The following is an 89,251-nucleotide window of genomic DNA, read 5'->3' as shown; positions in this document are numbered from 1 at the left end:
GGCACGCCAACAGATACGGCATCCCCCGCTCCGGCTGGACCGGCCCACCCGAATAATCCACCGCCATGCTCGACCCACTCGACCCCGACAACTCGAAACCGAAATACGAACACACCCACCCGCCACCCCCACCACGACCAGACCGGAAACGCCCCAACTCCCCCGACGGCCCCACCACCACCACCGCCGTCGGAGAACCAGACGCGATCGACGCGCTCGCGTTTTCCTCTCGATTCGAGGCGGCGCCGCACTGCCCAGTTGCGACAACCCCGACACCCAGAACGATCACGAGCACCGTCAGAGCGCGCATCCGTCGACCCCACGCCAAGCCTCGAGCACGGAATTGCGGGCCACCTTCCATGTGTCGTCGACCCGAACCAGCTCGGTACGCCATCTCGTGGTCTCCACTGCGTTGTTCAACACGACACCTGATGGCACATCGATCACGAGTGTGTCGTCGACCCCACAATCGATGACCGTCGCGCGATCCCCGACGATCGTCTCGACCTGTGCCATATGGCGATACTGTGACTCCGCCGGCAAGCGGATCACTCGATTCAGGCTTCGCCTCTCCTTCACGTTGGCGACCGCACGCTCGAGCGCGTCACCAGTCGCGTAACGCTCGAGGTCGGGGTGCTCCGGGTCTGGCGGATCATTCGCACGCAAGATCGCCCGCCAGTAGCCCTGGACCGAGGCAAGGATCGCCTCCTCATCAGAGCTGGACTGGGTCGTGGTGCTCGTCGACTCCACCATCGAAGACGGCGGAGGAGCCGGCGACGAGCCCGGCGCCGACCCCTCCCCCTCACTCCCGCCACCACACCCGGCGAACACGACACCGAGCACCGAGACGAGCACCAACACACCGAGCACACGGCGCATCGAAGCCCTCCCAGATCCGCCCTCGCCGTTGCGGCTCCGGACGCTACGAACGACCAGCACCACCCCTCAAGCGGCATCCGTCACATCGCGGACCCTCCGTAGCCCCCGAACCACGATCCGCGACATCCCCGCCGGCGGGAGCCCAGCCCGCACACGGGCCATACCGTGGCCAGACCACCCCTCAGGCGAACAGCACGGTGTCCGGCACCACCGCTAGGCGGCGCGCCGAGCGGAGGCGACCTTCCGTGAAGGTGTGGCACGACCCTGCCATCGCCGACCACTCGATGTCCGCCGCGGTCTCGAAGGACGCCCAGTCGAGCTCGAAGTACCCCATGGCCACCGCGACCGCCCGGCGCATCACCCGCATCGCCTCTCGCAGCTCGTCGTCGGCGTTCATGCCCTCGAGGCGCTCACCAATCTCCGGTCCGAGCACGAACAGGCCTTCGAACGGGCCGGTGCTCACGATCCTCCAGCCGTCCAGGCGCCACCCGAACCACGGCGCACCGTCACGCCGCAGCGACGCCCCGTACGGGGTGACCTCGACGTCGTAGCGGCGCCGCTCGTGCTGCCGCGCCGCGAACCAGACCAGGTCGTTCACGTGCACGCACGTGTGCTCCCGGGGGCTGGCGATCAGCCGGCGGGCGACGTCCTCGGAATCGCCGCGCAGGGCGGCCACCGAGGCCAGCGCGCCCGGGCAGGTGGTCCAGGGGTGCCGGTGCGACGACGCGACTGCGCCGACCACCTCGCCGAGCCGCAGGTCCAGGATCACTTCGAAGCCGTGGAAGTGGTCGTCCACCCGAGCGATCGACCGCCTCAGCCCGCCGGGGCCGTCCACCATCCGGGCTTGGACGGTACGGGTGTAGGGGGCCACCCGGCGAAGGCTACCGGCGCCCACCGAGCTCGCTCGCAGCCCGCTCGCGCAGCTCGTACTTGAGTACCTTCCCCGTGGCGTTCAGCGGCAGCTCGTCGACCACCAACACCTGGCGAGGAACCTTGTAATTGGCCATGCGCTCCCGGCACCACGCCACGAGCGCCTCCTCGTCGATCGACGCGCCGGGTCGCGGCACCACGAACGCCACCCCGACCTCGCCCAAACGCTCGTCAGGCGCCCCCACCACCGCCACCTGCGCGATGGCCTCGTGAGCGGCCATGACGTTCTCGATCTCCGCCGGATAGGCGTTGAACCCGCCCACGATGAACATGTCCTTCTTGCGGTCGGTGATGCGCAGGTACCCACGATCGTCCATCACCCCGATGTCGCCGGTGTGCAGCCAGCCGTCGACATCGATCGCCTCGGCGGTGGCCTCCGGGTCGTCGAAGTAGCCCTGCATGACGTTGTAGCCCCGCACCACCACCTCCCCCGGCTCACCTCGAGCCACCTCCTCGCCGTCGTCGTCGACACAGCGCACCTCCACGTCGGGGATCGCCCGGCCCGAGGTGGTGGCGATGGTCTCCGGGTCGTCATCGGCCCGACACGCGGTCACCACCCCGCAGGCCTCGGTCAGCCCGTACGCGGTGATCACCGACTCGAGCTTCAGCTCGTCGCGCATACGGACGATCAGCTCCACCGGTATCGACGCCGCGCCGGTCACCGCCAGCCGCAGCGAGGACAGATCGGTGGTGCCGAGGTCCGGATGGTTGAGGATGCTCTGGTACAGCGTGGGCGGGCCCGGCAGCATGGTGATGCGGTCGCGCTCGATGCGGGCCATGGTCTCGGGCACGTCGAACACCGCCTGCGGGTAGAGCGTGGCGCCGATCATCAGCCCCGCGAGGATGCCGGCCTTGTAGCCGAACGAGTGGAAGAACGGGTTGACCACCAGGTAGCGGTCGCCCTCCCGCAAGCCCACCAGCTCGGCCCAGGACGAGAACGCGCGCAGGTTCTGCCCGTGCGCGGTCATCACGCCCTTGGGTCGGCCGGTGGTGCCGGAGGTGAACAGGATGTCGCTCAGGTCCAGCGGTCCGAGCGAGTCGATGCGCTCGTCGAGTGCCGCGTCGTCGACCGCCCCGCCCGAGGCCACGAACTCCTCCCATCCGAGGGCACTCGCCGGCACCTCACCGCGCAGGATCACCGTCCGCTCCAGCGTGGCGGGCGTGCCAGCCTGCGCCAGCAGGGCCGGGTAGTCGTTGCCCAGGAACCCGTTGACCGTCACCAGCACCTTCGCCCCGCTGCGCGCCAGCACGTCGGCCGCCTCGTGGCCCTTGTAGCGGGTGTTGAGCGGCACCAACACCGCACCTGCGGCGTGCAGGCCGAGCAGGGCGACCACCCACTCCCAGATGTTCGGCGCCCAGATCGACACCCGATCGCCGGACCCCACCCCCGCGGCGATGAACGCCTTGGCCGCGGCCCGGGCCTGGTCCCGCAGGTCCACGAACGAGAGCGTGACGTCGCCGTCGACGATCGCGGGGGCGTCGGCCATCCGCTCGGCTGCCTCGTGCACCAGTCGCGGTGTCGTCCCCCACACCAGGTCCCCACGCACGGTCATGTGCGCACCCTACCGCTGGACCTGACGCGCCGTCAGAGGAGAGCCAACCGGTCAGCGCAGTGATCGGAGCATGAGCCGTAGGCTTCCTTCACGATGACCACAAGGAGCACGGACCCAGCCACTGAGCTCGCAGGCGTGCTCGTGGCCCTGGCCGACGGCAACTTCCGGGGTTACAGCCCCACCTACGAACGGATCGCCCGGGCCTGGGCCGAGGACCCGGACCTGCTCGCCACGGCCCTCGAGCTGCACCCCGAGGACAAGCCGGTCTCCATGCTGCCCATCTCGCTGCTGGCGGTGGTCCACGAGCTGGTGCTGCGCGAACCCGGACTGACCCTGGCGGCGATCTACCAGGGCCACGACCAGGACCCGTGGCCCGCCTTCCGGGACCTGGTCACCGCCAGGGCGCCGGAGATCCGCACCCGGCTGGCGAACTGCTCGATCCAGACCAACGAGGTCGGGCGCTCCGCGGCCCTCATCCCCTCACTGGCGTGGATCACCCGACAGCTCCCCGGTCGCGACCTGGCCCTGGTCGAGATCGGGCCCAGCGCAGGTCTCAACCTGCTCGCCGACCGCTTCCACATCGAGTACCGCGACCCAGACGGCACCGTGCTGACCACCGGCGACCCCCACTCCCCGGTACGGCTGCACTGCCAGCTCAAAGGCGCCACTACGCCACCGCTGCCGCAGGGTCCGCTGCCCATCGTGGCCCGCACCGGGATCGACCTCGACCCGGTCGACGTCCGCGACCCCGATGCGACCCGATGGCTCGAGGCCTGCCTGTGGCCCGGGGTGACAGACCGGCAGGAGCGGCTCCGGCGGGCGATCGAGCTGGCCCGGCACGCTCCGCACCCACCCCAGCTGCACACGGGCGACGTGCTCGACCTGCTCGATCCGGTCATCGAGGACCTGCCACCGGGCGCGGTGCCGGTGGTCTTCTCCACCTGGGCCCTGGCCTACCTCACCCGCGAGGGGCGACAAGACGTGCACGACCGGGTGGCGGCCCATGGCACAGGTCGCGACATCGTGCTGCTGACCGCCGAGTACCCGCACGTGATCCCCTGGGTTCCCGCTGCTCGCCGCCCGCAGGTGGAGGAAGGCACTGACGCCACCCTGGTCGGGGTGGCGTGGTGGCGCGGGAGCCGAGAGCACTCGACGCCACTCGCCTGGACCCACGCCCACGGAGCCTGGCTCGACTGGATCGGCGGTGAAGGATCGTCGTGAGCCCCTTCACCCTGCGCCGGCGGGCCGCCCGGGTCGTGTTGCTGGACACCCGCGACCGGGTGCTGCTCATCAACGCCTCCGATCCCGCCGACCGGACCAAGCCGCCGTGGTGGGAGATCCCCGGAGGCGGGATGGACCCGCACGAGTCGAGCGCGGAGGCGGCAGCCCGTGAGCTGTGGGAGGAGGCCGGCATCCGCGACGCCCGTGTCGGGCCGTGCGTGTGGGTGCAGCACGCGCGGTTCCGCTTCGGCGGCTGGGACTTCGACCAGCACGAGCGGGTGCACGTGGCCTGGCTCGACCGCCCGGGCGACGAGCACCTCCACCAGCCGCGGGGCCTCGAGGCGCTGGAGGCGATGGCCTTCCGGGGGCATCGCTGGTGGGCCCTCGACGAACTGCTCGACTCGGACGTGCCGCTGCTGCCCCACCGCCTGCGGGACCACCTACCCGACCTGGTGGCCGGCGAGCTGCCCGACCCGCCCATCGACATCACCTGGCCGAGCTCGAGCTGATCCCGGCGGCCACCCGGCGGCTGCCCTCACCGCTGGATGGGCCGGCGGCGAGGTGTGAACCGTCGTTCAGTTTTCTTGACCCTTGCTCTGGCCGACCGTCAGACTCGTCGGATGTTCGACCTGAGCGGCAGGGTCGCGCTGATCACCGGCGCCGGCCAGAACCTCGGCGCCGAGATCGCGCGGGTGCTCGCGAACAACGGCGCGGCGGTGGTGGTCAACGACCTGTTCCCCGATCGCGCCGGGGCCGTGGCCAGCGCGATCAGCGCCGCCGGTGGCATGGCGATCGCCATCGAGGCCGACGTCACCGATCTCGAGGCGGTGGGGCAGATGGTGTCGGAGGCCGAGGCGCGGCTCGGGCCGGTCGACATCCTGGTCAACAATGCGGGAGTCCCACCCAACCCGTCCTGGGACCTGCTCCCGTTCCACCAGACCAGCCCGGAGAGCTGGCGGGCGTGGATCGACATCAACCTCTATGGGGTCCTGCACTGCTGCCACGCCACCGTCGGCGGGATGGTGGAGCGTGGCTGGGGCCGGGTGGTCAACATCGTGAGCGACGCGGGCCGCACGGGTGAGGGTCTGCTGGCGGTCTACTGCGCGGCCAAGGCCGGTGCGGCCGGCTTCAGCCGGGCGCTCGCCAAGGAGGTCGCCCCCCACGGGGTCACGGTCAACGCCCTGGCACTCGGCACGCTCGGCCCTCCCGGTGGGGACCCGGAGCTCGTCCAGCGGATGGCCCGCCGGTATCCCGTGGGCCGCATCGGGGCACCGGCGGACATCGCCCCCGCGGTGCTGTGGCTGGCCAGCGACGAAGCCTCGTGGGTGACCGGCCAGACCATCCCCATCAACGGCGGGTACGCGACCAGCTGACCTGGCTCAGCTCGAGAGAGACCGAGCCCGCTCCACGCAGGGTCGGAGCTGGTCCAGAGCGGGGGCCATGTCCTCTGCCGTCATGGCGAAGACAAGCGCCACCACCTGGTCCACACCCGCCTCCGCGTACTGCTCGACCATCTCCGGCGTGCAGCCGTTGAAGTACGGGCACACGGTGACCGTCACCTCCGAGCGGTCGCGCCCCGCGGCTTCCAGCGCCCGGCCCAGCCGCTCCAGACCCTCGGGCACCTCCGCCGGCAGGCGGTTGAACGTGAACCAGCCCTGCCCCGTGCGCGCCACCCGCCGGAGGGCGGCGTCACTCTCGCCCCCCATGTGCAGCGGCGGGTGCGGCGCCTGCAGCGGCTTGGGATGCATGTTGCACGGTGGCAGCGTGTAGATCTCGCCCTGGTAGCTGGAGGGATCCTCGCACCAGAGGGCCTTCATCACCTCGAGGTACTCGTCGGTGCGCGCCCCTCGCCGTTCCCAGGGAACGTTGACCACCTCGAACTCCTCCTTCAACCAGCCGACCCCGATGCCGAAGTCGACCCGACCGTTCGACAGCCAGTCGAGGGTGGCCACCTCCTTCGCCGCGTAGACCGGGTTGCGCTGGGGGAGCAGGCAGATCGCGGTGCCGAGGCGCACCGTGGAGGTGCACGCGGCGAGGAACGACAGGGTGGTAAAGGGCTCGAGCATCCCCGAGCCCGGCGGTGCGGGGATCCTGCCGTCCGCCGAGTACGGGTAGCGCGAGGCGTAGTCGTCGAAGAGCACCACGTGCTCTGGCACCCACAGCGAGTGCACCCCGAGCTCCTCGGCTCCCCGCCCGAGAGCCTGGAGCCACTCGGGGGTCGAGAACGGATTGGCGGTGGGAGCGAACAGGCCGAAGTCCATCCGCGTTGTCTAGCGCGACGCGGGCGGCGCGATCAGACCCGCATGACCTGGCCGCCGTCGACGTTGAGGATGTGGCCCGTGATCCACGACGCCTCGTCGGAGAGCAGGAACAGGCAGGCATGGACCATGTCGTCCACCGTGCCCAGGCGCTTGAGCGGCATGCCCGACACGATGGACTGCAGGATGCCCTCGTCGACGGTGCTGCGGGTGGCCTCGGTGTCAGTGGGGCCCGGCGCGATGGCGTTCACCCGGATGTTGCGCCAGCCCAGCTCGCTGGCGAGGGTGTGGGTGATGCCGTGCAGGGCCAGCTTGGCGATCCCGTAGAAGCCGGCACCCATCCACGCCGCGGTCGACGACTGGTTGACGATCGCTCCCCCACCGCGCTCGTGCATCGACTTGTACACCGCCCGGGTGCACAGCACCGCGCCGTTCATGTTCACCGCCATGAAGCGGTTGTAGTAGTTCCAGTCGACCTTGAGCAGGCTCTCGATCTTCATGCCGCCGTAGATCGCCGCGTTGTTGACCAGGTAGTCCACGCCGCCGAACGCCTCCCGGGCCGCCTCCCCCATCGCCCTCGTGGAGGATTCGTCGGACACGTCGGTGGGCACGAACTCGGCTCGCCCGCCGGCCGACCGGATCTCGCCCGCCACCCGCTCGCCCTGGTCGGCGTCGAGCTCGGCCACCACCACCGCCGCGCCCTCCCGGGCCAGCCCTTTGGCGTAGGCCTCCCCGATGCCCCGGCCGGCGCCGGTCACCACGGCCACCTTCCCCTCGAAACGCATCACGCCCTCCTCCTGCGTCCGGCCCGCCTCGCGGACCTGCGGCCCAGTGCGCTCACCCGGCGGCGAACGCCCGGTCGATCAGCTCGTGCAGTGCCTCCACCGGAAACGCCTCCTCCACCGCGGAGCGCCCCCGGGTGTCCAGCCCGAACACCCACTGGGCGATGTAGGCCTGCATGATCCCGGAGAACAGCGCCGCCATGATCTCGGGATCCCCGGCACGCAGCTCACCGGCCTCCACTCCCTCGCGGAAGATGCCGGCCTCGAACGACATCACCTCGCGATAGCGCTCGAAGCCCGCCTCGTTGAGGCTGGCTCGAAACGTCCACGTCGCCCCGCCGAGCTCGCGCTCGAACAACCGGTAGAAGTCCGGCCGTTGCCGGAAGTAGTCAAGTTGCGCGTCGGCGATCCGATGCAGCTTCCCCCTCGCCGATCCCTCCTCGCCGGCCGCCTGCTCCATCGCCGACAGCAGTGCTCGCCCCTGGCGTTCGAGAACCTGGGCGAAAAGGTCGTCCTTGCCGTCGAAGAACCCGTAGAGCGCGCCGACCGAGAACTCGGCCTGCTCAGCCACCTCCTTCAAGGTGGCGTTGTGGAAGCCCTTGCGGCCGAACACCCGCTCTGCGGCGTCGAGGATGTGCTGGCGGCTCACCCGGTCCTTCTCCCGGCGCCGCTGGTCGCGAAGGGACTCCGCCGTGCTGCGGTCGGTGCGGGCCACCTCAGCGCCCCTTCGCGTCGCGGCTCGCCCTGGCCCGGCTGCGCCCCTGGTCGGCGGCGTCGGCCCACATCTGGCGGGGATCGGCGCTGCGGGTCACCTCGGGGCGCACGGACAGCAGGCTTACCTTGGTGCCCCGGGGCGCGCTCAGGGCGGTGATCACCGCGTGGGCCACCGCCTCGGCTGGGATGTAGTTGAAGTCCTGCTTGATGCCCAGCCGCTCCCAGGCGTGCATGAAGGCGATCATGTCCTCGTCCGTCCAGGTGGTGTTGAACTCGCTGACCGTGGGCCCGAGCCGCACCGTGGTCACCCGGATGCCGGTGCCGCCGAGCTCGACGTCGAGCCCCGCGGCGAGGTACTCGATCGCGGCCTTGGTGGCCCCGTAGGTGAGCATGTGCGGGTAGGGCTGCTGGATCGAGTCGCTGCTGATGAACACCACGTCGCCGGCGATGCCGGCGCGCAGCATCGCCGCCGTGGCGGCGCGGGTGCAGTAAAGAGCACCGAGCAGGTTGGTGTCGACCGCGGCCCGCAGGCGCTCGGTGGTCGTCTCGGCGATGGCGCCCAGGTAGCCGACGCCGGCGTTGTTCACCACCGCGTGCGCCGGCCCCAGCTCGGCTTCGAGGTCAGCGAAGAAGGCGTCGACCGACGCGTCGTCGGTGACGTCCAGGGGGTGTGACCAGGGCGTGCCGCCTGCGGCCCGTACCGCTGCCGCGGTCTCCTCCAGGCGGTCGGCGCGCCGAGCGCCGATGGCGACGGTCCATCCCAGCTCACCGAGGCCCACCGCTATCGCTCGCCCGATGCCGGCGGACGCGCCGGTCACCACCGCGACCCGGGGGGCGACATCGGTGTCCTGCCCCCATGCCCCAGTCGATACCTGACGGCTCTCGTCGTCGCTCACGTGGATGGACTCCCGTTCGAGGAACTGAACGGTGGTTCACCCTAGTCCCGCGCCGTCGTCGAGAGCGGCGCCGCCAACCGCATCGCGATCTGTCTCAGCCGGCACGGGTGAGCAGCAGGCAACCGGCGACCGGGCCGCCACCGGTGCTCACCATCGCCACCTCCGCCTCGATCTGGCGGCCGGTGGCCTGCCGCCGCAGCTGCAGGCAGGCCTCTCGCAGTAGTCCCCACCCGTGGAGGCGCCCCCCGCTGAGTTGCCCACCGCCGGTGTTCAGGGGCAGCTCCCCGCCGAGCGCGATGCGACCGCCTCCTTCGACGAAGGGGCCCCCGTCGCCGTGCTCACAGAACCCGAGCGCCTCCAGCCAGAACAGCGCCAGGAAGCTGAAGCCGTCGTAGAGCTGGGCCACGTCCACGTCCGCAGGGGCGAGGTCGGTGCGGGCCCACATGGTGGCCGCGGCACCCGACGCGGCCATGGTGGTGAGATCCGGCCACTGGTGCCACGACGGCCGCAGCCCCACGCCGGTCCCCATCGCCTCGATCCTCACCGCCGGACCGGGCAGGTCGACGGCCCGATCGGCCCGCGACACCACCACCGCGGTGGAACCGTCGACGGGCACGTCGCAGTCGAGCAGGTGCAGGGGTGTGGCGATCGGGCGGGACCCGAGGTAGTCCTCGATGGTCAACGGCTCGGTCATCACCGCTCCCGGGGTGCGAGCCGCGTTCGCCCGGGCCGTGAGCGCGACGGCGCCGAGCTGTGCCCGGGTGGTGCCGAACTGGTGCTGGTGGCGGGCCGCATACGGCGCCAGCCAGTGCGCAGGGGTGACCGCGTCGAAGGGCAGCAGCCACTCGGCGAAGCCCCCGGCGGGGCCGACCGGCGGTGGGGCCATGGCCCCGGCCCGCATCAAGGCGCCCACGGTCGACTCGATGCTGGTGCGGTACACGAGTGCGTGGGTGCACAACCCGCCGGCCACGGCGAGCACCGCGTCGATGATCGGCTGGAGCTGGCCGGCGCCTTCGGCCCCGGCCCGGTGCCAAGCCAGTTCGAGCCCCAGGGCCGCGGCGACCTGGTCGGTGTGGGGCCCGGCGTAGCCCGGCGGGCCGATGCCCGCACCCGGGTAGGCGGCGATGCCGTCGATGTCGCCAGGCGCCAGGCCGGCATCCGCGATGGCCGCCAGCGCGGCGTCGACGGTCAGGTCGAGCTCGCTGCGCATCAGCCGCCGGCCGACCTCCGACTGGCCCACCCCGGCGATCACCGCCCGGTGCTCCGGCTTGCCACCCGACACCTTGGCGAAGGTGACCCGGCCCAGCTCGCTGCGATGGCGATCGCCTCCCGCCTCGCCGGCCAGCGGATCGGCGACCGGCACGGCGAACTCCTCGTCGACCTGCTCGAAACCGATGCGCACCGGATCGCCGATCGCCAACCCGGCGTGCTGGTCCGCGGGGCGGACCCGCATGGTCATGCGCACCTCGGGCGCGGCGTCGAGCTCGACGATGACGATGGTGTAGGGCACTGCCAGGTCCGGTCGCGCCGGCTGGTGGCTGACGCTCAGGCTGTAGACGCGACCCTCGGGCTCCAGGTACTTCGGGCCGAGGGAGCGGGAGCGGCACTGGGGGCAGACCGGCCCTGGCGGGTAGAGCACGTAGCCACAGTCCCTGCACGCCGGGAGCCGAAGGACACCTTCCTGGCATCCTGCCCAGAAGCTCCTCGAGTCGGCCGTGACCTGGGGGCGAATCGGCCCCTGCGCTGCGCTGCCGGCGTGCGTGCTCATGGTCCCCGGACGCTACTGGTCGCGCCGGCCGGCTCCGAGGTCGGCGGCACGCGACGAGCAACCCCCGCTGGTCACGGCGAGGGCCGGGCGTGGCGATCAGGAGGGCGCGAGCGCCTGCTGCAAGGCCCGGAGGCGTTCGGGGACCGCCCGATACCAGACCCAGGTGCCCCGCTTCTCCCGATCGACCAGGCCCGCCTGGTGGAGGACCTTCAGGTGATGGCTGACCGTCGGCTGGCTCCGCCCGACGGGCTCGACCAGGTCGCAGGCGCACACGTCCCCGCCCTCGGCGGAGGCGATGATCGACAGTAGGCGCACCCGTACGGGATCCGCGAGCGCGGCGAAGGCATCAGCGAGCGCCTTGGCCTCGTGCTCGCTGAGTGGGGCCCCGGCGACCGACGGGCAGCACCCGTGGAGCTCGACGGCGGGTTGGCGGTGTCCGGCCACGGCGACCTCCCTCGATGGGACGGGTGGCACACTCCCTACATATTGACGTGTATCGATGCTTTGATGCTTTGGTATGGTATCGAAGGTCATCAATCTATCAGCCGGCAGGTGCCCGGCGTGTGCGAGGAGGCCCCGATGTCCCGAGTGCAGCTCGCCCTGAACGTCTCCGACCTCGACGAGGCCGTGGCCTTCTACTCCCGCCTGCTGGGCGTGGAGCCGGCCAAGCGCAAGCCCGGGTACGCCAACTTCGCGGTAGCCGATCCCCCGCTCAAGCTGGTGCTGTTCGAGACCGGCGAGGGAGCGGGCGAGCGCCTCAACCACCTCGGCATCGAGGTCGACAGCACCGACGAGGTGGTGTCCGCCACCGCCCGGCTCGCCCGCAGCGGCCTCGGCACCGACGTCGAAGAGCAGACCACCTGCTGCTACGCGGTGCAGGACAAGGTGTGGGTGACCGATCCCGACGGTGCCCGGTGGGAGGTCTACACGGTCCTCGCGGACGCCGAGTCGTTCGGTCACCCCGACCCGGCCGGCGGCCTGGCGCTCACCACGCCCGGTGCACCCTGCTGCCGGTGAGCGACCAGCCGCTCTCGCGCCGCCTCCTCGCCGAGCTCACCGGCACCGCGTTCCTGCTGGCTGCGGTCGTCGGGTCGGGCATCATGGCCACCCGACTCACGGGTGATGTCGGCCTGCAGCTGCTCATCAACGCCGTGGCCACCGCCGGTGCGCTGCTCGCGCTGCTGGCGGCCCTCGGGCCGGTGTCCGGCGCGCACCTCAACCCGGCCGTCACGCTGGCCATGCTCGCCTCCGGCACACTCCCACGCTCGGAGACCCCGCTGTACATCGGCGCCCAGGTCACCGGAGCGGGTGCCGGCGTGGTGGTGGCCAACCTCATGTTCGGCCTGCCCGCCGTCAGCACCTCCACCGTCGATCGCAGTGGAGGAGGTTTGCTGCTCGGGGAGTCGGTGGCCACGCTCGGCCTGCTGCTCGTCGTCTTCGGGGTGGTGCGCTCCACGCAGCGCTCGTGGATCCCCGTGGCCGTCGCGGCCTACATCGGAGCCGCGTACTTCTTCACGTCGTCGACGTCGTTCGCCAACCCGGCCGTGACCCTGGCCCGCACCCTGTCGGACACCTTCGCCGGCATCGCCCCCGCCTCGGTGCCGGCGTTCCTCGCCGCGCAGGCCGCAGGCCTGGTGGCGGCGCTCGGGCTGATCCGCGTCCTGTTCCCCGACCCCGACACCATCGCCGCGGACCTGCCGCGCCCCTACGAGGAGGATCCCACCCGATGACCCCCAGGCCTTCGGTGCTGTTCCTGTGCGTACACAACGCCGGGCGCTCACAGATGGCCGCGGCCCTGCTCGAACGCCACGCCGCCGGCCGCATCGACGTGCGCTCGGCAGGCAGCGCACCCGCGGGCACGCTCAACCCGGCGGTGGTGGAGGCGATGGCCGAGGTCGGCATCGACCTGCTGGCCGCCGGCGCCCACCCGAAGAAGCTCACCGCCGACGCCGTCGAGGCCTCCGACGTGGTGATCACCATGGGTTGCGGCGACGAGTGCCCCTTCTTCCCCGGGAAGCGCTACCTCGACTGGGAGCTCGACGACCCCGCGGGCAAGCCGGTCGAGCAGGTGCGGCCCATCCGCGACGAGATCGATCGGCGGGTCCGAGCGCTCGCGGCCGAGCTGCTCGAGGGCCGGACCGAGGCCGGCGCCGGCTGAGCCTGAGCTGGAGCGTGCGCCTGCTCAGCCGAACTGGTCAAGCATGAGGTGGGCGGCCGAGTCCAGCTCGTCGCCCGTCTCGCTGATGCCCACCCAGCCGTTGACCCATCCCACCAGGGAGGAGAACCACACGTGGCCGAGCGCGCGGGTGATCCGCCGCTGCAGCGCTGGATCGAAGTCACTCGGGAAGGCGAGGCCCTGAATGCGATCCATCACGATGCCGACCTCGCGCTGGCAGTCGGCGACCTTCGGGTCGTTCGAGGAGAGCGCTGTGACCACCGCCGCGCTCAGCCTCGGCTCCTTCTCCATCGCCCGGGTGGCCCGGCGCAGCACGTCGACCACCCGCTCGGCGGTGGTGTCACCTCGCGGTGGGCGCACCGCGACCCGTCGTTCCAGGTCGCGCGCCCACTCGACGAGCGCCGCGGCGAGCAGGTGGTCCTTGGAGGAGAAATAGCGGTAGATCGTGCCCAGGGCGACGTTGGCCCGGGTGGCGACGTCACGCATCTGCACCGCGTCGTACCCACCTTCCGCGCCGAGCTCCAGCGCAGCCGCCACCACGCGCTGGCGGCGAGCCGCCTGGCTCTTGGTGAGCTGATCGGTGGCGGTCAGGTCGGCCATGGTCACCCCGGCGAGGTTAGTGATCGCCCGTCGCCAGTCCGGGGACCGCAGCCTGCACGGCGGGAGGTCGCGGCTCGCCCGGCAGGCCGAGCACCCGCTCGGCGATGATGTTGCGCTGCACCTCGTTCGTGCCGCCGGCGATACCGCTGTGCGGTGCCCACACGAACCGGTAGCCGAAGTAGCCGGACCACCGCCCCTGCTCACCGTCGAGCATGCCCTGCGCACCGAGGAGTGCCTTGGCGAGGTTCGTCGAGTGGCGCAGGTGCTGGCCGTAGCGGAGCTTGAGCACCGACGTCTCGGGCCCCGGCTGCTGACCCCGACTGAGCGCGGTCTGCATGCGGTAGCCGAGATAGGTCAGCACCGACACCGCGGTGTGGACCCGAGCCAGCTCCTGGCGGACCAGCGGATCCCCGGTGAGCCCCGCCTCCCGAGCCAGGGCCAGCAGGCCCGCCACGTCGTCGTCGGCCGAGGCGCTGCCGATCATGTTCCGCTCGTTGGCCAGCGTGTGCATCGCCGCTCGCCAACCGTTGCCGACCCCCGCCTCGCCGCCGAGCACATTGACCGCGGGGATGCGCACGTCGGTGAGGAAGACCTCGCTGAAGTGCGAATCACTGGTCATCTGCCGCAGGGGGCGGATGTCGATGCCCGGTGTCGACATGTCGAGCAGGAAGTACGTGATGCCTCGATGCCTCGGCGCGGCGGGATCGGTGCGCGCCAGCAGGATCCCCCATTCGCAGCGATCCGCACTGGAGGTCCACACCTTCTGGCCGTTGACCACCCACTCATCGCCGTCGCGCACCGCTCGGGTGGTGAGGCTGGCCAGGTCCGAGCCCGCTCCGGGCTCGCTGAACAGCTGGCACCACTCCTCGTCACCGCGCAGCATCGGTTCGATGAAGCGCTCGCGCTGGTCCTCGGTGCCGAACTCGAGGATCGCCGGTCCCACCATGGTGTGGGCCACCGCGAACGGACCGTTGTGGACGCCGAAGCGCGCCATCTCCTGGGCGAAGATCAGCTCCTGGATCGTCGTTCCCCCACGACCGCCGTACTCCTTGGGGTAGCTGATCCCTGCCCACCCGCCGTCGAAGAGGCGTCGCTGCCACGCGCGAGCCTGGCGGTCGAGCTGGTCCCAGTCGGCGGCCACGGTGAAGAAGCCCCGCGAGAAGTCGTCGGGATGTCCCTTGGGGATGGCATGGATCTCGAGCCACGCCCGCGCCTCGGCCCGGAAGGCGGCCTCCTCGGGCGTGTCCTCGATGTCCACACACAGGAATGTAACGCGTTCTAGTTGTGGCGGTGCTGCTCCGCCTCCCCTCCCGGACCCTCCCGGAACCGTGGTGGCGGAGCGCCTCGGTGGCGAGCGCGCACGCCTCTGATCGGGGCCGGGCATGCTGTGGCATGGCCAGGCGCGCCGATCCCCTGGATGTCCCACCGGAGTTGCCCAGCTACGGGCGCATGCTGGCGCGGGGGTGCATGAAGCACTGCCCGGTCTGCGGGCACGGCCATCTCTTCCGGCGCTGGTTCACGATGCGCGAGCGCTGCCCGGGCTGCGGCCTGCGCTTCGAGCGGATCGAGGGCCACTGGACCGGTGATCTGGGGATCAACACCATCGTCAGCTTCGGCGTCTTGCTCATCACGCTCTTCGTCGGCGTCTTCAGCACCTATCCGGACGTGCCGGCCGGACCGCTGCTGCTCGCGGCGGTCGGCGTCGCCGCGGTGGTCCCGTTCGCGTTCTTCCCCTTCTCGAAGACCATCTGGCTGGCACTGGATCTGATGATGCGCCCCCTGGAGGCGCGTGAGCTCACCGACGACTCCCCCCTGCGGTCGCGGCTGCCCGACGTGCAGGGCGATCCCCGGGATCGGAGCCGTGACGATCCAGCGAGAGACGGACGCCGGCGCCCGGCCGAGCCCTAGAGTGCGGCCATGAGCGCCCGAGGGGGTCGGCTCGCCGGCGAGATCGCGCTGGTCACCGGAGCGACCGGGGACATCGGCCGCGCCATCGCCACCCGGTTCGCGACCGAGGGCGCCATCGTGGCGGTCACCGGCTGCGACGCCGCTCGAGGGGCCGGGCTCGTGGAAGAGATCACCGCGGCGGGCGGCACGGCCGTGTACCGCGCCGCCGACCTCTCGATCGAAGGCGAGTGCGCTGACCTCGTGGCATGGGTGGTGGAGGAGCTCGGGGGGCTCACCGTGCTCGTCAACAACGCCGCGACCAGTGCGACCTCCGATGCCGCCGTGCACGACCTCGACACCGCCGCATGGGACGCCATCCTCCGGGTCGACCTGAGCGCGGCCATGTGGCTGTGCCGCGCCGCCATCGGGCCGATGCTCGACGCGCAGCACGGCGCGATCGTCAACATCTCCCCGAGCGCCGCCGCCCGGGGCTCCCCGGGCCACGCCGCGTCCCTGGCGGCCAAGGGCGGGCTCAACGCCCTCACCCGATCCATCGCTCTCGACTACGCCGCCGAGCGCATCCGCGCCAACAGCATCAGCCCTGGCCACATCGTCCCCGACGACCACGACCGTGACCCCATCCCGCGATCCCCGGGGGAGCTCGAAGCCATGCCGGCCACGAGGCTCGGCCGCCCCGACGACATCGCCCACGCCGCGCTCTACCTGGCGAGCAAGGAGGCGGCGTTCGTCACCGGCATCGACCTCCCCGTCGACGGCGGCAGCACCGTCACCCGGGCCGGTTCGTTCGCCCGAGGATGAGGGCCGGCGCCATGCACCCGCGGGTCTCGGTGAGCCAGGTCTCGAGCTGGAACTGGTCGCTCGACGAAGACCTCGCCTTCTACGAGGAAGCCGGCATCGAGTCGGTCGGTGTCGCCTACCACAAGCTGGCCGCTACCGGCGATCCGATCGGCGCGGCCGAACGGGTGGTCCGGACCGGCTTGCGGGTGACCAACCTCCTGGTGCCCGGCCCGTTCACCCTGGCCGAACCGCAACGATGGCCCGCGCAGCGCGAGATGGCCGGTGTGGTGATGGACACCGCGCTGGCGCTGCGACCCGAAGTGGTGGTGTTCACCACCGGTCCCGCGGGCGATCTCACCTGGGAGCGGGCCGCCGATGCCCTCGCCGAGGCCATGCGGGGCACCATCGCCGAGGCCGAGCGGGAGGGCCTGCTGCTGCTGCTCGAGCACACCAACCCGCTGCGCACCGACGTGGGGTTCGTGCACACCCTCCGCGACGCGATCGACCTCGGCTGGCGGCTCGACATGGGCGTGTGCATGGAGCTCAACGCCTGCTGGGCCGAGCGGAACCTGGAGGGCACGATCGGCGCGGGGATCGACGCCATCCACCTCGTGCAGGTGAGCGACTACGCCATCGGCACCCACCGCACCCCGGACCGCTTGGTGCCCGGCGACGGCGACATGCCACTACGGCGGATCATCCGCCAGCTCCTCGACGCCGGCTACCGCGGGGTCTTCGACCTCGAGATCGTCGGTCCCCGGATCGAGGAGGAAGGCTACCGATCGGCCATCGCCCGCTCCGTGGCGTGGCTCGACGAGCTGCTCTCGGACCTGCTCGACGGGCTCACCCCGAGCTGAGGTAGCGCTCCCGCAACCTGCGCTTGACGACCTTGCCGTTGGGATCGCGCGGCAGCTCGTCCACGAAGTCCACCCGCCGGGGCTTCTTGTAGTCCGCGAGGTTGGTACGGACCCACTCGACCACCTCGGCCTGACCGAGGGTGCTCCCGGCGCGTCGTTGTACGACGGCCACGAGCGACTCGCCCCACCGGTCGTCCGGGACGCCGAACACCGCGCAGTCCGCGACGTCGGGGTGCTGGTGGAGGCAGTCCTCGATCTCGCGGGGGTAGATGTTCACACCGCCGGAGATCACCATGTCGGAGGCGCGGTCGGTGAGGAACAGGTAGCCGTCCTCGTCGAGGTACCCCACGTCCCCGACCGAGAACCACCCTCCCTCGCGGTAGGTCCGGGCGGTCTTGGCCGGGTCGTTGTGATACTCGAAGCTCGATCCGGCGGTCCGCACCCAGATCCTCCCACTCACACCAGGGGGCAGCTCGTTGCCCTCGTCGTCGAGGATCCGGAACTCGTTGCCGGGGTACGGCCTGCCCACCGAGCCCGGTTTGCGCAGCCACTCGTCCGGCCCGATCGAGGTCCCGCCACCTTCGGACGCGCCGTAGTACTCCCACACCGTGTCCGGGGGGGAACACCTCCATGATCCGCCGCTTCACCGGGACCGGGCAGGGCGCCGCGGCGTGCAGGACTACCCGCAACGACGACAGGTCGAAGCGGTCACGAACATCCTCTGGTAGTTCGAGGATGCGGATGAAGTTGGCCGGCACCATGTGGGTGATCGTCACCCGGTGGGCGTCGATCAGGTGGAGGCACTCCTCGGTGTCCCACCTGCGCATCACCACCACCCGGCCGCCGACCGCGAGGTGCACCTGGGCCCAGATGGCGGGTCCGGCGTGGTAGCTCGGTCCGACCAGCAGGTAGGTGTCGTCGGGCCCGATCCGCCAGCGCATGCCCATCATGGCCACCCCGGCCGCCGACCGGCGGAAGTCCCCCTCCCCGATGGCCACGCCCTTGGGCCTGCCGGTGGTGCCCGAGGTGTACAGCATGGTCGTCGGCCAGGCATCGCCCACCACCTCGACGTCACCGGCGGGGGCACTGGCCAGCGCGGCCTCGTAGGAGTGCTCGCCGTCGACGCCGACCACCAGCCGGGGGACGCCGGCCACGTCGGCCAGCGCACCGAGGAGGCCGGCCTCGGCCACTACCGCCTTCGAACCCGAGTCCGCCACGACGTGGCCCGCCTCCTGGGCCTTGAAGTGGATGTTGACCGGCACGGCGATGGCGCCGAGGCGCCCGATGCCGTGCACGGTCTCGAACCACTCCCGGGAGTTAGACAGCATGACCGCCACCCGGTCGCCCTGCCCCACACCGAGGGCCGCCAGCGCGTGCGCCACCCGGCGGCAGCGGTCGTCGAGCTCCCGGTAGGTGGTCTCGGCCCCGTCGACGATCAGGGCCACCGCGTCGGGGCGCCGCCCGGCCTGGGCCCGCGGCCCGTAGCGCTCCTCCAGCTCGGTGGTGTCCCCGCTCATCGCTCCCCCCCTGACCGCACCCCCTTCGGGCATTGCCAAAGTATGACGTGAGCGTCAGGATTCTTCCCGTGGACTTCACCGAGCCCGCCAGCGTCCAGGCGTTCCGATGCGAGCTGCGCACCTGGCTCGAGACCCACCTCGACGACCGGTTCAGGGGCCTCGGCTACGAACCAGAGGCGGGCGAGCAGTGGCTTTCCCGCATGCGGGAGTGGAACGCTCTGCTCGCGGACGCGGGCTACGCGGCAATCGCCTGGCCGGTCGAATACGGGGGGCGGGGGGCGGGCCTGATCGAGCAGGTCGTGTGGGCCGAGGAGATGCACCGGGCCGGCGCACCGCCCACCCTCAACCCCATCGGCATCGCCAACATCGCCCCCTCGATCCTCGAATGGGGCACGGAGGACCAGAAGCGCACCCTGCTCCCCCGCATGCTGCGCGGCGACGACATCTGGTGTCAGGGCTTCTCCGAGCCCGAGGCCGGATCGGACCTGGCGTCGCTCACGACCACCGCCCGGCGCGACGGTGATGTCTACGTGGTGAACGGGCAGAAGGTCTGGACCACCTTCGGGCACGTGGCGAACTGGTGCGAGCTGCTCGTGCGCACCGATCCGGACGCGCCCCGCCACCGCGGCATCTCCTGCCTGCTGGTCGACATGACCACGCCGGGCATCGAGGTGCGGCCCCTCGTCACCATCACCGGTGAGCGGGAGTTCAACGAGATCCTCTTCATCGACGTGCGGGTGCCGGTGGGCAACCTGCTCGGCCCGGAGAACGAGGGCTGGCGGGTGGCGATGACCACCCTGGCCCACGAGCGGGCCGGGGTGGCCAACCTGCACCTCGGGGTGCGGGCCAAGATCGGCAGGCTGATCGGCACCGCTCGTGACCTGCAGGTCGACGGTCGGCCCCTCACCAGCGACCCGGGGGTGCGCCGGCGCCTGGCCCGGGCGTACCTCGAAGGCGAGTACCTCAAGCTGCTCGCGGAACGGGCCGTGTCGGGTGCGCTCCACGGCCGGGCGGCGGGCCCCGAGTCGAGCGTCGCCAAACTGGTGTGGAGCGAGCTGGAGCAGGACCTGGGCCTGATCGCCGCCGAGTTGCTCGGCCCCGACGCCAACGCCGGCGAATGGGGTCGCGACCGGGTGTACACCCGGGCCCTGACGATCGCCGGGGGGACCACCCAGGTCAACAAGAACGTCATCGCCCAGCGGATCCTCGGGCTGCCGCGCTCCTAGGCCGGCTCGCCGTCCACCCGGTCCCCCGGCGCCCGGCCCATTCGGGCAATTTCGCGCTGGAGAACCGCCACGATCTGCCGATAGAGAGGACGTAGAGGTGGTACCCGCCGTCGCGGGTCCCGGTGTGCACGCCGCGAAAGCCGCGAACGCGGAGGTGATCGAGTGGGAAGACAAGCAAAGACCATCGCCGGAGTCGCGGTCATCGCGCTCGTCGCCGCGGTGGTCTTCCTGAAGGTGGATGCCCTCGCCGGCGTGGGGGTCCTGGTGGCGGGCGTGCTCGCCGGGGTGGTCGTCCTGCGGCGCACGGCCGATGGAGCGGGGGCAGGCGCTGGCAAGGGCACGCGTTCGAAGGCGGAGACACCGCTCGATCTCATCGGTGAAACGTCCCTCCCGCTGACCTCCTCACCTGCCGCGCCCCTTCCCACCTGGACACCGCCCTCGCAGCTGGCGGGCGGCCAGGCGGCCGCCCGCGAGACCGAGAGGGACGACGCGAGCCAGTCGTGGGGCTCGGATCAGTCGTGGGACTCCGGCCCGTCCTGGGACGAAGGCGACCGCTGGTCGAACGGTGAGGTGGCACTCGATCGCAATCCCCTGGACGCACTCGACCGGCTCGACGAGGTCGACGTCGTCGCCGAGGTGGAGCGCATCGAAGCCCGGGGCGCCCTGCTGGATGAGTTCACCGAGGACCTCCAACCGGTCAGCACCGAGGACCTCCAACCGGTCAGCATCCAGGACCGGGTCGGCAACGACGGCCTCGCCAGCCCGGTGGTCAGCCCCATCAACGAGAACGTCTCCTCTGCCGACGACATCATGGCCGCCAGCCAGGCGACAGAGCTGACCGTCGTCGCCCCGGCCGCCACAGACAACTCGGAGCTGGCGAAGCTGCTCGCCAAGGTGCAAGCACGGCTCGCGGCCTACGAGTAGATCCCGCCCGTACGAGCTCGACCGCTGGCCCAGGACGAGCCGATCCACGCGGCGTCCCCACCGTCAGGCGCGTAGCATTCGTGCTGCCTACCGGAGGGAGGGTCGGTGATGAACCAGCCAGCGCAGCCAGCGGGCGAGGCGGAGCGAGGCGGCAAGTTCCGCAGGCTGCTCCGGTCCCCGGCAGCACCCGTCGACGGGCCGAGCGAATCCGATCAGACCACCGACCCCATCACCGGCTTGCCGACCAGGGCCGCGCTCCTGCCTGCCCTGCGGCGAGCGGTCGAGGAGAGCAAGTCCGAGAGCACCGTGGCAGTCCTCGCACTCGTCGAAGCAGCCGCGCTGCGCGACGTCAACGACACCCTCGGGCCCGACGTGGGTGACGAGCTCCTCCGGCTCGGCGGCGAGCGCCTTCGGGCGATCGACGTCCCCGGGCTCGCCGTCGTCCGCTACGAGGGTGCGGTCTTCGGCGTCGTGATCCCCAAGGTGCCGAACGTGGCCGGGGCCGAGACCATCGCCCGGTTCCTGATCGAGCACCTCTCCGAGCCGTTCACCATCGGTGGGACCTCGGTCCGCATCGGGCCGATCGTCGGGGCCGCGGTGAGCACCGACAACTACGACGAACTCGACGACATGGTCCGGGACGGGTACGGGGCGCTGGTCGAGGCGCGCGGTGAGGGCAACGCCGCGTTCATCATCCACGACGAGACCAAGCGGGCCCGGTTCAGCACCCGCATCGACGACAGGCGCCTGCAGGACGCCTTCGAGCAGGGTGAGTTCGAGCTCTTCTACCAGCCCATCGTGCGCCTCGACAACGACGAGCTGGTCGGCGTCGAAGCGCTGATCCGTTGGCTGCAGCCAGGCACCACCAGCCTCGGGATGCTGTTCCCGCACGACTTCCTGCCGCTACTCGAGAAGAGCGGCCGTATCGTGGAGGTCGGGCGCTGGGTGCTCAACCAGGCCTGCTGGCAGCTCGCCGCGTGGCAATCCCTCTCCCCCGACGTGCCGAAGCTGTTCGTCAGCTGCAACGTCGGGCCGCACGAGCTGGCCGACCGCGGGTTGACCGACGCGGTGACGAGCGCCATCAACTCCAACGGCGTCGAGCCGTGGCAGCTGTGCCTCGACATCACCGAAGCTGCGCTCCGCCACAACCGGTTCCAGCGCGACGCCGTCTGGGCGGGGCTGCGCTCACTCAGCAACCAGGGCGTCAAGCTCGGTCTCGACGACTTCGGCACCGGTGAGGCCTCGCTCAGCGTCCTGCGGGAGATGAAGCTCGACCTGCTCCGGGTGGACCGGCTCTTCGTGAGCGGGCTCGGCATCGCGCGGGAGGACCACGCGATCGTCCGGCACATCGCCTCACTCGCGCACGACCTGGGGTGCCTGGCCGTGGCCGAAGGGGTGGAGACCGAGGAGCAGGCGCGATTCCTGGTCGAGCTCGGCGTCGACCTGGCGCAGGGCTTCCGGTACGGCAAGCCCCAGACCGCGCAGGAGATCGCGAAGCGGCTGGCGCCGGACGCGGCCAAGGGTGCCGACCGGTGGGACCCGTCCAACGTGCTGCCCGGCTGACCCGTGCTCGCCGGCATCATCCTGACCGTCTCCCTGATGGTCGCCGGCCTGCTCCTGGCCTGGGCCGCCTGGTTGCGCGCCGAGCGGGCGCGGGCCCTGCCCGGCGTGGCCGCGGCCGCAGGCCTGCGATTCTCCGAGGTGGATCCCTTCAACACCCTCGCCGTCCCCTTCCCGCTCTTCCGAGCTGGTGACGGGCGCACCATCCAGAACGTGATGTGGCGCGAAGCGCGAGGGAGCACGAACACCCCGACGCGGGTGTTCGACTACAGCTGGTACGAGGAACACCGCGATCGCCGTGGCAGAGAGCGACGGCGCTGGGAGTACCTCAGCTGCGCGTTCGGGCAGCACAACGGGGCGTGGCCGGTCGTCACGATCGAACGCGGGGCCTTCGCCGACCGGGTCGGCCGCCTGCTCGGACTGCCGACCGTGGAGTTCGAGTCCGAGGAGTTCAACCGCACCTTCGCCGTACGTTGCGCCGACGCCAAGTTCGCCACCGACCTGCTCAGCCCCCAGCTGATGGAGTTCCTCCTCACCACCAGGGGCACGATCCGCTTCGAGACCCGCGGGCGCTTCCTGCTCGCCTCGACCAGCCACGTCGACGCGGCACTCATGCCGGGCCTCCTGGCGGTGGTCGAGCAGTTCCTGGCGCTCGTGCCCCCGGTGGTGCGTGAGCTGTACGGCACCTTCCCCGACGGGGCGGGCACCGAGCACATGCCTGCGCCGGCCTCGGACCCGGCGGCGCCTGCCGGCGAGCGATCTGGGGGCCTGGGCGGGGTGTTCCAGAGCCACTGGGATTCCGCCTCGCAGCGGGCTTTCGAGTTCGCACCCCCTCCGGACCTCCGCCGCGAGGGGGCCTGGGACCCCACGCCCGGTGTCGACCACGACCTCGACGGCAACGTCGTGGCGGACCACGAAGACCCCTGGGGGCCAGGCCGGCCCCTGCCGGGGCGCGAATAGCCTCCCTGGGTGGCCTCGACCCCACCCCTGACCCTCCTCGCCGACGTCGCCGTCGTCGGCGCGGGCCCGGCGGGCACCGCCGCGGCCATCACGCTGGCACGGGCAGGTCGCGAGGTCGTGGTTGTCGACCGGGCGACCTTTCCCCGGGACAAGACCTGCGGTGACGGGCTGACGGCGGGCGCGCTGCGCCGCCTGGAGGCGCTGGGGCTGGAGCCGGCCACGGTGGCCTCCTGGACGCCGGTCCACGACGTGTGGCTACGCGGTCCTGCCGGCCACCGGGTGCACCTCCCACTCCCCGGTGACGGGCTGTTCGCGGCGGTGGCCCGGCGCCGGGACCTCGACGCGGCGATGGTGGAGCTGACCCGCAAGGTGGGCGCTGAGGTCGTCGAAGGCGTCGCTAGCGAAGAGGTCACCGCTCGCGGCGACCTGGTACAGGTGCGCCTCACCGACGGGCGCCGGCTCGTCGCTCGCTACCTGGTGGCAGCGGACGGCATGTGGTCCCCGGTGCGCAAGGCGCTCGGCCTGTCGGTACCCGGCTACCGGGGGGACTGGCACGCCTTCCGGCAGTACGTCCGGGGAGTGAGCGACGAGGCGGCCAGCCAACTGTTCTGCTGGTTCGAGCCGGACTTCCTCCCCGGCTACGCCTGGTCGTTCCCCGTGGGAGAGGGCACCGCCAACGTCGGGTTCGGCATCCGCCGGGGCGGAGCCTGGCAGGTCGGCGACATGGCCCAGCTGTGGCGGGAGATCCTCGCCCGGCCCCACGTCCGCGAGGTGCTCGGAGCGGGCGCCCGCCCGGAAGGCCCGCCGCGGGCCTGGCCGATCCCGGCCCGGGTCGGCGAGCTCCCCCTCACCTCGGGCCGGGTGCTCTTCGCGGGCGATGCCGCGGCGGTCACCGACCCGATGACCGGCGAAGGCATCGGTCAGGCCCTGGCGACGGGCACCTGGGCCGCCCAGGCCATCCTGGCCGCCGGGCCGTCGTCAGCCGAACGGGCCCGGGCCCACTACGAGTCACGGGTTCGCCGGGAGCTGGTCACCGACCACGCCCTGTCGGCGCTGCTGGTCCGCGCGCTGCAGCACCGCAAGGGTGCGCGGGCTGCCATCCGGCTGGCGGGCGCGACCCCATGGACCCGCCGCAACTTCGCCCGTTGGCTCTTCGAGGACTACCCCCGGGCGATCGTGGTCACGCCCTTCCGCTGGCGAGCGGGCATCTTCCGGGGCCCCGGCGCCTTCAGCGGCGGGGCGTAGCCTGCCGCCTGTGAGTGAGCGAGCGAAGTTGAGCGACGAGGAACAGGAACGGCGGCGGCGGGCGATCCCCGAGATCTTCCCGGCCACCCCGTTCATCGGCTGGCTGGGGCTCGTGTTCGACCGCTACGAGCCCGACGAGGTGGTGGTCCGGCTGCCGTTCCGGCCCGAGCTGACCAACGACGGCACCTACTACCACGGGGGTGTGGTCGCTTCGGCCATCGACACCGCCGGAGCCGCTGCGGCCTGGTCGAACCACGACTTCGACAAAGGCACCCGGGCATCGACCGTGTCGATGACGGTGCAGTACGTGGGTGCGTGCAAGCAGTCGGATCTGGTGTGCACCGCCCGCACCGTGAAGCGGGGGAAGGAGCTGATCTTCACCGAGATCACCGCCACCGACGCCGGAGGGGTGGTGGTGGCCCACGCGCTGCAGACGTATCGCATCGTCTGAGCGACCGCATCGTCTGCGCGGGCCCACCGTCTGCGCTCTCAGGGGCTCGGTGTGGCCCGCACAAAACTTGACCGATCGGTCAAGTTTGTGCTGCGATCTGCGGATGCGCACACGGTTGACCGACGTCCTCGAGATCGAGCACCCGGTGATGCTCGCCGGCATGGGTGGGGTGAGCTACCACGAGCTGGTCGCCGCGGTCTCCAACGCCGGCGGATTCGGATGCCTCGGCGCTTCGGCGATGGGCTTCGACCGGATGGTGGCCGAGATCGAAGCCACGAAGGCCTTGACCGACAAGCCCTTCGGGGTCGACCTGCTCACCGCCTCACCCGGCGATCTGGTGGCCCAAGTGCAGGCCATCATCGATCACGGGGCGCGGGTGTTCGTCGCCGGCCTCGGCGTCCCCAGAGACGCCATCGAGCTGTGCCATGACCACAACGTGCTGGTGGTGAACATGTGCGGCAAGGTGCGCCATGCCGTGGCTGCGGTCGAAGCCGGCTGCGACCTCGTCGTCGCCCAGGGCACCGAGGCCGGCGGCCACACCGGTCAGGTCGCCACCATGGCTCTCGTACCCCAGATCGTCGACGCGGTGGGTGACCGGGTGCCGGTGGTGGCCGCCGGGGGGATCTTCGACGGTCGGGGCCTCGCCGCCGCGTTGTCGCTCGGTGCGGACGGGGTGTGGATCGGGACCCGGTTCATCGCCACCCCGGAGGCCCGGGCCACGCCCGGCTACAAGGAGACCCTGCTGCGAACCCTCGAGGACGGCACCACCGTGTCGCGCGCGTACACGGGCAAGACCTGCCGAGTGGTGGCGAACACCTACACCCGTTACTGGGAGGAACACCCCGACGAGCTGCAGCCCTTCCCCGCGCAGTTCATCCGCTCCTGGCAGGACGGTGCGAACCACCTGGGCGAAGGCGACGAGGCCGACCCTGCTGCCGTCGACCCCGACCGCGAGTTCTTCCCGGCCGGCCAGGGTGTCGGGGCGATCACCGGTCTGGTGCCCGCCGGCGAGCTGGTCCGCCAGATCGTGGACGAGGCCGAAGCGGTCATCGAGCGCGTCGCTGCCCTCCGCTGATCCCCCATGCCGAACTGTTCAGCCCCACGCGGCCCCAGACCACGCACCGATGAACACTTCGGGGGGTGGGGGGTTCAGGTGGTCCAGGTCTTGAGCTTCTCGATGAGCGCCGTGGGATTCGGGTCGATCGGCACGATGTTCAGACTCGTCACGCCGGCCTCCCGGTAGGCCTCGAGGCGCTCACGCACCCACCCCTCGGGCCCGACCAGGTTCGACAGCTCGAGGAACTCCCTCGGGACCTTCGCCGCCGCCTCGGCTTTCTTGCCGTCGAGGTAGAGATCCTGGATCTCCTTCGCCTCGGCCTCGTAGCCGTACCGGCAGGCGAGCTGGTTGTAGAAGTTGCGATCCCGGGCACCCATCCCACCGATGTAGAGCGCGGCCAGACCCCGTCCCATGTCGAGGATGGGCTCCGGCTCGTCGGTGATCGCCACCATGCCGCCGGCGGCGATCTCCAGGGGGCCAAGCTCGGGCGAGCGCTTGGCGAAGCCGGCCTCCAGGTCGTCACCCCAGACCTCACCGGCCTTCTCGGGGATGTAGAAGATCGGCAGCCAGCCGTCGGCCACCTCCGCGGTCATGGCAACGTTCTTGGGGCCGAGCGACGCCACGTAGATCGGGATCGCCGGGCGGACGGGATGAGCGATGATCTTGAGCGGCTTGCCGAGCCCGGTTCCCTGACCTTCCGGTAGCGGGAGCCGGTAGTAGCGACCCTCGTAGGTGACCCGCTCCTCTCGCTTCCACACCAGCCGGCAGATGTCGATGATCTCCCGGGTGCGGCCGAGCGGGGCGTCGTAAGGAACGCCGTGCCAGCCTTCGATCACCTGGGGACCGGACGCACCCAGCCCGAGGATGCAGCGCCCGTCCGACATGGCATCCACTCCCGCCGCTGTCATCGCCAGCAGCGTCGGCGTGCGGGTGTAGATGGGCAGGATGCCCGAGGCGATCTGCACCCGCTCGGTGGCGTGTGCGAGGTAGCCCATGAAGCTCACCCCGTCGAAGCCATAGGCCTCCGCCACCCAAGCGATGTCCAGACCTGCCCGCTCGTATTCGGCGACCCGCGCGGCCGATGCCTTGAAGCCGCCCGAGTAGTCGAGCTGCATACCGATCTTCATCGATCGTTCCCCCAGTCGTGAACGGTGCGAAAGGTGACGGGCGCGGTCAGGCCGCGACCGCGCTCCGGCTGGACCCCTTGCGGGCGGCGATCCGCCCCTCGTACTGCTTGCGCTCCCAGTCCTCGCTGCTCATGAGCTGCGTGGCATCGAGCGAGCTGACGACCTGCCCGTTGTCGAACAACACGTGATACCGGATCCAGGTGACGCCGGCGACGTACAGGACGCGCCCGGGCGTCCCGGCCGGCACGTGCGGAAGGTCGACGGCGGCGACCACCTTCTGGTGCCGCTTGAACACCTGGTCCTTGGTGACCGTGGCCATGGTGACGATCGCTCCTCTCCTCGCATTCGCCCTCAGCGCGCCCCGCCGGCCGCAGCCCGGGCCTCGGCCCAGGTCATCCCGGCCTCGACGTCGACATCGTGCGGGAGGCCGAGCACCCGCTCGGCGATGATGTTGCGCTGCACGTCCCCGGTGCCGCCGCCGATCGTCAGCGCCTGGCTGAACAGGAAGCCGTAATGCCAGAAGCCGGCCTGCCCACCCAGCGCGTCCCCCTCCGACAGCATGCCCTCGGCTCCGCAGAGATCCTTGGCCAGGGCCATGACGTGCTGACCGTGCTCATCGGCGAGCACCTTGCGCACGCTCGCCTCCGGCCCCGGCGGCTCGCCCTTGATGGCCGCGGTGACCGTACGCAGACGGATGAGACGCAGGATCTCCGACTCGACGTGCACCATCGCGGCCCGCTGCCGCAGGACGGGATCGGTGAGCCCACCCCCGGAGCGGATCAGCTCGAGCAGGTCGGCGACCGTGGGACCCAGACCCCAGAGCGCCCCGCCGCCGGAGAGCGAGACCCGTTCGTTGCCCAGCGTGACCTTCGCCAGGCTCCAGCCCTCGTTCTCCTCGCCGACCAGGTTCTCGACAGGGATGCGCACGTCGGTGAAGAACACCTCGTTGAACGTGTGGGCGCCGGTCATCTCCACGATCGGCCGGACCTCGATGCCGGGTAGGTCCATCGGGCAGATGAAATACGAGATGCCCCTGTGCTTCGGCGCATCCGGGTTCGTGCGGGCGATCAGGATGCCGAACTGGGCGATGTGACCGAACGAGGTCCAGATCTTCTGCCCGTTGACCACGTACACGTCGCCGTCGCGTTCAGCCCGGGTGGACAGGTTCGCCAGATCGCTCCCTGCGTCGGGCTCGCTGAAGAGCTGGCACCAGATCTCCTCGGCGGCGAGCAGCGGCAGAAGGTAGCGGTCCTTCTGGGCCTGGGTGCCTGCGTGCAGCAGGGTGGGACCGGCCCACCCGATGCCGATCTGGTTCGACGGGCGCCGCACCCCCGCGCGCTTGAGCTCGTCGTCGATGATGAGCTGGTGGATCGGGTCCGCGTCGAGGCCGTAGGGCTTGGGCCAGTGCGGGGCCACGTACCCGGACTCGGCGAGCTGCCGGTCGGTCGGGTCGGGGTGGGCAGCCAGCCACTCGCGCACCGCGACCCGGCGAGGGTCGTCGTCGGGTGGGAGCTCGAAATCCACGGCGGCGAGGTTAGCGACGGCCCCGCTCCCGGCACGATTCGGTGGACCAGCGCCCTGACAGGCCGTCAGCGATGCCGACCTCCGGGAGTGCCCCTCCTACACTCCCCCGGTCGACAGCCGCCGAGACACAGGGGGGAACCGATGCCGGGCTGGAACTTCGCCGAGATCTGGGAGGTCTGCGCGACCAAGCTGCCCGACGCCGTCGCGCTGCGGCACGGCGAGCGGGAGATCACCTGGTCGGCGTTCAATCGGCGAGCTGACGGCATCGCCCGCACCCTGCTCGACGCGGGCGCCGGGGAGCAGGACAAGGTCGCCCAGTACCTCTACAACTGTCCCGAGTACCTCGAGTCGATGTTCGGGGTGTTCAAGGCCGGACTGGTGCCGGTCAACACCAACTACCGATACGCCGAGGAGGAGCTCGTCTACCTCTGGGACAACGCCGACGCGGTGGCGGTCGTCTTCCACGGCACCTTCACCGAGCGGATCGAGGCCATCCGCCACCGGGTGCCGAAGGTGCGCACCTGGCTGTGGGTCGACGACGGCGACGGCGCCTGCCCCGAGTGGGCGACACCCTACGAGGATGCCGCTGGCGCAGGGACCGGCGAGCGGGTCGTGGCCCCCTGGGGTCGCGACGGGCACCAGATCCTCATGATGTACACCGGTGGCACCACCGGCATGCCGAAGGGGGTGATGTGGCGCCAGGACGACCTCATCCACGCCGTGCTCCCCACCACGAATGCGGTGTTCGCCGAGCCCACGCCCGACTACGCAAAGCTGGCTGAATCGATCCAGGGACCGGGCCTGCAGATGATCCCGGCGTGCCCGCTCATGCACGGGACCGGCCAGTTCACGGCCTTCATCGCCCTGTCGAACGCCGGATCGGTGACGACGCTGACCAATCGACACCTCGACGTGGTCGAGATCCTCGACACCATCCAGGCCAAGAAGATCCAGGGTCTCACGATCGTGGGCGACGCGTTCGCCAAGCCCATCCTGGCCGAGCTCGACGCCAACCCGGGTCGATGGGATCTCTCCAGCCTGTTCCTCATCACCTCGTCGGGGGTGATGTGGAGCGAGCCCGTCAAGCAGGGGCTCCTCAAGCACAACCCGACGATGATGCTGATCGACGCGTTCTCCTCCTCCGAGGCCATCGGTCTCGGGCAGTCCGTCTCCACCGCCGGCAACGAGTCCAAGACCGCGAAGTTCGTCCTGGGCGAGAACGCCCGGGTGATCACCGACGACGGGCGCGACGTCGAGCCCGGCTCGGGTGAGATCGGCCGGGTGGCGGTCCGTGGCTACACCCCCATCGGGTACTACAAGGACCCGGAGAAGTCCGCGGCCACCTTCGTGACCATCGACGGCGAGACGTACTCGATGCCGGGCGACTACGCGCAGGTCGAGGCGGACGGCACCTTGACGCTCCTCGGCCGGGGCTCGGTGTGCATCAACACCGGCGGCGAGAAGGTCTTCCCCGAGGAGGTCGAGGAGATCCTCAAGCGCCATCCCAGCGTGCTCGACGCGGTTGCCGTCGGCCTGCCCGACGACAAGTTCGGCGAGACCGTCAACGCCGTGGTGCAGCTCCGGGAGGGTGCCAGCCTCGACCAGGAGGAGCTGATCGGGTGGGTGAAGCAGCACCTGGCCTCCTTCAAGGCCCCGAAGCGGGTCGTGGCCATCGACACCGTCGGCCGAGCCCCCAACGGCAAGGTGGACTACAAGCGCCTCAAGCGCTACGCCGCGGAGCAGCTCGGCGTCAGCATCGACTGACCTACCCTGATCCACCCAACCCGCCCAACCGGCCTGTCAAAGGCGTGCCCCAGCACGCGGGTCTGCCGCGGGTCTGGTTGACATCTTATGTGTGGGTTATGTGTGGGGTTCCCCCACCGGAGCGGATGGATGCCATGCCCAAGAAGTACCCCCCCCCCCCCGAGTTCAAGGCTGATGTGGCCCGGGTGGCGCGCCGGGGTGACATGACGCTCGCCGAGGTGGCTGCGGATTTCGGTATCTCGTTCGAGTCGGTGCGCCTCTGGAAGCGCCCGGCCGAGATCGACGACGGCGTCCTGGACGGGTTGACCTCCGCGGAGCAGACCGAGATCGTCCGGTTGCGTCGGGACAAGCGCCGCCTGGAGCAAGAGGTGGAGATCCTGCGGCGAGCGACGGCGCACTTCGCGAAGGACGCCATCCCAAGATGATGCACCCGCTGGTCGGTGACCTTGCCGGCGAAGGGACCACACCGTCAGTGAGCGCCGCGTGTGGTGGTTGTGCTCGTAAAACAGGGTGTTCTCCACGACGGTCCGCAAGGGCCGCAAAAGGCACCGGGAAGCAGTCGGAGCCCGCCGTGCACGACGATCTGGTCCGACGGAACCTCACCGCGCCGCGGCCCGATGCCATCTGGCTCACCGACATCACCGAGCACCCCACCGGCGAGGGCAAGCTCTACGCCTGCGTCATCAAGGACGTGTTCTCGAACCGGATCGTGGGCTACGCACTCGGGCCCCACATGACCGCGAAGCTGGCCGCCGCGCCACGGCCACTATCGCCCGCCGGTGTGGTCATCGTCCACCCGGATCAGGCCAGCCAGTTCCGCTCGAGGTTGTTCCGGGCCGGCCTCAAAGCCGCCGCGCTCAAAGGCTCGATGGGCCGAGTCGCCTCGGCGAGCGACAACGCGGCCATGGAGTCGTTCTTCTCGCTGCTGCAGAACAACGTCCTCAACCGCAAGCAGTGGGACACTCGCGACGAGCTCCACAACGAGGTCGTCCACTGGATCGAACACACCTACAACCACTGCCGCCGCCAACGCGCCCTGGGCAGCCTCACCCCGGTCGAGTACAACCTCACCTTCGACCCCGACCAGGACGCCAACGCAGCATGATCACACACAACCACCGCCAACCGAACTCGCGGCAGACCCCCGTCGTCTCCCTCACCTCGGCCGGCTCACCGATCCTCTCCCGGGAACTGCTCTGCACCGCCGTGACCCGGGCACGCGAGCGAGTCACCGTGGTCGGTACCGAGGCCGCGGTGCGGTCCGCCGTCGCCCGGCCGATCCGGCGCGCCTCGGGGCTGCGGGAGCGGCTGTGGCCGCAGCCGGGGACCGAGCGGACCGAGCTCAGCCGAAACGCCCGGTGACGTAGAGCTCGGTGCGCTCGTCGGCGGGGTTGGAGAAGATGACCTCGGTCCGGTCGTACTCCACGAGGACCCCGGTGCGCCGGTCGCTGGTCTCGGACACCTCCGTGGTGAAGAACGCTGTGCGGTCACTCACCCGGGCGGCCTGCTGCATGTTGTGGGTGACGATCACGATCGTGTAGTCGGCTTTGATCTCGTGCATGAGATCCTCGATCCGACTCGTGGCGATCGGGTCGAGCGCCGAACAGGGCTCGTCCATCAGCAGCACGTCCGGGTCCACGGCGATCGCACGGGCGATGCAGAGGCGCTGCTGTTGCCCACCGGACAGGCCGAGGGCGGAGGTCTTCAGGCGGTCCTTCACCTCGTCCCACAACGCCGCTCGACGCAGGCTCTGCTCGACCAGGTCGTCGAGGTCGGTCTTGCGGATCCGGTTGTTGACCCGGGGTCCGAAGGCAACGTTGTCGTAGATGCTCTTCGGGAACGGGTTCGGCTTCTGGAACACCATCCCGATCCGACGGCGGACCTCGCCGGGATGGGCGTCCTTCCCGTAGAGGTCGATGCCGTGGTAGAGGATCTGCCCCTCGACCCGAGCGCCCTCGATCAGGTCGTTCATGCGGTTGAAGCAGCGCAGCAGCGTCGACTTTCCGCAGCCGGACGGGCCGATGAGCGCCGTGATCTCACCCTGGTAGATGGTCATGGACGCGTCGCGGACCGCCCGGAAGCCCCCGTAGAAGACGGAGAGGTCCTTCACGACGAAGACCTCGGTGTCGGACGGCTCGACTCCGGTGGTAGCGGTCTCGGCGGTGGGGGCCGAGACCTGGACGAGCGATGACTTCTGGGGCATTGCCTGATCCTCGGAGTCGGGGGCCTTACTAGGAACGACGCTTCTCGAAGTGGTTCCGAAGCACGATGGCTGTCGAGTTGAGCAGCAGGAGCATGGCGAGCAGCACGACGATGGCGGCGGCCGCCACCACGTGCAACTCCGCCTTCGCGTCCGACGCGTACTTGAAGATCAGCAGCGGCAGCACGGTGTAGCCGCTGTCGAGACCCGTCGGGTTGAAGGTCACGAACGTGAGCGCGCCAAGCAGGAGCAGCGGTGCCGACTCCCCCAGCGCCCTCGACACGGAAAGGATGCTGCCGGTCGCGATCCCCGGCAGAGCGCTGGGCAGCACCTGACGCCAGATGGCCTGCCACCGAGTGGCACCGAGCGCCAACGCCCCGTCCACCAAAGACGGCGGGACGGCGCGGATCGCCTCACGGGAGGCGATGATCACCGTGGGGAGCACGAGGATGGTGAGCACCATCGCTCCGGTTCCGACGGTGAACCCCCACGACAACGGCTCCCGGGCGATGAAGGCGAGCCCGAGGATTCCGAACACCACCGAAGGCACTCCGGCGAGGTTCTGGATGTTGAGCTCGGTCAACCGCACGTACCATCGATCGCGTCGGGCGTAGTGCTCCAGGTAGACCGCAGTACCCACCCCGATCGGTAGCGACACCAACGCCGTGATACCGACACACCACAGTGAGCCGAAGATGGCCGACTGGATCCCCGCCTTGGCCGGCCGGTTCGACGGCATGTTGGTGAGCAGCTCGGTGTTCAGGCGTGGCCGTCCCTGAAGGAAGACGTCGATCAAGAGGGCCCCGAGCGTGATCAGCGCGACGCCGACGCTGAACGCCAGCGCCACACGGAACACGACGTCGATGCCACGTCGGCGGGTCGAGGTGGCGTCGGCCAGCGAGACCGCGTCCCCGGCAGCGGCGTTCGCGGAGTGAGCGGAGGTCACTCGTACACCTCCCGGTACCGCTTGACCACTCGGACGCTGATCATGTTGAGCACGAAGGTGATCAGGAACAGCAGCGTGCCGACGGCGAAGATCGTCTTGTAACCGGTCGAGCCGGTCGGCTGGTCGCCGATGCCGGCGAAGCCGATGAACGATGCCATGGTCTGGACCCCCTGCCCCGGATCGAGCGTGAACTGGGGGTTGGAGCCGGCGGCCAGCAGCACGATCGTGGTCTCTCCGATCGCACGGGAGAAGGCGAGAACCGTGGCGGCCATCACACCGGACGCCGCCGCCGGAAGGATGACCTTGGTGCAGGTCTCACGCCTGGTGGCCCCCAGCGCGAGCGAGCCGTCCCGCAGCGCGCCCGGGACCGCCGAGAACGCGTCCTCGGACAACGACGCCATCGTCGGCAGGATCATGACCCCCACCATCAGACCGGCGGCGAGAGCCGAGAAGGTGCCCACCTGACCGAACGGCCAGAAGCGCTGCACGATCTCGGGGTTGACGAAGTAGAGGGCGAAGAAGCCGAACACGACCGTCGGGATGCCCGCGAGGATCTCGAGCACCGGCTTGAGGATCCGCCGAACGCGGCTGGAGGCGTACTCGTTGAGGTAGAACGCCACACCGAGCCCGAACGGGACGGCCACGGCGACCGCGATCACCATGATCAGCAGTGTGCCGGTGACCAGAGGCCACACCCCGAACTGTGGCGGCACGAACAGCGGTGCCCAGGTGGTCCCACCGAAGAACTCCGACAGTGGGATCTCGGCGAAGAACTCGATCGCCGGTCGTAGCAGCGACAGCACGATCGCCACGGTGATGCCCACCGACAGCAGCGCCACGACGGCCAGCGACGCACGGACCAGACGCTCGATCAGAAGACGCCGCCGCAGGCCGGCGGAGGGGAGCAGGCTCCCCTCCGCCAACTCGAGCGGGCTGGGCACCGATGTCGACGTTGCCGCACTCACTTCGACTCGATGGCCGCGAGCTCTTCTCGTGCCTTCGAAACCTGCTCCTCGGTGAGCGGCACGAACAGCGCTTCTTCGGTGATCATCTCCTGGTTGTCGAAGTAGAACTTGGCGAAAGCCTTCACCTCGGGGCGCTTGGCGGCATCGGCCTTGGTGTAGATGAACAGCGGCCGGCCAAGCGGCTTGTACTCGCCGGACTGCACGGTCTCCGTGGTCGGCTCGACGCACCCGTCACCCCCATCGATGGCGAGGCCCTTCACCTTGCCCTTGTTCTCGAGGAGGTAGGAGAGACCGAAGTAGCCCATCGCCCCTTTCGAACCGGCGACCCCGGTGACCGTCACGTTGTCGTCCTCGCTCGGGTTGTAGTCCGTGCGGGTCGCTCCCTCCTCACCGTTGATGGCGGCGGTGAAGTAGTCGAAGGTCCCCGAGTCCGAGCCTGCGCCGTACAGGGTCAGCGGCTCGTCAGGGAACGACGGGTCGATCTGGTTCCAGTTTTTGATCGTGCTCCCAGGCTTCCAGATCTCGTTGAGTTGCTCCACCGTGAGGCACTCGGCCCAGTCGTTCGCCGGGTTCACGACCACCGAGAGACCGTCGTTGGCAACGATGAGCTCGAGCGGCTCGATGCCCTTCGCCGCGCAAGCCTGCTTCTCGGAGTCCTTGATCGGGCGGGATGCCATCGAGAAGTCCGTCTCACCGTTGCAGAACTTCTCGAAGCCACCACCGGTGCCCGAGGTGCCCACCGTCACCTGGACGCCCGGGTTCTCGGCCTGGAAGTCCTCGGCGGCCAGCGAGATCAGGGGGGTGACGGTGCTCGAACCGTCGATGCGGATCGAGCCCGAGAGCTTCTGATCGGAACCGGAACCGCCCGACTGGGCCGCCGTCGTGGCAGTCGAACCGCCATCACCGGACGTATCGCTGTCCGAGCAGGCAGCCAGGCTCACGCTCGTTGTGAGCGCAAGGGCCAGCCCTACGTACCGAATCGTTCGCACCGTCATCTCCTTGGCTGTGAAGTCATGGACGACGGGACGCTAAGAACCGGAGGTGTATCCCGACGGACCACCTGGTGAGGCCTGGCTGAATTGTGGGTGAACGGCAGGTAACGGTCGTGGTGGCGAACTGGCCGGACACGCCGCCGCCCCGGCGACGCCTCGGACACCAAGGCACCGCCGGGGCGGCAGACGGGCTGAACGGTTCAGCGGACAGGACTGATGGTGACGCAGGCCTCCTTGTGCAACGCCATGCCCGACAGCGGATCCGCCTTGACGGGGCGGAGCACCCCGTCGGCGGTCCCGCGCCCACGGGCGAGCCGCCCCAGGGCCCGGTGCCCGAAGCCGTGCTGGAGGCCGACCACCTCGGGGTGGATCCGCCGGCTGACCTGCACGCGTGCCTGGACCCTCCCGTAGGGGGACGTCACCCAGGCCTGCTCCCCGTCTCTCACGCCGAAGCGCTCCGCGGTGTCGGGGTGCACGACGAGCGGGTTGTCGGCCTTCAACTCGAGCAGGATGGCGTTGTTCTGGGTGCGGGAGTGCGTGTGGGACGCCTCCTTCCAGTTGATGAGGTAGAGCGGGTACTGCCGGTCGGGCTGCCAGTCCCGGGGGGTGTACACCGGGAGCGGGTCGACCTCGTTGCCGGCCGCGTCCTTCTTGCCGGCCAGCGAGGTCGAGACGAACTCCACCTTGCCGCTCTCGGTGAAGAACCCCCGCCGGGGCTGGCCACCGATGATGTGACCGATGAGCGTGCCACCCTCGTCCTTGGGCTTGTCCCAGATCGCGGTGCCCTCGGCGGTGGGGTCACCGTCGAAGTACGCGGTCGCGAGCTTGTCCGGAGCCAACACGGTGTCGTACTTGGCGTACTCGGTGCCCTTGGTGCTCACATACACCGCACCGGGCATGGCCTTCAGCTCCTCGAGGGTGATGCCCGGGCCGGCCTGCAGCTCGGCCGACAGGTACTCCTCGTACCAGGCCGTCGTGTCGTCGATCTCGGTGCCCGACACGGGCCCGATCCGGAAGAACGGCTTGCCGTCCGCGTCCCGCAGGTCGAGCCGGCGGCCGAGCTCGGTGACGATCTCGTACTCGGTCGGCTGACCGAAGATCGGCTTGAGCACCGGCTGGCGCAGACCGATCGCGGTCCAGGTGACCCAGTGGGTGTTCAAGTCGTAGCGCTCGAGGTAGGTGCTGCCGGGCAGCACGTAGTCGGCGAGCATCGCCGTCTCGCTGAGCATGGTGTCCACGACCACGAACAGCTCGAGCTTGGCGAGCGCCTCGGCGACCCGATCCGCGCCCGGCACGGCCATCACCGGGTTCTGGAAGATGCACACCATGGCCTTGGCGTCGTAGGGACCCTTGCCCTCGAGCAGGTTCTCGAACATGCGGGCGTAGACCCCGGACTTGTGGCCGAGCGGGTAGGTGTCGAGTTGGTCGAACCGTGGCTGCTCGAGGGTCGCCTCGACCGCGGGGTCCGGGTCGATGTGCACGTGCTTGTTGCCCTTGCGGGACGGGATGATCATCCCCCCGGGCCGGTCCCAGGAGCCGATCAGCGTGTTGAGGTGGGCGATCGCCCGCCCGCCCTGCACCCCGTTGGAGTGCTGGCCGGGCCCACTCCAGAAGTCGACCAGCGCTGGCTTGGTGGTCGCGAGCTCGGTGGCCAACCGCTCGATCGTGGCGGCCCGCACGGAGGTGATCTCCTCGGCCCACTCGGGGGTCTTGTCGGCCACGTGAGCCCGGAACTCGTCGAACCCGACCGTCCAGTTCTCGATGAACTCCCGGTCGTACAGCTCGTCCCGGATGATGACGTGGGCCATGGCGAGCGCCAGCGCGCCGTCAGTGCCGGGGCGCAGCGAGACCCACTCGTGGGCCTTCGCGGCGGTGTCAGACAGGTAGGGGTCGACCACGACGAGCCGGGCGCCGTTCTCGACGGCCCGGGTGATGATCCGGGGCAGGTGCACCCACTTGATCGCCGACGTCGGGTTCCAGCCGAACAGCATCACGTACCGCGACTGGATCGTGTCCGCCAACGGCCGTTCGTCACCCATGACGGACTTGCACGACGCTTTGCGCGCCACGTCGCACAGGTTCGAGTGGTTGGAGTAGTTGGGGGTGCCGTACAGCTCGGTGAAGTCCTGCTGGATGTGGACGAACGAGTGGTCCTCGCTGATCCACAGCAGCTTGTGGGCCTCTCCGGCGTCACGCAGGGCGCGGAGACGCCCGGCGATCTCGTCGAGCGCCTGGTCCCAGGAGATCTCCTCCCAGGCCGGGTCGGCATCGAGCGACTTGTCGGGGTTGGTGCGCTTCAACGGCTTCGAGACGCGGTCCGGGTCGTACAGCTGGGCGATGCCGGCGTTGCCTTTGGGGCAGATCACCGACCCCTCGGCGACGCCGTAGGTCTCGCTGTAGCCGTCGAAGAAGTCCGTCGAGATGTTGGTGTAGTTGTTCGGGTTCCAGTTGTTCGGCTCGATCTTCGTGACCGTGCCGTCGACGACATGGACCATGATCCCGCACTGCCCGCCGCACATGTTGCAGCAGCTCGGGATCCACTCACCGGATTCGCGCCCCCAGACAGCCCGGCCCTCCTCGTCGACGGGGAGGGCGTGCTCGGTGGCGTCGCCGGCGCAGCCGGTCAGCCCGACGCCTGCGACCGCCCCGGCGACGGTGGCGCCACCACCACGGATGAACGCACGACGGCCGACGGCCCTGTCAAACACGTACATGGTCGACCTCCGCGGTGTCGGCGGGACCGGCCTGCTCGGCGGCACGGTCGACGGGAAGGAGGGACTCGCCCAGCCCGAACAGCAGCAGCCCGAGGCCGGCGATGCCCACCACGACCAGCCACTCCATGAGGCTGGGGAAGTAGTCGGTGCTGATCCGTGAGCTGACGATCGCGGTCGTCAGCCCCTCGATCTCCTCGGTGGCGAGCGCGGGGATGACGATGTTGAGCCGCACCCCGATGAACCCGAGAGCGATCAGCCCTCCCGCCGCGGCGGCCCAAAGCGGCTGGCGTCCGCGGCGTGAGAACAGGATGACGAGCGGGATGATCGTGCCGAGGGCGAGCTGCCATCCCCAGAACACCCACCAGTAGGGGCCGGAGAACATGAGCTTCAGCCCCTCCACGTGGCCCGGCACCTCCCCGTACGAGGCGATGAGGTACTCCGAGATCTGGAAGATCACGTCGAGCACGAGCAGCCCGGCCACGAGTCGACCCAGAGCCACGATCGTGTCGCCGTTGCGCCGGTACCCGCCCTGGAAGATCGCCGCCACCAGCATGAGCAGTGCACCACCGCTGACCAGGGCGGAGAGCAGGAACAGGATGGGGAACAGGCCGCTGTTCCAACCCGGACGGGCCGATACAACGCCGAACAGGGCGCCGACACCGCCGTGGAACATGATGGCGATCGGGATGCCGATCGTGGCCAGCACCTTCACGACCTTCCGATCCTTCTCGGCCGCCTCGAACGAGGTGTCCTTCGTGCCGAGGGCGAGCACCCGGTACAGGCGGGCCCGACCACCGGAACCCTGCGCGCCGGCGGCGAGGTCCCGCCGCAGCAGGAACCACAGCTCCGTCGCCAACAGCGCGAAGTAGGCGCTGTAGAGCCAGATCATCCACGCCATCGGGGAAGAGAAGTTCGGGTAGCGGTACACGTTGAACGCCCGACCCATGTGCCCGAGATCCACCCAGATCGCCAGCAGCGCCAAGGTGAGGGTGATGAGGGCCTGGAACAGGGCGATGCGCCCGATCGGTTCGAAGCGCTTCACGCCGAACACGTACACGAGCGACGAGATCAGGAACGACCCCGCCGACAACCCGATGAAGAAGATGTAGGCAGCCACCCACAGACCCCAGGGGACGATGCTGCCGTAGGCCGCGTCGAGGTGGCCGAAGCGCAGCCGGTCGTACCACCCGACGACACCGATCGCGACGAACACGATCCCCGCCGCCCAGAACGCGCGCTTCAACCAGCGCTCCACGGTCACCTCGCTCACGACGCCACCTCGCTCACAACAGGTAGAAGACGTTGGGCTCGGTCCCGAGCTCTTCCTTCAGGCGAACCGCCTGCCGTTCGCGCAACAGGATCGAGACCTCGCTGTCGGGATCGTTCAGGTCACCGAAGTGGATGGCGTGGCCGGTGCAGGTCTTGGCGCACGCCGGCCAACGCCCCTCCTCCTTCGAGTACCGGCCCTCGGCGTCCTGCAGATGCATGCAGAAGGTGCACTTGCGGACGTTGCCCACCGGCGAGGCGCCCTCCCGGCGTACCCGGTACTGGCCGTACTCGGGCGACGGGAGCTCCGCCAGGGCCTGGCCGGGCTCGGTGGCCGGGTAGTGCTCCCCGAAGTCGAAGTACCGGGCCCCGTAGGGGCAGGCCGTGATGCAGTACCGGCAGCCGATGCAGCGGTCGTAGTCGACCACCACAATGCCGTCCTGCTCCCGCTTGAACGTGGCCGAGACCGGACACACCTTCGTGCACGGCGGGTTCGAGCAGTGGAAGCACGGCTTGGTCATGAACAGGGGGCGGTCGAAGGCCTGTTCGTTGTGCTCTTCGACCACGACCGTGTAGGACACGCCCGGCGGGGTCACGTTCTCGGTCTTGCAGGCCGCCATGCACGCTTTGCAGCCCACACAGCGCCGCGTGTCGATGACCATCCCGTACCGGTACTTCTGGCCGGTGGTGACGGCTTCGGCGGCGGCAGGGCGGGTGGCGCCGAGCACGGCACCTCCGACCCCGCCGGAGGCGAGCACCGCCGCCAACCCGGTGGCCCCCATGGCAGCGAGCCGGTCGACGAACTGCCGGCGGTCCATCGACGGGCCATCAGCACCGGGTCGGACGCGGCCACGCCGGGAACGGAGGCTGACCGCGACTCCGGGCGTGTCCGCGGTCGCCGTGTTGGTGAAGGCACTCACGAAACGGAGTGTCCCACCGAGCGCGGAGCGACCCGGAGGGCCGAAGGTCCCCTATCGACCTAGTCGATGGACACAGATGCCAGTATCGCCGGCACCGCAAGGCTCGACCTGCACCCGATGGGGCGGGTCGAGCCGAACCGAGGCCCACCGGCCGACCGGACCGACGGCACACCCGGCCGACTACACGGGGGCATCGGCGGGGCGAGGTTCGGCGCCGGATCCGGTTCATTCGACGGTGGCACACCGACGACGGCCGCTCACCGACCGGCGTGCACCGCCCCGAACAGCCGCCCCAACTCCTCCGGACCGACCGGTGGCTCGGCCGCCCACGGCACGACGGCGACCCGCCGGGCGAGCGTGTCGTGCACCTCCGCGATCCAGCGTCGCTCGTCGCGTGCCCGTCGCACCAGGACCGGATCGGTCGAACCCGCCACCGTGAGGCTCCGGTTCACGATCCAGGCCTCCGGTTCGATGCCGGCCCGACGCAGGTCCTGCTGGAGGTCGGCGGCCTCGTGCACGGGGGTGGGCTCGGGGAGCGTGACGACGAAGAGGTGGGTGAAGGTCGGGTCCCGCAACCGGTCGAGCAGTGCCGACACCTCCGAGGGCACGGCACCGCTCTGGCGACCCAGCTCCCGGTGGTAGGCACGCGCGGCGTCGAGCAGCAGCATGGTGTGGCCCGTCGGGGCGGTGTCGAGCACCACGAAGCGGTCGGTCGCCGACCCGACCGTGCGGGCGAAGGCACGAAAGACCGCGATCTCGGCGGTGCACGGGGAGCGGAGATCCTCCTCGAGCACCGCCCGTGCCCGGTCGTCGAGGCCGGCGCCCGTCGTGGCCAGGACCTCCGCCGTGTAGGCCTCGGTCTCCACCTCCGGATCGATGCGATGGACCACGAGGTCACCGACCCCGGCGTGCGAGCCGACGGTGGCGTCGAGGTGGGCGGCCGGATCGGTCGTGGACAACTCCACCCGGTGCCCACGGCGGGCCAGCTCGACGGCGATGGCCGCCGCCAAGGTGGTCTTGCCCACCCCACCTTTGCCCATGGTCATCACCAGGCCGTGGCCGGCGGCGTCGAGATCGGCCACCAGGTCGGCCAGCCCGACCAGCCGGAGGTCCGTGACGGCAGGGGCCGGCTCCACCTCGACGGGGGCGGCACCGCCGACGAGGGCACGCAGCCCGGCGGTTCCCACGGGATTCCACCCGACGAGTGGCACCTCGTGCCTGGGGAGTGGCCGCAGCTCGGACGGGAGCGCTTCGAGCGCCTCCCGGCCCCTTCGCTCGAGCCCGGCGGCCACGGGGTCGGCCGGGTCACCGGCGACGAACACCCCGTTGACGACGAGGTGCTGGTCGGCGATCCCCAGTTCCGCCAGCTCGCGGGCGGCACGTGCCGCTTCGCCGAGCGAGATCCGGTCGGGACGAGCGACCAGCACGAGCGTGGTGGTCGCCGCGTCGGCCAACGTGTCCACCGCACGGGCGTAGCGCTCCTGCTGCTGCGACAGCCCCGACAGGGGTCCGATGCAGGAGGTGCCGAGGGTGTTCTCGTCGATGAAGGCCGTCCAGGCCGCAGGCAGTGCCAACAGGCGCAGGGTGTGGCCGGTCGGGGCGGTGTCGAACACGACGTGGTCGAAACCGGCGGTCAGCTCATCGTCGGTGAGCAGGGCGGTGAACTCGTCGAACGCCGCTATCTCGACGGTGCACGCGCCGGAGAGCTGCTCTTCGATCGACGCCACGGCAGATGCCGGGAGCAGGTCCCGGTAGGGGCCGACGACCCGCTCCCGGTAGGCGGCCGCGGCAGCCTCGGGATCGACGTTCATCGCCCAGAGCCGGTCGACCCCGTTCACCGGGCGGGGCCCGGACCCCAATGGGGTGGCGAGGACCTCGTCGAGGTTGGAGGCGGGGTCCGTGCTCACGAGCAGCACCCGGGCGCCGCGGTCGGCGAGGGCGAGGGCGAGCGCCGAGGAGACGGAGGTCTTGCCCACGCCACCCTTGCCGGTGAAGAACACGTAGCGACCGGCGGCGCCAATGAGCGAGTCGAGGTTCATGGTCCGCTCAGCCACAGCAACCCGAGCCCGTCGGCTCACCCGACGCCGGGATGCCGGGACCATCGTCGCCTGCCGGCGGGACGGTGACCGACGCACCGGCGGAGCCGGTCCCAGGGGTGGCACCGATCGCCACGGGCTCGTCGGACCCACAGCAGCTCCCGCCGTTGTCGGGCGTCTCCGTGGTGGGCTCGTCGGCTGGCGCCGAGGCGGGAGCCAGCGGGGAGCCGAAGGCGGCGGCGTCCACCCGCAGCAGCCTGGCGGCCAACGACAGCATCGCCCGGGCAGGAGTGTCCTTCACCGCCTGGGCCGTGCGCACCGCTGCGACCAGCTCCTCGTTGGTCACGCCGAACTTGCGGGCCTTGTCGTAGTGGTACTTGAAGCATGGCTCGCAGTTCGCGCCGACAGCGGCACCGACGGCGACCAGTTCGGCGACGGCGTCGCTCCACACACCGACCGCCTCCACGGCCTCGACGCCCGCCCAGCCGGCCAACTCACCGCGGGACGGGTACCGACCACTCGAGCGCACCTCCCCGTCGAGGACCACGATGGGAAGGGCCTGCTCACCGTCGCGGGTCAGCAGGTGCTGGACCGCCGGTCGCTGCACGAACGCACCCGGCTCCTGGGAGAGGTTGAACCGGCGAACCTCCACACCCCGGGCGGCCAGCCAGTCCAGGTCGGCGGTGAAGGTCGCCAGCACCGGGTCGGGGCTGGGACCGCACACGCCGGTCGAGCAACACATCGCTGGGTCGAAGACCTCGATGACCGTCATCGCCAGACCTCCATCGTGTTATCGTCAATCGTCGATTGCCGATAACACTAGCTGTGGCGTGAGCTCGCTGCAACCCATTCCGGATGATGATCGTCACAGCCCGGCGACAGCGTGCTTGAAGGCCGCGAGACCGGCGGGGCTGACGCAGTAGGCGGTCCGGGGCCCCTCGATCTCGCCTTGGACGAGGCCGGCTTCACGCAGGATCCGTAGGTGCTCGGACACGGTGGACTGCGCGACCGGCAGCTCGGCGACGAGGTCCCCGGTGACACAGGCCCTGCGTTCCACGAGCAGCCTCAGGATCCGGACCCGGAGCGGGTGGCCGAGCGCCTTGGCCATGCCCGCCAGTTGCTCGTCGTCGAGCTCGGCGGGTTCGGCAGGCGGTCCGCTCAGGTCGGGGGCGGCACAGCAGCCGTCCCGTCCGGGGCCATCGACCTGCCGCGTCCCTCCCATGTCCTCGAGGGTAGCCCCAGGGACGTCCCGTGGCTGCGGGTGGGCGATACTGGACTCGAACCAGTGGCCTCTGCCGTGTGAATCCCACGTCACCAGTGCTCTGACCTGCGGGAACGGGGTGAAACTAGGGTATGACCAGGACATTTGTGGTCACTGCGCTTCCCGGGCGTTCCCGGCTTCTCTCTCCCTCTCGCGGTCACAGCCGCGGCCAAGAGCGTGCGGCCCGATCGCCTGGGAGTCCCCGTGCCGCCTGCCGCACGCCTGACCACCTCCACACCGACCGCGAGTCTCGCTCGGCCTGAACACCGCAGCCCAGGCCGAGAGCGGCCAATACGCTCGCTCCCGTGCTGCCGCAAGCCGAAGCCGAGCGATGATCACCGTGCGACCCCGATCAGGACGCCAACGGAACGTGATCACACACAACCACCGTCAACCGAACTTGCGGCAGACCCACCACAAGCGGGCCACCCACCTGAGCCAACCGGCCTGTCGAACGCGTGCCCCAGCACGCGTTTGACCTGCCGGAACGGAGAGGGGCAGGCTGCCACGGACCACACAGGGAGGATGGACGAAGCCATGGCAGACATCGGCTACGACGGCAAGGTCGCGATCGTCACCGGGGCGGGGGGTGGTCTCGGCCGGGAGCACGCGCTGGAGCTGGCGCGCCGGGGCGCCCGGGTGGTGGTCAACGACCTCGGCGGCTCCGTCTCCGGCGAGGGCGGCGACGCCAGCCCAGCGGAGAAGGTGGCGGCGGAGATCAACGACCTCGGTGGCGAGGCCGTCGCCAACCACGACAGCGTCGGTACCCCCGAAGGGGGCAAGGCCATCGTGCAGGCTGCGCTCGACGCGTTCGGCACCGTCGACATCGTCATCAACAACGCCGGCATCCTGCGGGACAAGACCTTTCACAACATGACCCCCGATCTGCTCGAGCCGGTGATCCAGGTCCACCTCCTCGGCGCCTTCTACGTCACCCAGCCCGCGTGGGTCGTCATGCGCGAGAAGGGCTACGGCCGGGTGGTCAACACGTCCTCGAACTCCGGCCTGCTCGGCAACTTCGGGCAGTCCAACTACGGCGCGGCGAAGATGGGGCTGGTCGGGTTCACCCGGGTGCTGGCCAACGAAGGACGCAAGTACAACATCAAGGCCAACGCCATCGCGCCGGTGGCCAAGACCCGCATGACCGAAGAGCTGCTCGGCCCTGTGGGCGACATGCTCGACCCCGCGACGGTCACCCCGGTGGTGTGCTGGCTGGCCTCCGAGGCATGCGACGTGTCGGGCGAGGTGTACTCGGTCGCCGGGGGGCTCGTGGCCCGGTTCTTCATCGGGCTCACCCCCGGCTACTTCAAGAAGGACCTCACCGTCGAGGATGTTCGCGACCACTGGGACGAGATCCGCGACACCGAGGGCTACATCATCCCCGAGGGCCCCAACGACGAGCTGAAGAAGATCTTCACCATCCTCACCGAGGGCAAGGAAGGCAAGGTCTCCTGAGGGTCTCTCCGCGCGGCGGCACCCCGGGGCGTCGGGGCGCCGTCACTCTGCCCGGCTATTCCGTGGCGATCGCCTCGAGGACGTTCAGGCGACCGGCCCGGGCCGCGGGGTAGAGCGCGGCGATCACCCCGAACGCCGCCGCCACCACCACGAACGCCACCAGCCAGCCGACGGGCACGGTGATGGTGCTGATGATGTTCTGGGGGATGGCCGCGGCCAGCACCACCCCGAAGATCACCCCCACCAGCACGCCCAGCAACGCCCCGAACACGGCCACGATCACCGCCTCCAGGCGGATCATCCGGCGGATCTGCGGGCGCAGCATGCCGACCGCCCGCAGCAGGCCCAGCTCCCGGGTGCGCTCGAACACCGACAGCGCCAGGGTGGTGACGATGCCGATCACCGCGATGATCACGGCCAGCAGCAGGAACACCGTGATGACCGCCAGGAGCTGGTCCACCTGTGACTCCTGGCTGCCGATGAACTGCTCGCTGTTCTCGACCTTGAGCTGCGGGTAGTCGGCAACGGCCGCTTCGATGGCCGCCCGGGCCTCCGCCTCGCTGACACCGGATGCGGTCTTGGCGATCACCATGAAATCCGTCTGGTCGGTGAAGTTGTCGCGATAGGTGGCCGAGTCGACCATCCAGTTGCCGACGATGCTCGAGTCGTCGTAGACCGCCAACACCGGGAGCTGCACGGGACCGGTCTCCTGGAAGACGACCGTCAGCACGTCACCTGCCGACACGCCGAGCTCACGAGCGGGATCAGCGTTGATGAGCAGACCCCGGTCGTCCGTGATCGCTCCCGCCACGACGTGGAGATCGATGAGCTCCGGCAGCACCGAGTAGTCCATGGTGCTGAACTGCTTCACCGAGTCACCGACCTGCATGCGGCCCTGCTGGAGCGCGCTGACCGCGGTCAGCTCGGGTCGCTCGCGCAGCCGCTGTGCCACCTCCGGGGAGAACCCGAAGAACGAGTCCGTCCGCACGTACCAATCGGCGTTGACACTCCCCCGCAGCGACGACACGAACGAGTCCCGCAACGAGAAGCCCACCACGAACGACATCGACACCAGCGCCAGCCCGATCATGAGTGCCGCGGCCGTGAACGCGGTCCGGCTCGGCTCGCGAGCCGCGTTCTGGCGGGCCAGCTCGCCGGTGACCTTGTAGAGGCGGCGGAACGGCAGCCCCAGCACCCGAGCCACCGGGCTGGCGAACGCCGCGCTGAGCAGGGCCACGCCGATGAAGACCACCAGCGCACCGGCTCCGAGGGCGGCGAAGAGCGGCAGCGTGTCCGGTGAGCTGAGCAGCGCCCACGCGATCGACGCCGCACCGGCGGCCACCAGGATGCCGCCGATGGTCCCGAGCAGCCGCACCGACCCCAGGGAGAGCCGGAACCCTTCGCGCATCGCCGCGACCGGTGGGATGCGCGTCGCCCACACTGCCGGCAAGACCGAGGACACGAGCGTGGTGCCGATGCCGACCGCGAAGGCCGCGACGATCGTGCTCGGCGAGACGATCAGCTGGGTCTCGTCGGTACCGAACCCACCCGCGGCCAGGATGAGGTTGAGCGCCACCGCCAGACCCAGTCCGCCGAAGACGCCGATCACCGATGCCAGCAGACCGACGACGAAGGCCTCACCGAACACCGAGCCCGCCACCTGGGTGCTGCTCGCGCCCACGGCCCGAAGCAGCGCCATCTCCCTGATCCGCTGCCCCACCACGATGAGGAACGTGTTGAAGATCAAGAACGCGGAGACGAAGAGGGTGATGAACGCGAAAGCGAGCAGCACGGAACCGAACACGTCGATGATCGACCCCAGATCTGCCTGGCTCTCCTCCACGACCTGTTCGGTGCGCACCACCTCGTAGCCGGGCGGGAGCGTCGCCGCGATCCGCTGCTCCACGTCGGCACTGTCGGCGCCAGGCGCGAGCTGCACCTCGATCTGCTGGTACTTACCCTCCAGGTTGAACACCGACTGGGCCTCGGGCAGGGTGAACGCCACCAGGTAGGCGCCGGCGAGCGCATTGGCCTCGCCGAACTTGAAGGTGCCGACGAGCCGGTAGGTGCCGTTTCCCTTCGGGGTCTGCACCGTCACCCTGTCCCCCAGCTGATACCCGGAGGCCTCGAAGAGGCGCTCGTCGAACGCCACCTCGTCCCGGGCCGCCGGGGCAGCTCCGCCGGTGAGGATGACCTGCGAGAGCGGTGGTTCGGTGGGCCAACTCACACCCAGCGGCGGCCCGGCGGTCGGAAGGACGGCTTTGCCCCTCGGGTCGATCACCACCGCTGGGATGCCGCCGGCCGATCCCTGGGCCGCGGCAACCCCGGGCACCTGCTGCACCGCAGGGAGCAGGTCCGCAGGCACCGGTCCTGGGGAGCCGAATGCGCCGGTATCGAAGCGTTCCTGGGCCCGCACCGTGAGATCGATGTTCGCGTTGATGTCCCGGAAGAGCTGGTCGAACTGCGCCCGCACGCTGCTGGTGAGCGTGAACGACGCGACGACGAACGACACCCCGAGGATCACCACGATGGTCGTGAGGAGGAATCGGATCTTGTGCTGGAACAAGCCCTTGATCGTCACCTTCAGCATGTCGGATCGCTCCTGATCTCCGTCCGGCCGGCCGGTCAGCGGCTCGGCCGCTTCAGACGGTCCAGGACCCGTTCGGGGGTGGGATCGGCGAGTTCGCCCACGATCCGCCCGTCACCGAGGAACACGACCCGATCGGCATGGCTGGCCGCGACCGGGTCATGGGTGACCATCACCACGGTCTGGCTGAGGCTGTCGACCGCTCGGCGCAGGAACCCGAGGATCTCCGCCCCGGCCCTGCTGTCGAGGTTGCCGGTCGGTTCGTCGCCGAAGATGATCGTCGGACGACCCACCAGGGCTCGGGCCACCGCCACCCGCTGCTGCTGGCCCCCCGACAGCTCGCTCGGCCGGTGCCGGAGGCGGTCGCGCAGCCCGACGGTGTCGATCACCGAGTCGAGCCACTCACGGTCGACCTTCCGCCCCGCCAGGTCGAGCGGGAGAGTGATGTTCTCGATCGCGTTCAGGGTCGGCACCAGGTTGAACGCCTGGAAGATGAAGCCGACGTGATCACGCCGCAGGCGGGTGAGCCGGCGCTCGCTCAGCGCGCCCAGCTCGGTGTCGCCGATGAAGACCTGGCCGGAGGTGAGGTTGTCGAGCCCCGCGACGCACTGCATGAGCGTCGACTTGCCGGACCCCGAGGGCCCCATGATGGCCGTGAAGCGCTGGGCTTCGAACTCGACGGTCACCCCGTCGAGCGCGTGCACCTCGGTGTCCCCGGTTCCGTAGATCTTGGTGGCCTCGACGGTGCGGGCCGCGGCCGCGGAGGCCGACGGCGAGCCCGATGGCATGGCGGTGGCGGTCACGCGTTCACTCCCTGAGATCTGGCGCGTCCTCGCCCCACCCGGGATCTCACACGGCTCCTCGCAAGTTCTGGCATGTCAAACGCGTGCCGCAGCACGCGTTTGACATGCCAGAACGGCAGGGATGGGTGAAGCGGTGACGCTGGTCGTCCGAAAGAGCCTACGGAACACGGCAGCGAACCCCCACCCCTTTCCTGCGCGGTGAACCGGGCCCGCCGCTCGAGCGCGGAACCGGCACCTACGGACGCACGTAGACGAAGCCGTACGCCTCGTCGCGATGGGGGACCCCGCTCTCGGCGAGCGCACCGGCCCAGTTGCCGGTGCAGGACGGGTCGGTCTCCTCCATCCCGTGGTCGGCGACGAGGAAGAACGCGGTGCGGTCGAACACCCCGGCCCGCTCGACCGCGGCCAGGACCTCACCGATGCGCCCATCGGTGTCCCGCAGACTCGCCGCGGCGATCTCCGAGTACGGCCCACCCTCGTGGAACGCGGCGTCGGTCAGGGAGAAGTTCACCCACGTGAACCGAGGCAGCGGCCACGACCTCCCGCGGTGATGCCCGCTCCAGATGCCGGCGAACTGCTGCGTGGCGGTGTGGTCGATCAGCGACGACCAGCGGTACTCCTTCACCGGCCGCACGAACATCTGGCTGGTGTGGGGCAGCTCCTCCGCCGGTGGGGGGCGGTCGATCTGCTCTCCCCGGCGCATCAGGTCGAAGATCGAGTAATCGGCCCCCGTGTCACACGGCTCGTTGATCGAGACCACCACCGACCCCGGGAACGCTCGCTTGACGGCCTGGTAGAGGGTCTCGACCCCCGGCTCCAGGGTGTCCATGGCCGTGACCCAGGTGGCGGGCGAGTTGGTGACGAGCTGGGCCTGCTTGACGCGGTCCCACCACGCGTTGTGGAGGATGCCGTGGTGCCCCGGATACGCGCCCGTCAGGATCGTGGTGTGGTTCGGCAAGGTCACCGTGGGCAACGACGACATCGCCCCGTGGGCGAGGGTGGTGCCCATGGCCATCAGCCGGGCGATGTTCGGAGCCTCCCCTCTCGCCACCAGGTCGTACAGGACGTTCGCGTTGGTGCCGTCGAGCAGGAACCCGACGACGTGCGCGGGCGGCGGCGACGAGGAGTCGATCAGCTCCACCAGAGGCTCGCCGTCCTGGCGGGCGAGCAACGCATCGTCGCGCTCGCCACCGTTCAGACCGATGCCCCTCCTCAGTGGCGCGCCCATCAACGTGAGCACGGTGGGTGCCACGTCGACCAGCCGGCACGCCCGGGGCACCATCCCGAGCTGGCGCACTCCCGCCCCCGCGAGGACGAACGGCGCCCGGGCCTGCACGACGTCGATCGAACCGTGCTCGCCGCGATGACCGCCGTGATCCTCCCAGTTGTGCGCGGCCGTGTGCACCGCCACGAGATCCGGCGCCGCCGGGTGGTCGAAGAGCTGTCCGAGCTGCTCGTACGCGAAGGGGTACGCGTTCTCGGTGCGCGCCGGGTAGGGAGTGGCTCGCTCGTCGTCGAGCGGTGAGAACCGGTCGGTGCGCTGGTCGGCGAGTGGGTTCCGCCCCTCGACCGCCAGCTCCTCGAACGACCAGCCGTGGCCATCGGCACGGCGCCGCACCCGTACCCGGCCGTCGACCGCGGCCGCCTCGTAGGTGTCGTCGTCGACCTGGCGCAGGACCATCTCGACCAGGTGCGCCAGCGCCGGATCGAGCAGTGCCGCCTCCGCTCGCGCCACCGCATCGAGGTGCTCGTCGGTCGCCGGTCGGGAGCTGTGTTCGGTCGTGGCCATGCCTCAAGCGTAGGCTGCGATCCTGCGGCGGGAAGAGCGTCGCCGCCCGCAGGAGTGGCGAGCGAACGGCGGGTGAACGGCAGACCGAGCGAAGGCGAAGGACGGACGACGATGACGGCAGCGCCCGGCGAGAAGCGGTTCGGTGAGGGGGACGCCCACGACTTCCTCGAGCTCGACGCGCTGCTCTCCGACGAGGAGCGCCTGGTGCGGGACACGGTTCGCCAGTTCGTCGGCGACCGCATCCTCCCCGAGGTCGGCGACTGGTTCGAGCGAGGGACCTTCCCCAAGGAGCTGGGCAAGGAGATGGGCGCGCTCGGCCTACTCGGCATGCACCTCACGGGCTACGAGTGCGCCGGCACGAGCGCGGTCGCCTACGGCCTGGCGTGCCTGGAGCTCGAAGCGGGCGACAGCGGCGCCCGCAGCTTCGTCTCGGTACAGGGCTCGCTGGCGATGTTCCCGATCTGGCGGTTCGGTAGCGAGGAGCAGAAGCAGGAGTGGCTCCCCAGGATGGCTGCCGGGGAGGTCATCGGCTGCTTCGGTCTGACCGAGCCCGACTCGGGCAGCGACCCTGCCAGCATGCGGACCACGGCTCGGCGGGACGGATCGGACTGGATCCTCAACGGCACGAAGATGTGGATCACCAACGGCGGCATCGCCGACGTCGCCATCATCTGGGCCCGGACCGACGGCGACTCGGGCACGTCCGGCTACGCGGGGTTCATCGTCCCCACCGACACACCCGGCTTCACCGCCAACGACATCCCGAAGAAGCTCTCGCTACGGGCATCGGTGACCTCCGAGCTGGTCCTCGACGACGTCCGGCTCCCCGACTCGCTCCGGCTGCCCGAGGTGGCCACCATGCGCGGGCCGCTGTCGTGCCTCAACGAGGCCCGCTACGGGATCCTCTGGGGGGCGATGGGCGCGGCGCGCGCCTGCTACGAGGCGGCGCTCGCCTATTCCAAGGATCGGGTGCAGTTCGGCGTGCCCATCGCCTCGTTCCAGCTCACGCAGCGCAAGCTCGTCGAGATGATGGTGCGAGTCAACAAGGGCACCCTGCTCGCCCTGCACCTCGGCCGCATGAAGGACGAAGGTCGGCTCACCTCCGCACAGGTCAGCTTCGGCAAGATGGACAACGTGCGGGAGGCCCTGTGGGTGGCTCGCGAGGCGCGCTCGGTGCTCGGCGCGAACGGCATCACGCTCGAGTACCCCGTCATCCGCCACATGAACAACCTCGAGAGCGTCTTCACCTACGAGGGCACCAACGAGGTGCACACCCTGGTGCTCGGGCAGGCGATCACCGGCCTCAACGCCTTCACCTGAGAACTCAGGCGCGGCTGCGCCGGGCGCTCGCCGCGAGCTGGCGCACGATCGAGCCTGCGGCCAGGTGGAAGAGCGGCTCCAGGCCACCTTCCACGATCACCAGGGCATCGGAGCGGATGCCGTTGACGATCGAGACCCGGCCCTGACCGATGCGCAAGGTCGCGGCGGTGCCCTCCATCCGCACCCCGACCGCCAACACGACCGGGCTCCACAACAGCAACGAGCGCACGACGGTGTGGCCGAGGTACGAGGGCAGCGCTTCGGCCAGCAGGTGGACGACCAGGTTCGCGTCGTCGCCAGGCGGCAGCTCCGGCTCGGGGAGCGCTGGCGCGACCCGCACCGCGACCTTCAACGCGCCGGCCACCGCCACCGCGGGGAGGAGTGCCGGCAGCACCAGCGCCACCGCGGCCACCTGTCCCGCCGTGGCGAGCACGCCGGCAGGGCGGCGGCTCAGCAACTCGTCGGCGAGCAGGCCAGCGCCGTTCATCAGCAAGCTGCTGAGCTGTGCTCGAGCCACGGTGGCCCGGGTCGAGCGCACCACCGACGCCGGGAAAATGGCCTCGAGGGTGGTGGCATCGAGAGGCATCCCGGCCTCGGCGCTCGCCCGGGCGTAGGCCACCAGCGCTTCGGTGGTCTCGTCCGAGTCGGCGGGACCCAGGAACTCCTGCCAGGCTCCGTGGACCCACGCCAGCACCCGGCAGCCGTTGACATCGGCGACCGTGAGCACCAGTTGCTCGCGGGTACGGGAGCCGAGTCCCGTCCCCGGCAGGTGGGCTTCCAGCAGGCCGGGAGCGACCCGTCCCAGCTCGGCCAGCCAGGCCCCGAGACGCCGAGCCCGTGCCGCGGGGCGCTCCCCGTCCCCTTCCATCCGCATCAACACTACGGCCGGGCTCTCCGGCACGGTCGGATCCCCCACCGGAGGCCCTCGGCGACTCCCAAACGGAGCGTCAGGAGTCGCCGACGTCCCGCATGGGCCGTCCGGCCTAGTATTAGGTCTAAAGGCCTAGTCCCCCGGTGCCGATGGAGGGAACGTGACCGACGTGGCCAACGCATCGCTCGACGGCATCGACAGCGTGCTGGCCGGCCTTCCGCCGGCCTGCGTGGTCGCCTCCAGCGGCGCAGCCCGCCTCGTGGTCGGCCCTCCCGGTGCGTTCGTGCTGCTGCCCTCCGGCGCGGATCCCTCCACGACCGCGGAACAGGCCGGCCACCTGGCGGCCACGACCCGGACCGCGCTCGCCGAGCACGTGAGCTGGGTGCCGTTCATCGACGCGGTCGTCGTCGTCCACGACACGCCCGTGCGCAACGGCTTGGCCACCTCCGTGCCCCTGGACCTGCTCCCTGAGACGCTGGTGGAGGGGCCGGTCGTGATCGATCCCAGCACCGTCGCCACCATCAGGCTCCTGCTCGACGAAGGCCGGCTCCCGAGCTGGCGGACCGGCGTCTGCGCCGAGGATGCCAAGATCGACCTGTGCGAACCGGTCGACGACGTCCCCGCCGCCAGCTGAGCCCCGTCTCCACCGGGACCACCCCGTGACCAGCGTGACCAGGCTGGTCGAGTCGACCGGTGGCGTCCGCCTGGCGGTCCACGACCTCGGCGGGAGCGGCCATCCGCTCCTGCTGGCGCACGCCACCGGCTTCCACGGCCGGGTCTGGGCCCCCCTGGCCCGACACCTCGAGGGACACGGGTTCCGGTGCTGGGCTCCGGACCTGCGGGGCCATGGTGACTCGACAGCCCCGGATGACGGGCAGTTCCACTGGGACGGCTTCGCCGACGACGTGCTGGCCGTGGTCGACGCGCTGGGGATGAAACGGCCGTTCGGCGTCGGCCACTCCAAGGGAGGCGCCGCGCTCCTGCTGGCCGAGGAGCAGCGGCCCGGGACCTTCCGAGCGCTGTACCTGTTCGAGCCGGTGGTCTTCCCCCCCGACGTGGTCGAGGCCACCGACCACGCCGGATCGAACCCCCTCGTGGAGGGCGCGCTCCGCCGACGGTCCGAGTTCGAGTCCTTCGACGCCGCCTACGACAACTTCGCCACCAAGCCCCCTTTCTCGGCCCTCGACCCGGAGGCGCTGCGGGCGTACGTCGACCACGGTTTCGCGCCCACCGCAGCCGGGACGGTAGCTCTCAAGTGCCGCCCGGAGCACGAGGCGCAGGTGTACCGGATGGGCGCGACCCACCATGCCTTCGCACAGCTCGACCGGGTGACCTGCCCCGTGGTCGTGACCCGGGGCGGGTTCACGGGGTTCGGGCCCGCGACGTTCGTCGAACGCATCGTGGCCGCCCTCCCCCATGGGCGCATCGAGGAGCACCCCGAGCTCGGACACTTCGGTCCCCTTGAGGAGCCGGAGGCGATCGCAGCCACCGTCAGACGGGCGTTCGCGGCGACCTGATCCCCGGCCGGTTCCCGGATGCTGTCCGACCCCTGGCGTAGGGTTCCCTCATGGGGTCGATGTCGCTACCCACCTCGTTGTCACCCTCGAAGGTCTCGTCGTTCACCGATTGCGCCCTGGCGTTCCGGTTCTCGGCGATCGACCGGCTACCCGAGCCTCCGGCGTTGCCGGCCACCAAGGGCACCCTGGTCCACGCGGCGCTCGAGCGGCTCTTCCTCCTGCCACCCGAGCAGCGCAGCCTGCCTGCTGCGCTCACCGCGCTCGACGAGGCCTTCGAGGACCTCCGCTCCGACCCCGATTACACCGGTCTCGGGCTCGACCGCGCCGGCGAGGCGGCGTTCCTCGACGACGCCGAGGAGCTCGTGCGTCGGTACTTCCAGCTCGAGGACCCGCGCACCGTCACCCCGATCGGCCTCGAGCTCCTGCTCGAAGCCGACGTCGGCGACCTGAAGCTGCGCGGCATCATCGACCGCCTGGAGCTCGACCGTGACGGCGAGCTGGTGGTCACCGACTACAAGACCGGCCGGGCTCCGCACCAGAACCAGGAGCGGGGCAGGCTCAGCGGCGTGCAGTTCTACGCGTTCCTCTGCGAGCGGCTCTTCGGCCGCCGGCCAGCCAGGGTTCAGCTCCTCTACCTGGCCGACCCGGTGGTGATCACCGCCGTACCGAACGACCAGTCCATCCGGGCGCTGGAGCGACGGGTGCTCGCCATCTGGTCGACGATCGAGCGAGCCTGCGAGAACGACAGCTTCCAGCCCCGGCCATCCCGACTGTGTGACTGGTGCGCCTTCAAGACCTACTGCCCGGCCTTCGGGGGCGACCCCGATGAAGCCCGCCGTGTCGCCGAGGCACGCCGCGCCCGGCCCGACCACGAGGTCGCGGATGAACGACCCCTGGTGCTCCCCCTAGCATCCGCCGGGTGACCGCCGACCCCGCCGGACCGCTCGAACCCCCACACCGAGTCTCCGCCATCCAACGCTTCGACGAAGCGGTCGATCGCCAGTTCGACCGGATTCGAGGGCGCGAGCCGCTCGATCGCATCACCTATGCCGTGACCGAGCTCGCCGACTTCGGGCTGCTGTGGCACCTCATCGCCTGGTCACGAGCGCTGCGGTCCGAACGTGACCTCGAGGCGGCGATCCGCCTGTCGGTCTGCCTCGGTATCGAGTCGGTGATCGTGAACGGCCTGGTGAAATCGATGTTCCGGCGGGAACGACCCGTCTACCAGGGCGAGCGCCCGCACAAGCTGCGCATCCCGCTCACCACCAGCTTCCCGAGCGGCCATGCCAGCTCGGCCGTGGTGGCGGCGATCCTGCTCGGCGAGGGCCGCCGCGCCGCGCCCGCCTACTGGGCACTCGCCGCCGCGGTCGGAGCCAGCCGGGTCCACGTGCGGATCCACCACATGTCCGACGTGATCGGCGGCGCCGCGATGGGTCTCGCGCTCGGGGTCGCGTTCCGCAGGCTCTGGCCACTCCGGAACCGCTGACGGAATGGCCGCACGGACCATCCGGTTGCACCGCACATGCCGCTGAGCTTCGGGGTCACCTGGGACTACCGCTGCCCGTTCGCGCGCAACATCCACGACCATCTCATCGAAGGTCTCCTCGGCGGCGCGGGTTGGGACGTCCGCTTCGTGCCCTTCTGTCTCGGCCAGGTGCACCTGGCCGAGACAGAGCCCGACATCTGGGAGCGACCCGACGACGACAGCGGCCTGCTCGCCCTACAAGCGGGGGTGTACGTGCGTGACCATCACCCCGACCGGTTCCTCGCCGTACACCGAGAGCTGTTCGATGCCCGCCACCTCCACGGCCTTCGCCTGCGAGATCCCGAGGTGGTCGCCGGGGTGCTCGACCGGGCGGGACTCGACTGGGCGGCGGTGCTCGAAGCCATCGGTAACGGGGCGGTGCTCCCCGTCGTGCGGGCAGAGCACGAATCGGCAGCCGCGAGCCACCAGGTGTGGGGAGTCCCCACCTTCCTGGTGGGCGAGCGGGCGACCTTCGTGCGGCTCATGAACGACTCGGGTGGCGATGCTGAGCTGGCGACCCGCACCATCGAGCGGATCGTGGCCCTGGTCGCCGGCTGGCCCGAGCTCAACGAGCTGAAGCACACCTCCCTCGACCGCTGAGCCAGCCGCCTCCGACCGCCCGCCGGGGCGCCCGCCGACGTGGCGTCCTACGCTGTGGCCGATGGCACCGCAGGCTCCGGGGAGCCGCACCCGTGAGGTCCGTTCCGACCGCCGCATGACCGACCTCGAGGCGTTGATGTGGAACGTCGAGAAGGACCCGCACCTCGACCCGAGCTTCGCCAGCGTCACCCTGCTGGACCGGGCCCCAGACCTCGAGCGCCTCCGCCGCCGGCTGCTGCGCATGGTGCAACGCATCCCCCGTCTCCGCCAGCGGGTGGTTCCCATGCTCGGGCGCCTGGCACCCCCGGAGTGGCAGGACGACCCCGACTTCGACATCGACTACCACCTCCGCCATCTGGCGTTGCCGACCCCGGGCACACGGCGACAGCTGTTCGACCTCGCCACCCGCTTCCTGCAGGACCCTCTCGACCGCACGCGCCCGCTGTGGGCATTCGTCGTCGTGGAGGGGCTCGAAGGCGGCCGCGCCGCACTCCTGCAGAAGATGCACCACACGATCACCGACGGCGAGGGCGGAATCCGCATGTCGGAGCAGTTCATCGACCTCACCCGTGACGCACCGGACATCGAAGAGGTCACCCTCGACTCCGACCCCTCCCCAAGCCGGCCGACGCTGCTCGCCGCCGCCGCCGACACCCTCGGGCACACCTGGCGGCGCACCCTCGGTGTCGCGCTGCGAGGCGTCACGGGCGCGGCAGACATGATCTCCCATCCCACCCGGTGGCGCACGGCCAGCGCGGAGATCGGCGAGACGGCGGCGTCGATGCTGCGCCAGGTGGCCGTGGCGGATCGAGCGCACTCCCCGCTGTGGACCGAGCGCTCCCTCCGGCGGCGCCTGGAAGTGCTCGACGTGCCCTTCGACGACGCTCACCGGACCGCCAAGGCCCTGGGCGGCAGCCTCAACGACTTCTTCGTGTCCGGGGCCGCGGGGGCGGCCGGGGCGTACCACCGGAGGCTCGGCTCGCCCGTCGCCTCGCTGCGGATGGCCATGCCGGTCAGCACCCGGATCGACGGGAGCGCCGGGGGAAACGCCTTCGTGCCCACCCGGGTGGTGATCCCGGTCGACATAGAGGACCCGATCGAGCGGTTCGCCGCCATCCACCAGCTCCTCGACCGCACCAAACGGGAGCGGGTGATCGGGGTCATCGACCAGGTCGCCGGGCTCGCGAACCTGTTGCCGACCTCGGTCCTGGCCCGCTTCACCCTGGATCAAGCGCGCACCATCGACTTCACCACGTCCAACCTCCGGGCGGCAGCGTTCGACCTGTTCATCGGCGGCGCGCTGATCGAGGCCACCTACCCCCTGGGACCGGTGAGCAACACCGCGTTCAACCTCACGATGATGAGCTACCGGGGCACCCTCAACATGGGAGTGCACATCGACACGGGCGCGGTCACCCAGCCGGAGCTGCTCCGGGACTGCCTGGTCGAGGCTTACGCCGAGTTGATCGCCGCCACCCGTCCGGCCGCCGCGGCGGACATCGTCTGAGACGGCGTCGAACCGTCAGTTCGCCGAAGGCGCCTCGCCCAGATCCGCGGTCAGCAGGAGGCGAACATCGAGCAGCAGGTCGGCCACCTCGTCGGTGGACACCAGCTCGCGATGCATCATGTGGCCCAGACCACGGTCGATCAGCGCGAGGGCCTCGCTGATCGCGCCATCGACGCCGTGCGCCTCGACATCGGCGACCTCGATCTGCTGCATGGTGTCGACCTCGGTCTCGGTCATGTCGTCTCCTGTCGTCGTGTGTCCGACGTACTCAACACCGGTCGACGCCCGAACTGTTCCAGCGCGACCGGTGCGGCCCGGCGCCGAATGCGCATGTTCGCCGACTTCGAGCCCGATTCCGCTGTGACAAGGGTCGCTTGCACCACTGCCCGCCACCTTACCGACATCGAAGCCCCCACGAGCATCACCCTGCGCGCTCGCGCCCGCCACCAGGAGGGCGCGCGAGAGCAGCCGCGCCGACCCTCTACGCTCGCGGAGGCGTGGGCCATTCCTCCCGAGTCGTCGGATACGAACTGCGACAGCGCCTGGGACGTGGCGGCATGAGCGTGGTCGACCTGGCCCGAGATCCGGCCGGCAGGCCCGTCGCCCTGAAGCGAGTGGTGCTGCACGGCAGCGCGTTCGGCCTGGCACAGGCCCGCCAGCGCGTGCACCGGGAAGCCGAGGCCCTGGCCCGGTTGGACCACCCCGCCGTCGTGCCACTCCTCGACGTGATCGACGACGGTGACGAGATCGTGCTGGTCATGCCGTACCTCGCCGGTGGCGGCCTCGCCGACCACGTGCGGACGCGGGGCCCGCTCTCACCGGGCCAGGTCGAGCACCTGGCCGACACCCTGCTGGCGGGGCTGGCGGCTGCGCACCGGGAAGGCATCGTCCACCGGGACATCAAGCCTGCCAACGTGCTGTTCGACCGTGAGGGCCGAGCGCACCTCGCCGACTTCGGGGTGGCGAGCATCCGTGACGCCACCTCGGGGCTGACCGCCACCGGCAGCCCGATCGGCACCCCCGAGTTCATGGCTCCCGAACAGGCCCGGGGCGAGCCCGCCACCCCGGCGAGCGACGTCTTCTCCCTCGGTGCCACCCTGCTGTACGCCGCCACCGGCCAGCCACCGTACGGTCGCTGCGACCCCCGCGTCGCGCTCCAACGAGCCGCGCAGGGCCGGCTGGCGCCACTGCCCCGCGAACTCAACGGCTCCCTGCGCCGGCGGCTAGCACCCATGCTGCACCGCAACCCTCGTCGCCGACCCTCGGCCGCCGCAGCGGCCGGCGGCCCCGCCGGCACCATCGTCGCCGCCCGGGGACCGAGCCGGCGCTCGGCGGCGCTCCTGCCGGCGATCGGCGCCGGCACCCTGGCTGCCGTCGCGTGCCTCGGTGCCATCGCCGCCGGCGTGTGGTACCTGCGCAGCCACCGGGTGGCCTTCGCCGGTCCCGATGCCACCGCATCGCCTGCGGCGAGCATCCCCTCGTCGCCCTGCACCCCCAAGCCGTACCAGCCGTGCGGTGCCCCGGCCGCGCCGAACACCGACGGCAGCCGATGCCTCGGTGAGCACGCCGACTACGACGCGGACGCCACCAACGGCTGCGAGGCCGGCCCCGACACGGTCGACGGGCAGCCCCTGACCAGCTCGCTGTCAGCCAACCTGGTGCCGGGCGCCGATGTCGACCGCTACCCCGTCCCGGTCCAGGACCGGTTCCAGCTCTTCTGCGACGGCACCTTCCAGGTCACGCTCGCCGGCCCGGCCGGCGCGGCGGCCCGGCTCGAGCTCTACGACGGATCGGAGTTGCTGGGCGGGAAGGTGAGCCGGGACGGATCACCGGTGACGGTGTCGGTGCCGGAGCCGAACTGCCTCACGGATGACTCCACCGAGCTCACCGCGCAGGTGAGCTGGGACGGCGACGCCCGCTCGGCGGCCCCTTACCGGCTCACCCGCACCGGATCGTTCTGACCGCCGATCCCACCCGGGGATCCGGCGCCCCAGGCGACGGAGGGCGGCACCGAATCGAGGCGAGGGCCGGCGCGGGATAGGGTCGCAGCCCATGACCCCCCCGACCGCCGACGCCCCGGCCGGAGCACCGCTGGGGGTGACCTTCGCCGGGTTCATGAACCTCGGCCTGGATGCCGCCATCACCGCGGCCCGTTGGGCCGAGGAGATCGGGTACCGCTCGTTCTGGACGGCCGAGACCGTCGGGCCCGAGGCGTTCGCCACCCTGGCCGCGGTCGGCCAGGTGGCGCCGTCGCTGGATCTGGGCACCGGGGTGATCGCACTCCAGCTGCGCACCCCACCGCTGGCCGCCATGGCCGCGTCCACGCTCCAGGCCCTGCACCCCGACAACGACATCCTGCTCGGGGTAGGTATCAGCTCCCCGGTGGTCACTCGCCAGTGGCACGGCGCGCCCTTCGGTGATCGACCCCTAGCCCAGGTGCGGGAGTACGTCACCTTGCTGCGCGAGTGCCTGTCGGGGGAGTCGGTGTCGTTCTCGGGTGAGTTCTACGAGGTGCACCGATTCCGTCTCGGGGTGCGCCTCGGCGAGCGGCGGCCGAAGATCGTGATCGGGGCGCTGAACCCGGGGATGCTGCGGCTGGCGGGTGAGCTGGCCGACGGCGTGCTGCTCAACTACCTGCCGGCTTCACACGTCCCCTGGTCGGTCGAGCAGGTCCGTGCCGGCGGTGACGCCACCATCTACGCCTACGTGCACGTCGGGGTCTGCGAGCGACCGGACGGCATCGACCACGCGCGGCGGGACCTGTTCTCCTACGCCGTGGTCGACTCGTATGCCCGCAACTTCGAACGGGCGGGCTTCGGTGAGGAGGTGTCCGAGATCCGGGCCCGCCACGGGGCCAGGGACCGGGAAGGCGCGCTTGCCGCGGTGTCCGACCGCATGATCGACGCCATCGACGTCATGGGCGACGCCGACCACGTGGCCGCGACCGTGCGGGCCTACCTCGACGCCGGTGTCGAGGTACCGATCGTGATGCCACTGCCCTGGGGCCCCGACCGCATGACCGTCATCCGCCGCACCCTCGAGGCCGCCGCCTCGGCAGGGCGGTAGCGACGCGGGAGGTCCGCCATGGAGGTGCGTGACCGGGTGGTGGTGGTGACCGGAGCGGCATCCGGCATCGGGCGAGCGCTCGCCCGCCGCTTCGCCGAAGCAGGAGCCGCTGCTGTCGTGGTGGCGGATCGCGATGCCAGCGGCGCCGAGCGGGTGGCGGCGGAGATCGGCGGGGCGGCGGCGCCCACCGACGTCACCCGCGAGCCCGAGATCGTGGCACTGATCGAGCGCACCGAAGCGGAGCACGGCCCGATCGACCTGTTCTGCTCGAACGCCGGGATCCTCGCCGTCGGCGGTCCCGAGGTGCCCGACGACGCCTGGCGGCGGATCATCGACGTGAACGTGATGGCCCACGTGTGGGCCGCCAGGCACCTCGTCCCCCGGATGCTCGAGCGAGGCGGCGGGTACCTGCTGAACACCGCGTCGGCCGCAGGGTTGCTCAGCCAGATCGGCTCCGCCCCCTACACGGTCACCAAGCACGCGGCGGTGGCCTTCGCGGAGTGGCTGGCCATCACCCACGGGGATCGGGGTCTGAAGGTCTCCGTGCTCTGTCCCCAAGCCGTCGACACCCCCATGATCGGGGGCACCGCCAGCGGTGGCGTGGCAGGAGTCGACGGCGTGCTGTCCCCCGAGGCGGTGGCCGAGGCGGCCCTGGACGGCTTGGCCGCGGAGCGATTCCTGATCCTGCCCCACCCCGAAGTCGCCGAGTACCTGCGCCGCAAGGCCGACGACCCCGAGCGCTGGCTGGCGGGCATGCGCCGCCTGCAAGCCCGCTTCCTCGGTGAGCCGTGAGCCAGCGGCGCGACCCCGGTCGCGGTCCGCGCCGGACCCCGGACCCCTTCCCGGAGCCGGGCCTCGCGGCCCTGGGGCTCCGTCCGGGTGATCACGTCCGGTTCCGCCGCCGGGCCGACGAGCGATGGAAGGAAGCCGTCGTGGTGAGGCGTGAGCGTGACGGGAGCGTCGGGTTGCGCGACGCCAAGGGCGCCGCCCGGGCGATCACCATCGAGCACCTCCAGGTGCGCACCACCGGGCCGCGGGGAGGGACCGTCTGGGAGAGCCTGGCCGAGCGGGCCGCCCGCACCGAGCAGCTCGAGCTCCTGTGACCGGCCTGCTCCGCCTGGCCCACCTCTCACCGCGAGACGTGCCGCTCGCGCTGGCCGAACAGCACCGGGCCATGGTGGTCGGCGAGCGGTTCGAGGTCTCCGTCGATCCGGGATGGCCCCGGGCACGCCTCCGCGACGTGGTCACCGGGGCGGGCTTCGAGGTGGAGTCCATCCAGCGGCCCGGACGCAAGGCGGATGGGCTGGTGATCACCGCCCGCCGGTCCCGCACCCTCGCCGACACCGTGGCGCCCGACATGCACCTGCTCGTGGTGGGCCTGAATCCCAGCCTCTTCGCGGCCGATGCCGGCGTGGGCTTCGCTCGTCCAGGCAACCGGTTCTGGCCTGCAGCTCTGGCCGCGGGCCTGGTCACGGTCGACCGCGATCCGCTCCACGCCCTGCACCACCACCGGGTCGGCATGACCGATCTGGTGAAGCGAGCCACCGCGCGGGCCCACGCGCTGTCCACGGTCGAGCTGCGTGCCGGGCTGGAGCGGGTCAGCCGCCTGGTCGAGTGGTTGCGACCGGGCGCGGTGTGCCTGGTGGGGATCACCGGCTGGCGGGCGGCCGCCGGCCGGCAGGCCGTCGTGGGTGTGCAGGCGGGCGGACTCTCGGGCTCACCCCTCTACGTCATGCCCAACACCAGCGGCGTGAACGCCCACGCGTCCCTCAGCGAGCTCGTCGAGCACCTCCGAGCGGCGAGCGCGCTCGCTCGCTGCGGTTGAGAGCCACACCCGCGAACACCAGCGCGAGGGCGACCCCTGCCAGCAGCGCCGCCGCCACACCGGTCACCGGCAGGACGCCGGTGGCGACCGACGACCGGTGCTCCGCCGCCTGCTCGGTCTCGGCGGGCGGCTGACCTCCCGTCACCTGCTGGCCCGGAGCGGAGGTCGTGGTGGTGGTCGCCGCCGGATCCTCGACCGCCGCCGGCAGCGAGGCGTTCGACACCGGTGCCTCGATATCGTCGTAGCGGGCCTGCACCGTCGCTCGATACCGCACCCCCTTCACCGGGTCCGTCAGCCGGTAGCTGGTCACGTCGCCGCCGACCTCGACCGAGAGCGGCTCCAGCGCCGCCGTGCCGCGGGGCTCGGATCCGACGGCCAGCACGCCCCCGCCAGCTCCCTCGGGCTCGATCTCCACCTGGTACGCCGTCGGCTCCCCACCCGATGGCGGCGGACTCCATGTGACCACCAAGGCACCGGATCCGTCCGCGGTGATCGTCACCCCGGTCGGGATCCGGTCGGGCCGGTACTCGCGGCAGGGCTGGTTACGCACCGACGGGCACGCCGGGTACTCGGTGGGGACGCTCGGTGCCAGCGAGGCGGGCAGCACCGGCAGGACCAGCCGGGAGGGCCGACCGATGCTGTGGGCGATGTCGTTGCGGGAACCGTCGACCCCACCGGTGGTGAACTCCCAGAACGGTTGGTTGCCTCCGGGCGCTTCGATGCTGAGCCGCAGGCGCGAGCCTTCGCGGAACACGTGGGCGAACGGGAACAACGCGATGCGCACCGGTACGAACTGCCCCGCGGGCATCGGGGCGGCGTCGGCCTCCAGGAACGTGTGGAAGGGCTCGAGCTCGGTGGAGCGCGCCTCGTCGAGGGCACGCCCCCGGGCACGCAGCCACCCGCTCTGCACGTAGCGCTCCTCCCCGTCCGGACGGACCTCGGTGATGGTCACCTCGAGATCGGTGTCCGGCGCGCCCGAGCGCAGCCAGAGGTCGACGCTGCCCATGCCGGCGATCGCCGTCTCGACGCTGAACGGATCGGTCACGAAGCTGCGCGCCGTGCCCTCGGCCAACGGCTCCCAATCGAGGACCGCGTCACGCTGCCAGATCGCCTCGGTGGATCCGAAGAACGTGCGCGCCGGCTTCGCCGAGGGCGAGTAGGTGTAGGACGAGACGCCCCGGGGCTCCCCGTCGGGAATGGTGGGCGGCGCGCTCGAGAGGCGACCGTCGGCGTCGAGGTACCAGCTGGTGGTGACCGCTCCGGGAACAGGCCAGTCGGCATAGGTGGTCTCCGCGGTGGACAGCGGCATCCCTGGCGCGTCAGCGGTGCCGCCGTTCTCCCACAACACCCGGACCGTGGGTTCGGCCTCGTACGCCGCCAGTGCCGACCCGTAGTCCGGGTATCCGATGAAACGATCCGGCGGGAGCGCCGCCGGTGCGCCGAACAGCGTGGTGTAGACATCCCCGACGGCGAAGCGCACCAGGGGATTGACCATCGGGATGCGCCGCCCGACGTAGAAGTCGACGAACTCAAGCACCCTGGTGAGCTGCTCCGGGCCCAGCGGCTCGACATGGGTGCCGTTGGTGAGCGTCACCTTCAGTGGGATCGACGGATCGAAGTCGTCGACCATGGTCGAGAAGTGACCACCGGTCTGCTCGTCCTGGAACGAGCCCGACAGGTACACGGGCACCTGGATGCGGTTGACGAAGGTCCGAGGCGCCAGGGCGTCGAAGCGGGGCTCGTAGTAGCGCTCGGGCTGGATCTGGCTCAGCAGATCCGCCGACTGCAGGCGCAGCTTCTGGTTGGCGGCGCACGTCGTGTCCCCGTTGTTGATCCTGGCCTTCGCCCACCCGGCCGCCGCCGGTTTGGCAGCGTTGACCCGGTCGGTCGCCCAGCCGAGCGCGAACCCGCTGTTGAGGATCCCGCCGGGGTAAAGGGTGGAGCGGACCGTGTCCGCGATGACCGACAACGGGGTGATCGCCCGCAGGTGCGGGGGCTGGGTCGCGGCCACGAAGAGCTGGCTGATCCCCGGGTAGGAGATCCCCACCATCCCGACGTCGCCGTTGGACCAGCTCTGGCGGGCGAGGGCCTCGATCACGTCGTACCCATCGAGCGACTGGAGGGTCTCGAAGTAGTCGAACGCCCCTCCCGAGCAGCCGGTTCCACGCATGTTCACCCCGACCACGAAGTAGTCGTGGACCGTGAACACCAGGGTCTCCGGCGAGGCCTGGCCGGGCGCGCTCGGGTCGTAGCCGGAGTAGTTCACCAGCACCGGGTAGCGCTTGCCGGGCTCGTAGTTGAGCGGTGGGCTCACGTTCACACTCAAGGTCGTGCCGTCGCGGGTGGGCAGGTAGCCGTAGCCGATGGGGATGGTGATGGCGTCGTAGAACGCGTCATCGGGGTGCTCGGTCGGCTCCGTCACCGTGAGCGGGGCTGACAGCTGGCCGCTCTGACGAACCCGGTAGCCGCCACCGGAAGGGACCTGGCGGAACAGGTACGCACCCTGGCTGTCCGCGATCCCGCTGCCCACCACCGCGTCGCCGGCATCGAGCAGCTCGACGGGGACACCGGGGGTGAGGTCCACGACCCAGACCTGGTTCACGCTGCCGTGGGCGGCGAACGGCGGGGGTGCCGCCTCCACCTGGCCGGCAGGCGCCAGGCCGGCGAGTCCCGCGGCCATCGCGAGCGTCACGAGGAGCACGAGCCCGCGACGAGCCCCGACCGTTCGTGGTGACACCGGATCCCCCTTCCTCCCGGGCACCGTCCGGCCCGGCAAGGCACTCAACGTAGCAATAGGGTGGCTGTATGCGAGTGCGCCTCGATCCCCAGGACGAGTACCTGCACGAGCTCGGCCCGGAGCCGACGTTCAACGAGAGCATGTACTTCAACGTCTACGACCCGGGAGCGCAGCTGGGTGGGTTCTTCCGCCTGGGCAACCGAGCCAACGAGGGTCGAGGTGAGATGACCGTGTGCCTCTACCTCCCTGACGGCCGGGTGGCGTTCATGTTCCAGCGCCCGGAGGTCCACACGAACGACGCGTTCGACGCCGCAGGCATGCGTTTCGAGGTCGTCGAGCCGTTCGAGCAGCTGACGGTGTCCTACTCCGGGGGGGTGGTGCTGCTCGAGGATCCGCTGGCGATGGCCAATCCCCGGCGAGCCTTCACCGAGAACCCGCACGCCGACTGCGAGGTGGCACTCGTCTACCGGCGGGTGAGCGACATGTTCGGCGGTGAGCCCGAGGAGGCCCACGAGCGCCCGGGGGAGGAGTTCGCCCGGGGCCACTACGAGCAACTCGTGTCGGCCGTGGGGACCTGCCGGGTGGGCGAGCAGCAGTGGCAGCTCGCCGGGTTCGGGCTGCGGGACCACTCGTGGGGTCCGCGCACCTGGCAGGCGCCGTGGTACTACCGCTGGCTGACCGCCAACTTCGGGGCCGAGTTCGGCTTCATGGGGTCTCGCATCGCTCGGCGCGACGGCGAGGGGACCCGCGGAGGCTTCGTGTGGGTCGGTGCGCGGATGATCCCGGTGCACGACCTCCGGATCAGCACCGGCTGGGAAGGCCAGGAGCGCTACCACCGCAGCATCGAAGCGGTCCTGCGGGCTGCGGGCCCCGGCGGCGAACCGCTCGAATGGACCGTCACCGGCCGGGTGCTGAACCTGATCCCCCTGCGGAACCGTCGAGATGGGCTCGTGACCCGGATCTCCGAGGGCCTCACGGAATGGACGCTCGGGGACGGGCGAGTGGGCTACGGCTGGTCCGAGTACCTCGACCAGATCGTGGACGGCGCGCCCGTCGGTCTCGAGGAGTAGCACACCGGCCCGGGCGCCGCCGTCACCTGCTCGAACGTTCGGGTGCCGGGCGTTCGCCCCTCAACGAGCGCCCGACACCTGAACACCTGTGCAGCCCCGGAGATCACCGGACGGGGCGCACCACCTCCCGCCACCGATTGCGGTGGCCCTGCCAGACCGGGCCGGGCTCGAGACGAGCGCCGAGACGCTCGGCGCGGGGCGCCATGAAGGCGGCCAGCGCAGAGCGGAACTCGGGGGCCAGCACATCCCCACCCAGCCACGGGTTCCGGCGAGCCCGATCGATCCTCCACTGCATCTCGGCGACCTCACGATCCAGGGGATCCGAGGTCCCGAAGCCAGTGGAGAACGCTTCCGTGAGGGCCATGCGACGAGTGTCACCCGCCGAAATCCCTAGGACAATAGGTCTTATAACTCTATTGATTCAAGGAATCGACCGCTCTCATCGATTCATTCCTTAGGATCGATGCGTGGAGGTGTGTCGCCGTTGGCGAGCATGGCGAGCATGGCGAGCGTGGTGAGCGAGGACGGGACCGCTGGCGCAGGGCCGGCGGCGACCTCCGAGCGCGCCCCCGAGACCAAGGGCGAGCGCACCCGGCGACGGCTGCTCGAGATCGCCATCGAGCGCTTCGGGGAACGGGGGTACCGGGCCACCTCGGTGTCCGAGATCGCCCGGGCCGCCGGTCTCACCCAGGCCGCGGCGTACGCGTACTTCCCGAGCAAGGAAGCCCTCTTCGACGCCGCGGTCGACGCCGATGCGTCGGCGCTGGTCGGCGAGGCCGAGTCCAGGCTGGCCGGGACCCCGGTCCGCCAGCTCGTGCCCATGCTCCTCGTGCTGTTCCTCGGCGGGCTCGACCGGCACCCGCTGGTGCGACGGGTGCTGAGCGGTCAGGAGCCTGAAGCGCTCGCCCGCCTGGTCGATCTGCCAGTCCTGGGTCGGCTCACCGGCGACATCGCGGACGCCGTCCGGACCGGGCAGGGCCGAGGCGAGGTGCGCACCGACCTCGACGCCGACCTGTTCGCCAGCGGGGCGGAGACCATCGTGCTCAGCCTGCTGATGAGCGTGAGCCAGGTGGGGTCCTCCACCGAGGCCCGCCGGCAGCTCGGGGTGCTGACGATCTTCGACGCGGTGCTGAGGCCACCGGAATGAGCCTCTCCGAGCTCGTCGCGGACCCTCCGAACGACGACGAGGGACGGACCAAGGGCGAGACCAAGGGCGAGCGGACCCGGCGCCGGTTGCTGGAGCTGGCCATCGAGCACTTCGGCTCCGGTGGCTTCCGGGCCACCTCCGTCTCCGAGATCGCCCGAGCCGCGGGCGTCACCCAAGCTGCGGTCTACGCCTACTTCGCCAACAAGGAAGCCCTGTTCGTGGCTGCGGTCGACGCCGATGCCAGCGCCCTCATCGCCGAGTCACGAGCCGCGGTCGCCGGCACGCCGATCCGCCAGTTCATCCCGGCGTGGATCGTGGAGCTGTTCTCCCGCCTCGACCGGCATCCGCTCGCCCGCCGTGTGCTCGCCGGGGAGGAACCAGAGGTCGTGCCACGGCTCATCGAGCTGCCCGCCCTCGCGGTCGCGACCGGCCAGTTCGAGGCAGAGGTGCGCGATGCGCAGGCTCGGGGCGAGGTGCGAGCAGATCTGGACACCCGCCGGATCGCCGCCGGCGCCGAAGCGCTGATCGTGTCGCTGTTGTTCTCCATGGTTCACGTGGGTGGGCTCGCCACCACCCGCCACCAGGCAGGAGTGGTCGAAGCGTTCGATGCCATGCTGCGCCCGCCGGCCTGAAGGATCTTGCCGACCACGTGGTGGCGAGTCGCGATCGGCTCGACCGCCGGCTCGATCTCAGCGAGGGGCGACGTCGCGCATCGCCTGCCGCTGGTCCACCCCGGGGAAGGGGAGGATGGCCAGCACGGGGGTGGTCACCCCGTTGGCCACATAGCGCTGCACGTGTTCCCGGCACGCCTCAGGGGGCCCGTGGACGATCAGCTCGTCGACCAGCGAGTCGGGGATCTCCTCCAGTGCCGCCTTGCGATCACCCTCGCGCCATCTGGCCCACATGCCCGCGAGCTGATCGCCCCGGCCCAGCCACTCGTGGAACTTCGCGTACACCGGCACGTTCAGGTACGCGGCGATGGCGAACCTCCCGAACCCACGGGCGGTGTCGGCGTCGACTCCCGGGGCCACGAAGATCCGGGCCACGATCTCCTTGTCGGTGCCGTCGGCGTTGGGTCCGAACTGGCGCACGACGGGGGCCACCCTGGCCACGTCGTCGGCCGACAGCCAGTTGATGATCGCGCCGTCTCCCTCACGGCCGGCGAGGCGCAGCATCCCTTCCCGCAGCGCCGCGATAAGGATCGGCACCGGCTCCTCGGGCACCACACCGAGCCGGAAGCCCTTGACCGAGAAGGTCTCGTAGTCGTGGGTGACCTTCTCGCCCGCCATCGCGGCCCGCAGGAAGTGCACCATGTCGCGCACCCGCTGGTAGGGCGCCTCGAAGGGGAGGCCGTTCCAGCGCTGCACGATCACGTCCGACGAGGTGCCGATGCCGAAGGCGAACCGGCCGGGCGCGGCTTGGGCCAGCGAGCCGACGGATTGGGCCAGACAGGCGGGCCCCCGAGTGAACGCGGGGACGATGGCGGTACCGAGCCGCAATGACGGCGCCCACACCGACGCGAGCGCCAGCGGTGTGAACGCGTCGGCGCCATCGGCCTCGGCCGACCACACGTCGGTGTATCCCAGGTCTGCGAGCTCCACGACCCAGTCCCGCTGCTGGTGCAGCGGGACTCCGTTGAACGGGATGGTCATGCCGTACCGACTCATCACAGCCCCCCTCCGCCGAACCTGGCGCAACAGCAACCCGAAACCTACCCGGCCACGGTCAGTCACCCTTCCAGAGCCGGATGATCGCCGACTGGCTGGCGGTGGCCATGAGCGTGCCGTCCTCGGCCCACAGGTACACGGTCCCGTGGCCGAAGCCGTGGTTGATGAGATCGATGCGGATGTCGACGAGCACCCACTCGGTGTCGACCACGTTCGCCACCCGCAGGGTGTTGTCGAGGCTGTTGCTGGTGATCTCGGCTTCGACCAGCTCCCCGAGACCGAGCGGCACGTAGTCACCGAGCACCGCGAGCGACGAGGCGGACACACCCAGCAGATCGGGCATGCGAGTCCACACCGCGGTGCGGCCGTTGCGACCGTCCCGGAGGGCCCAGCGCTGGTCGAGGCGCATCATGATCGACTCCGCGACCACCCGGCGGGGCTCCCGACGCTCGCACTCACCGGGCGTCGGCACCTCGGGGCGAGCGACCCACTGGCCCCGCTCGGGGAAGGGGCGTGATCCGAGCGCCGCGTTCACCGTAAGGATCTCGGTGTCGCCGACGTGGCCGACCGCCCGGGCCTGAGTGGTGTAGCGGCCGTGGGAGGCGATGGTGACGTCGATGTCCATGACGTCGGGCGGACGAGCGAAGGACAGGTACTGGGCGGTGGCCCAGATGACCGGTCGGCCGGTGCTGCCCTCCATGGCCTCGATCGCCGCGCCGAGCCCGCACCCACCGAAGAGGAACGCTCCACCAGCGGAGATGCCGGGCACGACCGGTAGGTACCAGCGCATGGGGTTGTGGGTGGGCTTCAGGCCGAGCCACTCACGGGCGTCCATGGCCGGCGATGCTAGGAGAGCCCCGGCATGACGGCGGACACAGAAAGTGAGCGCTGCTCGTTTTCGTGGCACACTCGGCTCATGGCTGACACCCCCTGGCTCGGAGACACCTGCTCGCTCATCGACGCGTTCCGCCGAGGCGAGCGCTCCCCCGTCGAGGAGCTCGAAGCGACGTTGGCTGCGATCGACGGCAGCGAGCTCAACGCCTTCTCGTTCCTCGACCCCGAACGCGCGCTCGAGGCCGCCAAATCGGCAGACGTGTCGCTGCCGTTCGGCGGGGTGCCCATCGGCATCAAGGAACTGGACCAGGTGGAGGGCTGGCCGAACACCGAGGCGTCGCTCGTGTTCCGCGACCGGAAGGCCACCTGGACCGGGACCATGATCCGCCGGGCACTCGAGCTCGGCGGCTGCGTGCCCGTCGGCCAGACCACCGCGAGCGAGTTCGGTGGGCTCAACGTCAGCGTCACCAAGCTCAACGGCGTCACCGGCAACGGCTGGGACCCGACCCGCACCGCGGGCGGCTCGTCCGGTGGCAGCGCGTCCGCGGTCGCCGGCGGCCTGGTCACCCTGGCCACCGGGGGCGACGGCGGCGGATCCATCCGCATCCCCGCCGGGTTCAACGGCCTGGTGGGGATGAAGGGCACCGTGGGGCGCATCCCCAGGGGGCCGATGATGATGGCCGGCCCGATGACCGTGCTGCTCGGTTGCCTGGCCCGCTCGGTGCGTGACGTGTGCCGCTGGTACGACGTCACCAACGGCCACGACCCCCGGGACCCCTACAGCCTCCCCCGGGTCGACGGGTGGGAAGCGAACCTCGGCCGCTACGACCTGGCGGGCAGGCGAGTCGCCATCGCACCCGACCTCGGCAAGGCGGTGGTGCGGCCGGAGGTCGCGGAGCTGGTCCGCCGAGCCGGCGAGCAACTGGCGGCCGACGCGGGCCTGACGATCGTCGACGACGTGCACGTCGAGGTGCCCGAGCTGGGCTTCGAGTGGGCCATGGCCAACCTCGCGACCTTGCTCGCCGATCTCGGCGACCGCTGGCCCGAGTGCAAGGACGAGCTGACCATGGAGATGTCGTTCGGCCTGCAGATGGCGACCGAGCACTTCGACCTGAAGATGGCCGCCCGCTGCGAGGAGAACCGGATGAGGGCCTTCGAGTCGATGGCCCGGGTCTTCGAGCAGGTCGACTTCGTGATCTGCGCCACCAACCCCGACGTCGCCTACCCGGCTCACGTGACCCTGAACACCCGGGTGGGCGACGTGCAGGTCGGGCCGGAGAACAACGGCGCGCTGACCATCCCGGCCAACATCTACGGGAACCCCAGCGTGTCCGTGCCGATCGGGCAGGTCGACGGGCTCCCCGTGGGGATGCAGATCATGGGCCGCCACCACGAGGACGCCCTCGTCCTCGACCTCGCCCATGTCGTGGAGCGGGAGCGCCCCTGGCCACTGGTGGCTCCGGACGCCCCGGTGTGAGCGGCGTGCTGCAGGGCTCCGGATCCCGCCCCTCACCGAACTTCCATCGAGCCGTGTGCCCCCGCCACGGAGGATGGGCCGTTCGGAGATCCACTGGGCTCAGGGCTTTCGGCCCGGCCTTCTTGTCACACCTTCCCGGCATCATGGACTCATGGATGCACAGCTGCGACTGCTGGCCACGGCGAGCGCCAGGGACGGCACACCGTTCCCCCGTGGAGGGGCACATCCGTGGCGGCTCAGCCCCACCACCCGCGAGATCGGCCGGCGCGGCATCACTCAGGCACGGCAGGCACTGGAGGCCGCCCGCCGCAGGGCGGTCGAGGGTGAGCCGCCGCCGAGTGGCGACCGCAAAGCTGCCTGACAGCCGTGTCAGGGATCGTTGGCCCCGGTGACGGGCACGTCAGTAGGCTGCAGCCATGAGCGAAGTCGTGATCGTCGAAGCCGTCCGCTCCCCCATCGGTCGCCGTGGTGGAGGCCTGTCCACCATGCACTCGGCCGATCTGCTGGCCACCGTGCTCGCGGAGCTGATCGACCGCTCGGGTGTCGACCCGGCAGAGGTCGGGCAGGTGGTGGGGGGCTGCGTCAGCCAGGTGGGGATGCAGGCGTTCAACATCGCCCGCACCGCATGGCTCACCGCGGGGCTGCCCATCAGAGCGCCGGCCACGACGGTCGACAGCCAGTGCGGCTCCTCGCAGCAGGCCACCAACCTGGCCACCAGCCTGGTGGGCTCGGGCGTGGTCGACGTGGCGGTGGCCTGCGGCGTGGAGATCATGAGCCGGGTCCCGATGGGGGCGAGCCTGGCCCGGGGACTCGATCTCGGCAAGGCCATCCCCAAGAGCTACTTCGACCGCTACGAGTTCACTTCCCAGTTCGAGGGGGCGGAGCGGATCGCGGAGAAGTGGGGTATCACCCGCCAGGACTGCGACGAGCTGGGCGTCCGCTCGCAGCAGCTCGCGGCCCAAGCCTGGGACGAAGACCGGTTCGCCACCCAGATCGTGCCCATCGACGCCCCCGACCTCGACGAAGAGGGCAAGCCGACCGGCACCACCCACCGGGTCGAGCGCGACGAAGGCCTGCGCGAGACCACCCTCGAAGGGATCGCCGGGCTCAAGCCGGTGGCACGGGAGAACGGCGTGCACACCGCCGCCAGCTCCTCGCAGATCTCCGACGGGGCGGCAGCGGTGCTGCTCATGACCCGTGAGAAGGCCAGCGCCCTGAGGCTCGAGCCGATGGGACGGGTCGTGGACACCTGTCTGGTGGGGGTCGACCCGGTGCTCATGCTGACCGGCCCGATCGACGCCACCCACCACCTGCTGCAGCGCAACGGCATGCAGATGTCCGACATCGACCTTGTCGAGATCAACGAGGCCTTCGCCTCGGTCGTGCTGTCCTGGGAGCGGGAACTGCACCCCGACATGGACACGGTCAACCCCAACGGGGGTGCCATCGCCCTCGGCCACCCGCTCGGCGGTTCGGGGGCCATCCTGATCACCAAGGCAGTCCATGAGCTGCATCGGGCCGACAAGACCACCGCTTTGGTGACCATGTGCTGCGGCGGGGGGCTGGGCACCGGCACCATCATCGAGCGCATCTGATCATCGGGCGCCTCGGGCGCGACCGGCCTCGACGGCGGGAGCCGTCCGTCACCCCTGGTCCCGTCGGAGGTCTACGTGTCCGCACCCCGAGCTCGCCACCACACACCTGCTCGTCGCCGGCTTCCACGGCCCGCCGTCGCGGCGGTCTCCACCGCCGTGGTGCTGGCTGTCCCGGTGGTCGGCTGCTCGCCGCCGTCCGGGCCTCACGCGGTGCCGTCCGAGGCCCGGGAGCCCACGGTCGTCGAGGTGGTCGACGGCGACACGGTCGTCGTGCGGGTGGGGCGGGTCGACGAGCACGTTCGGCTTATCGGTGTCGACACACCGGAGACGAAGCATCCCTCCAAGCCGGTGGAGTGCTTCGGCCGGGAGGCCAGCGCGTTCACCCGTGCGGTACTGCCGCCGGGCACGGTGGTCCGGCTCGAGCGCGACGTCGAGGAGCGGGACCCCTATGGCCGGCTCCTCGCCTACGTGTGGCGGCAGTCCGACGGGGCCTTCGTCAACCGCGAGCTGGCCGAGCAGGGGTATGCCGCAACGCTCACCATCCCCCCGAACGTCGCTCACGCCGACGAGTTGGTGGCAGCGGCCAGGCGCGCCCGCGAGCGGGGCGCCGGGCTGTGGGGGGCCTGCGGCGGCCCGGGCGTACCAGCGCGATGACGGCGCTAGCGTTCCGAACGTGACCACGCTCGCCGAACGCCTCGGCTACTCCCCCGACGACCGGCTGCTGATCATCAACTGCGATGATCTCGGCGCCTGCCACGCGGCCAACACCGGCGTGTACGAGGCGCTGCGTCAGGGCCTGGCCACTAGCGCCTCGCTGATGGTGCCCTGCCCCTGGGCGCGCGAGGCAGCGGCGCAGTACCTCGGCGAGGACGTCGGGGTGCACCTGACCCTGAACGCCGAGTACGACCTGTACCGCTGGGGCCCGATCACGCAGGCCCCCTCGCTGCTCGACGGCGACGGTGGGTTCCCCCGCACGGTCCAGGATGTCTGGGACCACGCGGATCTCGACGAGGTCCGTCGGGAGTGCCGGGCTCAGATCGAGCGGGCGATCCTGTGGGGCTTCGACGTGAGCCACCTCGACTCCCACATGGGCACCCTGCAGCTCAAGCCCGAGTTCTTCGACATCTACCTTGAGTTGGCCGTCGAGTTCGGACTCCCGCTCCGACTCTCCGGAGCCTCCACGGAACCGTTGGTGGGGTTCCCGTTCCGCCGCCTGGCGGCCGAGGAAGGCGTCGTCTTCCCCGACCACTTCATCCTGGTACCCAACGGGGTGGGCAGTCGACGGGTGATCGAGAAGTCCCTCTTCGATCTGCGACCCGGGGTCACCGAGATGTACGTCCACCCGGCCACCGACACCCCCGAGCTGCGGGCCCTCGCCCCCGATTGGGCGAACCGGGTCGACGACCATCACCTCATCACCCACGACACCGCGCTACGGGCCATGGTGGAACGCTCCGGCGTGAAGCTGATCGGCTACCGCGAGCTGCGCGAGCTGCAGCGCAACGGAAGCTGAGCGGCCCGGAGGCAACAACCGCCACGGCACATGCTCAACGACGCTTCCGGTACGACCGGAACGATCGGGAGACGCGAGCCCCGGCCTTGGCGTAGAAGCGCACCGGCCCCACCCAGGAGATCTCGGCTCGGGTGATGTGGGCGACCATCAGGTCGGCGCACAGTGCGCCGAGCAGGGCGTGGCCCACCCCCGCATGGCGCCGCTGTGGGTCGGTGCCCATCGGGCCGATCCAGCCGCTTCGGTTCACCGAGTGGCAGGCGAAGCCAACGACATCGTGCGCGCTGACCGTGAACGCGGCATGGCAGCCGCCCTGCTCGACGCCCCGATCGAGCTCGGGGCGCCACCACGGCCAGTGCGCGGACACGAACGTCTGCACGGCCTCGATGTCGCGGTCATCGAGCACCCGGCGCAGAGCCACCCCCGCCGGCGGCTCAGCACGGAACTCGGTCGGCAGCGCCATGTTGATCTCCGAACCCACCGACTCGTACCCGCTCGACTCGGCCAGGCAGAGCATGCCGAGCATCTCCACGTCCACGCCGGGCCACAGGTAGAACGGCGCCGCGCCACCGAGCTGCACCTCGCTGGCGCCTTGGTCGAAGGCCCAGGTCTCAGCGGTGTGGAGCAGTGCCTTCCCGACGCCCTCCCGCTGGCGTTCCGGAGCGACCACGATCAGCTTCACCCAGCCGATGCGCAGCTCACCGAACGAGCGCACCACAGCCGAGACGGCCCCGTCGCCGGAAGGCGTGCCGAGCACGATGCCCGGATCATCCCAGCTCGAGGCCAGGAGCTCATCCGCGGTGAGCCGTTCCTGAGGCAAGGCACGGTCCACCAGGCGGGCCAACTCATCGAGCCGCTCGGGCCCCCAGCGTTCCACGACGTGACGTTACGACGCCCCGATGCGCCGCCCCGACACCCTTTACATAGTGATTCGTATTTATATAGGATATTGGATATATGGCGACGCAGGGGGAACGGAAGGCCGAGACCAGGCGCCGACTCCTCGACGCGGCCGCCGAACTGTTCGCCGCCAAGGGCGTCCACGCCGTCTCCCTCGAGGCCGTCGCCGAGGCCGCCGATCGGACCACGGGAGCGATCTATGCCCATTTCGGCGGCAAGGCGGGCCTCCTCCTCGCCCTCCTCGACGAGACCTCGCGTGAGGTGGGCCGCGACACCAAAGGGGCGCTCGCTGGCGCCGCCGACACCGACGCCCGTCTCCGGGCCCTCTGGCGCACCTTCGCCGAGCACGCGGATGCCGGAGACGATCACTGGATGCTGCTCGAACACGAGCTCTGGCTGCACGCGGCCCGACATCCCGAAAGCCGGGAGCTGCTCGCCAACCGCTTCGCCCACGCCCGCGACCTTATGGGCGCATCCTGGCAAGGCTGGGCCGACGACAGCGATCGCCCGCTCCCGATCCCGGGCGACGATCTCGCGGTGCTCGTGCTGGCTCTGCTCTTCGGCCTCGACATGCAGCGCCGGGTGGACCCCGCCGCCGTTCCCGACGATCTCGCCGTCACAGGCCTGCGCCTCCTCTTCGCCCTGGCCCCCGAACCCTCTCGATCCCCCACCAGCTGAACGATCACCCACCAACCCGAGGAGCCATCATGCGCACCGAGCTCTGCGACCGCTTCGACATCGAGTTCCCGATCTTCGCCTTCACCCACTGCCGCGACGTGGTCGCCGCCGTGAGCAACGCCGGGGGCCTCGGCGTGCTCGGCGCGGTCGGCTTCACCGCGGAGCAGCTCGAAGTCGAGCTGCAATGGATCGACGAACACACCGACAAGCCCTACGGCGTCGACGTGGTCATCCCCGGCAAGTACGAGGGCATGGGCGAGATGGACGCGGAGAAGCTCCAGCAAGACCTCGAGGCGATGATCCCCGAGGAGCACCGCCAGTTCGCCGCCAAGCTGCTCGCCGATCACGGGGTGCCGGAGCTTCCCGACGACGTCGAGCCCCCGAGCCTCCTCGGCTGGACGCTCGCCACCGCTACACCCCTCATCGAGGTGGCCATGCAGCACGAGAGAGTGCGCCTGATCGCCAACGCCCTGGGTACTCCCCCACCGGAGGTCATCAAGGAGATCCACGATCACGGCCGACTCGTCGCCGCCCTCTGCGGATCTGCCGCGCAGGCCTCACGACACCAAGCGGCCGGCGTCGACATCGTGATCGCGCAGGGCACCGAAGGCGGTGGTCACACCGGCGAGATCGGTTCGATGGTGCTGTGGCCCGAGGTCATCGACGCGGTCAGCCCCACCCCCGTGCTCGCTGCGGGGGGCATCGGAACTGGCCGGCAGATGGCCGCCGCACTGGCCATGGGGGCCCAAGGGGTGTGGACCGGTTCTCTGTGGCTCACGGTGGAGGAAGCCGACGTGCCCCCCGCGCAGATGCAAGCCTACTTCGACGCCACGAGCAAGGACACCGTCCGCTCCCGGTCCTTCACCGGCAAGCCGTGCCGGATGCTGCGCAACGACTGGACCGAGGCATGGGAGCGCGAAGACACCCCCGATCCGCTCGGGATGCCACTGCAGTTCATGGTCACCGGTGACGCCGTGGCTCGCCACCACCGGTACGCCGACAAGGCTCAGGCCGTCGGGTTCAACCCCGTGGGCCAGATCGTGGGACGCATGAACAAGCCTCGGAAGGTCAAGGACGTCATCTTCGAGCTCGTCGAGGAGTGCATCGAGGCGAGCGAGCGGCTGACCAACCTCATGGCGAACGCCTGAGCTGCGCGCGCCGTACTCCTAGACTTCGGACGGTGCGTTGTGCCCGCGCCGCGCGGACCCTCCTCCTAGTGCTGTCGCTGCCAGCTCTGGCCTGCCGCGGCGGCACGCCACACGAGCCGACCCTGCCGACCGTCGACTTCACACCGGTCGCCATCGTGACCGCCAGCCCCGACGGTCTCGGCTGCGTCATGCATGCCCTTGGCACGCCTTGCCAGGTCCCGGCGGGCAGCGTGATCGAGGTCCGCAACGACGGGCCGGGGGAACGACGGCTGCAAGCCGGTGAGGCGTTCGACACCGGCATCATGCGCCCAGGCGAGACGACCACCGTGGTCCTCGGTGACGAGCCCACCACCCTCGAGGTACGAGACGCCCTCGATCCCGAGGTCACGCTGGTGCTCGACGTGGTGCCTCGACCCGGACGTGCCGGGTGAGTACCAGCGTCAACGAACGCCGGCGAACAGATCGGACTCCGGCAGCGGTGAGTCGACCAGGCTGCGGGCCAAGATGTAGTCGTCGTAGGGGTGCACCGTCCGGGCCACCTCACGGGGCAACCCGAACCAGAACGGCGACTTCGGGTCGACCTGGGTCGCGTGCGCGAGCAACGCTTCCAACCGCACGTCGAACCACTCGCCGATCGGCACCCTGGTGGTGATGCGCTCGTCGTGGGAAGGCCGCTCGAACCACTTCTCGTCGAACGGTGACTCCAGCCCCAGCTCGATCATCTTCTCGTGGGTGGCCATGATCCGCTGCCGCGACCATACGGTGTAGTAGAGCTTCAACGGCTGCCACGCAGGGCCCAGCTCGGGACGCCAGCGGGGGTCACCAGCCCGCTCGAACGCCGGCACCGAGATCTCGTGCACCATCAGGTGATCCGGATGGGGGTAGCCCTGTTGGTCATCCGCGTACGTGATGATGACCTGCGGCTGCTCGCGGCGGATCACCTCCACCAGTCGCCCGACCGCCTCGTCGAGGTCCGCGTTGGCGAACGCCTCTGGGCGGGTGTTCGCCTCCGAGCCCGGCATGCCCGAGTCCCGGTAGCCGAGCAGCACCACCGCGTCGTAGCCGATGATCTTCGACGCCAGATCGAGCTCGTCGCGACGGACCTGGGCCAGATGCTGGCGGACCTCCGGAGTGTCCATAGCCGGGTTGAGGATCTCGCCCTCCTCACCCCCGGTACAGGTGACGAGCACGGTGCGCACCCCTTGCGCCTTGTAGCGAGCAACGGTCGAGGCGCCTTTCGAGGCTTCGTCGTCGGGGTGCGCGTGGACCGTCAGCAAGCACAGCGGCGCGGCCTGATCGCTCACGAAATCAACGCTAGCGAGGAATTCCCCGGTGCCGACCGGCGACGGTCGGTACCCTGATCCACACCGGGCGCGATGCGCACGACCGGATCTCCGAAAGGTTGCCATGGACGATCCTGATGTCTGGCGGTGGATCTGGCTGGTCCTCGCGGTCGTTGCCGGGCTGGGCGAGATGGCCACGACGGGCTTCTTCCTCGTCCCCTTCTCCATCGGCGCGGTCGCGGCCGCCGTGCTGGCGTTCCTTGGTGTCGGGGTGGCCTGGCAGTTCCTCACCTTCGCACTCGTGTCGGTCGCGGTCTTCGCCGCCCTGCGCCCGCTCGCCCACCGCCTCGACCGGTCGATCCCTCCCGCGCAGGGCGTCGGCGCGAAGCGTCTGGTGGGGATGCAGGGGGTGGTGCTGGAAGAGATCCCGCCGGGCGACTTCGGCATGATCCGGGTCGGGGCGGAGCAGTGGCGGGCCGAAAGCATCGACGGCCACCCCATCCCCGCCGGCAGCACGGTCACCGTGCGCGACGTGCGAGGGACTCGCGCGCGAGTCGAACCCTCGAGTTGAGACAGGAGCAATCGTGACCACCGTCATCGCAGGCGTCGTCGCCATCTTCGTCGTCTTCTTCTTCTTCTACGTGGCCGCTGGTGTGCGCGTGGTCCGCCCCTACCAGCGAGGTCTCGTCGAGCAGCTCGGCAAGTACAAGGAGACCGTCGACCCGGGCCTGCGGATCATCTACCCAATCGTCCAGAAGCTGCAGCTCGTCGACATGCGGGAGCAGGTCGTCGACGTCCCACCGCAAGAGGTCATCACCAAGGACAACGTCGTGGTGTCGGTCGACGCCGTCGTGTACTACGAGCCCACCGATCCGACCCGGCTGGTCTACAACGTGGCCAACTTCATCCTCGCCGTGACGAAGTTGGCGCAGACCAACCTGCGCAACCTCATCGGTGACATGGACCTCGACCAGGCGCTCACCTCACGGGAGAAGATCAATGCCGAGCTGCGCCAGATCCTCGATGACGCCACCGACAAGTGGGGCGTGCGCGTGGTACGGGTCGAGATCCAACGCATCGACCCACCGCCCGACGTGATGGGCGCCATGCACGAGCAGATGAAGGCCGAGCGCACCCGCCGCGCCGTGGTCACGGAAGCCGACGGTGCCCGTGCGGCGGCCATCGCCCGAGCCGAAGGCGAGAAGCAGGCCGCGATCCTCACCGCGGAGGGCGTCAAGCAAAGCCAGATCCTCGAGGCCGAAGGCCAGGCACAGGCCATCCGCGCCGTCGCCGACGCGGAACAGTACCGCCAGCAGGTGGTCGCCGACGGCGAGGCAGCTGCGATCCGGTCCGTATACGCCGCAATCCACGACGGCGATCCCACCCCAGACCTCATCGCGATCCGCTACCTGCAGTCGTTGGAGCGGGTCGCCGACGGTCGAGCGACGAAGATCATCCTGCCCGCGGAACTGTCGGGCATCGCGGGCTCGATCGCGTCGATCGGCGAGCTGTTCGACGGCCACGCCGGGAGCAGCCCGGGCCAGAACGAGCCAGTTCCTGCCCCTCCGTCACCACCGGCCACCTGAGCGGCAGGCGCGCACCCGCCTGCTCAGAGCTGGTTCGGATCCCAGGTACGAACGGGCACCTTCTCCCGCAGCGGTGCAAGGTCGAACTCGCCGGTGTCATCGTCGCGGGCGAGGAGGTCCCAGCCCAAGAGCTGAGCCAGGATCTCCCGGCCCTCATCGGGTCCGGACGCGATCAGCTCGTCATCGGCCTGGAGCCGTACGCTGCCGCGCGGCCGATAGAAGTAGCGCCCGCCGCGCCGCACGGCGAGCACGTGGAACCCCGGATCGGTGTTGAGCTGCAACTCCGACAGCGTGGAACCGGCCGCGGTCGACCACTCGGCGACCGGCATGCGCACCACCACTTCATCGGCTTCGCCGAGCGCCAGGTTCAGGATCGGGTGCACCGCCTCACCCTGCTCGATGATCCACACCATCTGCTGGGCCGCGTCGCCCATGTCCTCCGCCGCCTGCGAGAGATGCAACAGCCCACGAAGCGGAGATGGGTCGATCGCCTCGGCCCCCGCGCGCAGGACCCACACCTCCAAGCGGTCCTTCATCTCGTCGAGGCGAGTCTCGAGATGACGCACCTCCGCGGCCAGACCCTGGTCACGGAAGACGATGGCCGAGTACGCCAGGCCCACTGCCACCTCGGACACGTTCTTCATCTCCACCAGCACGTCGACCGCTCGATCGAGATCCGAGAGGCTGCCGTCCTCGGGTGGCGTGGGTGGCTCCCAGAACGGCGCGTTCGCCAGCTCTCGAACCCGGATGATCCCCGCCGGAGGCCCCTCGAGGAACAGCACGTCGCCCGGTAGCAGCACCTCGTCGCCCTCGACGTCGGTGACCCAGTCCCGACCTCGGCGGATGGCCATCACCCGCATGCCCGTGGCGACCGGCAACTCCAGTGCACTCAGCGGACGGTGGGCCATGTGGGAGCCCTCCCGCACCAGCACCCGATGCGACACCTCGGCCGCGGAGGACAAGTCGGCGACCAGCTCGCGCGGGATACCCAGCCGGTGGGTCACGATGCGCGCGATGTCGACCGCATCGCCGGCGATGCGCTCGATCGCCGAGATGACCTGGAGCACCGACGCCATCGCCTCAGCCTCGCGAGGGTTGCGAGCCGCGAGGATCGCCACCTCCCGCATGTCGTGGACCAGCGCGCTCATCTGCTGTTCCAGCTCCTGGACCTCCTCGGCCATGTCAGGATCCCCGAAGTAGAGCGCGGCGTACGCCAAGTCGACCATCAGCTCGGAGGTGTCCTTCGCCTCCGAGAGCATCGTGCGCAAGTTGCGAGGTCGTTCGTCCATCCGAGCAGCGGGCCCGAGGCCCTCAAAAGCCCAGCATAGGGCACGGGTCCCCGTCGGCCCCGACCGGCCGCGTAGCCTGAGCGGTCGATGCCCACCCGCAACGTGACCCGAACCGTCGCCGTCGCCCTCGCCGTGCTCATCGCGCTGGCCACCTCGAGCTGTGGCTCCTCCGGTCGGGAGCTGCGCGATCCGGCACCTGGCGCCACCGCCCCACCACGCCGGCCGGCACCGGCGGGAACGCTCGGCTCCTCCACCACCCTCGGGACGGTGTTCGCGCTCACCACCGACGCGTGGGCCCCCGGAGCGGTCATCCCCGAGCGCTACACGTGCGACGGCACCAACGTCTCCCCCCCACTGGTCATCTCGCAGATCCCCCCCGGCACCGCGGAACTGGCGATCGTGGTCACCGATGCCGATGCGAACGACTTCGTGCACTGGGTGTTGGCCGGCATCCCCCCATCGACGACCGCGATCGAAGAAGGAACCGTCCCCAGCGGCGCCGTGCAGGCCAGCACCTCCGCCCGCACGGTCGGCTGGTTCGGGCCTTGCCCCCCTCCGGGGTCGACCCACCACTACGACTTCGTGCTCTACGCGCTCGCCGCTCCCTCAGGAGTGGTCGAAGGCCAAGACCCTGCCAGAGCGATCGACATCATCGAGCGTGCCCCCCAGGCCGCACCACCGGCCGTGATGACCGGGACCTACGAGCGTTGAATCCATGATCGTGATCCTCGGGCTCGGCGGGGTGCTCGTGGTGCTCGTCCTCGCCGTCGTCGCCTCCTACAACCGTTTCGTCCGCCAGCACCAGCTCATCGACAATGCCTGGGCAAACGTTGACACCGAGCTGCGCCGGCGGTACGACCTGATCCCCAACCTGGTCGAGACGGTACGGGGCTATGCACACCATGAGCGAGCGGCGCTGGAGGCGCTGACGCAGGCCCGCTCGCAGGCGGCCGAATCGAACGGTTCACCGGCCACGCAGGCGGCCGACGAGAACGTGCTGGTCTCGGCGCTCCGCGGGCTCCTGGCCGTTGCCGAGGCCTATCCGGACCTCGAGGCGAACGAGGGATTCCTCGACCTGCAGCGTCAGCTCGTCGCCACCGAGGACCGTATCCAGGCCGCGCGGCGCTTCTACAACAACAACGTGCGAGACTACAACACCCGCGTGCAGAGCATCCCCGCGAACCTGGTCGCGAGAGCCTTCCGCTTCAACGAGCGCGAGTACTTCGACATCGACGAAGCGCTCGCCACAGCATCGGCGCCCACCGCCTCCTTCGATCACTGAGCTGGGGTCGGAGCGTTGACCCTTCCGGGCACGGCACGCCATCGCGGGCGGCCACGGGTCCGTCGTCCCCTGCACGCTCCCCCACCACGTGAGAGGCTTGGCCGGTGCATCCATCAGACCGCGTCCGCTTCGTCATCGAGACAGCGAAGGCGGTCCTCGACGAGCGCCTCCCTGCTGACGAAGGTGCTGCGGCGGTGGCCGTGCAAGCAGCGCAGATCACCCCCCTGTTGCGGAGCGACCGCGACAGCGTGACCCGCGCCGAAGCCGAGTCGGTGGCGACCCAGCTGCGGCTGCTGGCCGAGCAGGTGAACGACCGGGCATCAGGACTTGCCGACCCCGCCGCCCATCTCGAGATCGCGAGAGCGATCGGCGAGATGGCCCAGGCGCTGCGCTGAAGCCGGGTCAGCCTGGCGGGTTACTCGAACGAGGTCCGGAACGCCTCGAAAGCGGTGCGAAGCTCGTCGAGATCCCCGCGCAGCCGGCCCACCTCGGCTGCGAGCTCGTCCAGCCCGACGACCGGCCCGCCCGACGGTTCAGCGGTCCCGGCTCGAACGTCGGCATCCTCGCCGAACGCCACCGCGTAGCGCACCTCCTTCTGGCCGGGCCGTCGCTCCAGCCTCACCACCAACGGCTCCGGTCGGCTTCCCACCAGGCGGTCGAGCGCCGACTGCACCTCCGCCAGATCGGTGAACATGTGCTGGCGCTCCGTGCGCGACTTGAGCTCGCCAACCGTCTGCGGACCCCGCAACGAGAGCACCGACAGCACGGCCAACGCAGCGTGGTCGAGCTCCCATGCCTCGTCGAGAACGTGGCGATACTTGGGTACCCGGTTCGAGGAGCTGTACACGACCCGCACCAGCCCGCGTTCACGCAACGCCGCCAATGCCGCTTCGACCTGGCGGTCGTTGAGATCCATCACCGGCTCACGGTTGGTGGATTGGTTGCATGCCAGACGCAGCGCGTTGAGGGTCAACGGGTAGGACTGCGGAGTGGTGGTCTCCTTCTCGACCAGGCAGCCCAGCACGCGCACCTGCTCAGCCGGCAGCCTCATCAGCCCCGTCACTCGGCGACTCCCCGGCACCACCTTCCGCACCTCGCCGCGCAGCTCGCCAGGCATCGACCGCTTGCCGGTACGCAACCTCGGCTGCCAGCTTCTCCTCCCGAGTTGCTCGAGGATCGGCCTGCACCTCACGGACGCGCGCCGCCGCCAGCTGCTTGGCTCGCTCAGCCTTGCTGACTCGCCGCTGCTCGCGCGCTCGCTCCTCCTGCTCGGCGAGGAAGGCGTTGAACCTGAGCAGCTCCTCGGGGAACTGAGCTCCCTTGGCCATCAGCTCGTCTTCGCCTCCTGCGGTTCGGGTCGCCAGAAGACCGCCAGCAGCACGAGGGCGCCACCGATACCGGCGATGGCGGTGATGGCCAGCCCCAACGACCCGGCGAGGTCCTCGTGCAGGTTGAGGAGATAGTCCGCGGAGTACTTGCCAGCACCGACCGCACCGAGAGCCAAACCCGCGGCGGCCAGGTTCATGACGTACTCGTAACCCTCGCCCGGCCGGAAGATGAAGAAACCGTTGGGACGATGGTTGGTGATCCACGCCACCACCATCACCCCTACACATCCGGCCGCGCCGACGGGGTTGAGCAGACCGATGACCAGCAACGCACCGCAAACCAGCTCGGTGACGCTCGCCAACCACGCGTGGAGCGCTCCCGGTTTCAGGCCCAAGCCCTGGAACCACCGGGCGGTGCCCTGGATCTTCCCCCCGCCCCAGATGTGGTTGTAGCCATGGGCGATCAACGTCGCACCGACGGACAGCCGCAGGATCAGGATGCCGACACTCACCGCGGCATCGGTGATCACCAGCTCCTTCACTCGCCCCTCCTCCCTGGAGCTGCCACATCGTAGTTGCAGTCTGGCACCGCTCCGATGAGCGAGGTCGACGATATCGCTGCCCTCCGCTTCGATGACACCGACAGGTCCTCACCGGAAGTCGCGTGCCACCAGCGCTGTGGTGTCCACCGGGAGGGGCGACACGCTCTCCGCGACCACGTTGACCACTCCCTCGGCAGCCTCGACCCGCCCCCGAATCAGCAACGCCGGGGAACTGCGAGCGACCCGCCGATAGCGACTCCAGCAGCCCCTCGAGCACACCACGTTGACCAGCCCGGTCTCGTCCTCGATGCTGATGAAGGTGGTGCCCGCGGCGGTGGCAGGACGTTGACGATGGGTGACCACACCACCCACGAAGACCCTGCTGCCAGGCTCGACCTCGCGCAAGGCAGCAGCGGGCACCACACCCAAACGGTCGAGCTCGGCGCGCACGAATCGGGTGGGATGTCCATCGGGAGCAACCCCTGTCGCCCACAGGTCGGCCGCGGATCGCTCTCGCTCGCTCATACCGGGCAGAGAGGGGGCCTCGGTCCCGGTGACGATGCCAGGAAGGCGGTCGCCACCCGTCTGGGACAGCGCACCGACGCTCCACAGGGCCCGCCGGCGATCGAGTGACTCGCCCGTACGGTCGGTGAAACAGCCGAAGGCCCCCGCAGTGGCGAGTGCTTCGAGGGTGTCGAGCCGCAGTCCCTGGACGCGGCGTTTGAGGTCTTCCATCGAGAGGTACGGACCATCGGCGTCGCGCTCAGCGACCAATCGCTCGGCGAGATCATCGCCGAGGGTGCGTACCGATCCCAACCCCAAGCGCAGCGCGGGTTGCGGGGTGTCCGGCGCGTGCGGATGCAGCTTCGCGACCGGCGACATCATGGTCGAGCTCTCCTGCCATTCGAGGCTGGCCTTTGCTCGCGACGCATTGAGATCTGGGGTGCGCACCTCGACGCCGTGCCGGCGAGCGTCCTGTATCAGCGAGTGCGGAGAGTAGAACCCCATTGGTTGGGCGTTGAGCAGCGCCGCACAGAATGCCGCCGGGTAATAGCGTTTGATCCACGCACTCGCGTAGACGAGATACGCGAAGGACACCGAGTGGCTCTCGGGGAAGCCGAAGTTGGCGAACGCGGCGAGCTTCTCGTAGATCTGGTCAGCGACCTCACCGGTGATACCCCGATCGGCCATCCCTTCGTACAAGCGGGCACGCAGCCGCTCCATGCGCTGGTGGCTTCGCTTGGAGCCCATGGCTTGGCGAAGTTGATCGGCTTCGCCGGGGGTGAAACCAGCGACGTCGATGGCCATCTGCATCAGCTGCTCTTGGAACAGTGGCACACCGAGCGTCTTGGCCAACGACCGCTGGAGCAGCGGATGGGGAAACGTGACCGGCTCGGTGCCGTTGCGCCTTCGGATGTACGGGTGCACCGACCCACCCTGGATAGGTCCGGGCCGGATGAGGGCCACCTCGACCACGAGGTCGTAGAAGGTGCGTGGCTTCAAGCGGGGAAGGGTGGCCATCTGGGCTCGGCTCTCCACCTGGAACACCCCCACCGTGTCCGCATCGCACAACATGTCGTAGACCGCATCGTCTTGAGGGATGTCGGCCAGGTCGATCTCGACGCCATGCGCTTCTCGAACGAGATCCACCGCGTGGTGCAGCGCGGAGAGCATCCCGAGCCCCAGCAGGTCGAACTTCACCAGGCCCACGGCCGCACAATCGTCCTTGTCCCATTGCAGAACGCTGCGGTCGGCCATGCGAGCCCACTCGACCGGGCACACCTCGATGACCGGCCGGTCGCACAACACCATGCCTCCTGAGTGGATGCCGAGATGACGGGGAAAGTCCTGGATCTGTGCAGCGAGCTCGAGCACGGGTGCCGGCACGCCGTGATCGGGGTGCACGTCGATGGCATCGATCGAGCTCCACCGGTCGACCTGCTTCGCCCACGCGTCTTGTTGGCCGGTCGAGAAGCCCAGCGCTCTGGCCATGTCGCGCACCGCCGAGCGGGCCCGGTAGGTGATGACGTTGGCGACCTGGGCAGCATCGTGGCGGCCGTAGCGTTCGTAGACGTACTGGATGACCTCTTCGCGCCGACCGCCCTCGATGTCGATATCGATGTCCGGTGGGCCGTCACGCTCCGGTGAGAGGAAACGCTCGAACAGCAGACCTAGTGACACCGCGTCGGCCTTGGTGATGCCGAGCGCGTAGCACACCGCCGAGTTGGCAGCCGAACCTCGCCCCTGGCAGTAGATATTTCGCTGACGGCAGAACTCGACGAGATCCCAGACGATCAGGAAGTACCCCGGATAGCCGAGCATCTCGATCACCTCGAGCTCGTGATCGATCTGTACCCACGCGCCGGGGACCCGCTCCGCGTGGCGTGGCCCGTACCGTCGCTCGGCCCCCTGCTCGGTGAGCCGGCGCAGATACGCCATCTCATCGAGCCCGTCGGGACAAGGGAACGGCGGCAACCTCGGTGCGATCAGCGACAAGTCGAACGCGCAGGCCAAGCCCAGTTCGGCGGCCCGCTCCACAACCCCCGGGTAGCGAGCGAAGCGACGTGCTTGCTCGGCGCCCGAACGCAGGTGCGCGCTCGCGGACGCGGGCAACCATCCGTCCATCTCGTCGAGTGAGCGGCCGGCTCGCACCGCGGCAAGGGCGGTCGCTACTCGGTGGCGGGAAGGACGGGCATAGTGCACGTTGTTGGTGACCACCAGCTCGACACCGGCGCGGATGGCGATCTCCGTGAGAGCGTCGTTACGAGCCGAGTCGAGTGGGCCGTCGTGGTCCCACAACTCCACCGCGACGTGCTCTCGGCCGAACAGATCGACCAGTCGGTCTAGCTCATGGCTCGCAGCCGTCGGGCCCTCGCGCTCCAGCGCGGCGGGTACCGCACCCTTGCGACACCCGGTGAGCACGATCCAGTGACCCTGGTCGGTGGGGGGCGCTGCCGTGCCGCCGAGGCGGCTCAGCTCGGCGAGCGAAGCGCGCGGCGCACCTTTCTCACCACGTAACTGGGCCTCACTGATCGCCCGGGCCAGCAGGGCATAACCTCGTGGGTCGCGAGCCAGCACGACGACGTGCGACTCGATGAGACCGCGGCGCGCGTGGACCCCGGGGTCAGGCATGCCCACCGGCGCGCTGGCACGGTCGAGTGTGAGTTCGGCCCCGAAGATCGTCGGCAGCTCGAGCGCTCGTGCTGCTTCCGCGAAGCGCACCACGCCGTAGAACCCATCGTGGTCGGTGAGGGCCAACGCCTCGAGTCCCAGCCGAGCGGCCTCCTCCACCAGCTCCTCGGGGTGGGAGGCCCCGTCGAGGAAGCTGAAGTTGGAATGGCAGTGCAACTCGGCATAGGGCACGCTGCCGCGCCGGCGCGCCGGTGACTGCGGCTCGTAGGCCGGTCGTCGGCGTGACCAGGCGGGGCTGTCGGATCCGTCACCGATCAGGCCGGTGTCCGGACGGGATCGTCCTGAGAGTCGGCGTTCGAGCTCCCGCCAGGAGATCTGCGGGTTCCCGAAGGTCATGACCAGCGCGGCGTCGCGCTCATGCCGCACGTGGTGAAGCTGCGCCGACCGCCTGGTGCGGGTCGAAGCCGGCCGGCCAACCGTGTTCGTGGACGAAACGGTGGTGGTAGCCGCACAGCGAGATGAGGTTGGCGAGGAGGGTATGACCTCCGTCTTCCCAGTGGACGATGTGATGGACCTTGATGAAGTGCCGGGCACGGCAACCCGGGTAACGGCAACGGCCGCCGTCGCGTTCGGTCACCAGGCGTCGCAATCGTGGGGTGACGAGGCGGTGGCGGCGGCCCACGTCAGCTGGGCTGCCGTCGGCCCAATGCGTCATCACGCGCAGGTCCGCATCGCAGGTGAACTGGCGTGCCACCGGCTCGGGTAGCACGATGCCGTCGCCGAGACTGGTTTCGCCCATCCGTCGGTGCAGGACCAGCTCCACCCGCCGACCAGCTTCTCCGGACGCGTCCGCGGACGCGTCTGCGACGAGACGGTCGATGAGCCGAGCGAACGCGTCGGCACGCTGGTGACGCAACGGTGTTCCTGCTCCTGACGCGCTGGTTGCACCGGACAGCACCTCGGCATCCACCAGGGTCTCCAGCATCGTCACCTGTTCGGCGGGAAGCTGGGCGATGAGGGTGCGGTTGCCGTTGGGTTCGTCCCGGAACCACAGACCCCGCTCGACCCACTTCCGCTCTCGAGCTCGGTCAGGCTCGTGTTGCCGTTGCCAATCGGCCAGCCGACGAGGTAGCTCGCCCGCTGCGCAGACGTGGGCGAGCGCCACCAGCTCCGCTTCGTTGTCGGCGGTGGCGACCCGGGTGAGCTG

At 70.1% G+C, this 89,251-nt stretch carries 88 protein-coding genes and 2 pseudogenes (1 of these 90 only partly in view); 47 read left to right on the top strand and 43 right to left on the bottom strand.

Annotation, left to right across the window (positions count from 1 at the left end):
- Positions 1-297 precede the first annotated feature (297 nt).
- The 3 genes from HZF19_RS09360 to HZF19_RS09350 all read right to left on the bottom strand — a co-directional run bounded on the left by HZF19_RS09360 (position 298) and on the right by HZF19_RS09350 (position 3,362).
- Positions 298-879 (bottom strand): hypothetical protein, encoded by a 582-nt coding sequence (locus HZF19_RS09360; RefSeq protein WP_208028500.1) that lies wholly within the window; start codon positions 877-879, stop codon positions 298-300.
- A 181-nt stretch (positions 880-1,060) separates the two neighbouring features.
- On the bottom strand, positions 1,061-1,750 hold the full coding sequence (locus HZF19_RS09355; protein WP_208028499.1) for a DUF2889 domain-containing protein: 690 nt from the start codon (positions 1,748-1,750) through the stop codon (positions 1,061-1,063).
- Positions 1,751-1,760: 10 nt separating this feature from the next.
- Positions 1,761-3,362 (bottom strand): FadD3 family acyl-CoA ligase, encoded by a 1,602-nt coding sequence (locus HZF19_RS09350; RefSeq protein WP_208028498.1) that lies wholly within the window; start codon positions 3,360-3,362, stop codon positions 1,761-1,763.
- Positions 3,363-3,455: 93 nt separating this feature from the next.
- Between HZF19_RS09350 and HZF19_RS09345 the strand changes: the two genes are divergently transcribed.
- The 3 genes from HZF19_RS09345 to HZF19_RS09335 all read left to right on the top strand — a co-directional run bounded on the left by HZF19_RS09345 (position 3,456) and on the right by HZF19_RS09335 (position 5,956).
- Complete coding sequence (locus HZF19_RS09345) at positions 3,456-4,583, top strand: DUF2332 domain-containing protein (protein WP_208028497.1); 1,128 nt, start codon at positions 3,456-3,458, stop codon at positions 4,581-4,583.
- Positions 4,580-5,092, top strand: coding sequence for an NUDIX hydrolase (locus HZF19_RS09340; protein WP_208028496.1), 513 nt, complete (start codon positions 4,580-4,582; stop codon positions 5,090-5,092). Before HZF19_RS09345 ends, HZF19_RS09340 begins: the two co-directional genes overlap by 4 nt.
- A 111-nt stretch (positions 5,093-5,203) precedes the next feature.
- Entirely contained in the window at positions 5,204-5,956 is a 753-nt protein-coding gene (locus HZF19_RS09335) for an SDR family NAD(P)-dependent oxidoreductase (RefSeq protein WP_208028495.1), read from the top strand.
- Between the two features lie 6 nt (positions 5,957-5,962).
- On the opposite strand, the gene HZF19_RS09330 is transcribed toward HZF19_RS09335, so the two are convergent.
- The 6 genes from HZF19_RS09330 to HZF19_RS09305 all read right to left on the bottom strand — a co-directional run bounded on the left by HZF19_RS09330 (position 5,963) and on the right by HZF19_RS09305 (position 11,445).
- Positions 5,963-6,844 carry an LLM class F420-dependent oxidoreductase gene (locus HZF19_RS09330; RefSeq protein WP_208028494.1) on the bottom strand — a complete coding sequence of 294 codons (882 nt, stop codon included), beginning with the start codon at positions 6,842-6,844 and terminating at the stop codon, positions 5,963-5,965.
- Between the two features lie 32 nt (positions 6,845-6,876).
- A complete protein-coding gene (locus HZF19_RS09325; RefSeq protein ID WP_208028493.1) occupies positions 6,877-7,626 on the bottom strand; it encodes an SDR family oxidoreductase in 750 nt (249 codons plus the stop codon).
- 52 nt (positions 7,627-7,678) lie between these two features.
- Positions 7,679-8,338, bottom strand: a complete 660-nt coding sequence (locus tag HZF19_RS09320) for a TetR/AcrR family transcriptional regulator (protein ID WP_208028492.1) — start codon at positions 8,336-8,338, stop codon at positions 7,679-7,681.
- 1 nt (position 8,339) lies between these two features.
- Positions 8,340-9,233 carry an SDR family oxidoreductase gene (locus HZF19_RS09315; RefSeq protein WP_208028491.1) on the bottom strand — a complete coding sequence of 298 codons (894 nt, stop codon included), beginning with the start codon at positions 9,231-9,233 and terminating at the stop codon, positions 8,340-8,342.
- A gap of 94 nt (positions 9,234-9,327) precedes the next feature.
- Complete coding sequence (locus tag HZF19_RS09310) at positions 9,328-11,001, bottom strand: thiolase C-terminal domain-containing protein (protein WP_208028490.1); 1,674 nt, start codon at positions 10,999-11,001, stop codon at positions 9,328-9,330.
- A 96-nt stretch (positions 11,002-11,097) separates the two neighbouring features.
- Positions 11,098-11,445 (bottom strand): metalloregulator ArsR/SmtB family transcription factor, encoded by a 348-nt coding sequence (locus tag HZF19_RS09305; RefSeq protein ID WP_307781186.1) that lies wholly within the window; start codon positions 11,443-11,445, stop codon positions 11,098-11,100.
- A gap of 135 nt (positions 11,446-11,580) precedes the next feature.
- Here HZF19_RS09305 and HZF19_RS09300 point away from each other — a divergent pair, with 135 nt between their 5' ends.
- From HZF19_RS09300 to HZF19_RS09290, 3 genes are read left to right on the top strand one after another with little or no spacing between them, the layout of a single operon-like run.
- Complete coding sequence (locus tag HZF19_RS09300; RefSeq protein ID WP_208028488.1) at positions 11,581-12,018, top strand: ArsI/CadI family heavy metal resistance metalloenzyme; 438 nt, start codon at positions 11,581-11,583, stop codon at positions 12,016-12,018.
- Positions 12,015-12,731: an aquaporin gene (locus HZF19_RS09295; RefSeq protein WP_208028487.1), complete on the top strand. Its 717-nt coding sequence runs from the start codon at positions 12,015-12,017 to the stop codon at positions 12,729-12,731. Before HZF19_RS09300 ends, HZF19_RS09295 begins: the two co-directional genes overlap by 4 nt.
- A complete protein-coding gene (locus HZF19_RS09290) occupies positions 12,728-13,159 on the top strand; it encodes an arsenate reductase ArsC (RefSeq protein ID WP_208028486.1) in 432 nt (143 codons plus the stop codon). Before HZF19_RS09295 ends, HZF19_RS09290 begins: the two co-directional genes overlap by 4 nt.
- 24 nt (positions 13,160-13,183) lie before the next feature.
- On the opposite strand, the gene HZF19_RS09285 is transcribed toward HZF19_RS09290, so the two are convergent.
- Positions 13,184-13,777, bottom strand: coding sequence for a TetR family transcriptional regulator (locus HZF19_RS09285; protein WP_235979752.1), 594 nt, complete (start codon positions 13,775-13,777; stop codon positions 13,184-13,186).
- Between the two features lie 16 nt (positions 13,778-13,793).
- Positions 13,794-15,035, bottom strand: coding sequence for an acyl-CoA dehydrogenase family protein (locus HZF19_RS09280; RefSeq protein ID WP_208028484.1), 1,242 nt, complete (start codon positions 15,033-15,035; stop codon positions 13,794-13,796).
- Positions 15,036-15,169: 134 nt separating this feature from the next.
- Here HZF19_RS09280 and HZF19_RS09275 point away from each other — a divergent pair, with 134 nt between their 5' ends.
- From HZF19_RS09275 to HZF19_RS09265, 3 genes are read left to right on the top strand one after another with little or no spacing between them, the layout of a single operon-like run.
- Complete coding sequence (locus HZF19_RS09275) at positions 15,170-15,685, top strand: DUF983 domain-containing protein (RefSeq protein WP_208028483.1); 516 nt, start codon at positions 15,170-15,172, stop codon at positions 15,683-15,685.
- Between the two features lie 9 nt (positions 15,686-15,694).
- A complete protein-coding gene (locus HZF19_RS09270) occupies positions 15,695-16,483 on the top strand; it encodes an SDR family NAD(P)-dependent oxidoreductase (protein WP_208028482.1) in 789 nt (262 codons plus the stop codon).
- An 11-nt stretch (positions 16,484-16,494) separates the two neighbouring features.
- Positions 16,495-17,319, top strand: coding sequence for a sugar phosphate isomerase/epimerase family protein (locus tag HZF19_RS09265; protein WP_208028481.1), 825 nt, complete (start codon positions 16,495-16,497; stop codon positions 17,317-17,319).
- Here the strand turns inward: HZF19_RS09265 and HZF19_RS17130 are convergent.
- Together HZF19_RS17130 and HZF19_RS17420 are read right to left on the bottom strand one after the other, a co-directional pair.
- The gene (locus tag HZF19_RS17130; protein WP_208028480.1) at positions 17,306-17,926 is read right to left on the bottom strand and encodes an AMP-binding enzyme; all 621 of its coding nucleotides are present in this window, start codon (positions 17,924-17,926) and stop codon (positions 17,306-17,308) included. The genes HZF19_RS09265 and HZF19_RS17130 overlap by 14 nt on opposite strands.
- Before the next feature lie 67 nt (positions 17,927-17,993).
- Positions 17,994-18,836: pseudogene (locus tag HZF19_RS17420) on the bottom strand (AMP-binding protein); the annotation flags it as partial.
- Positions 18,837-18,904: 68 nt separating this feature from the next.
- Here HZF19_RS17420 and HZF19_RS09250 point away from each other — a divergent pair.
- From HZF19_RS09250 to HZF19_RS09220, 7 genes are all read left to right on the top strand, one after another.
- Positions 18,905-20,062 (top strand): acyl-CoA dehydrogenase family protein, encoded by a 1,158-nt coding sequence (locus HZF19_RS09250; RefSeq protein WP_208028479.1) that lies wholly within the window; start codon positions 18,905-18,907, stop codon positions 20,060-20,062.
- Positions 20,063-20,224: 162 nt separating this feature from the next.
- On the top strand, positions 20,225-20,986 hold the full coding sequence (locus HZF19_RS09245; RefSeq protein WP_208028478.1) for a hypothetical protein: 762 nt from the start codon (positions 20,225-20,227) through the stop codon (positions 20,984-20,986).
- Positions 20,987-21,094: 108 nt separating this feature from the next.
- Positions 21,095-22,549: a putative bifunctional diguanylate cyclase/phosphodiesterase gene (locus HZF19_RS09240; protein WP_208028477.1), complete on the top strand. Its 1,455-nt coding sequence runs from the start codon at positions 21,095-21,097 to the stop codon at positions 22,547-22,549.
- Between the two features lie 3 nt (positions 22,550-22,552).
- Positions 22,553-23,506 carry a DUF3137 domain-containing protein gene (locus HZF19_RS09235; protein WP_208028476.1) on the top strand — a complete coding sequence of 318 codons (954 nt, stop codon included), beginning with the start codon at positions 22,553-22,555 and terminating at the stop codon, positions 23,504-23,506.
- 9 nt (positions 23,507-23,515) lie between these two features.
- Positions 23,516-24,751 (top strand): NAD(P)/FAD-dependent oxidoreductase, encoded by a 1,236-nt coding sequence (locus HZF19_RS09230; protein ID WP_208028475.1) that lies wholly within the window; start codon positions 23,516-23,518, stop codon positions 24,749-24,751.
- Between the two features lie 10 nt (positions 24,752-24,761).
- A complete protein-coding gene (locus HZF19_RS09225) occupies positions 24,762-25,202 on the top strand; it encodes a PaaI family thioesterase (RefSeq protein WP_208028474.1) in 441 nt (146 codons plus the stop codon).
- 103 nt (positions 25,203-25,305) lie between these two features.
- On the top strand, positions 25,306-26,277 hold the full coding sequence (locus HZF19_RS09220) for an NAD(P)H-dependent flavin oxidoreductase (protein WP_208028473.1): 972 nt from the start codon (positions 25,306-25,308) through the stop codon (positions 26,275-26,277).
- A 74-nt stretch (positions 26,278-26,351) separates the two neighbouring features.
- Here the strand turns inward: HZF19_RS09220 and HZF19_RS09215 are convergent, their stop codons facing one another.
- Genes HZF19_RS09215 through HZF19_RS09205 form a run of 3 tightly spaced genes read right to left on the bottom strand, consistent with a single transcriptional unit; the run spans position 26,352 to position 28,910 of the window.
- The gene (locus tag HZF19_RS09215) at positions 26,352-27,386 is read right to left on the bottom strand and encodes an LLM class F420-dependent oxidoreductase (RefSeq protein WP_208028472.1); all 1,035 of its coding nucleotides are present in this window, start codon (positions 27,384-27,386) and stop codon (positions 26,352-26,354) included.
- Between the two features lie 46 nt (positions 27,387-27,432).
- A complete protein-coding gene (locus tag HZF19_RS09210; RefSeq protein WP_208028471.1) occupies positions 27,433-27,705 on the bottom strand; it encodes a hypothetical protein in 273 nt (90 codons plus the stop codon).
- Between the two features lie 32 nt (positions 27,706-27,737).
- Positions 27,738-28,910 (bottom strand): acyl-CoA dehydrogenase family protein, encoded by a 1,173-nt coding sequence (locus HZF19_RS09205; RefSeq protein ID WP_208028470.1) that lies wholly within the window; start codon positions 28,908-28,910, stop codon positions 27,738-27,740.
- Between the two features lie 141 nt (positions 28,911-29,051).
- On the opposite strand from HZF19_RS09205, the gene HZF19_RS09200 reads away from it, so the two are divergent.
- Both HZF19_RS09200 and HZF19_RS09195 read left to right on the top strand, forming a co-directional pair.
- Positions 29,052-30,674 (top strand): acyl-CoA synthetase, encoded by a 1,623-nt coding sequence (locus tag HZF19_RS09200; RefSeq protein WP_208028469.1) that lies wholly within the window; start codon positions 29,052-29,054, stop codon positions 30,672-30,674.
- 134 nt (positions 30,675-30,808) lie between these two features.
- A pseudogene (locus HZF19_RS09195) lies at positions 30,809-31,779 on the top strand (IS3 family transposase).
- A 237-nt stretch (positions 31,780-32,016) separates the two neighbouring features.
- Here HZF19_RS09195 and pstB read toward each other — a convergent pair.
- From pstB to HZF19_RS09145, 10 genes are all read right to left on the bottom strand, one after another.
- Positions 32,017-32,877, bottom strand: coding sequence for a phosphate ABC transporter ATP-binding protein PstB (gene pstB / locus HZF19_RS09190; RefSeq protein WP_208028468.1), 861 nt, complete (start codon positions 32,875-32,877; stop codon positions 32,017-32,019).
- 28 nt (positions 32,878-32,905) lie between these two features.
- A complete protein-coding gene (gene pstA / locus HZF19_RS09185; RefSeq protein ID WP_208028467.1) occupies positions 32,906-33,820 on the bottom strand; it encodes a phosphate ABC transporter permease PstA in 915 nt (304 codons plus the stop codon).
- Positions 33,817-34,761 (bottom strand): phosphate ABC transporter permease subunit PstC, encoded by a 945-nt coding sequence (pstC, locus tag HZF19_RS09180; RefSeq protein ID WP_208028466.1) that lies wholly within the window; start codon positions 34,759-34,761, stop codon positions 33,817-33,819. The genes pstA and pstC overlap by 4 nt, the downstream gene beginning before the upstream one ends.
- A 20-nt stretch (positions 34,762-34,781) precedes the next feature.
- On the bottom strand, positions 34,782-35,780 hold the full coding sequence (locus tag HZF19_RS09175) for a PstS family phosphate ABC transporter substrate-binding protein (RefSeq protein WP_235979717.1): 999 nt from the start codon (positions 35,778-35,780) through the stop codon (positions 34,782-34,784).
- Between the two features lie 197 nt (positions 35,781-35,977).
- Positions 35,978-38,491 (bottom strand): molybdopterin-containing oxidoreductase family protein, encoded by a 2,514-nt coding sequence (locus tag HZF19_RS09170; RefSeq protein ID WP_208028464.1) that lies wholly within the window; start codon positions 38,489-38,491, stop codon positions 35,978-35,980.
- Positions 38,478-39,761, bottom strand: coding sequence for an NrfD/PsrC family molybdoenzyme membrane anchor subunit (nrfD, locus tag HZF19_RS09165; protein ID WP_208028463.1), 1,284 nt, complete (start codon positions 39,759-39,761; stop codon positions 38,478-38,480). Before nrfD ends, HZF19_RS09170 begins: the two co-directional genes overlap by 14 nt.
- Before the next feature lie 13 nt (positions 39,762-39,774).
- Complete coding sequence (locus HZF19_RS09160; RefSeq protein ID WP_208028462.1) at positions 39,775-40,677, bottom strand: 4Fe-4S dicluster domain-containing protein; 903 nt, start codon at positions 40,675-40,677, stop codon at positions 39,775-39,777.
- Positions 40,678-40,934: 257 nt separating this feature from the next.
- Positions 40,935-42,716 carry an arsenical pump-driving ATPase gene (gene arsA, locus HZF19_RS09155; protein ID WP_208028508.1) on the bottom strand — a complete coding sequence of 594 codons (1,782 nt, stop codon included), beginning with the start codon at positions 42,714-42,716 and terminating at the stop codon, positions 40,935-40,937.
- Positions 42,717-42,723: 7 nt separating this feature from the next.
- Positions 42,724-43,485, bottom strand: coding sequence for an arsenite efflux transporter metallochaperone ArsD (arsD, locus tag HZF19_RS09150; RefSeq protein WP_208028461.1), 762 nt, complete (start codon positions 43,483-43,485; stop codon positions 42,724-42,726).
- Positions 43,486-43,578: 93 nt separating this feature from the next.
- Positions 43,579-43,935: an ArsR/SmtB family transcription factor gene (locus HZF19_RS09145; protein WP_208028460.1), complete on the bottom strand. Its 357-nt coding sequence runs from the start codon at positions 43,933-43,935 to the stop codon at positions 43,579-43,581.
- Positions 43,936-44,511: 576 nt separating this feature from the next.
- On the opposite strand from HZF19_RS09145, the gene HZF19_RS09140 reads away from it, so the two are divergent.
- Positions 44,512-45,429, top strand: a complete 918-nt coding sequence (locus HZF19_RS09140; RefSeq protein WP_235979716.1) for an SDR family NAD(P)-dependent oxidoreductase — start codon at positions 44,512-44,514, stop codon at positions 45,427-45,429.
- 55 nt (positions 45,430-45,484) lie between these two features.
- Here the strand turns inward: HZF19_RS09140 and HZF19_RS09135 are convergent, their stop codons facing one another.
- From HZF19_RS09135 to HZF19_RS09125, 3 genes are all read right to left on the bottom strand, one after another.
- Positions 45,485-48,019 (bottom strand): ABC transporter permease, encoded by a 2,535-nt coding sequence (locus tag HZF19_RS09135; RefSeq protein WP_208028458.1) that lies wholly within the window; start codon positions 48,017-48,019, stop codon positions 45,485-45,487.
- A 35-nt stretch (positions 48,020-48,054) separates the two neighbouring features.
- Positions 48,055-48,804 (bottom strand): ABC transporter ATP-binding protein, encoded by a 750-nt coding sequence (locus tag HZF19_RS09130; RefSeq protein WP_208028507.1) that lies wholly within the window; start codon positions 48,802-48,804, stop codon positions 48,055-48,057.
- A 250-nt stretch (positions 48,805-49,054) separates the two neighbouring features.
- Positions 49,055-50,608 carry an alkaline phosphatase family protein gene (locus tag HZF19_RS09125; protein ID WP_208028457.1) on the bottom strand — a complete coding sequence of 518 codons (1,554 nt, stop codon included), beginning with the start codon at positions 50,606-50,608 and terminating at the stop codon, positions 49,055-49,057.
- 111 nt (positions 50,609-50,719) lie between these two features.
- Here HZF19_RS09125 and HZF19_RS09120 point away from each other — a divergent pair, with 111 nt between their 5' ends.
- On the top strand, positions 50,720-51,928 hold the full coding sequence (locus HZF19_RS09120; protein ID WP_208028456.1) for an acyl-CoA dehydrogenase family protein: 1,209 nt from the start codon (positions 50,720-50,722) through the stop codon (positions 51,926-51,928).
- A gap of 4 nt (positions 51,929-51,932) precedes the next feature.
- On the opposite strand, the gene HZF19_RS09115 is transcribed toward HZF19_RS09120, so the two are convergent.
- The gene (locus HZF19_RS09115; protein ID WP_208028455.1) at positions 51,933-52,796 is read right to left on the bottom strand and encodes a hypothetical protein; all 864 of its coding nucleotides are present in this window, start codon (positions 52,794-52,796) and stop codon (positions 51,933-51,935) included.
- Positions 52,797-52,959: 163 nt separating this feature from the next.
- Between HZF19_RS09115 and HZF19_RS09110 the strand changes: the two genes are divergently transcribed.
- The 6 genes from HZF19_RS09110 to HZF19_RS09085 all read left to right on the top strand — a co-directional run bounded on the left by HZF19_RS09110 (position 52,960) and on the right by HZF19_RS09085 (position 57,948).
- The gene (locus HZF19_RS09110) at positions 52,960-53,433 is read left to right on the top strand and encodes a hypothetical protein (protein WP_208028454.1); all 474 of its coding nucleotides are present in this window, start codon (positions 52,960-52,962) and stop codon (positions 53,431-53,433) included.
- 25 nt (positions 53,434-53,458) lie between these two features.
- Positions 53,459-54,316 (top strand): alpha/beta fold hydrolase, encoded by an 858-nt coding sequence (locus HZF19_RS09105; RefSeq protein ID WP_208028453.1) that lies wholly within the window; start codon positions 53,459-53,461, stop codon positions 54,314-54,316.
- A 50-nt stretch (positions 54,317-54,366) separates the two neighbouring features.
- Entirely contained in the window at positions 54,367-55,239 is an 873-nt protein-coding gene (locus HZF19_RS09100) for a RecB family exonuclease (RefSeq protein WP_235979714.1), read from the top strand.
- Positions 55,236-55,802: a phosphatase PAP2 family protein gene (locus HZF19_RS17125; RefSeq protein WP_208028452.1), complete on the top strand. Its 567-nt coding sequence runs from the start codon at positions 55,236-55,238 to the stop codon at positions 55,800-55,802. Before HZF19_RS09100 ends, HZF19_RS17125 begins: the two co-directional genes overlap by 4 nt.
- 36 nt (positions 55,803-55,838) lie before the next feature.
- Positions 55,839-56,441 carry a DsbA family protein gene (locus HZF19_RS09090; protein ID WP_208028451.1) on the top strand — a complete coding sequence of 201 codons (603 nt, stop codon included), beginning with the start codon at positions 55,839-55,841 and terminating at the stop codon, positions 56,439-56,441.
- 61 nt (positions 56,442-56,502) lie between these two features.
- Positions 56,503-57,948 (top strand): wax ester/triacylglycerol synthase domain-containing protein, encoded by a 1,446-nt coding sequence (locus HZF19_RS09085; protein ID WP_208028450.1) that lies wholly within the window; start codon positions 56,503-56,505, stop codon positions 57,946-57,948.
- A gap of 15 nt (positions 57,949-57,963) precedes the next feature.
- Here HZF19_RS09085 and HZF19_RS09080 read toward each other — a convergent pair whose 3' ends face one another.
- Positions 57,964-58,341, bottom strand: coding sequence for a hypothetical protein (locus tag HZF19_RS09080; RefSeq protein WP_208028449.1), 378 nt, complete (start codon positions 58,339-58,341; stop codon positions 57,964-57,966).
- Positions 58,342-58,445: 104 nt separating this feature from the next.
- Between HZF19_RS09080 and HZF19_RS09075 the strand changes: the two genes are divergently transcribed.
- From HZF19_RS09075 to HZF19_RS09055, 5 genes are all read left to right on the top strand, one after another.
- A complete protein-coding gene (locus HZF19_RS09075) occupies positions 58,446-59,909 on the top strand; it encodes a serine/threonine-protein kinase (protein ID WP_307781183.1) in 1,464 nt (487 codons plus the stop codon).
- A gap of 91 nt (positions 59,910-60,000) precedes the next feature.
- Positions 60,001-61,014, top strand: a complete 1,014-nt coding sequence (locus HZF19_RS09070) for an LLM class F420-dependent oxidoreductase (protein WP_208028447.1) — start codon at positions 60,001-60,003, stop codon at positions 61,012-61,014.
- Positions 61,015-61,032: 18 nt separating this feature from the next.
- Positions 61,033-61,806, top strand: coding sequence for an SDR family oxidoreductase (locus HZF19_RS09065; protein WP_208028446.1), 774 nt, complete (start codon positions 61,033-61,035; stop codon positions 61,804-61,806).
- Positions 61,803-62,117: a hypothetical protein gene (locus HZF19_RS09060; RefSeq protein ID WP_208028445.1), complete on the top strand. Its 315-nt coding sequence runs from the start codon at positions 61,803-61,805 to the stop codon at positions 62,115-62,117. Before HZF19_RS09065 ends, HZF19_RS09060 begins: the two co-directional genes overlap by 4 nt.
- Complete coding sequence (locus HZF19_RS09055) at positions 62,114-62,839, top strand: mismatch-specific DNA-glycosylase (RefSeq protein WP_208028444.1); 726 nt, start codon at positions 62,114-62,116, stop codon at positions 62,837-62,839. The genes HZF19_RS09060 and HZF19_RS09055 overlap by 4 nt, the downstream gene beginning before the upstream one ends.
- Here HZF19_RS09055 and HZF19_RS09050 read toward each other — a convergent pair.
- Positions 62,784-65,576 carry a CocE/NonD family hydrolase gene (locus HZF19_RS09050; protein WP_208028443.1) on the bottom strand — a complete coding sequence of 931 codons (2,793 nt, stop codon included), beginning with the start codon at positions 65,574-65,576 and terminating at the stop codon, positions 62,784-62,786. The genes HZF19_RS09055 and HZF19_RS09050 overlap by 56 nt on opposite strands.
- A gap of 68 nt (positions 65,577-65,644) precedes the next feature.
- Here HZF19_RS09050 and HZF19_RS09045 point away from each other — a divergent pair, with 68 nt between their 5' ends.
- Positions 65,645-66,646: a DUF7064 domain-containing protein gene (locus HZF19_RS09045; RefSeq protein ID WP_208028442.1), complete on the top strand. Its 1,002-nt coding sequence runs from the start codon at positions 65,645-65,647 to the stop codon at positions 66,644-66,646.
- A gap of 103 nt (positions 66,647-66,749) precedes the next feature.
- On the opposite strand, the gene HZF19_RS09040 is transcribed toward HZF19_RS09045, so the two are convergent.
- A complete protein-coding gene (locus HZF19_RS09040) occupies positions 66,750-67,010 on the bottom strand; it encodes a hypothetical protein (RefSeq protein WP_208028441.1) in 261 nt (86 codons plus the stop codon).
- Between the two features lie 138 nt (positions 67,011-67,148).
- Here HZF19_RS09040 and HZF19_RS09035 point away from each other — a divergent pair, with 138 nt between their 5' ends.
- On the top strand, positions 67,149-67,793 hold the full coding sequence (locus HZF19_RS09035) for a TetR/AcrR family transcriptional regulator (protein ID WP_208028440.1): 645 nt from the start codon (positions 67,149-67,151) through the stop codon (positions 67,791-67,793).
- Positions 67,790-68,425 carry a TetR/AcrR family transcriptional regulator gene (locus tag HZF19_RS09030; protein WP_208028439.1) on the top strand — a complete coding sequence of 212 codons (636 nt, stop codon included), beginning with the start codon at positions 67,790-67,792 and terminating at the stop codon, positions 68,423-68,425. Before HZF19_RS09035 ends, HZF19_RS09030 begins: the two co-directional genes overlap by 4 nt.
- Before the next feature lie 57 nt (positions 68,426-68,482).
- Here HZF19_RS09030 and HZF19_RS09025 read toward each other — a convergent pair whose 3' ends face one another.
- Together HZF19_RS09025 and HZF19_RS09020 are read right to left on the bottom strand one after the other, a co-directional pair.
- Positions 68,483-69,460: an LLM class F420-dependent oxidoreductase gene (locus HZF19_RS09025; RefSeq protein ID WP_208028438.1), complete on the bottom strand. Its 978-nt coding sequence runs from the start codon at positions 69,458-69,460 to the stop codon at positions 68,483-68,485.
- A 58-nt stretch (positions 69,461-69,518) separates the two neighbouring features.
- Positions 69,519-70,295, bottom strand: coding sequence for an acyl-CoA thioesterase (locus tag HZF19_RS09020; protein WP_208028437.1), 777 nt, complete (start codon positions 70,293-70,295; stop codon positions 69,519-69,521).
- 81 nt (positions 70,296-70,376) lie between these two features.
- On the opposite strand from HZF19_RS09020, the gene HZF19_RS09015 reads away from it, so the two are divergent.
- The 5 genes from HZF19_RS09015 (at position 70,377) to HZF19_RS08995 (ending at position 74,879) form a co-directional block, all read left to right on the top strand.
- Complete coding sequence (locus HZF19_RS09015; RefSeq protein WP_208028436.1) at positions 70,377-71,771, top strand: amidase; 1,395 nt, start codon at positions 70,377-70,379, stop codon at positions 71,769-71,771.
- Positions 71,772-71,922: 151 nt separating this feature from the next.
- Complete coding sequence (locus HZF19_RS09010; protein ID WP_208028435.1) at positions 71,923-72,132, top strand: hypothetical protein; 210 nt, start codon at positions 71,923-71,925, stop codon at positions 72,130-72,132.
- Positions 72,133-72,187: 55 nt separating this feature from the next.
- Positions 72,188-73,366, top strand: a complete 1,179-nt coding sequence (locus tag HZF19_RS09005) for a steroid 3-ketoacyl-CoA thiolase (protein ID WP_208028434.1) — start codon at positions 72,188-72,190, stop codon at positions 73,364-73,366.
- Between the two features lie 75 nt (positions 73,367-73,441).
- Positions 73,442-74,020: a thermonuclease family protein gene (locus tag HZF19_RS09000; RefSeq protein ID WP_208028433.1), complete on the top strand. Its 579-nt coding sequence runs from the start codon at positions 73,442-73,444 to the stop codon at positions 74,018-74,020.
- A 19-nt stretch (positions 74,021-74,039) separates the two neighbouring features.
- On the top strand, positions 74,040-74,879 hold the full coding sequence (locus HZF19_RS08995; RefSeq protein ID WP_208028432.1) for a polysaccharide deacetylase family protein: 840 nt from the start codon (positions 74,040-74,042) through the stop codon (positions 74,877-74,879).
- A gap of 34 nt (positions 74,880-74,913) precedes the next feature.
- Here the strand turns inward: HZF19_RS08995 and HZF19_RS08990 are convergent, their stop codons facing one another.
- Positions 74,914-75,753: a GNAT family N-acetyltransferase gene (locus HZF19_RS08990; protein ID WP_208028431.1), complete on the bottom strand. Its 840-nt coding sequence runs from the start codon at positions 75,751-75,753 to the stop codon at positions 74,914-74,916.
- An 80-nt stretch (positions 75,754-75,833) separates the two neighbouring features.
- Between HZF19_RS08990 and HZF19_RS08985 the strand changes: the two genes are divergently transcribed.
- The 3 genes from HZF19_RS08985 to HZF19_RS08975 are packed head-to-tail and all read left to right on the top strand — an operon-like array spanning position 75,834 to position 78,033.
- On the top strand, positions 75,834-76,454 hold the full coding sequence (locus HZF19_RS08985) for a TetR/AcrR family transcriptional regulator (protein ID WP_208028430.1): 621 nt from the start codon (positions 75,834-75,836) through the stop codon (positions 76,452-76,454).
- A 29-nt stretch (positions 76,455-76,483) separates the two neighbouring features.
- Entirely contained in the window at positions 76,484-77,602 is a 1,119-nt protein-coding gene (locus HZF19_RS08980; protein WP_208028429.1) for a nitronate monooxygenase, read from the top strand.
- Between the two features lie 32 nt (positions 77,603-77,634).
- The gene (locus HZF19_RS08975) at positions 77,635-78,033 is read left to right on the top strand and encodes a hypothetical protein (protein ID WP_208028428.1); all 399 of its coding nucleotides are present in this window, start codon (positions 77,635-77,637) and stop codon (positions 78,031-78,033) included.
- Between the two features lie 9 nt (positions 78,034-78,042).
- Here the strand turns inward: HZF19_RS08975 and mca are convergent, their stop codons facing one another.
- Entirely contained in the window at positions 78,043-78,906 is an 864-nt protein-coding gene (mca, locus tag HZF19_RS08970) for a mycothiol conjugate amidase Mca (RefSeq protein ID WP_208028427.1), read from the bottom strand.
- A 103-nt stretch (positions 78,907-79,009) separates the two neighbouring features.
- Between mca and HZF19_RS08965 the strand changes: the two genes are divergently transcribed.
- On the top strand, positions 79,010-79,456 hold the full coding sequence (locus HZF19_RS08965; protein ID WP_208028426.1) for an NfeD family protein: 447 nt from the start codon (positions 79,010-79,012) through the stop codon (positions 79,454-79,456).
- A gap of 10 nt (positions 79,457-79,466) precedes the next feature.
- On the top strand, positions 79,467-80,471 hold the full coding sequence (locus HZF19_RS08960) for an SPFH domain-containing protein (protein WP_208028505.1): 1,005 nt from the start codon (positions 79,467-79,469) through the stop codon (positions 80,469-80,471).
- Between the two features lie 23 nt (positions 80,472-80,494).
- Here HZF19_RS08960 and HZF19_RS08955 read toward each other — a convergent pair whose 3' ends face one another.
- On the bottom strand, positions 80,495-81,760 hold the full coding sequence (locus tag HZF19_RS08955; RefSeq protein ID WP_208028425.1) for a potassium channel family protein: 1,266 nt from the start codon (positions 81,758-81,760) through the stop codon (positions 80,495-80,497).
- 87 nt (positions 81,761-81,847) lie between these two features.
- Here HZF19_RS08955 and HZF19_RS08950 point away from each other — a divergent pair, with 87 nt between their 5' ends.
- The 3 genes from HZF19_RS08950 (at position 81,848) to HZF19_RS08940 (ending at position 83,437) form a co-directional block, all read left to right on the top strand.
- Complete coding sequence (locus tag HZF19_RS08950; RefSeq protein WP_208028424.1) at positions 81,848-82,471, top strand: YbhB/YbcL family Raf kinase inhibitor-like protein; 624 nt, start codon at positions 81,848-81,850, stop codon at positions 82,469-82,471.
- Positions 82,472-82,475: 4 nt separating this feature from the next.
- Positions 82,476-83,042, top strand: coding sequence for a LemA family protein (locus tag HZF19_RS08945; protein WP_208028423.1), 567 nt, complete (start codon positions 82,476-82,478; stop codon positions 83,040-83,042).
- Between the two features lie 104 nt (positions 83,043-83,146).
- Entirely contained in the window at positions 83,147-83,437 is a 291-nt protein-coding gene (locus tag HZF19_RS08940; RefSeq protein ID WP_208028422.1) for a hypothetical protein, read from the top strand.
- A gap of 20 nt (positions 83,438-83,457) precedes the next feature.
- Here the strand turns inward: HZF19_RS08940 and HZF19_RS08935 are convergent, their stop codons facing one another.
- The 5 genes from HZF19_RS08935 to HZF19_RS08915 form a co-directional block, all read right to left on the bottom strand.
- Positions 83,458-84,093 carry a YceH family protein gene (locus tag HZF19_RS08935; RefSeq protein WP_208028421.1) on the bottom strand — a complete coding sequence of 212 codons (636 nt, stop codon included), beginning with the start codon at positions 84,091-84,093 and terminating at the stop codon, positions 83,458-83,460.
- Entirely contained in the window at positions 84,077-84,370 is a 294-nt protein-coding gene (locus HZF19_RS08930) for a hypothetical protein (RefSeq protein ID WP_208028420.1), read from the bottom strand. The genes HZF19_RS08935 and HZF19_RS08930 overlap by 17 nt, the downstream gene beginning before the upstream one ends.
- A complete protein-coding gene (locus HZF19_RS08925; protein ID WP_208028419.1) occupies positions 84,370-84,912 on the bottom strand; it encodes a DoxX family protein in 543 nt (180 codons plus the stop codon). Before HZF19_RS08925 ends, HZF19_RS08930 begins: the two co-directional genes overlap by 1 nt.
- 108 nt (positions 84,913-85,020) lie before the next feature.
- On the bottom strand, positions 85,021-88,440 hold the full coding sequence (locus tag HZF19_RS08920; RefSeq protein ID WP_208028504.1) for an error-prone DNA polymerase: 3,420 nt from the start codon (positions 88,438-88,440) through the stop codon (positions 85,021-85,023).
- Positions 88,441-88,459: 19 nt separating this feature from the next.
- A protein-coding gene (locus HZF19_RS08915; protein ID WP_208028418.1) for an HNH endonuclease crosses the window boundary here: on the bottom strand, positions 88,460-89,251 show its 3' portion. 291 nt of this gene lie beyond the right edge of the window; 792 of the gene's 1,083 nt are visible here — the last part of the coding sequence; its start codon lies beyond the right edge, outside the window; the stop codon is at positions 88,460-88,462.

Source organism: Rhabdothermincola sediminis (assembly GCF_014805525.1).
GTDB lineage: Bacteria > Actinomycetota > Acidimicrobiia > Acidimicrobiales > Acidimicrobilacustridaceae > Rhabdothermincola > Rhabdothermincola sediminis.
This window is presented reverse-complemented; position numbering and strand designations above follow the sequence as displayed.

Bases quoted from the DNA above. Each gene is read 5' to 3' on its own strand.
- HZF19_RS08930 (WP_208028420.1), bottom strand. From the start codon at position 84,370: ATGGCCAAGGGAGCTCAGTTCCCCGAGGAGCTGCTCAGGTTCAACGCC.
- HZF19_RS09070 (WP_208028447.1), top strand. From the start codon at position 60,001: ATGACCCCCCCGACCGCCGACGCCCCGGCCGGAGCACCGCTGGGGGTG.
- HZF19_RS09020 (WP_208028437.1), bottom strand. From the start codon at position 70,295: ATGGACGCCCGTGAGTGGCTCGGCCTGAAGCCCACCCACAACCCCATG.
- HZF19_RS09200 (WP_208028469.1), top strand. From the start codon at position 29,052: ATGCCGGGCTGGAACTTCGCCGAGATCTGGGAGGTCTGCGCGACCAAG.
- HZF19_RS08945 (WP_208028423.1), top strand. From the start codon at position 82,476: ATGATCGTGATCCTCGGGCTCGGCGGGGTGCTCGTGGTGCTCGTCCTC.
- HZF19_RS09145 (WP_208028460.1), bottom strand. From the start codon at position 43,935: ATGGGAGGGACGCGGCAGGTCGATGGCCCCGGACGGGACGGCTGCTGT.
- HZF19_RS09170 (WP_208028464.1), bottom strand. From the start codon at position 38,491: ATGTACGTGTTTGACAGGGCCGTCGGCCGTCGTGCGTTCATCCGTGGT.
- HZF19_RS09135 (WP_208028458.1), bottom strand. From the start codon at position 48,019: ATGCTGAAGGTGACGATCAAGGGCTTGTTCCAGCACAAGATCCGATTC.
- HZF19_RS09270 (WP_208028482.1), top strand. From the start codon at position 15,695: ATGAGCGCCCGAGGGGGTCGGCTCGCCGGCGAGATCGCGCTGGTCACC.
- HZF19_RS09085 (WP_208028450.1), top strand. From the start codon at position 56,503: ATGGCACCGCAGGCTCCGGGGAGCCGCACCCGTGAGGTCCGTTCCGAC.
- HZF19_RS09285 (WP_235979752.1), bottom strand. From the start codon at position 13,777: ATGGCCGACCTGACCGCCACCGATCAGCTCACCAAGAGCCAGGCGGCT.
- HZF19_RS09100 (WP_235979714.1), top strand. From the start codon at position 54,367: ATGGGGTCGATGTCGCTACCCACCTCGTTGTCACCCTCGAAGGTCTCG.
- HZF19_RS09010 (WP_208028435.1), top strand. From the start codon at position 71,923: ATGGATGCACAGCTGCGACTGCTGGCCACGGCGAGCGCCAGGGACGGC.
- HZF19_RS09275 (WP_208028483.1), top strand. From the start codon at position 15,170: ATGGCCAGGCGCGCCGATCCCCTGGATGTCCCACCGGAGTTGCCCAGC.
- HZF19_RS09130 (WP_208028507.1), bottom strand. From the start codon at position 48,804: ATGCCATCGGGCTCGCCGTCGGCCTCCGCGGCCGCGGCCCGCACCGTC.
- HZF19_RS09140 (WP_235979716.1), top strand. From the start codon at position 44,512: ATGGCAGACATCGGCTACGACGGCAAGGTCGCGATCGTCACCGGGGCG.
- arsA (WP_208028508.1), bottom strand. From the start codon at position 42,716: ATGAACCTCGACTCGCTCATTGGCGCCGCCGGTCGCTACGTGTTCTTC.
- HZF19_RS09115 (WP_208028455.1), bottom strand. From the start codon at position 52,796: ATGGAAGGGGACGGGGAGCGCCCCGCGGCACGGGCTCGGCGTCTCGGG.
- HZF19_RS09120 (WP_208028456.1), top strand. From the start codon at position 50,720: ATGACGGCAGCGCCCGGCGAGAAGCGGTTCGGTGAGGGGGACGCCCAC.
- HZF19_RS09045 (WP_208028442.1), top strand. From the start codon at position 65,645: ATGCGAGTGCGCCTCGATCCCCAGGACGAGTACCTGCACGAGCTCGGC.
- pstB (WP_208028468.1), bottom strand. From the start codon at position 32,877: ATGCCCCAGAAGTCATCGCTCGTCCAGGTCTCGGCCCCCACCGCCGAG.
- HZF19_RS09040 (WP_208028441.1), bottom strand. From the start codon at position 67,010: ATGGCCCTCACGGAAGCGTTCTCCACTGGCTTCGGGACCTCGGATCCC.
- HZF19_RS09175 (WP_235979717.1), bottom strand. From the start codon at position 35,780: ATGACGGTGCGAACGATTCGGTACGTAGGGCTGGCCCTTGCGCTCACA.
- HZF19_RS08950 (WP_208028424.1), top strand. From the start codon at position 81,848: ATGCCCACCCGCAACGTGACCCGAACCGTCGCCGTCGCCCTCGCCGTG.
- HZF19_RS08980 (WP_208028429.1), top strand. From the start codon at position 76,484: ATGCGCACCGAGCTCTGCGACCGCTTCGACATCGAGTTCCCGATCTTC.
- arsD (WP_208028461.1), bottom strand. From the start codon at position 43,485: ATGACGGTCATCGAGGTCTTCGACCCAGCGATGTGTTGCTCGACCGGC.
- HZF19_RS09265 (WP_208028481.1), top strand. From the start codon at position 16,495: ATGCACCCGCGGGTCTCGGTGAGCCAGGTCTCGAGCTGGAACTGGTCG.
- HZF19_RS08965 (WP_208028426.1), top strand. From the start codon at position 79,010: ATGGACGATCCTGATGTCTGGCGGTGGATCTGGCTGGTCCTCGCGGTC.
- HZF19_RS09035 (WP_208028440.1), top strand. From the start codon at position 67,149: ATGGCGAGCGTGGTGAGCGAGGACGGGACCGCTGGCGCAGGGCCGGCG.
- HZF19_RS09215 (WP_208028472.1), bottom strand. From the start codon at position 27,386: ATGAAGATCGGTATGCAGCTCGACTACTCGGGCGGCTTCAAGGCATCG.
- HZF19_RS08920 (WP_208028504.1), bottom strand. From the start codon at position 88,440: ATGACCTTCGGGAACCCGCAGATCTCCTGGCGGGAGCTCGAACGCCGA.
- HZF19_RS08935 (WP_208028421.1), bottom strand. From the start codon at position 84,093: ATGAGGCTGCCGGCTGAGCAGGTGCGCGTGCTGGGCTGCCTGGTCGAG.
- HZF19_RS08985 (WP_208028430.1), top strand. From the start codon at position 75,834: ATGGCGACGCAGGGGGAACGGAAGGCCGAGACCAGGCGCCGACTCCTC.
- HZF19_RS09325 (WP_208028493.1), bottom strand. From the start codon at position 7,626: ATGCGTTTCGAGGGGAAGGTGGCCGTGGTGACCGGCGCCGGCCGGGGC.
- HZF19_RS09025 (WP_208028438.1), bottom strand. From the start codon at position 69,460: ATGAGTCGGTACGGCATGACCATCCCGTTCAACGGAGTCCCGCTGCAC.
- HZF19_RS09290 (WP_208028486.1), top strand. From the start codon at position 12,728: ATGACCCCCAGGCCTTCGGTGCTGTTCCTGTGCGTACACAACGCCGGG.
- HZF19_RS09005 (WP_208028434.1), top strand. From the start codon at position 72,188: ATGAGCGAAGTCGTGATCGTCGAAGCCGTCCGCTCCCCCATCGGTCGC.
- HZF19_RS09330 (WP_208028494.1), bottom strand. From the start codon at position 6,844: ATGGACTTCGGCCTGTTCGCTCCCACCGCCAATCCGTTCTCGACCCCC.
- HZF19_RS09350 (WP_208028498.1), bottom strand. From the start codon at position 3,362: ATGACCGTGCGTGGGGACCTGGTGTGGGGGACGACACCGCGACTGGTG.
- HZF19_RS09310 (WP_208028490.1), bottom strand. From the start codon at position 11,001: ATGAGCACGCACGCCGGCAGCGCAGCGCAGGGGCCGATTCGCCCCCAG.
- HZF19_RS09240 (WP_208028477.1), top strand. From the start codon at position 21,095: ATGAACCAGCCAGCGCAGCCAGCGGGCGAGGCGGAGCGAGGCGGCAAG.
- HZF19_RS09015 (WP_208028436.1), top strand. From the start codon at position 70,377: ATGGCTGACACCCCCTGGCTCGGAGACACCTGCTCGCTCATCGACGCG.
- HZF19_RS09090 (WP_208028451.1), top strand. From the start codon at position 55,839: ATGCCGCTGAGCTTCGGGGTCACCTGGGACTACCGCTGCCCGTTCGCG.
- HZF19_RS09220 (WP_208028473.1), top strand. From the start codon at position 25,306: ATGCGCACACGGTTGACCGACGTCCTCGAGATCGAGCACCCGGTGATG.
- HZF19_RS09030 (WP_208028439.1), top strand. From the start codon at position 67,790: ATGAGCCTCTCCGAGCTCGTCGCGGACCCTCCGAACGACGACGAGGGA.
- HZF19_RS09065 (WP_208028446.1), top strand. From the start codon at position 61,033: ATGGAGGTGCGTGACCGGGTGGTGGTGGTGACCGGAGCGGCATCCGGC.
- HZF19_RS09335 (WP_208028495.1), top strand. From the start codon at position 5,204: ATGTTCGACCTGAGCGGCAGGGTCGCGCTGATCACCGGCGCCGGCCAG.
- HZF19_RS08955 (WP_208028425.1), bottom strand. From the start codon at position 81,760: ATGGACGAACGACCTCGCAACTTGCGCACGATGCTCTCGGAGGCGAAG.
- HZF19_RS09345 (WP_208028497.1), top strand. From the start codon at position 3,456: ATGACCACAAGGAGCACGGACCCAGCCACTGAGCTCGCAGGCGTGCTC.
- HZF19_RS09210 (WP_208028471.1), bottom strand. From the start codon at position 27,705: ATGGCCACGGTCACCAAGGACCAGGTGTTCAAGCGGCACCAGAAGGTG.
- HZF19_RS09360 (WP_208028500.1), bottom strand. From the start codon at position 879: ATGCGCCGTGTGCTCGGTGTGTTGGTGCTCGTCTCGGTGCTCGGTGTC.
- HZF19_RS09125 (WP_208028457.1), bottom strand. From the start codon at position 50,608: ATGGCCACGACCGAACACAGCTCCCGACCGGCGACCGACGAGCACCTC.
- HZF19_RS09300 (WP_208028488.1), top strand. From the start codon at position 11,581: ATGTCCCGAGTGCAGCTCGCCCTGAACGTCTCCGACCTCGACGAGGCC.